This is a genomic window from Anaerophaga thermohalophila DSM 12881 (assembly GCF_000191885.1).
Lineage (GTDB): Bacteria > Bacteroidota > Bacteroidia > Bacteroidales > Marinilabiliaceae > Anaerophaga > Anaerophaga thermohalophila.
Genome location: NZ_AEWI01000012.1, coordinates 57672 through 173014 on the forward strand (window position 1 = coordinate 57672; position 115343 = coordinate 173014).

A 115343-nucleotide genomic window follows, 5' to 3' on the forward strand; every position below is an offset into this window, starting at 1 on the left:
TGCACTCATTGTTGAAAAGCATTTTCAGTGAATAAAACGTATCATATCCTGTTTTAATCTGTAGTTTCCTGCTATTTTTGCTGAAAATATCTTAAGCCATGCAGAGCCAGACCCGGTTTATTTTCAAGCAAGGTATTATTTATGGTATTGGCAATATCGTTGTCAAGTTGAGCGGTGTCATCCTCATACCGCTTTATCTTCGATATATTAATGAATCGGAATACGGTGTGGTTACCTTGTTCGAAACCATTTTTCAGTTCATCCTGATTTTATCGAGTTGGGGTGTTAAGGGTGGTTTCATGCGATGGTATCATGATATGGATGGCGACCGGGAAAAGAAAAAACTCTTTTTTACGACCTATTCATTCAATTTTATAACCACCTTGCTGACTGTTCTTGTTGTTGGGTTTGTCATTTTCAGGTTTTCAGATGAGATTTTCCATTACGAATTGTCGCCATCAATCATTCTTTATTTTATTTCCGCCTCTTTTTTTCGATTAATGTTCGAAATGCCGCAATATCTGCTAAAGATAGAACAAAAAGCTGTTGCGCAGACATGGTGGGTATTTTTGAATGTAGTTCTGTTGATAGGAGCCACCTTCTATTTCCTGGAGGTAAAAAAGATGGGTTTGGAGGGAATTTACCTGGCACAGCTGGTTGCTCATTTGGTTACTTTTCTGATGTTTATTCCTCTGACAATCAGAAACATTGATTTAGGATTTAACCGGTCTGTTCTTAAAGAGATGCTTCATTATGGTCTTCCACTGGCGGTGAGTAATATTCTAACCACGGTTTTAACACTAAGCGACCGGCACATGATCAATCAGTACCAGAACCTTGGTGAAGTAGCCGGATATGGCATGGCATTTAAGGTATCCAATCTGGTACAAATGGTTATTGTAGCGTCGTTCATCACCGGGTATACCAATTATTATTTCAAAACCATGAACGAACCGGACAGCAGACGTTTTTACGAAAAAATAGTTCGTTATTTCATGGTGGTTATTTCATTTGGCGGACTTGGAATTGTCTTGTTTTCGCCCGAGATTATCTATGTTGTGACGATGGGGAGTGAGTTTTTCCAGACTTCCGTGGTTATAGTACCGGTATTAATGGTAGGAATGATCTTTTCGGCGATGCGTCAGATTTTTACTTTACCCCTGAACAAGCACAAACGTACCCGTCGTATTTCATTAATATTGATACTGAGCGCTGTCATTAATCTTATCGGGAATTTTATTTTGGTGCCTTCCATCGGCAAGATGGGAGCTTCTGTTTCTACTGTTGTTGCGCAGTTCTTTGCTGTTGCATGGTTTTTCATCGAGGTCAGAAAGACCGAACCTTTTCGTTTTTCTCTTCCATCTAATTTCGCGCTCCTTGTAATTTGGGGTGTGTTGGTTTATACCGGCATGCATTTGCCTCATTGGCCATTTTTCTCCCTTGTGCTCTTAAAAGTCACTTTGTTGCTTTTCTTTGCCGGTGCATTGTTTGCTACCGGTCATATCAAACGGGAAGAATTTACTGAGTTGAAGCGTATCTATAGAAAGGTCAGGGGCCACTAAGATTTTTATCCGGGGGAAGGAAAGATAAGTTATTACCATTTGTCACAAATCCGTCTGTTTTTTTGATGATAACCATTATCGGTATTCCTTTCGGTCTTCAGACGCTTAAACTGGGACTTCTTGCGCTTTGGCCTTTCAGTCAGAAAGTAGTGCCGTCTCCCTCAAACGGAGGTTGCTTAAATACCGTTATGAACATTATCTGGATTTTGTTTGGCGGGATTTGGATTGCAGCGACACATCTTATTTTTGGTCTTCTTCTGGCCATTACTATTATTGGCATTCCTTTCGCCAGGCAGCATTTGAAACTGGCCGGGCTTGCTCTGACACCTTTCGGGCACGAAGTTTTATAAAAATGCCCATCTTTGCATCTTCAAAAAGAAAAAAGAATGGCGTATGAGTAAGGTTATCGGTATGGGCAATGCCCTTGTAGATGTTTTAACAATGCTTCAGGATGATACTGTTCTGTCCGGGTTAAAGTTTCCCAAAGGTTCCATGCAATTAGTGAATAGTGAAGATGTGGGTCGTGTTTTACTGGCTACACGCAATTTTCCAAGGCGTCAGGCCTCAGGGGGATCCGCTGCAAATACCATTCATGGTCTGGCATGTTTGGGCGTTCAAACGGCTTTTTTAGGGAAAATAGGCAGAGATGAATGGGGTGATTTTTTTCGTTCCGATCTTGAAAAGCGAAATATTAAACCATTGCTTTTAGAGGGGACACAAGAATCGGGGCGTGCTTTCGCATTGATTAGCCCCGACTCGGAGCGTACCTTTGCCACATATCTCGGAGCTGCTGTAGAGCTTGAGCATCACGATGTAGGCGATGATTTGTTTGATGGCTACAACATTCTCCACATCGAAGGGTATCTTGTGCAAAACAGGGCTTTGATCCGACGTGCTCTTCAATTGGCGAAGTCCGGGGGGCTTCAGGTTTCACTTGATCTGGCCAGTTTTAATGTGGTTGAGGAAAATCTTGATTTCCTGCACGAAATGGTCGAAAACTATGTTGACATACTTTTTGCCAATGAAGAAGAAGCAAAAGCTTTTACAGGGCTGGCAGAGGAAGAGGCGCTGTATAAAATTTCAGAGTTTTGCGAATATACTGTCCTGAAACTTGGTAAGCGCGGCTCTTTAATAAAAAATGGTGATCAGATAATAAAAGTTCCCGCAATTAAAGCCAATAGTCTGGATACCACGGGTGCAGGCGACCTTTATGCTGCCGGTTTTTTGTTCGGACTGATCCACGGCTTACCACTCGAAAAATGCGGTCAAATAGGTTCTCTCCTGGCCGGGAAAGTAATCGAAGTCATCGGCCCCAAACTTGACGATGACACATGGGAAGAGATTAAAAGACTGGTGATGCGATGGATCAATTAGGGGAATAAGTCATTTGAATTATGATGAAGCACGATGAATTAGCATGATTCCCCTGCTATTTTTATGGTGATTTGTATCGCAACTCCTTCAAAAATAATTTTTTGCATTTAGTATTTTTGCATCAGTATAAAATCAGTATAAGTTATTGGTCTGATGCATCTTATCATACTTTAATTGGTGTTGGATAATTAGATGTTAGATTCTTCGGTCCGCTCAGAATGACAGACTGTCTGATGTCATTCTGAGGAGGTAACGACGAAGAATCTGTTCTCTGTTTTTGATTTCTTTGATGATTAGAGGTTAGATGGTGTTTATACATCTTCTTTTGTGACCAACCTTGTCATGTTCGTTTCAGCTGACTATTGAAAAAAGTGATGCGTTTCTAACCCCGGATGCATCTTTTATCATTTTTTTATAAGCCGTTGTCAGTTAACTTTGTCTGAAACCATTAAAAATCACTGCTTATGTACGGGAAATATAAAGCACATCTGCAAAAAGAACTGGACAATATTCGTGAATCGGGTTTGTATAAAAAAGAGCGGGTTATCACCACCCCTCAGGGAGCAGAAATAGAGGTCACTACCGGAGAGAAAGTACTCAATTTCTGTGCGAATAATTATTTGGGACTTTCCTCACACCCAAGGGTTATTGAGGCAGCCCATAAGGCATTAGACTCCCGGGGTTACGGGATGTCATCGGTTCGGTTTATATGTGGAACGCAGGATATTCACAAAGAACTGGAGGCAAAAATTGCGCGCTTTTTTGGGATGGAGGATGCTATTTTGTACGCCGCCTGTTTCGATGCCAACGGTGGCGTATTTGAGCCTTTGTTTACCGATGAGGACGCCATTATTTCCGATGAATTGAACCATGCCAGTATTATTGACGGGGTGCGGCTTTGCAAAGCAGTACGTTATCGGTACAAGCATGCAAATATGGATGATTTGGAAAATCAGCTTAAGAAATCGCGGGCACAGCGGTTCAGAATTATTGTTACCGATGGTGTATTCTCAATGGACGGAGATATTGCCCCGTTGGATAAAATATGCAATCTGGCAGAACGTTACGATGCCATGGTGATGGTAGACGACAGTCATGCTTCGGGCTTTATCGGAAAAACAGGACGCGGCACTCACGAGTATCATAACGTAATGGACCAGGTAGATATCATTACCGGAACGCTTGGAAAAGCGCTGGGCGGTGCGATGGGTGGTTTTACTACAGGGAAAAAAGAAATTGTTGAATTGCTTAGGCAGCGCTCACGTCCTTATCTTTTCAGTAATTCATTGGCGCCGGCCATTGTCGGAGCTGCTTCCGAAGTTTTTGATATGCTCAGCGAGTCCTCCGCTCTTCGCGACAAGCTGATGGACAATGCCGACTATTTCAAAAGAAAAATTTCGCAAGCCGGGTTCGACATTAAACCAACCAACTCTGCCATCGTGGCGCTAATGCTTTACGACGCCCAATTATCTCAGGATTTTGCCGCCAGGTTACTCGAAGAAGGCATTTTTGTGACCGGGTTTTACTATCCGGTAGTACCCAAAGGGCAGGCCAGAATCCGCATCCAAATCTCGGCAGCCCATGAAAAAGAACATCTGGATAAGGCCGTCGATGCTTTTGTGAGAATCGGGAAGGAACTGGGAGTTATCTGATTGGGGCAATTGGTGTCTGGTCATAAAGTTACGACTCATCCATTTTGACTTTAATCCAACGCCAACTCTTCTCCCATGTAAAAATCAAGAATCCTGGTGCGCAGCACGTATTCGTATTTCGACTGAAGAAAATCCGACTGTGCCTTAAGATAATCAGCGCGAGCTACGCTGTAATCAACCGGACTGACGAGCCCGACAGCATATTTCTTTTCAGTGTATCTCAGCGACTCTTCATAAGCCAGTACAGCTGTTCTTGCCGACTGAAATTTTTGGAAAGCAGCTTCGGCATCGGCGTAAGCCTGTTGTATTTCTTTACGAAGCGTTTGCTTTTCCTGTTGAAGATCGAGCTGAGCGCTTCTGATTCCGAGTTTTGCATTTTTCACCCCGGTGCGTGCAGAAAGGTTGTTAAAGACCGGAATTCGTAATGTTAAGCCCACGTACTGAGTAGCATTGTCGCGAAACCGTTGTCCGAAATCAAAGTCAACACTATTTTTCGATTTGGAAACATTGGTGTTCCAACCGGCATCGAGATAGAGCGAAGGATAGAGATTTCCTTTGGCTACTTTCAGAGCATACTCACTGCTTGCGAGATTGTGTTGGTAGGCTTCTATACGTGGCATAATGTCAACTGCTATATTGAATAATTCCGGCGGGGTCATTAGTGCCTGCTGTTCCAATTCTGGAATCTCCGGAGCCACAACATCGAAACCTTCAGGGTTTTCCAGGTCGAGTGCTTGCGCGAGGTTCAGCAATGAGAGCTTAAGGTTATTCTCCATCCGGGTTACTTCCATCGCTTCTCTTGCTGACTGCGATTTAATTTCCAGAAGATTTCCTTCGGCCACGCGTCCGGCTTCGACCAGCTTTTGGGTATTTTTTACCTGTTCCTCTGCAACCCTGTATTGTTCGTGGGCTACTTCGAGGAGTTCCTTGTCAAACAATACCTGGAGGTAGTAGGCTGTAATATTAATAGCCAGATCGTTTTTGGCAGCCTCAAGTTCATTTTGCGACATGCGCCAATTGGCTTCACTTTGTTTTTCTTCGTTCCGCAGAGCAAAACCCTGGAAAAGGGGAACAGATGTTCCGAAAGAAAAACGACCAAATTGCGTGGTCTGATCAACGTATTCATACGTTGTTTCGTCGGGAACCCGTCCAAAACTCAGCTGATAACCAACATTACCATTGAGTGTAGGAAATTTATCGAGTTTTTTCTGCCGGTAATTATTGTTTTGATATTCTGCATTCAGTGTCTGTTGCTGTATGGAGATATTGTTCTCTTCAGCATATTCGATACACTCGGTCAGTGTCCATTTTTTTGTCTCCTGGGCTAAAATGGCCACGGATAAAAGTGGCAAAAAGAACAGTATGTTCAGTTTCTTGTTTCTCATGCTTATATGTTTGTGGTGTTTCTGTTTGTAACGATGATTCGACTTCAGTTTTTAGCAGAGGGGAAAGACTAAAGTAAAAACCATTTCCTCTTGTACATGGTGATTTAAGGGGTTATTGCATCAGGATTGTGGCACTTTAATTTTGTCTTCTTCAGTGAGCCCTTCCTTAACTTCGATATTAATACCGTCGGACAGACCTGTTTTGATCAGACGCTTTTCGAACACCTGAGGCTCGGTCATTACTTCAACAAAAGTTGAGTCATCTTTAAACGTGATCAATTTTTCTTTAATGGCCAGCACACTGTCGCGACGGGCGAGAACAATATCTGCCGTGGCACTGTATCCGGCACGTATAAAGCTGCCTTCCTGAAGTTCTACAGCGGCTTTTATTTCAAATTGGATAGCTCCGTTTTCTTCAACGCCTTTGGGTGAGATAAATTCGAGGTCGGCCTGAAATTCTTCCTCATCAAGCGCACCAATGGTCAGTAACAATTGCATGCCTTCTTTTATTTTTCCGACTTCCGTTTCATCGACCATCCCTTCGAAAACCATTTCGCCCATGTCGGCAACAATGGCTACGGTAGTTCCGTCGTTGAAGGTATTGCTTTTGATCACGGAGTTCCCGACTTCTACCGGTACATCCAGAACCATGCCTGATGTAGTAGCACGAATCAGCGTGTTGGTTTGGGCTCCGGCTTTTTTAATAACCCCTTCTTTAATGAGCTCCAAATTGTTTTCGGCCGATTCCAGATCATTCCTGTAAGTTTCAAAAGTCAGTTTATCTGATAAATACTGCGATTCAGGAATCACTTTATTCTCATAAAGTTCTTTGGATCTCTCGAACTCTATTTTTGCATTTTCGAAGCTAAGGCGTGCCTTTTCCAGTCTGTTTTCGGCCTCGTTGACCTGTATCATTTCGGGTATGATCTGGATTTTAGCGATCAGTTCTCCTTCTTTGACCACATCACCCGGTTGTACATAGATTTCATTGATAATTCCCGATTCCTGCGGTTTAATTTGAATTTCTTTTCGCGGAACAATCGAACCGGTAGCAACCGTCTTTTTGATAATATTGGTTATTTCGGGTTGTTCGGTTTCGAAAACAACCGGCGACTTTTTGGTTTGTTTGTAAAGGTAAAAGAATACCCAGCCAACAAGGGCTGTTAAAACAACCACCATTGAAATTTTGAGAAACTTCTTCATTAGTATAAAATTTTGTCTAAGTTATTGGTCTAATCTATTTCAATGTAAGAATTGATACATGAGTGCAGTATAAAAAGCATATTTTTGTCAAAATCAAGGCGTTTTAAATTTTTGTACCGGAGTTAACTTATTGTTAATGAGGATGCAAAAATTTAAAACAACAACGAGTTTGGCAATAAAGATGCTTTTTAGACCGGGTTCATACATATTTTTATTGTCACATTCCTTGCTACGCTCGATTCATCATTCATCTAACTCAAAATGTAAATAATTTTATATCAATCACTTGTTGTGTGGAGTCAGATATTTGCCTAACAGGCAAAATGTTGGAACAAGCTGAAAAATTCTTTCCTTCAAAATTTATTACTTCAGTCTTTTAAACTTCTGTCTCTTATATCTAAAAATCTATCGATCTATTCATGATGCAGTGCTTCTATGGGTTTAATTCTTACAGCTTTCATTGCCGGAATCAGCCCTGCAAGAAGACCAACAATCACCAGTATAATTATAGAAGCAATGGCCATCGGCAGCCCTATTTCGGGATTCATGAAGAACGACTGTTCATCGGTTGGCGACTGGGAGCGAGCTGCTTCCAGTGCCACATCGGTGAGATGCAAAACCAGAGTACCCATGGCCAGTCCCAAAAATCCGGCAACAGTGGTCAGAAACACCGATTCTGATAATATCTGGCCTATCACGATTGCAGGACGGGCACCGATGGCCCTTTGAATGCCAATTTCTTTTGTTCGTTCCCTCACGATAACCAGCATAATGTTACTTACACCTACGGCCCCTGCTATGAGGGTTCCGATACCGACTACCCAGATAAGAATGTTGATGCCCAGAAATGTGTATTCAATGGTCTGCAACTCACTTTGGATATTGAAACCACCTATTGCCTGGTCATCTTCCGGTGCAATCTTGTGATGTTTTTTAATGATGGGCTTAATTCTGTCCACGATCGATTGGACATTGACGCCCGGTTTAGCTGTCAACCCGAAAAAGTGTACTTCATCACCATAATTGAATGTTTGTTGCATGGTAGTGAATGGCAGATAAATGGTTTCTTTTTTATTACTGCCGATGTTAATGTTGGGGTTATTCGATTTGAAAACACCTACCACCATAAAATAAACACCATTTACACGAAGGTATTTTCCTACCGGGTCTTCTCCTTCATCGAACATTACTTCGTACACTTTTTCACCAATGATGCACACTTTTCGCTTCAATTCAATGTCTTTTTTATTGATGTATCGACCATAAGGCAAAGTGCAAGGGTCAATTTTACGATATTCGGGGTAATCGCCCATTACATTGAAAGCAGCTGCTTTTTCACCCCTTACAACATTTTGGCCTTCACGGAGATTCCATCCTTGCAATCTTGGAGACAAAACATCAATTTCCGGAATTTCATCAACAATGGCTTCCATATCGGCATTGTTCAGGCTCCACCAGCGGCCGCGGTCGTATCCCTGGTAGGCTACTGTTGTTCTGTTGGCCCACAAAAAGGCACTATTGGTGGCAAAGTCTTTAACGCCTTGGGTGATGCCGTTTACCAGGGCATTCCCCGCGCCGGTCATTACCACGAGCATAAAGATGGCCCAGAAGACGCCAAAGGCAGTTAGTATGCTCCGGAATTTATTTTGTTTTATGGCATTAAGTATTTCCTGCCAGCGATCTCTGTCAAACACGGTTTCTGGTTTTTAAGTTTCTATTTTTCAGTTTTCACGACGTCAATCATCACCTATTATTCGTCGTGCAGGGCTTCAATGGGTTTTATTCCCGCTGCTTTTCTGGCCGGAACAAAGCCTGCTATAAGACCTGCTACGATCAGCACAACCAGTGCAGAGGTTACTACTGAAACATTGGCTGGGGGGTTATAAAATATGTTTTCCACATTGGGCGAATTTTCAGCTACTCTCTGCAGAACCATTGATACTGCTGATAAAAGGCCCATGCCAAAAACAAGCCCCAGAAAGCCGGATACTGAGGTAATGAATACCGATTCGGAGAGAACCAGGCGGATAACCGACCATGGTGTGGCTCCTATCGCTTTGCGAATCCCGATTTCTTTCGTTCGCTCTTTTACCAGTATGATCATAATATTACTAACTCCGACAATTCCGGCTATGATGGTCATTATTCCGATAACCCAGACAAACATGCGAATGCCACTGAAGACACCTTGTGCCTGTTTAAAATGCTCCAGCGTGTTCCAGATACCTATGGCCTGTTTGTCGTCGGGGGCCACTCTGTGCCTTTTCATCAATGTTGTGCGCACGGCCTCTTCAATTCTTTTGTTTTCAGCTACTGTCAGTGCATTGGTCGATATGGCGAGATCACTCAGCTGGTTGTTGCCATTAAACACTCTTTGAGCTGTATTGACCGGAATATAAATTTTTTCTTCGTCTCTTCTTTCAGGGTTTTCGAAGATGCCGACAACCATAAAGGGCACTTTGCTGATGCGGATATATTTTCCGATTGGGTCTTCATCCTTGAACAAGGCCTTTTTGACCGGAAGCGACAATATGGCCACTTTTCGGTATTCGTTCATATCCATTTGGTTAAGGTAACGTCCCTGTACCATGTCAACAATCTGAATGTGTTGGAATTCGGGGCGTACCCCTTCAAGATCGTAATCTCCGTATTGATCCTTGTAAGTCGCCGTTCCGCTTCCCCAACGTCTAAATCTCCCTGAGATATTGGAGATGTCGTCGTCGAACATATTGGCCAGATGATTGTAATCTTCGTTGGTAAATTGTATTCTTCGTCCTGCCTGAAGTCCTTTATAAGACACCTGAGTCTGGCGGCTCCATATCCACAACGCATTTTTGGCTGTTCCCCTGAAATTGTTTTCCATGCCGTGCTGGAGACCATTTCCTGATCCAAGCAGAAGGATCAGCATAAATATTCCCCAAGCCACGCTAAATCCGGTCATGATGGCACGTAACTTGTTTTGCTTCAGGGTTGAAAGTATTTCTTGCAGGGAGTTAAACATAGGATTTGACTGTATTAGTACGTTTGATTCCTTTGCTACAGATCAACAAGAAGTCGAATTATCCGTTATTGCTGCATTCTTGTAGCGGTTAAAAGGACAACATCAGCATTTTGATACTAACTGCTTGTGAATATTTCGTTATTTACCGGTTGGAAATTACCATTGATTTTGTTTTCGCCGATGATGCCGTCGCGTAGGCGAATGATTCGTTGTGTTCGATGTGCAATATCATTTTCGTGGGTTACAATAATGACCGTGATGCCCATTTGGTTGACTTCCTGAAGAATGTCCATCACCTCGAACGAAGTCTGTGAGTCCAAAGCCCCGGTGGGTTCATCGGCAAGTATTACTTTTGGCTTTGAGATAAGAGCCCTGGCAATGGCAATACGTTGTTTTTGACCGCCCGACAGTTCTGCCGGAAGATGATTTGCCCACTCTTTAAGTCCCATCCGGTCGAGATATTCCAGAGCCATTTGATTTCGCTTTTTCCGGCTTATATTCTTGTAATAAAGCGGCAGTGCCACATTTTCCATGGCATTTTTGAATGAGATCAGGTTGAATGACTGGAAAACAAAGCCAATGTAATTGTTCCGAAACCGTGCAGCTTTGGTTTCATTCATCTTTTCTATCCTGATATTATCGAGATAATAATTACCGCTATCGTGCGAATCCAGGATTCCCAAAATGTTGAGTAGTGTAGATTTTCCTGATCCGGAAGAACCCATAATACTGACCATTTCGCCGGCCTTTATATCCAGATCAATACCTTTCAGCACGTGAAGGGCATTATTCCCCGTTTTATAGGATTTGTGCAGGCCTTCTACTTTAATAATACTATTATTGCTCATGGTACCTGGTTTTGTTTTATTATGTGGTTTTGCATTTGTTGCTCTATCAATTGCTTTGCCAAAATTATTAAATTGTTGATATAAAATTTATTAAGGTGGATTTGAAAATAAGGCATATATTTTAAAACTGTCTGGTTTTGACACAATCCATGTTCGATATCGAACAAATTTTATACCTTACTCACTGATAAAAAGAATTCTTTAACTTTGCCGTAATATGCCGGTAAAAACTTCATTGATTCATATCGACGGAATTGGTCCTGTACTTTTTAAATCGGATCGTCGTTGTAAACGCCTTTCCATCAGGATAAAACCTTTTGAGGGAGTAGTGGTGATGTTCCCGCCCGGGTACTCCCCCCATAAAGCACTTGCTTTTGTTGAAGCGAAGAAATCGTGGATACGGAAGAACAAAGCCCGAATAGAAGAGCAAGAAAAGGCCGTTACCATTTTCGATGAAACGACCAATTTCCGAACACGAAGTTTTCAGCTAAAAATAGAAAAGGCCCCCAGGGATGATGTCAGATTGATATTGAATTCAGGCGTACTGAAGGTTCTTTATCCTCAGCATATCAACGTGGCCGATGCACCGGTTCAGAATGCCATCAGATATGGCATTGAAGAAGTCATGCGAATTGAAGCCAAAATGGTTTTGCCCATAAAGGTGAGAACTTTTGCCAGGCAATATCATTTTAAATTCAATAAAGTTTTTATCAAGAATATGAAATCCAGATGGGGAAGTTGTTCTTCAGTAAACAATATTAATTTGAACCTGCATCTGATGAGACTGCCTGAACACCTGGTCGATTATGTTGTTTTGCACGAACTTTGCCATACCGTTGAGAAAAACCACGGCCCCGGGTTCTGGCGCCTTCTCAACGAATTGACAGGGGGAAAAGCGAAAACTCTTGCTGCCGAGATGAGACAATATCGGACCACCCTCTATTGAAAGCGAACATTATGGACTGGAAAAAACTTCTTTCTACAAACCGAACCGGTCAGGCAACAAGGGTTCAGCATCACGACCGGACACAATTTCAGCGGGATTATGATCGTCTCATCTTTTCGTCTCCTTTCAGGCGGATGCAGGACAAGACCCAGGTGTTTCCGTTGCCGGGCAGTGTATTTGTTCACAACCGGCTGACTCACAGTCTGGAGGTGGCCAGTGTTGGCCGTTCGCTTGGCAGTAATATAGCCCGTTTCCTGAATAAACGCTACGGCGACGAACTCCCCCTTGCCGATGAACTGGGGTCGGTGGTGGCTGCTGCTTGTCTGGCTCATGATATGGGGAATCCTCCCTTTGGTCATTCGGGCGAAAAGGCCATTTCCGATTACTTCAAATATGGAAAGGGTCAAGACCTGAAGAATATGGTTGGCTCACGTGAAATTTGGAATGATTTTATAGCTTTCGAGGGCAATGCCAACGCCTTGCGGGTGCTGACCCATAAATTTAAAGGAAGACGAAACGGAGGATTTGCCCTTACTTATACCACGGTCGCATCCATCGTGAAATATCCGTATGCCTCCGGACGCGAGGACTTAAAAAAGTACGGTTTTTTCCAATCGGAAAAAGAGATGTTTTTGAATATTGCTTCGGAGCTGGGACTTAGGGAAGTTAGCGGAGACGTTTTTGCACGCCACCCTTTGGTCTACCTGGTGGAGGCAGCAGACGACATCTGCTATCAGATAATGGATATCGAAGATGCCCATAAACTCGGGATTCTTTCCACGGAAGAAACCCGTGCCCTGCTAATGGCATTTTATGATCCGGTTGAGGATAAATCCCACTTGAAACGAATAAAAGAGGTGAGCAAAGAAGTGACCGACACCAATGAACAAATCGCGTATCTTCGTGCCGGTGTTATCGGGAAAATGGTAGATGCCTGTACAAGGATATTCACAGAACATCACGATGAAATTCTTAACGGGACTTTCAATGGAGCTCTGACTGAGCACCTGCAGTCTCCCGTTTATGATGCAATGAAGCAATGTTCAAAAGTCGGATTTGAAAAAATTTACAAGCATCCATCTGTGGTGGAGATCGAAATAGCTGGCTTTAAGATATTGGGAACACTTCTGGATGAGTTCATTCATGCAGTGCTTAATCCGCAGCATTATTATTCTGGGTTGTTGCTGCCTTTCATCCCTGAACAATACAGGGTTCCCGATTCATCCCCGGTACATCAGCGCATCCAAACAGTAATTGATTTTATTTCAGGTATGACCGATGTTTATGCACTCGACCTTTTCAGGAAAATTCGTGGCACTCGCCTTGGCAGCAAAAATTAATATACTGATGAAACGAGCATGGCAACGTTTTCCACAACAAGAACAAGTATAAGTTCTTGCATGCGAGTTCCATTTGACAAATAACTTGGATAAATTATATACGGATGAAACCAACGGGAGCTGTTTTACGTAAATTTTAAGAAAGTTTATTCGGAAGTATCAACTCCTAAACCCCTTGGTTCTATGCTTAAATCATTGAATTTTTCGCAATTAATGTCGTTTGACTTATATGATCTTGCAAAAATATCGCTGCAGGTATTCGATCATTGTCCCGTTCATAAATCTACTCTTTATCCTTTTGTAGAGGATGTTCGTGAAAGTCTGAAGTGTTATGAAGAAACCTTTCAGCGTCGCGTTATCAGTTTTATCATGGAGCGTAAAACACTTCAGGCGAGCAGACGTGACGAGGCTTATATCGCGTTTTACCGTCTTGTGGAAGCGGCTTGTCACCGGCCAAAGAAAGAGATATCCCTTATGGCTGCCGGCTTATTAGAGGTCTTGCTAAAGCATGCCTGGCAAACCCAAAGTGATGGTTATCAGCGACAATCAACCTGCCTGCCCTCCCTAATCAGGGAGTTGGAGGAGCATCATTTGGATACGATTGAAACTTTGGGCGCTTCCGAGTGGTTTGATGAACTGGTACATGCCCAGGCGGAATTTGATGCGCTGACTGAAGAAAAGGGAATTGGAGCATTTAAAGATATATCGGTGCGCGAAACCCGGCCAATTCTGGAAAATGCCCTTCGTTCACTCTTTTGGATTACCGACCGGCTTTATCAGTCTTCGCCCGACGAAGAACTGGGCAAGGTTGTTTTTAATCTGAATAATGTGGTCAGGAAGTTGACAACTAAAGTTGAGCGTGATATTTGCGCAAATGTGCTTTCAGGTATGGAATCATGACAATTTTTCCCTGGCCTTACTGATTCTTTTGTAGGTTGCTGCAGCGAAGCGTTCGCTTAGTGCATCAATTAAGTCACTGTGCTTTTCCAGTTTAAGCAAACCTTCGAAGTTTTGTTCATCTTCCAGTTGCCTGGAAAGTGCCGGAATTATTTTTTTAGACAGGGAAGCATCTATTTCGTCGACAATGTCGAGCTGAAAGAGAACCCTTGAGATGAATTTGTGATCGTCGAGAATCTGTAAATACTCTTCTGATGAAACATCGGGTTTCGACAAAATCCGATGTCGCGTATTTAGTTTTTCAAAAACGTTTTTTAAATCCTCAATTTGTGAATTGTTAAGACCTGCAGGGATATAAACAATACCAGAAAGTGCAGATTCATTGTTGGTCTTTTTAATTTTCCCGAATGCAAAAACCTCTCCGGCATGCCATTCTGAAAGAGAGTGGCTGAGCTTTCGGTTTTTTACGATTTTTCCCAGAAATGAACCGTTATTGTCAAGTACATCCACATTATACTTGTCGTGTTCGTTGGGATGTACCCGGGCCATTCCCGTAAAATCATAAGAGGAATCACTGAAAGTTAATGATTCGGGGATATTTTTTAGTTCAAGCTTTTTAACCCCGGCTGTTTTATACAGCTCCGGGGCAGATGTCGAAGAAGATGAGACTGTTGCTTCCTCTTTGGACTTGTCAGTACCGAAAACGGTTTGTGTTTCCTTCTTTTTTCTGGTCACCCAAAGTAAATAAGCAGTTGCGGAAAGCAATGCACCTGTAATTGAGAATATTACCGTTTTTGCTCGTTTCATTTTTACCGTTTCATTTTTACTGAATTATAGCCATCATGCAATATACAAAAAAGAGTAACAACCTGAATGATACTTTTGTTAGTTTTGCGGATAAAATGCATGTTATGCGTATTTTATTTATATGTTCGGCAAAAGTATGGGGTGGCAATGAAAAGTGGGTTTCTCTTGCCATGCAAGGATTGAAAAAGAGGCATCAGGTATTGAGAGACACATCCGAAGTTGCTAAAAGATTAAAACAGATTATATCCCTTCCGGATGACCGGCTCAGTAGTATCGGCGAAAAAGGGGCCAACACCGTTCGCCGCCTGTTCAATATGGACACCATGGTAAAAGAGCTGGAAAGTTTTTTGCATAATTTTGTCTAACTTCGGGCATTAAAATGAAATGAGATATGGATTCTACCCGACAGAAAAAAATAGGACGTCTTATACAAAAAGACATGAGCGAGATGTTTCAGCGCGAGGTAAAAGAGCTGATTCAGGGAACTATGGTTACGGTAACTGTTGTGAGAGTGACTTCCGATTTAGGAATTGCCCGCATCTATTTAAGTATTTTCCCGGGTGACAAAAAAGAAGAAGTGTTTAATAATATTACCCAACATAATTCACGAATACGTTATGCGCTTGGGAAAAGGGTCGGGAAACAGTTGCGCGTCATTCCCGAACTGGAATTTTATATTGACGACAGTCTGGATTATGTTGATAATATTGACAGGCTTCTGAATGAATAAAGAGCCCAGTCTAAAAAGCATCTTTGTTGTCAAACTCGTTGTTGTTTTAAATTTTTGAATTTTCATTAACAATAAGTTAACTCCGGCACAAAAATTTAAAACGCCTGGATTTTGACAAAAATATGCTTTTTAGACTGCACTCAATAAAGTCATATAAGTTTTTGATAACATGCAGTACGATCCCATCAAACGGTCGCTGGGCCGTGTATTTAATGTAACACCGGCATTTCGTTTGGTGTTTTACCGATTGCTGAATCTGTTGTTATTACGTTCGTGGTACATACGAAGAGAGCTACGGAAATGGGCTGCACAACAGGGCGAGGTGGCAGATATACTGGATGCCGGATCCGGTTTTGGACAATACAGTTGGGCTATGTCGAGACTGGGAGATGATTTTCGCATTACGGGCGTCGATGTTAAAGAAGAGCAGGTGGAGGACTGTAACCGTTTTTTCAAGATTATTGGTAAAGGAGGACGCGTTAATTTCATCAAGGCTGATTTAACACAATTTTCTGAAGCAACAACATACGACCTGATACTTTCGGTGGATGTTATGGAACATATTGAAGACGACCGAAAGGTGTTCCGTAATTTTTATGAAAGTCTTATTCCGGGCGGCATGCTGCTCATTTCCACACCATCGGATAAGGGAGGATCGGATTCGTATGAACATGGGGATGAGGTTACCGGGTTCATAGATGAACACGTCAGAGACGGATACAGTATTGAAGATATAACGCGTAAACTTTCGGATGCGGGTTTTTCAGAAATTGATGCCCGTTATACCTATGGGAAGCCGGGTTATATTGCCTGGAAATGGTCCATGAAATACCCGATAATGATGCTTAACAGCAGTAAACTGTTCTTCCTGATTCTTCCATTTTATTATCTGATTGTCTGGCCATTCTGCTGTGTTTTGAACTATCTTGATACACGGAAACAACATTCCGCCGGAACCGGTCTGCTGGTGAAAGCATTTAAACCGGAGAAAGAAGAGTGAAACGAGTCCCGATTTCTGGAGACGATTTCCATTCGACCAATAACTTAGACTAATTTTATACTGATGAAACTGGCTCTTCGCATAGCAATAAGATATTTGTTTGCCAAAAAGTCGCAGAATGTCATTAATGTCATTTCGATGATATCGGTGTCTGGTGTTTTGGTGGGCTCATTGGCACTTATTGTCGTTTTGTCAGTTTTTAACGGCCTCCACGGATTGATTGGTTCTTTATACGGTTCGTTTGATCCGGAGCTGAAAATAGAACCGGTACGGGGGAAAGTTTTTTCTCTTGATTCAATCCCGTCACAGGAAATTTATGAAACGGAAGGCGTGGCTGTTGTTTCTCATATTCTTGAAGACCAGGCGCTTTTGCGTTCCGACAAACGCCAGGTGCCTGCTATTGTTATGGGCGTCGATGAAAATTTTGATGAAGTTTCGGGCATTGACACCATTATTATTGACGGTAAGTATCAGCTACAACTTGAAAGACAGAATTATAGCGTTGTCGGCTATGTTCTGGCTGATCAACTCGGACTGCGGCTTAATTTCGTAAAACCGCTGGTTGTTTATGCTCCCAGGCGCACTGCCCGCATTAATATGATGCGTCCCGACCTGTCGTTTAATGAAGAGTATCTTCACCCGGCCGGAATTTTTGCAGTACGCCAGCTTGAATACGACTCTAAATACATGGTCGTTAATATTGGTCAGGCCCGCAGGCTGTTTGATTACGGTGACGATGCAGTGTCGTCACTGGGAATTTCTGTAAAAAAGGGATATGAAACGGATAAGGTGAAAGCCCGGTTGCAGGAACTTTTGGGTGAAGATTTCTCCGTACTGGACAGGCATGAACAACATGCCACTTTTTACAAACTGATGCGGGTTGAGAAACTGATGGCTTATCTGATTCTTCTTTTTATCCTTGTTATTGCCTTGTTTAATGTTATCGGGACTTTGTCGCTCCTCATTTTTGAAAAGAAAGAAAGCATAGGAACATTTCGAAGTATGGGTGCCAACCGCTCGTTGATTAATAAAATATTTCTCACAGAAGGATGGTTGATATCCCTGGCCGGAGTAACGTTTGGCGTATTGCTGGGAGCTTTCCTGGTGTGGTTGCAGCAACATTTCGGTTTGTTGAAATTCAGCGGCGAAGGGGCGTTTATTGTTGACGCCTATCCGGTAGCTTTGCAATGGTCGGATATGCTTCTTGTATATGTTAGCGTTTCGTTGGTGGGTTTACTGGCTGCGTGGTATCCCGTTCGTGTAATTGTACAGCGCTATTATTCCGGGCAGGGAGAAGAATGATCTGCCCATTGTTCTGCTATTTCATCAAGGATGGCATTCAGTTCGTCAATACGCTCGGTACGCAGCATTTTTATCTTGAGTGGACGAAAATGTTCAAGCCCTTTGAATGTAGTGGCCAGGTGACGTCTCGAATGCAAAATGCCTCTTCTTTCGCCCAGCCATTCCACAGATTTGTTGACCTGCTCCCTGATCATTTCAACATGCTCAGGGATGGTAGGCGCTGGTAGTAGTTCTCCTGTATCGAGATAATGTCTGATCTCGCGGAATATCCATGGGCGACCTATAGCCGGCCTGCCAATCATTAAGGCATCAACCCCGTATTTTTGCAGATAATTTTTGGCTTTTAACGGATTTGTAATGTCCCCGTTCCCGATAACAGGGATGGTCATCCTGGGGTTGTTTTTCACGGCTCCGATAAGTGTCCAGTCGGCTTCTCCCGAATACATCTGTGCCCGGGTGCGGCCATGAATGGTAATCGCCTGAATGCCTGTATCCTGAAGCTGTTCGGCAACATCAACAATATTTTTTGATGATTCGTCCCAGCCCAGGCGCGTTTTTACCGTAACCGGTGTTTTTACTGCCTTTACGATGGCACGAGTCATCTCAATCATTTTCGGTATATCACGTAACATGCCAGCTCCCGCACCTTTTGAAGCAATTTTTTTTACGGGGCACCCAAAATTGATGTCGATAATGTCGGGCCCTGCCTCCTCTGCTATTCGGGCAGCTTCAACCATAGCACCGGTCTCCTTGCCATATATCTGAATGCCTACAGGACGTTCTTCCTCACTGATTTCTATTTTTTTCAACGTCTTATCCACTTCCCTGACGAGCGCATCGGCCGACACAAATTCCGTATACATCAGGTCTGCACCATATCGTTTGCACAATTGCCTGAACATTTTGTCGGTCACATCTTCCATGGGAGCCAGAAGAAGAGACTCCTTTCTGAGTTCGAGATTTCCTATCTTCACCACACCAATTTTTAGCATACAAAGATAACCCTTCATCAAAAAATCTGCATAACAAATGGGTAACAGGCATAAAATTTATGTACCTTGCCAGAAACAAAGAGAATAGGGAATATCTTTCCACACAAGGAATGATAAGAGTTTAATACCATATCACAACAACGCTTGATTTTTATGCAGAAAAAGTCCGGGCTGCTAATTATTATTCTTTTTGAATTTTTTTCATGCCGGAATGTTCCCGACGATAAGGCGAATCCGGAAGGGAACCTGATGTCTGACGTTGTGGGAACAGATTCTCTTGTTGTAGAGCAGTTGATCGAACGTTCCATAAATCTTTACGGTCAGGGGGGGGTGCATGTTGACATCTCCGATAATTATCTTTCCGAAGCTGAAGAAATTGCCCGCAAAAATGAGAATCTTAATCAACTGGCGCGCATATATAACCTGACAGGACAGCGCTATCGAAACAGAGCCCGGTATGGGAAAGCCATGGAATTTCATCAGAAAGCACTTGCCCTGGCCACAAAAACCGGTGACAAACATCTCCTGGGGGAGGTGTATAATCAGCTGGGTGTTGTGTACCGGCGTATTGATGATAATCCCGCCGCTCTCGAAATGCATGTTAAAGCACTTTCGCTTGCCGAAGAGACGGGAGATTCCATGTTGATCGGTTCTGCTATTAACAGTATTGGGAATGTCAATTACAATCTTGACCGCTATGTAACCTCAATCGAATACTTTAAGCGCTCCCTCGATATTGCAGAGCGGATGAACAATAAGCTGGGGCTGGCCATAAACCATAACAATCTTGGAGAATCCTTGTTAAAGCTGGGACAGGTTGATTCCGCACTTTCTCATTTTTTCACTTCTCTTGATTACAATTATCAGATTAACAGTAAAATAGGGCAATCCATTTGTTTCAATAGTATAGGTACAGCCTATCTGGAACAAGACAGGCCGCACAAAGCGCTTGAGTATTTAGAGAAGGCATTGCATCTTAACGAGGAGCTGGGCGATTTATTGCAGGTTGCCATCAGTCATTCCAAAATCGGGCAGACCTACCTGCAAACGGGGGATCTGGATTTGGCTGAACAACACCTAAATAAGAGTTTCGCTGTGGCACTTGATATTGGTTCACTGTTTCAGATCGAAGAAGCTTCTAAATTGCTTTCTGAATTGTGTGAAATAAGGGGTGATTATGCCGGGGCTCTGAAATATTTTAAAATGGCTGCAGCTTACAACGACAGTATTATCAATGAAAAGAATGTTAATCATCTGTCGACACAGGAGGCCATTTTTGAGTCAGAGAGACAACGTCAACGAATTGAAGAGTTAAACAAGCAAACACTTCAGCAGCAGGCTATACTCGATCGCCAGCGGTTTTTTCTGACCATTGTTCTTATACTTGTGGTAGCCGTTTCGTTCGCTATAATTATGCTGATACGGCAGTCGCAGTTAAGAAACCGGTATAAGAACGTCCGGCATCAGCAGCGGCTACTTCGTTCCCAGATGAATCCCCATTTTATTTTCAATGCACTCAGCGCTATTCAGGTGTACATTCTTGAACATGATATTGAAAAATCATCACGTTTTCTCACCGATTTTTCAAAATTGATGCGACATGTTTTACGAAGCTCTGCACACGATTATATCTCGCTGAAAGAGGAGACCGAAATTTTGGGATATTACCTGGAATTACAAAGATTACGGTTTTCAGAAGCCTTTGATTATGCCCTGAGTATTGATGAGACACTTGATAAGGAAAAAGTTATGGTTCCTCCGATGTTGACTCAGCCATTTATTGAAAATGCTATTGAACACGGCATTCGGCCATGCGAAACCGAAGGATTTGTTTCTGTAAGATTTATCAGAGAAGACAGGAATAAAATGATTGTGGAGGTTGACGATAACGGAATCGGGATAGAAGCATCAAAAAAGGCTGGTGAAAAGGGAAAAGGGCATGAATCAATGGCAATAAAGATAACCCGTGAACGCCTTGATATGCTGAGAAGAGACTCGGGTCGGAATACGGATATGGTAATCATGGATAAGAAGCAGATCAATCCTTTCGACCGTGGAACTCTGGTACGTATTATCATACCGGTTGTTGAAATGGACAGAAATACAAAAACCCATGAGATAAAGCTTCGTCAAAAGGTATCGCAATGGACTTAAGTGAATTCGTCAGACATCTTTTAAAGTAAAATTATGGTTTTAAAATTAAGGACAATGTGGTCAAATATTTGCAAAAATCATAAAAATGAAGAAAATACTTGTTGTTGAAGACGAACCCCTCATGCAGAAGGTCATCAGACAAGTTATACTGGAACATTTTCCTGACTTCGAATTACTTGAAAGTGTGTATACAGTTGCTGATGCCCTGGAGGCCATTAAAACAAAAAGTCCCAACCTGGTTTTGCTGGACATTGGCTTGCCCGACGGAACTGCATTTGACCTGCTACGGAAAATTGAACTATTCGACTTTAAAGTAGTGTTCTTATCGGGGCATGAAGATTATCTTGTTGAGGCGGTAAGGTTTTCTGCGGCAAGTTATGTGCTGAAACCGTTCGATATTTCTGAGCTGGTTCATGCTATCGATAAAGCCGGTGATGCCCTTGAGGAGAGTGATTATCAGAAAAAAATGGAAATCCTTCTTACCAATTCCGATTTGCCGGCCACGGCACGAATAGTGGTTTTCCCGACGGTCGACTCTTCTCAGTCTGTGCTTCTTTCTTCCATATTTTATGGTGAGGCGGTTGCCGGCGGATGTATTATCCATATTGATTCGGGGAAGGATATTTTTGTCCCGAAACCTTTACGCCGTTATGAACAAATGTTCTGCAAATATGGATTTATAAGGTGCCATCCGTTATATGTGGTCAACCTTCGCAAGATTACAAGTGTGGACGAAGATTCATCAAGCATTTTTCTGGAAGACCATAACACCGAAATTCCCATTGATCCAAGAAAATATGAGTTGATAAAACAGCGGTTTTTGGAAATCGGGTAAAGGACTTTTCAGACTGTTAATTGGTTGCATTCCTGAATTTATAAACTTTTCCTCTTTCCGCCGGTATTCATTTCGTGTTTTGATCTTAAAACGGCTTAAACCCGATAATTTTACGTACTTCCCGTATCGTTTTTGAGGCACTTTCGTGAGCTTTCTCGCGACCTGTGTTGGCCACTTTTCTCAAGTAAGCATCATCGCCGGCAATGGTCTTGATTTTTTCTCTTATGGGAGCGGTGAAATTAATGATGTCTTCGGCCAGTTTCTTTTTTAAATCACCATAGCGGATGGTGCATTTGGCATAGTCGTCTTTAAACTGTTCAAGAACCTCTGGTTTTGAAACCACTTCCATGATGGTGAAGAGATTTTGAACAGGCTCACTAACCGGAGAATTGGGTTTTGACGGGCCGCTGTCGGTAACGGCTCTCATCACTTTCTTCCTGATTGATTCCGGCTCTTCGGCCAGGAAGATGCCGTTTCCTTCAGATTTTCCCATTTTCCCGGAACCGTCAAGTCCGGGTATTTTAATCAGTGATTCCCCAAAGTTAAAGGCTTGGGGAATAGTGAAATAATCAACTTCATAGATTCGGTTGAAACGATTTGCAAACTTACGCGTCATTTCAAGATTTTGCTCCTGGTCTTTGCCCACGGGAACTTTTGAAGCCTGATGGATGATAATATCGGCGGCCATAAGAACCGGGTAGGTCAACAGCCCTGCATTGACATTGTCGGGTTGCTTCCGGGCCTTTTCCTTGAAAGACGTCGTGCGTTCCAGTTCGCCGAGGTACGCATTCATGTTCAGTAAAAGAGTGAGCTCCGCCACTTCGGGCAAATCACTTTGAATGTATATGGTTGCTTTTTCCGGATCGAGCCCTGCAGCCAGATATTCGGCAAGTACCTGACGAACATTTCCATGTAAATCGGCAGGATGGGGATGAGTAGTTAGTGAATGATAATCGGCAATAAAAAAGAAACAATTATAGTTTTCCTGCAACTTCAGGAAGTTCTTAACCGCTCCGAAATAATTACCAAGATGAAGATTCCCGGTTGGACGAATACCACTTACAACAGTTTCCATAATGCGTTTCCTAATCTGAATGTCATTGCTTTAAAACGGACACAAAAATAGTAAAAATAAGAGGTATTACAACGTTCCGTCTCACCGAAACAACAAACCCGTGCCAAATGAGGTACTGAGGCAAAACCTGTATCGATATCTTCCGTGGAGTAATGACAAGAACACTAAGTAACATTAGCCAAAATAAAACGGGCATTCCTCAAATTTCCTTTGAGTCTGTAATGGACTTTATCATGTTTTTTTATTATTTTCACTCAAAATCTTGCTTGCAAGAACTTAGTTTTAAAAAAGTTTTTAAAACCCAAATCCCAAACTTTGAGATATGCAGGATGTTAAGGGCTTTCCCCCTACAGCACAGGAAACATTGGACATGTTGTCAGATTTTACCGGCTCTTATGCTGTGCTCACGGTAGATACCGGCAATGATTTTTCTTTTATCCGGGCTTTTCCGCCAAATATAGACAAACCTGAAACTGAGGAAGTGTTGTCAGATATTTTACACGCTTTAAATGATTTTGGGAAAAACATTTCCGGATGGCAGGAATTGAGTGATCGAAAGTATATTAAACCTTTTTCTTCGGGTCGTTTTATTAATCTGTCGGTTGCCTCCTTGTCGGGTACCTGTCGCCTTTGTTTGTTTTGTAATGAGGATAATTACTGGGATCGCCGGCAACTTTTGTTGATGGATCAAACCCGGCAGATAATAGAACAACAGTTCGAGAACTACTTTTTTGAAAAAAAAGATGGAGAATCCGCCGATAATGAGAAGTTTAGGTTGTTGTTTGATTTTTTCCCGGTTGGAATCTTCTTCTATAATACCTCTCTTGAAATAACAGCCTTTAATGAACGGTTTGCCTCTATTTTGTCGGTTCCTTCAGCGAAATTGCTGAATTTTGACCTGACAAATGTCGTTGATTCTTCTGTTCTGCCTGCCATTAAAGCACCATTGTCGGGCGAAGAAGGGCTTTATGAAGGCCCCTATACTTACACGATTAATGGTAAAACCGTCAATTTAAGGCTTAAAACAGCACCCATACTCAATGCGTCGAATAACATTACCGGAATTATGGGAGTGGTACAGGACAATACCGAACGTATTCAGACGCTTCATGATCTCAATGAAAGTAAAGACCGGTTGAGAGTACTAATAAATGCCACGCCTGATATAATATGTTTTAAAGATGCTAAAGGGAGGTGGATGGAGGCAAATGAATCTATCCAGGAACTATTTCGTTTGAAAGGGAAGAATTTCCTTTTTAAAAGTGAAGAGCATCTTAAGAAAATGGTTCCCGAGCTGGCAGAGGTGTTCGAAAAATGCAGAGAATCGGACATGCAAGCCTGGGAAAAGCGAGAGCCTGTGACGGTCGAAGAAACCGTGCCCTTACTTAATGGTGACGAGCGTAAATTTGATGTGATAAAGACGCCTGTTTTTGATGAACATGGAAACAGGAAAGGCCTTGTAATTTTAGGACGTGACATTACTGCCCGAAAAAAAGCCGAAGAAATGCTTCGCGAAAGCGAAGAGCGGTTCCGGATTGTAGCGACTCATGCCAATGACATTATTTTTGAATGGGATCCAAAAACCGATAAAATGAGTTGGTTTGGCAAAGCCGGTTATATTGGTAATGCTAAGGTGCCTCCTCAGTCGTTTGATGATTTCATTGGATTGGTGCATACCGAAGACAGAGAGCGTATTTCCCGTTTTTGGAAGAACCGGTTTTTTCTTAAGGAAGAATGGAAAGACGAATTCAGAATTGATTCAGCAGGCGGGAAAGTGAAATATTACAGAGGCAGTGGCATTATGATATTTAAGGAAGGAAAGCCTGATAAAGCGATTGGAACTTTTACCGATGTCACACAGGAGAAAGAACTGATAAACAGTTTGCGGGACGCTGTGGAAGTGGCCCAGCATAATCAGGCCAGGATAACAGGCCTTCTCTCGGTTATTCCCGACATTATTTTTATTTTCGACAGAGAAGGTGTCATTAAGGATTACCATGCAGAAAGTATTAATTCGCTTTATGCGTCACCCGACGTTTTTCTCGATCAGCCGGTCGACGAAGTTTTGCCATCCGAAGTTGCCCGCCTCACCCGTGAAAAGATAAATGAAGTCGCCCGGCATAAGGGGATTGAAACTTATGAGTATGAATTATCCAATAAAGGCATTTGCGAGGTTTATGAATCCCGCATGGTCTATGTCGACGATAACCGTTTTATGACCATTGTCCGTGACGTTACACATGCCCGTCAGGTAGAAAAAGAACTTATTGAAGCAAAAGAACAGGCTGAGAAGAGTGACCGCCTGAAATCGGCTTTTCTTGCCAATATGAGCCATGAGATACGTACGCCTATGAATGGTATTATAGGGTTTTCAGAGTTACTCAGGAATAATGACCTTAGCGATAATGAGAGGCAGAATTGCATCGATGTTATCGTGAAAAGCGGTCAGCAATTACTTTCAATCATTAACGATGTTCTTGAAATTTCACAACTCGAAACCGGGCAGATAACTGTTTTACCAAACCGTGTCAACTTAAACAGGCTGATGAATGACCTTGCCCGTTTCTTCATGATGGAAGCAAACGAAAAATCCGTTGAACTGAAATGTCTTTTGCCTGACGAAGACTATTTTCTCTTTGTTGACGGGGGAAAAATTACACAAATATTCAATAATCTTATCAGCAACGCATTTAAATATACACCTCCCGGCGGGCAAATTGTTTTCGGATTTGAGCCTTTGGCTGATAATGTGCGGTTTTTTGTCAAGGACAATGGAATAGGCATTGACCCCCAACATCATAAACTAATCTTTGAACGTTTTGGTCAGGTCGTGAAGGCAGGGGCCAAAAATAAGGGAGGCACAGGCCTGGGCCTCTCCATTTGCAAGAGCCTTGTTGAACTGATGGGAGGTAAAATATGGGTCGAATCGGAGCCGGGATACGGATCAGACTTCTTTTTTACTATTCCCGTTAAGGAACAAGGTGAATGAGTTTCTCCATGATTGCTTTTTGATATCCATTTAACTTCCTATGCTATCCCCCAAATAGGTCTTGTAGGATGTTTGCTCAATGCTTACTCTTCTGCCTGTAAATCACTTTAAAATTACCAACTGCTCAAAACATGATATCTTGTTGGTTTTCAGGGATGTCTGTATCAGCGTATCCCACTAATGACTAATGACTAATGACTAAAAACTAAAAACTAATGACTAAAAACTAATGACTAAATGACTTCCACCCAACTCAAAGCACAAACCCCTCTGTTAAGGTAAGTCTTCGTAAAAAATAGTCGTTCGTTCATTGCCCTGTTTTGTCGTTTCATCTTTCTTTTTTGTTGTTATGTCGGTTATGATTTGATATCTGAGTCAGATTGACTTTACTTTGCTTCATTAAACGCCTCTGTGAACCTGGTTTAAGTTATTGGTCTAATTGAAGTTCCATGATTGATGTACGACACCTTCGGCGTCGTGTTTTATTTTGATAAAATTTACTAGTGGAACTACTGCCAGATATAAAAAATCAGATTATAGAATTAAGTCATGATGAGAAAATTCCTGTATTTATTCGCTATAGTGCCATTGCTCTTCGGATGTGAGAGGGTGATCGAATATAGTCCGTACCAGAGTGGAACCAGAATTATCCCTGAAGATATTAATGTTGAAGCTGTTGAACGCCTTACCAGGGAGAGCAGCGATTCATTTCAGCCCTTTACCATTGCTCTTCTTGGTGACAGTCACACTTATTACGATGATTTTACCGATCAGATTGAGTATCTGAACCGGATTGACAGCATCGATTTTGTTGTGCACAACGGAGACATTACCCTGAGTGGAATTTATCGTGAGTTTTTGTGGTTTCACGACATTACTTCTTCGTTGAAACATCCAATGATTACCCTTATTGGGAATCATGATTATCTTTCCAACGGAGTAAATGTTTACAAAGAAATGTTCGGACCAACAAATTTTGTTTTGGACTATAATAATTGCAGGTTTATTTTCTTCGATGATATCATTTGGGAAAAAAATGTTGAGGACCCTGATTTCGAATGGTTATATAATGCTTCCAATGTAAAGCAGGAAAAAGGACTTGATTATGTCTTTGTTGCTGCTCACATCCCGCCCTGGGATTCCTCTTTCAGTATAGGGAACCGCTATCTTTTCTGTAAATTACTTGAAGCTAATGAAGTTGATTTATCAATTCACGGACATACGCATAGCTTTTTTCACGGATTTAGAGATGATTGTGATGTTCCCTTTTTAATTACCGGGGACAGTACCGACCGTGAGATTGTGTTGCTTGAAATAAAAAAGGATACTGTGATAGTGACCCGTCAGCCCATTTAATCATGAGATATTTAAGAGAAACAATGATATTCCTGCTGGCATCTTTTGTTTACGAAGCAGAAGGTCAGATACCAACCTCAGGAAGTTACCCGAAAGGAGAATTTCTTGAACGACTGTACGAACCCCGTCAGAAAATAATAGGAGAAGATACCCTGTACATTCGTCCCCGGTGGTTTGTCCCTTCTCATGTAAAGATACAATATGCCGGTAGTATTGGGTTTATTTCAGTTGGAGCCGGTTATCGGCTTTGGGATATTTATGAACCGACTTTGATGTATGGTTATCTTTCAGAAGGTCTGGGCGGAAGCGATGTTTCTGTCCATACAATTTCTTTGAAAAACGGTTTTTATCTTACGTCGTCGCCCTGGTTCGGGCATTACTGGCCCCGGGTCGGACTTTTGATAAACTGGGGACATACCAAAAATACGTTTCGTAAACTGCCCCCACATTATCCCGAAAAATATTATTTCCAAAACAAAATACATGTGGCCCCCTTTTGGGGAGGGGAATGGCATTTCCAAATTAAGGATAAGCATTTATCGGGTGTGGGTATTTATTTCGAATTTTCTGCTCTGGATGCGTACCTACTCGAAGCCGTCAGAACCAAATACGTCCGGATGACAGATATTTGGAGCCTGGGAATAGGAATTTCCTTTTATTTTCAATAGTATTTTCATTCGTATAAAATTAGTCTAAGTTATTGGTCGAATGTAACTCGCATGATTGATTTTATACATGTCCTTTTGTGACAAACCATGTCATGCCAGTTTCATCTTACATTTAATAAATTGTTACGGCTGTTAGAATTGTTAAAGTTGTTAATATTGTTAATATGTTAGTTGTTAGAATATTATAAGTTTTATTACATTAGCTAACAATCCCAACAATCTAACAATTTAACAGTCCTAACAATTTTTGCCATGCTCATTTTATCCGTATAAAATATATTTAAGTTATTGGAATGATACAACTTATCATACTTTAATTGATGGTAGATTCTTCACTCCGCTCAGAAAGACAGAGCGCCAGTGTTATTCTGAGGAGGCACGACGAAGAATCTTTCCCTTGTTACAACACGTTCCTTTCGCTGTTTTTTATCATTCAAAGAATCTTCGCCACTGATGAGATTCTTCGCTTCGCTCAGAATGACAAAACTGTCTAATGTCATTCTGAGGAGGTAACGACGAAGAATCTGTTCCCTGTTTTTGATTTCTTTGATGATTAGAGGATAGTGTCGTGTCATGCTTGTTTCAAAATAGGATGGAATGCTGTTTCTATCTTTATGTGGTTTTGCTATTTTTGCCAGAAATTCATGTGATGGCGTATATACTTTGTATCGAAACTTCTACTTCGATTTGTTCGGTGGCCCTGGTAAAAGACGGCAAGGTGATTGCAGCACGACAGGACAATGAAGGTAACTCTCATGCCAACAGGCTGACCGTGCTTATAGACGAGCTGTTTGGTGATTCTGCTGTACCTGTTGGGCTAAGCGATATAGATGCTGTGGCTGTGAGCAGCGGACCGGGGTCTTACACCGGATTGCGAATAGGCGTATCTACAGCAAAAGGCATTTGCTTCGCATTGGATAAACCTTTGATTGCTATTCCTTCTCTCGCCGTGCTGGCCTGGCCTGTAGTGAAGCGCTATTCTGAGGAATCTGAAGAGGGGGAGAGTTGGTTTTGCCCGATGATTGATGCACGCCGGATGGAAGTTTACACCGCTATGTTTGATCGAAAAATGGAGCAAAAAAGAGCAACTTCGGCCGACATAATCGACGAGAACAGTTATCGTGATATTCTGGATGTACGAAGCGTATTCTTTTTCGGCAATGGTGCTGAGAAATGCAAGGATGCTTTGAAGCACCCCAATGCAATCTTTCCTGCCGACGAAGGGCCGCTCGCCCGTAACATGGCATCGCTGGCCAACGATGCCTGGAATAATAAAAAATTTGAAGATGTGGCCTATTTTGAGCCTTTCTATTTAAAGGATTTCATTGCGACCATTCCTAAAAGAAAAATACTATAAGAGACCGGCATAAAAAGCATATTTTTGTCAAAATCAAGGCGTTTTAAATTTCTGTAACGGAGATAACTCATTGTTAATGAGCATGAAAAAATTTAAAACAACAACGAGTTTGGCAACAAAGATGCTTTTTATGCCGGACTCATAGGAAAAATACATATTCTGGTTACTGGACACCCCGGCTTAAACCCTTAGCCTCAACCTCTTGTTTAGGCATTTGATGGATTATGGTTTACTAAAATATCCTGCTGGTTGATGATGACCTGTTTCCGGGCACAGAACTCACCAGGCACTTTACTGACTAAATTACTTTTATCTGACCAGCCCTTCTTTAATCATATATTCAGCTATCTGGACGGCATTCAGCGCTGCTCCCTTTCGTATCTGGTCTGCCACAGCCCAGAACGTGAGGCCGTTGGGATTGGCAAGATCGGCACGAATACGTCCTACGTAAACTTCATCCTCACCCGACAGATACAGTGGCATCGGGTACTCATTATTATCCGGATCATCAAGAACTTTGATGCCCGTGGCTTTATTAAAGGCTTCTCTTGCTTCTTCGACACTGACCGGTCGTTCTGTTTCCACCCATATAGCTTCTGAGTGTGCCCTGAGAATAGGTATCCGTACGCACATGGCGCTCACCTGTATGTCGGAATGCATTATTTTTCTCGTCTCGTTGAACATCTTCATCTCTTCTTTGGTGTATCCGTTTTCGGTGAATACATCTACGTGAGGAATGATGTTCATTGCCAGTTGATGTACAAACTTCTGTACGGTTGGTTTTTCTCCTTTTACAATTTGACGAAACTGTTCTTCCAGTTCTGCCATACCGGTAGCACCTGCACCGCTTGCAGCCTGATATGTGGCAACATGCACCCGGCGGATGTGAGAAATATCCTCAATGGCTTTCAGGGCAACCACCATCTGGATGGTTGTACAGTTGGGATTGGCAATGATGTTACGAGGCCGGTTGGTACAATCTGTAGCGTTAACTTCCGGAACAACCAGTGGTACATCATCATCCAGACGAAAGGCACTCGAGTTATCAATCATTACCGTACCATGTCTGGTAATGGTTTCTGCAAATTCTTTGGAAGTGCCTGCCCCGGCACTGGTGAGAGCAATATCAATATCTTTAAAATCGTCGTTGTGCTGAAGCTCTTTAACAACCAGGTCTTTCCCTTTGAAAGCATACTTTTTCCCTGCGCTTCGTGATGACCCGAACAATACCAGGTCATCTATGGGGAAATCCCTCTTTTCAAGGATGTCTAAAAATTCCTGTCCTACGGCTCCGCTGGCGCCTACAATAGCTACTCTCATGTGATTGTATTTTGTGTTACTTAGAGAAAATATTTATAAATTGCAAAAACAGGTTTGTTACACACGCAATTTTTAATTAAAAGCCTTTTAAAAACAGGCTCATTAATTTTACAATTGCCACAAAATTAATACATTTAAGTAATAAACCCTAATCAAATGAAACGAGCATGGCAAAGTTTTCCACAAAAGAACATGTATAAAACTCTTGCATGCGAGTTCCATCCGACCTTAATAATTAAATTTTATACGGATGAAACCAATTCTTTACTGCAACCTGCTCTTTGTATTCTTATTTTTGCTTCCGGGAAATGTTTTTTCTTTTTCTTTTGACGATTTTCCAGAGTCCTGGAATGGCGATACTTCCCTTTTTATCCGGGACGTTGGTCAGCAAATGCTCAGACTGAACGCTCCCGAAGAAACCGGGGAGGCTTTTCTTCACCATCCTTCGGTGGCCTTCGAGGATGCTGTATGGGAGATTTCCGTAAAGATGGATTTTAACCCTTCCTCTTCCAACTATTTGCAGATTTACCTTGCTACTGACGGGGAAAAGGATTTTGAGAATGGATTTTATCTGGTTGCCGGTACTTCAAACGACAATATTTCACTTTGGGAACGCCGGGAAGGAGAAGAGCGATTGTTGATAGAAGGAACTGAAGATTTGCTGAATGTAAGCACGGTTGATCTGGATATCAGGGTAACCCGGGCTAAAGGTGGTCACTGGGTGCTGGAAGTAAACACGGGCGATGGGTGGCAAACGGAAGGGGAGGCAAATAGCCTGTTTGGCTTTTCTGCTGAGTTTTTTGGTCTCAGCTGTCATTATACAAAAACCCGGAGCGATAAATTTTATTTCGGTTCATTGACGGTCTCCGGCCGGGAATATATGGATACCATACCTCCTGTAATCCGGGATATGGAAATTGTAAATGGTCACACGCTTAACATTTCTTTTTCCGAAGCTGTTTCAGACGGCCTCTCTCAACCAGGGCTTAAAGGCATCGGCTTTGAGTTCCCGTTGTTGCAAGAGATCAGCTATACAGAAGATGCTTCCGGGGTAGTTGTAAAATTACAGAATGTTTTACCCGAAATCGACGATGGGCAATTCATCATTTCGGGATGGTGCGATGCAAACGGTGCTTGTATGGAAGATACTGCTCTGACTTTTGCCTATTCTCCTCCCCGCGTCACTGGTTTCTATGCCGAAAATTATCGTGATGTTGTAATAGAATTCAACCGTTCGTTTCCCGACGGATTATTACAGCCCCACCATTTTATTATTGAGGCTCCGGATATCGGGGTTGATGAAATTGCCCACTTTGAAGAAGGTGCTTTTCGGCTCAGACTGAATGAAAATCTTCCTGATGCAGTGGATATCAACTGTTATTTGGAGAATTTGGTACTCCCCAATGGCGATACAGTCCCCGGCGGCCCTTACTCTTTATACTATCACGAGGCTGCCCCTTATGATATTGTGTTTTCCGAGATTATGCACGATCCCTCTCCGCCTGCCTTATTACCCGATGCAGAATATCTGGAGTTATATAACCGTTCTGACTTCCCTGTCGATCTGCAAAACATGAGCTTGTATGTTAACGGGGAAAAAACCGGATTGCCCAAATATCTTCTTTTCCCGGATGAATACGTCGTCCTTACGGGAAGCTCTGAAGAATCCTTTGCAAACGCTCTTTCGCTTGATAAGTGGCATGCATTAACCAACTCAGGAGGGGAATTGGTGTTAAAAAATCCATCGGGGAAAGTCATCGCTGCATTCCGCTATCCTGCCTTACGGGGCGGAAGCGGCTTTAAGCAACAGGGCGGCTGGTCGATGGAGATAATTGATACAGAAAATTTGTCGCAACAAATCATGAACTGGGCTTACAGCATTGATGAGCATGGCGGCACTCCGGGCATGCCCAATTCGGTGGCAGCCCCGAATCCTGATATTTTCCCGCCGAAACTCATCGATGCATGGCTGGAGAGCGATTCTGTACTGATACTGGATTTTGGCGAACCACTGACCCATATTTCTGTTGAGGAAGGGAGAAATGATTTTTCGTTAAAGGAAGAAGATATAGACGGAATATCACGCGACAGTGTCTTTGGTGATAAGCTGAAGATTTTATTTGAGCGCAGCCTGACACCTCATAATGTTGAAGAGTTGACCATTGCACCTGGGATCACCGATTTGGCCGGAAACACTTATTCAGGGCAGAAGTCTCTTTTGTTCGGCCTTCCCGGACGAATCGACAGTTTTGATATTGTTATTAATGAACTGCTATTTGATCCGCCTGCAGAAGGCTGCGATTATGTAGAGTTATTCAACCGGTCTGCTCACATTGCTTCGCTCGATAGTATTTGTCTGGCTCGTGCCGTTGATGACGGAACGCCTGAAGCATTGTTCCCGCTTTCGGACCGGATTCGCTGGTTTTTACCGGGTCAGTATTTATGTTTTACTTATGATGCCGAATGGGTAAATCAGTATTTTGGATGTACCTCTCCGGAATATTTAAAAGAATTTCCGAATCTTCCAAATTATGTTAACGAAGGCGGAACCGTATTTTTAACTCTACTGAACGGAGAAATTATCGATCGTTTTGATTATTCTCCCGAATTGCACTTTGACTTGTTGTCTGATACCAGGGGCATCGCTTTGGAGCGAACAAATTATGACGGCCCTTCCAATAACCCGATGATATGGCATTCAGCTGCTTCAACAGCCGGTTACGGAACGCCTGCAGCCGAAAATTCCCAGTTCGTTGCAAAAACGCAACAGAAAACTACCCGCTTGTTCAGTCTGTCACCGGAAATTTTTACTCCCGATCTCGATGGCGTTGACGATCAATTGATCATTTCTTATGCTTTCGACAAACCCGGCCGGAAAGGGACGTTTATTGTTTATGATGCAGATGGGCGACAGGTGAGACAGCTCATCAATAATCAAACCCTGAATGTTTCGGGAGAAATTACCTGGGAGGGCATCACGGATGATCACACGCAAGCTCCCCCGGGCATTTATATTGTTTGGGCAAGGGTTTTCGATCCGGAAGGTAATGTTCGCGAGTATAAAGAAAGTTGTGTTTTGGGAACCCGGCAAAAATGATTTAGTCAACCACCGCTATTTTCGTTTTACACTTAGGGCATCGTCCGTTTTCAATGTTATAAGACAAAATAGTATATCCCATGCGTTCAATCAATAAGGCGTTGCAGTGCGGACAATAAGTGTTTTGGTTCGCTGCGGAAGGGACATTCCCCACGTAGATATAGTTCAGACCTGCATCAACGCCTGCCTGTTTTGCTCTCAGCAAAGTATTCATGGGTGTAGGCGGGACATCATTCATTTTATAACCGGGAAAGAACCGGCTGATGTGCCACGGGACATCAGTTCCCAGTTCGTCGGACACAAAGTGCGCCATCTCGTGCAGTTCATGCGGACTGTCGTTTACACCGGGAATAATAAGGCTGGTAACTTCGAGCCAGATATCGGTTTTTGCCACTTTTCGCAACGAATTTAGTACAGGCTCCAGTCGTCCGCCCATTAGCTTTCGGTAGGTCTCGTCCTTGAAAGCCTTCAAATCTATATTTATGGCATCCAGATATGGCCCGATCATATCAAGCATTTCTGCCGTCATAAAGCCATTGGAGACATACACATTTTTTAATCCCTTTTCATGTGCCAGTCTGGCAATATCATAACTGTATTCAAAAAAGATGACAGGTTCGCTGTAAGTGTACGCAATGCTTTTGCTTCCTGATTGAATGGCTTCTTCAACAATTTCTTCGGGTGTGGCCGGATGTCCCATCTGCAGGATACGTTCATCAACGACTTGTGATATTTCACAGTTCTGGCAAAAATCACAATGGAAGTTACATCCGGGTGTGCCAATGGAAAAGGCACTGGAACCGGGATAAAAGTGATAGAGTGGTTTTTTTTCGACGGGATCAATATGACGGGCGATGGTGCATCCGTAAACTTTTGTGTACAGTGTGCCGTCAATGTTTTCCCTTACCTTGCAAATTCCTTGTTTGCCGGGGTTTATTTTACAGCGATGCGCACAAAGGTTGCATTTGACTTTTTTGCCTTCCGTTTTTTCGTACAACAGCGCTTCCTTCATGGTGAATAGTAATTTTCCGGGTTTACTGTTAAAGTTAACATTAAAGGAACTTCTATGCAAGGAATATGATGATCAGATGGACGGTATTTTATCCCATTTGAACTCATGCTTGACGCCAATGAGTGATTTTTTGAAGGGGGGTTAACCTGATTTCCACTAAGGGGTTTTAGAGAAAAATGTTAAACCTTTGCGAAAATCCGGCAAAGTACAGTCCGGGAATTAAAAATAAGATTACTTTTGCAACCGAAAATTTAAAATTCAATAACAATGGAAGAAGACCCTTATCATAGTAATTTTAAGTATTAACCATTCTGTAAGGGCTTCGTGTTTCCTTACAGAATAAGATTGTAAGGAGACATCATCATGATTAAAATCTTCAAAACATTCGGTGGTTATGTTGAAATCACCGAACCCCTGAAAGGTTGCTGGATTAATGTAACCAATCCTACATCCGACGAACTCAATAAACTTAATGTTGATTTTGGGTTGCCAACCGACCTGACCAATGACATTTTAGACCAGGACGAAAGACCACGTATTGAATTTGATGATGACTGGACGTTAATAATTCTTCGTATTCCGGTCGAAGTTGAAAACAATGGGGTTCCGTTTAACACAATTCCCTTAGGGATATTTATTACAGAAAACTTCACTCTGACGTTATGTTTGAAAGATAATGAGGTTTTGCCTATGGGTCAGCCGTCTCCATTCAGAGACCACTATAAAGAGATAACTGACAGCATTAATTTTATACTCCGGTTGTTCCTTCGTTCGGGGAATTTGTATCTGCGATACTTAAAACAAATAAACCAAATGACATCATTGATAGAACAAGACCTTGAAAAATCAATCAAAAACAAGGAATTGAACAAATTACTGAAAATGGAAAAATGTCTGGTTTATTTTATTACTTCAATAAAGGCAAATGAAATCGTTTTGGCAAAACTTCGTAATTCTAAAAAGATAACGACCGAAATCAACGAAGACTTGCTGGAAGACGCATTTATTGAAAATCAACAAGCCCTTGAAATGGCACAGATTTATTCCGACATTCAAAGCGGGATGATGGATGCATTTGCTTCAGTAATTTCTAATAATCTGAATGATGTAATGAAACAACTGACGCTTATATCGATAATATTAATGATTCCGACTTTGATAGCAAGCATCTTTGGAATGAACGTTCCTAATTATATGGAAAATTCATTATGGGCAATGCCGGCAATAATTTTAGTTTCGTTGATTTTATCGTTTTTGGGAGTAATTATTTTCAGGAAAAGAGAGTGGTTTTAAATTATTATGGGGTATATTAGCATTATGTCATCAAGGATTGAGGCTATTCCTAAAATGCTTTTTTTCCCAGTCTTTTTGTTGTAGGAATTTCTTAATCAATACTGAGTGCAGTCTAAAAAGCCTTTTGACCCCTAAATCCTTTAAAGGGGAACTGCTGATTTTTAGCAGTTCCCCTTTAGGAGTCTGGGGTAAAAATCAGCAGTTTGAAGGCTTTTTATACTGCACTCAATACTAAATAATAACAATTGAGTGGGGTATAAAAAGCATATTTTTGTCAAGTCCAGGCGTTTTAAATTTTTGTATCGGAGTTAAGTTGTTGTTAATGAGGATGCAAAAATTTAAAACAACAATGAGTTTGGCAATAAAGATGCTTTTTAGGCCGGGTTCATACTATAGAATAACAGTTGCTTTTTTCTCTACAAAAAAGTTTTTCTTCCTTAAGGTTGAAACGAGTTCCATTCGACCAATAACTTAAGTAAATTATATACTGATGAAAAAATTACACACAACTAAACTTTTGGCACTCATTTTTGCCGCCTTTTTAATCAACAGTTTTATCATGGATGCACAAGTTCCGGATACAGGCATTTTTGCCCTTCATGACGACATAGGTGAAACAGGGATTCCCGGAAACGCGCTTTATTCACCGGAAAAGCAGAATTATTCAATAACAGGGAGTGGCGAGAACGTCTGGTTTGGCGAAGATGCCTTCCATTTTGCCTGGCGCGGAGCTTCGGGGAATTTTATTCTCCGGGCTCGTATTAAATTTGAAGGTGAAGGGCAACATTCGCACCGGAAGGCCGGCTGGATGCTACGGGAAAATAAAACAGCTGGTTCTCCCCACTTTAGTGCGGTGGTACATGGTGACGGTTTGACGTCGCTTCAATACCGCGAAGAGCAGGATGGAGAAACCCGTGAAATGCAATCCGAAGTCAAATCGCCGGATATTATTCAGCTCGAAAGACGGGGCAATACTTTATTGATGTCGGTAGCCAGATACGGAGAGCCTTTCAGTACAATAAAAATTGAAGCAGCAGGACTTAAAGATGAGGTAATGGCCGGATTGTTTGTCTGTTCGCATGACAGTTCAACCACCGAAACAGTTACTTTTTCCAATGTACGTTTTGTCAAGCCGGCACCTGCCGATCTGGTTCCTTATCAGGACTATCTGGGAAGCCATCTCGAAGTTTTGGAAATGAGCACCGGACAACGAAAAATTGTTTATACCTCGCCGATCTCAATACAAGCACCCAACTGGACCCCGGATAACAAATATCTGATTTACAACAGTGAAGGTCGTTTGTTCAGAATTCCTCCGCATGGCGGCATACCGCAACCTGTTAATACCGGCTTTGCTACCAGTAATAACAACGACCATGTACTCACCTTCGATGGTAAAATGATTGGCATCAGCCATCATTCCCTGGAAGACAACGGGAATTCTGTTATCTACCGTCTTCCTGTTGAGGGCGGAACACCACAACGAATCACCGCCAGGAGTCCGTCCTATTTGCATGGTTGGTCGCCCGACAATAAATATGTGATCTACACAGGAGAGCGAAACGGGCAGTACGATATTTACAAAATCCCGGCTGAAGGTGGCCGGGAAATTCAGCTCACCAACCAGAAAACCCTGGACGATGGTTCCGAATATTCCCCTGACGGAAAATACATCTACTTCAACTCGGCCCGAACTGGAACGATGCAATTATGGCGAATGCGTCCGGATGGTTCTGAGCAGGAGCAACTCACTTTTGACCGTTATAACGACTGGTTCCCGCATGTCTCACCCGACGGCAAAGAGATTGTGTTTATCTCGTATGGTCCCGAAGTTGATGCCGGCGACCATCCGTTTTACAAACATGTTTATCTCCGCCGCATGCCCGTTGATGGAGGCGATCCAGAAATTGTTGCTTATCTGTATGGGGGGCAGGGCACCATCAATGTTCCCAGCTGGTCGCCCGACGGTAAATACATCTCGTTCGTGAGCAACAGCGGAGTTTGGTGGTAAGAACACGACGAAGGAGCAGCGGATTCTTTGTTCTAAAGCGGCTGAGCCGAAGCCGAACCGGTGTTTTCCTGGCTTAATATTATTGTGAGGTACTTTGAGGTTTGTTATTATTCTTCCAATAAGCATAACCTATTAATACAGCCACGACCACTACCGAATAATAAACCGCTGAGGGTATGGGGACAGGATCGCCTGCGGCATAAGAATGCATGCCTGTCAGATAGTAGTTTACACCAAGATAGGTCATGATCACCGATGCGAATGCCAGAAGTGATGCCGTATTAAAAGCCAGTCGCCCGCGCAGGCCGGGAATCAAACGCATGTGTACCACAAAAGCGTAAATCAGAATGGTAATGAGCGACCAGGTTTCTTTGGGGTCCCATCCCCAATAGCGGCCCCATGACTCGTTGGCCCATACTCCGCCGAGGAAAGAACCGATGGTCATCAGATAAAGACCAACGATAAGGGCCATTTCATTGATGGCTGTGAGCTCGTCAATGGCAGCCCCCAACCGGGTTTTATTGTTTTTTGTCTGAAGTCCGGTCAGCAGTAAATTCATAAACCCAAGTAAAGCACCTAGTGTCATAAATCCGTATCCACTTATAATCACGGCAACATGCAGAGTTAACCAGTAAGATTTAAGCACCGGTACCAGATTTGTAATTTCCGGGTTCATCCAGCTTAGGTGTGATACCATCAAAACTATGCCCGCAAAAAGTGCAGTGACAGACAAAACAAGGGGTGACCGGCGGCTGAAAAGTAAGCCGGCCAAAAGCAGTGCCCAGGCTATAAATATCATCGACTCATAACCATTACTCCATGGTGCATGGCCGGATATATACCAACGCAGTACAAGTCCCGAAGAATGGTAAGCAAAGCCTGCTACAATAAGCCACAAGGCGACGATTTGTATCCACTTTTTGTGCAAAGGAGGATATACCAGTCCCGCAATATTGTAAAGTACCAGGATGATACCTAATGCAAAAAAGAAGGTAGCCAGCCACATGAAAATATTCAGGCGGTTATATATGATTTCGGCCCTCATCCTGGATTTTTTCGGTAGCAAGCTGTCTCCGTGTACCTCCTGGTATCTTTTAATGTCCTGTATAATCTTTAGTGCTTTATCGTTGTTTCCTTCGCGCACAGAAACAATAAAAGACGGCAGAGCTGTATTTACAAACAGGCTGTCTTCGGCCGTCAACTGAGGGGAAGGTTCTTCCACCGGTATAAGCCAGGGTGTTTCCCGGTCATTATTTACCGGAAAGAGCCTGTGCAACTCCCCCGATTGGGCCATGTAAAAAACATTGACCTGCTCATCAACTTTTATGAGCTCCTGCTCCAGTTTATCCCGCTGTGCCGGATTTTTTCTGTAGGCGGCATCCACCAGGTTGTTGATCTTATAGGTGTGGTCGGCATTGAAAAAGTCGCTGAACGAAGCTTTTTTCTCCTTGACATTCAGTATTCTTCTTAATTCGGGATGCTTAACGGTAATCAAAGGTACTTGCTGCCATTCGGCAGGGTCGGTGAGCATACCCAAAAGCATCTGATCGGGGTTGAAGCCTTTGAACGAATTGTGCTTCACCAGTTTTACCATGACTTCCTGATGCATGGTATTAAGTGGTTTTATGCGGCCACCTTTGTCCTGAACCCAGAGTTTTCCAAATGCATCTGCCACTTCAGCATCAGGCTTTGTCGGCATTTGCTGTCCCGAAACACTTACTGCCAGCATAAAGAGTAGTGCCGTTACCATCCCTTTTCGTTGCTTATATATCTGGTCGGTTTTGTGCAGCAATTTTCTGAACCTTGTTCCTCGTGCAAACAATGACCAAATCATGCTAACGCTCATCAGGAAATAACCGATGTAGGTGATAAGCGTTCCCCCGAAATCGTGGTTAACAGAGAGGATGGTTCCTTTTTCATCGGGGTCGTAGGAAGACTGGTAGAAACGATACCCCTCGTAATTAAGTATGTTGTTCATGAAGATTCGATAGTCCATTGTTTCGTTGTTGGCAGCATCGATGACAGTAACTTCGCTTGCATAGGAAGAAGGGCTTTCCGAACCCGGGTAACGATCAATCTGAAAGTCGTTGAGCCGGATGGAGAAGGGGAGCTTAAGCGGGAGGGAGCCATAACGGATATGAATGTTGCCGTTATTGATATGAATGGTTTCCGCGTTACCTACTTTCCCCACTTTCCCTGAAACATGAATGGTTTCAGATGTTTTGCCGTCATCGATTATAAAAGTTACCACATCGGCCATCGACGGTCCTGCTTGCGAAGGAACAGACACCGGGGCGATTTCAGCCTCGGGCCAGAAACGACTCATTGCCAGTTTAACTCCGTCAACAGAATATAGTTGGCCTGCAATGAGTTTAACCGGCGTTCCCGGGTTAATACTGTCCTGCTGATGACTTCCCATTGACGATAGCATCATGACCCGGTTGGCTGTGATGGTCATTGCCTCATCATCTTCCGACCGATAAATGATCATATCAGCCTGGTTCTTATCGTCAGGTTCAAAAGCAATTCTTATATTATTGATCTGAATGGTTTGTTGAGGTGCCAGGAAATGTTCTTTTCGACCGTCGGTAGATGATACCAGAAGTCCCAGAAGAGGGTCTCCGTCTTTTTGACGAACGGGGCGAATAGCAGCATTGGGAGTATAATTTACACTCCTGATTTTATAGTTTTTGCCGTTGACCTCAACTTTTTCAGAAAACTCGTGCGGTGTTTTTGCCGAAAGGAAAACCGGTTTGTGAATTGTCCTGGTTCCCGATTGGTCATTTACTTCCACTGATACGTACCCGTCAACCGTATAGATGGTATTTGAAGTTTCGCCTTCTCGGATGGGCATATTGCCTTCATATCCGATATAGCGTGTAACGGCAGCCCCGAGAATGATAACAAAAAAGGCAAGGTGGAACAAAAGGACCGGGAGTTTTTCCCACCTCCACATATTGAAAGCAAACAAATTGCCGAACATATTGATGCCCATCAGCACAAAAATAAGCTCGAACCACCAGGTGTTGTAAACCATGGCCCGGGCTGCCCGGTAACCAAAATCGTTTTCGAGGAAGGTAGCAATGGCAAGAACTGTTGCCAGGATAATGAATAATGCCCCCATGAGTTGGCGCGAAGTGAGAAATTTAACGATCCGGTCCATATCAATAATTCATCCGTATAAAATAAGTCTAAGTCATTGGTCGGATGGAACTCGCATGCAAGAACTTATACATGTTCTGTTGTGGAAAACTTTGCCATGCTCGTTTCATCAGTATAAAATTAGTCTAAGTTATTGGTCTGATGGAACTCGTTCCGCATACGCGGAACGAGTTCCATAAACTTTTCACTGCTAAAATAATGACTTTAATGGACTTTTCCCGGGGAAGCGATAATTTAAGAATAAATACCTGAATTAGGGTCTATAATGCAGGCGGAAAAGATGCTTAGAAATGGTCAAAAGTATTGAATTAGTTTTTCGTGAGCTATGTGGTATTTTATTTCTGTTCAGTATTTCTCACGATACGAAAACCCTGGTCAGGACCTTTACCATTGGCCTCGAAAATTCCGCGATAAGTAATGGCACAGGCATGTTTACCGCCCATCCAGCCACCGCCTCGCCAAACGCGTCCATGCCCTTTTCTTAATTGATTGTCCTCATACCAGTCCCAACACCATTCCCTCACATTTCCGGACATGTCGAAAAGGCCAAGTTCATTGGGCGCTTTTAAACCTACTTCTCTGGTTTTACACTTGTTTTTTTCAATTCTGTTCCATATCCAATCGCCTTCCAGATAAGCATCTCCTGAATTTCTCCAAAACCATGCAACCGACAAAATTTCATTGCTTCCGCTATAAGTATAGCCGTTGCTTTTTTGTCCGCCGCTTGCTGCATACTCCCATTCTGCTTCTGTTGGCATGCGATACCCATTTGCATTAAAATCCACCTCTACCACCCATTTAACATCATCAAGTTTATTCCGGTTTACGGTATCTGTTTCTTGTTTCTTAATTGAATAGCAAGGTTTAAGTTCTTCCAAAATACTCCGGCGATTACAATATTCTATACAATCGTACCAACTTACCATTTCAACGGGCAGTTTATCCCCTTTAAAAGCAGATGGATTGGTTCCCATTACTTTTTCCCATTGCTGCTGGGTGATTTCATACCTGCTCATATAATAATCGGGAAGGCTAAGAGTGCTGTCATGGTAGTTTGAACCTGGATGATTAAATGATCCGCCTTTTATCAGAACAAATTCATCCACACGCTGTTTTTTGCAAGCTGCAAATAAAGTCAGGAATAATAGGGGAAGAATAAATTTTGCTTTTGACATGAGAATAGGTTGAATGGTTACCAATTAAAACGCTGCCCGGTGTTACCCGGACAGCGCGAAATATCAATACATGCTTTTCATTATCATTTGAATGTAATTATATCATAATTATTCAGGAGCTACTGAACAGGGACAAATCGCCATTGTGCATTGACATGCGTTGTATTGGCATATTGTCCTGCCGGATCACCGTTGGTTGTCCTGCCCATTCCGTCGAGATACATGCCGGTACCACGGTTTCTCAACCTGTAGTAGCCATCACCCGACGATTCGAGACTCCATTGCGCATTAACATGCGTCGTATTGGCATACTGTCCGCAATTATCTCCATTCGTGGTTCGTCCCATTCCGTCTATATACAAGCCGGTGGCACGGTTCTTAAATCTTTCATAACCATCGGAAGCCTCTCTGATGCTGCGTGAGGGACTGAATTTGACAGTTACGGGGTGCCGGAGAGAACAAAGAATTATGTCAACAACAGTCTTTTGCTATCTTTGCGATATAATTTTTGTATTTGCTCTTAAAAGTTGATATTTTTTATAGTTGAGCCATGAAAACCAAACTAAGTATTATAGCGGTTTTATTTATTGTTGCAGGTTTTGGAATGATACACGGCGGGTCTGTCACTATGGAACGAATAGCTATAGGGCTTATGGGCACGGGAATCGTTTATTTGCTTTATTTGCTCATAACTTCAGGAAAGAAGGAGAAATAAAACCAGGAACAAGATATGTTCTCAAAGGAAGAAGCCAAGGCACTGCGACTTGAATTCTGGCAAAAGCTGGGGAACCGCACTCGTCGGTTACCCGGTCAAAAGGGACGTAAACGTTTGTGGATCGCCGACAATACCGGAATTAAAGGACTTGATCTCCGTTTCGATGTTGGCCGCGAAAAAATTATTGTTGCCCTCGAAATCAACATCAAAAACGAAGAAAAGCGACTGGCCTTGTATGAAAAGCTTGAAGCTGCCAAAAGTCTCTTTGAAGCTCAGTTCGGAGAGCCCATGATATGGGATTTTGCTTATGTCAAGGACAATGGGCGGGAAGTTTGCCGCGTGTACGTTGAACAACCCGGTGATATGTATATTAAAGAAACCTGGCCCGAAATTCACAAGTTCATGATTGACCGGATGATACGACTCGAAAAAGCTTTTCTGGAAGTAAAGGATTATCTGAAGTACTCTTGAACAATGATTTTGACCTATTTTCCGTCAGACTTTCGCTGGAGCTTTGGAATCAGTGGTTTGTAGCTAAATAGTGTTCGCACTATAAAGTGTCATTTACTGTGTTACGCGCGTCCGAAAATTGGGTTTATGCCCGCGATCATGCCCACGTGGTATTTTATGACCTGCCTGCGTTTGAGTACATCTGTCGAAAAAGGAATTTCGAATTACTTTGGCATGACGTTGAACGTGTCGTCTTATTAAGAAAAGAATTGAAAAACAAAATAATTTATTACCTTCTTGTGAGAGAATTTGATAAATCACTATTTTTGAAATGTGAAATAAGAAAAATGATTTATAAACTAAGGACCGTTTGAAAGAAGGTATTGTAATAAAATCCACAGGAAGCTGGTACAAAGTAAAGTCTGGTGACGATGACCCGGTCTCGTGTAGAATCAAGGGGCGCTTCCGTCTGGACGAGATGAAGAGTACCAACCCGGTAGCTGTGGGCGACCGGGTAAAATATTCATTTGACCAGAGTTCCGGTGTCGGGGTCATTGAGGAAATCCTTGAAAGGCGGAATTTCATTGTCAGGAGGGCATCGAATTTGTCGCGTCAGACACAAATACTTGCTGCCAATATTGATCAGGCCATCCTGGTGGCAACCATCAATTATCCCGTTACTACACCTGTATTTATTGACCGTTTTCTGGCCACTACCGAAGCATACGATATTCCAACCACTCTTATTTTTAACAAAACCGACCGTTACGATCATTTCCACAGGGATCAGTTGAACGAAACCATTTCGATTTATAAGAATATCGGCTACAACGTTCTGGCAACTTCAGCCAGGTACGATGAGGACCTCCAGTCGGTCAAGGAGCTCCTGAAAGATAAGGTTTCTCTTCTGGCCGGGCATTCGGGAGTGGGCAAGAGTACCCTTATCAATCGTATTGAGCCGTCATTGAATCTCAAAACAGCGAAAATCTCCGATGCTCACAAAACCGGAAAACATACCACTACTTTTGCAGAAATGCATCCGCTCAGCTTTGGCGGATACATTATTGACACGCCTGGCATCAGGGGGTTCGGGTTGTTCAATATTGAAAAAGAAGAACTGTCCCACTTTTTCAGGGAAATCTTTAAATATACTCCCCGTTGCCGGTATTACAACTGCACTCACCTCCATGAACCGGGATGTGCTGTAAAAGAAGCCGTTGAGAAGGGTGAGATCGCCTCTTCGAGGTACAACAGCTATGTAAGTATTTTCCTGAACCGTGACGAAAAATACCGGTAAAACAAGCGGATATTGATCTAACATATACAATCTCTAAATGGAATTGTACAGCAGAAAAAGATGGTGGAAATTTTTTCTGATGGCCGGAGCCTTCTTCATTGGGGCAGCATCATTGTATTATACCAACCGGCTTACATCGAAGCTTCGGCAGGAGGAAACCAGGAAAATGGAATTGTGGGCCAAAGCCAATCGCCACATTGCACGTCCCGATCTTGATGAGCAGTCCCTCGAACTGGTTTTTGAAATCATCCAGAACAATACAACCGTTCCTCTGATCATTGCTGACGAAAAAGACACCATTCTTTTCCACCGGAACCTGGATGTTCCTGAAAAAAAAGAGCAGGCATATCTGCAGCGTGAACTTCAAAAAATGAAAGAAGGGGGCCGCGGCCCTATAGTTATCGAATTGGGATACGGTCAGAACCAGTATCTTTATTACGATGATTCCAGCATACTTAACCAGTTGCGATGGTTTCCTATTGTACAGCTTGTTGTTGTTATTTTGTTCGTATTGCTGGCCTATTGGGCATTCAGTTCGGCCCGGCGCCGGGAACAGGATCAGGTTTGGGTGGGAATGGCTAAAGAAACTGCCCACCAGTTGGGGACACCTACTTCGTCATTGCTGGGATGGATTGAGGTACTTTCTATGAAAAATATCGAGAAGTCGCTTGTGGATGAGATGCGCTATGATATTCAGCGACTTCAGATCATAACCGACCGTTTTTCGAAAATAGGTTCGAAGCCTGATTTACAACCCGTGAATGTTGGGGATATGCTGCATGAGGTTATCGGCTACATCGAACACCGGATATCCTCGGGTGTCCGTATTGAGGTCAATGCAGACGACTCTCTTTCAGAACTGAAAATTCTGGTGAACCGTCCCCTCTTTGAATGGGTTGTAGAAAATCTTTGTAAAAATGCTGCCGATGCCATGCACGGCAAGGGCACCATTTCGTTTAACCTGGGATATCAGAACAGCCAGGTTTATATAGACGTTTCCGACACCGGCAAGGGCATCCCGCGAAAGTACCAGAAAACAATCTTCAAGCCCGGTTACACTACAAAAAAACGTGGATGGGGGCTGGGACTTACCCTCGTTCGCCGTATCGTGGAAGATTATCACAACGGACGGATTTTTGTTAAAGAGTCAACGCCGGGCAAGGGAACTACTTTCCGGATTCTGGTGGATGAAGGCTAAGGTTAAGGCTGAGGTTGAGGCTGAGGTTGAGGCTGAGGCTGAGGTTGAGGTTGAGGTTGAGGCTGAGGTTGAGAAATCACCACAGATATCACAGATTTACACAGATATAACAATAATCAAACAGAGGGTTAAGTGATTAGATGATAGATTCTTCGCTTTGCTCAGAATCTTTTCAGTGACCAATTCTTGCAATCAAGCGGCGGAGCCGGGCAAATGAATTAGCCATTTAACTATTCCGCCAGCAACCAGCAACCATCAACGAGCAACCAGCAACCAGCACCGGCCCCAAACTTTTTTTAAATTATTTTTCCCACACAATGAATATTTTATACCTTTGCGAAGTTTTTACTTATGGCAGCAGAGAAAGAGAAGAAAATCGGAGAGTATGGCATTGCCTTTAAAGGACTTAAAGAGGGAGAACACCTCTATGAGTACAAACTGGGGAGTGCCTTCTTTGAATTGTTTGAGCAGTCGCAGGTAGAAACCGGTGAGTTACTGGCAACGGTCACTCTCACCAAAAGCACACGAATGCTGGAGCTCTCATTTCATATTGAAGGTGTTGTGGAAGCTCTTTGCGACAGGTGTCTGGGGTTGATGGAGGTCCCTGTTACTTATCAGGGCAAGCTGTTCATCAAATTCGGAGAAGCGTATGATGAACCTACTGAAGAGATAGTTATCCTGCCTCAGGAGGAACATACCATCAACATTGCCCGGTTCATGTACGAATATATTGTGGTTAGTATTCCTATACGTCATGTACACTCCGATAAAGAAGACGGTACATCGGGTTGCGATCCGGAGATGCTTGCCCGGCTTGAGACGTACTTGGTTGATCAGGAACCGTCAGCAGGCGAGGATGGAGAAAACGATGATGAGATCGATCCACGCTGGAACGAGTTAAAGAAACTGAAGAATAAAAACAACAAGTAAAAAGAGGTTATAAAATGGCACATCCAAAACGAAAAACATCGAAAACGAGAAGAGACAAAAGAAGGACCCACTACAAGGCAACAATGCCGGCTTTGGGTGTTTGCTCTAACTGTGGCGCCACTATTAAGCTTCACACTGTTTGCGAAGAGTGTGGGCACTACAGGGGTAAACTTGCTGTGGAAAAAGAAGTAACAGCTTAATAATAAGCAAAGTCAATGCTCGTTTGTAGTGTCATATCAATTTCGGTCATTCTTGTTCTTGTCGTAGCAGGTGAGACCAGAAGTTCTACAGACACTTCACTTCGTATGACTTTGTCAATTATCCGGTTGCCAGTCACCGGTATTAACTGAAATTATAATTATGCCCCTAATTTGTTTTTGGTTAGGGGTTTTTTTATGGGCTGAGACTTTCCATCTGTGCACAACTTTTTTAGTCAGGATGGAACCCGCATAAAGGAATTGATACATCTCCTTTTCAGGCAAATCTCAGCCATGTTTTTTCAACCCGTAAATGTTTTTCAGGCCCGAGCCATGTCACCCTGTCAGGGATGGCAGTGAGCCCGTTTTGGCCATCAAATACTGTCTTTAACGATGGAAAAAGTGAACGCAGTGATTACTGCTGTCGGCGGATACGTTCCCGATTATGTTCTCACCAACGAGGAACTTAGTAAAATGGTTGATACGTCCGATGAATGGATAACCACGCGTGTGGGCATCAAAGAACGGCGTATTCTCAAAGAAGAAGGAAAAGGTGCTTCCGATCTGGCTGTTAAGGCCGTAAATCAGGTGCTCGAAAAATCGGGCACTTCACCCGATGAGGTGGATCTGCTGATATGTGCTACCGTTACGCCGGACCATGTTTTCCCGGCTACGGCCAATATTATTTCCGACAAGTGCGACATTCGTAACGCACACAGCTTCGACATCAATGCCGGTTGTTCCGGTTTTCTGTATGCCCTCGATGCAGCCTCCAGGTTTGTGGAGACAGGTAGTAAGAAAAAGGTGATAGTGGTTGGTGCCGAAAAAATGTCGTCTATTACCGATTATTCTGATCGAACGACCTGTGTATTATTTGGCGACGGCGCAGGAGCCGTATTGCTGGAACCTACTACCGAAAATGTGGGCGTGCTCGACAGCAAGCTTCAAAGCGATGGTTTCGGGCGTGTCTATCTTTATCAAAAGGCAGGCGGGTCTGTAAAACCGCCCTCACATGAAACCATCGACAATCGTGAACACTACATCTATCAGGATGGCCGTCATGTGTTTAAACATGCCGTATCTAAAATGGCTGATGTAGCTGTTGAAGTGATGGAACGCAATGGCATCACCCCCGAAACACTCACCTGGCTTGTTCCCCATCAGGCCAATATGCGCATTATTGAAGGAACGGCTCAGCGTATGGGCATAGAAAAAAGCCAGGTGATGATCAACATTCAACGTTACGGTAATACTACCTCTGCTACTCTTCCTCTTTGTTTGTGGGAATGGGAAAAACAGCTCAAAAAGGGAGATAACCTGGTGCTGGCTGCTTTTGGTGCCGGATTTACCTGGGGAGCAATGTATGTGAAGTGGGGATACGACGGCGATAAGAGATAAGCCTTTTTTCAATTGTTCAACAAACGGATTTATTTATACCCGTCACCGGTTCGTAATTGAACTGATGACGGGTTATTTTTTTGAGAGAATTTATCGACAGACACTGTTTATTAGGTAAAGTGTGCCATTAATAAAACGCACTCATAATAACAACTTTGCGTCTTTGCGTTTACTTTTTTAACCGAACTATCATTAAACAATATTCCGTTAAACTATCACAATACGCTGAAAACTAATTGTTTATGTCTAAAGAGGTTTATTTGTTAAAATGCAATATATCAATGTTTTACGAATCATCTTATATCTAAAAATCTAACGATCTATTGATTGATCTATTGATTAAAAGGACTTGTTAAAAAAGGTCAAAATACAAAAAGATGAATCTGTCTTTAGGTTTTGGGATTCGTTGTGTCTAAAAAAGCCGGATAAAATAACCGCTTTTGTCAGATTCTTTTTGTTCATTCTGCGTCACGCTCTATAATGAAGAAGTAACTTATCTTCCGGCTGTTGTTTCCCCCTTCAAGGTTGATATCAACCATTCCGGAATATTCAACCTGATAATGTCCTTTGAATATCTGTTGGTCCAAAATGTTTTCTTTATTGGTCAGGATACCAAAGCGGTTTTCTTGCGGGAGCATCGCGGAGGATTTTTCCTCTTTGATCAGAGGAATTTTCTCTCCATACAGCCAAACTAATTCCGGTTGAATGTAATCGTAGCCATAAACATTGATACCCTCCTGTTTCACTTTCTCTTTCATTTCTTCAACCGGCTGCCGGCTACCTTCTTCAATGTAGTCCCGCGCTACGGGCAGACCAAAAACAAAAATGGAGGCATAAAGCATGATGGTAAGATAGAACACATTCCTGATGTTTTTTCGTAAAAGGTGGATGAAAATAAAGATTCCCGGTAAAGGCAGAATAATGCATGAAGCCAGGAAGAAAAAATCAGGGATGACGACATGCTCCTTGAAGAATATATAAACACCTGAAGGGATCGCAATACTCAATAAGGATATCAGGCCAAAGTTGAAATAGACTGGCCATTTCTCCCATTTCGATGTAAGGTTTTTGAATTTCCTGAACAGGTATTCCATATAAAAACCAGTATTGATCGACAGGGGAATCAAAACAGGCATCAAATAACGGGATTTCTTTTCGGGAATAATGGAGAGCAACACCACCGCGAAAAGTGTCCACAACAAACTAAAACGATAGGCCTTAAGATTCACCACCCGTTTCTTCAGATAAGGGTACAGTAAACTAATGAGGGCAGGAATGGTCCACAATCCGCTTTGGGCAAAAAAACTCCAGTAATAGTAGAACGGTCGCACATTGTAACTCGACCAGTTCCCCACTTCTTCCCGGGCAATAGACAAGAATGATTGCGGATCGGCAACCCTGATGTAGATGTACCACCATCCGCCAACAACAACGGCCAAAAGCAGTACAAGCACAAGCGGTAAGGCCTTTGTTTTAAGCCCCCGGAATCTGTAAGTAAAACCATAAGCCAGCAAAAACGGCAGGAACAGGGCATACAATGAAATCGGCCCCTTGCTCATAAACGAGAAACCGATAAAAATGCCCGAAACCACAGCATGTTTCCATGGCGAACCTTCATCCCTGAATAGTCTGATCAGCGACAAAATCCCCACCAGCATAAATCCATGGGTGAAAATATCCCAGGGCGCTTCAAAAATGATCCCGATGACATAAAATGAAGTCACGACAATGATCCCGTTAATCAGGCTATGCGATTTATCTTTTAAAATCGTTTTGGAAAGAAAATAGACAAACACGCCCGTCAACATCACCAATAAAACACCCGGCAGGCGCATGGCCGCAATGCTGTTTACCCCGAAAATCATGGCAGAGATGGCCGAAAGCCAGGTGGGGAGAGGGGGTTTTTCGTAACGGGCTTCCCCGTTCATCGTGGTCAACAACCAGTTTCCGTCGGTGATCATCTCTCTGGCCGTAACGAAATCCCGGGCTTCCATGATGGAAACCGGTAGCACATCCAAATGGGGGATGAGCATCACGGCAATGAATAAGCAAATCCCCAAAACGGGGCGTTTTTCAAAGCTCTTGATCAGTAGTTGCATATCTTTTGGGTTGAAATTTGCAGATTGTTTTCCCGCCGGCTCTATTCATCCGTGGGGGCTTCGCGGTCCCGGACTCTTTGCGTATAATAAAGGATAAGATTCCGGCTGTAAATCAACGTACCAAATATTTGTCCCAGTATAATCACCGGGTCACGACGCACAATGGCATAACCAATAATGATGAGGGATCCCGTGATGCTGATGACCCAAAACATGGGCGGAAGTAGCGATTCGTGATGTCTTTCCGAATAGATCAATTGGTAGATAAACCTGAAGGTGAAGATGAATTGACCAATGGCCCCTACCGTGTATAGCTGAGCCGTAATCAGGGGGTTGTGCATCATATCCCGGATGTTGTATTCGGTGGGGGTGATAAACAGAAACAGGATCGCCAGTACCGGAGCTGATAATGCCAAAACATGGAGCCACCACGGGAATGACTGCCAGACATTTTTAAGCTGCAAATTGCGCAGATAAATGTAAAATGAGACAAACTGTCCGCCCACAATAACCAGATCTTTACGGAGAATGCCGTAAATCAATAGCAGAATGGATGCTACCAGGCTCAGTTGCCAGAACAGATCAGGGGAAACAACTTTTTTGGCCTTTTCCGACAAAAACCATTGCACCAGAAGCCGGGCGGAAAACAACCCCTGGGCAAAAAATCCCAGCCCGAATATAAATGAGTCGTCTAACATGACCGATCGCTGCTTTCACTGATTTCGTACCTGATGTATCTTTTTCGCATCCAGACAAAAGCCAGCGTATCCATAAAGGGACCGATCAAACGGTTCCACAGGTGATACTTGGCCGTCCCTTCAATTCGCGGAAAGTGTTGAACGGGAATTTGTTTGACTGTGCCTCCCTGTAACTGAATAAGAGCAGGAATGAAACGGTGCATGCCGTTGAAAAAGGGAATTGTCCGGGCCGCTTTCGTCTCCATGATTTTCAGGGGACAACAGGTGTCTTCGATCCCGTCATTGATCATAAACCGCCGAAACCCGTTAGCAATTTTTGAAGAGATCTTCTTCACAAAGGTATCCGAACGATTTTGCCGGATGCCGTTGATCATGGTATATTGTTCCATGAAATCGAAAAAGATAAGAAAATCCTGAGGAGAGGTCTGTAAATCCGAATCAATATATCCCGTATAAGGGGTGTCAACACAATCAATCCCGGCTTTCAGGGCGGTGCTGAGACCCGAATTCTTTTTCAGAGAGATGTAACTGAAGGCAGAAGGGTCCTCTTGCACGAACCGCTTTATAAGATTAAGGCTGCTGTCGCTTGATTTGTCATCAACAAAAAGAAACCGGATGGGGACCGGACTCGATTTTAACAGTTTGTCGGCCTCGGTTTTCACCCGGGGCAGGCTCTCCTCCTCGTTAAATACAGGAACAATTATGGTAACAGCATTATTGGAATTCATCGGTTGTAGGTATAAAATGATCGATTTTTTTCGCTTTAAAATGCCCGCCGTTCCATTTAAATATCGCTCTCTTCCACATGCCGGTGAGATTGTATTTAAATCCGGGCGGATATTTTCTTAAAGGACACAAATTTAAAAAAAAAATTATATTGGGTATGCAAGGTGTCCCCACCTGTAAATTTCTGTCTGTCTTTCCTGATATTCGTCACCCACCATGTCTTGCCATACTTCCCGTAATATGTGTGAGATGAACGTTGATCGTAATTGGTCCGATCGGTTCCGTCGTTTGCCTGTTATCAAGAATTTGGGTATTATTTTTCAACTGGTTTTATTGAGGATGCTTGTATTTAGCCGAAAGTTGGATAGTGTAATAAAAAATTTATGAATAGATCCGGGTTAAATCCTGGTTTTGCTAAAACTGCCGTTTGCCAACGACAGCAACTGTCTCGATCGCCGGTTCTATACCGAACTGTTCCACATCATCGGTCTGATCGAAACCAGACAGGACAGCAAAAAATTATTGAACGTAACTCTCCTCGACAACGGAATCCCTGGAGCTCATTCAAAATACCATAGCCCGGATTGACAGTTTCGACAAAATCGACCGGCTGGAAAACCCCGACCGTTTTTCCATCATCTTGCCACCGGAAACCTTGTGCTATAAACATGCGACCGCCTTCGGGGTCGGATAAAATGTGTATATTTGTTTTTCAAAACGAACGATATATAAATTTGTTTTTCAAAATCATGAATGCATTGTATCAAAAATTAGCGGGGATACTGACAACGGTTTTATTCCTTTCGGCCCCATTGTCGGCTCAAACTGAAGAAAAGCCGTGGAACGGCCATGAATGCGCCGTTGTACTTACTTACGATGACGGGTTAAATGTGCATCTCGATAATGTGGTGCCGGCCCTTGAGGCTTCAGGATTTCGGGGTACCTTTTATTTACCTGGAAATGCCGTGACTTTGCCCGGGCGAGTGGATGAATGGCGCAGGGTGGCTCACAATGGTCACGAGCTGGGCAATCACACATTGTTTCATCCATGTTCAGGTAGTGCTCCCGGTCGGGAATGGGTTCAGCCCGAACAGGATTTGGATACGTATACTTTTAACCGCCTGATGGAGGAGATTCGTCTGGGCAATGTTTTGTTGAATGCCATTGATGGAAAAGAGCAGCGCACGTTTGCCTATTCTTGTGGTGACAAAATGGTGGCCGATTCCTCATTTGTAGAGGCCATTTCCGGGTGGTTTGTTGCAGCTCGTGATGTGCTTTACCGCATTGAGCAGCCGGGTGAGATCAACCGGATGGAAGTGGGTGCTTTGGCTGTTGACGGGGAATCGTCCGGTGAACTCATTGCCCAAGTGGAGAAAGCCCGGGAGGAGGCCGGTTTACTGGTCTTTTTGTTCCACGGAGTAGGGGGAGAGCACGGCATAAACGTTTCACTTGAGGCCCATAATGAGCTGGTCGATTATCTGGCACAACACAAAGATGAGATTTGGGTGGCGCCCATGGTTGAAGTGGCTGAGTCCATGAAGGGGGATTAGTGGTCATGGCAACCTGTCTTTTGCAGGAAACATTTATTGACAAGCAGAGAAGAAATCCTCCAACTCTGCTGCTTTGATCTGCGAAGAAATTCGAGTTAGCCTGGTTAACCCCGGGTAATAATCAATAAAACTGTTCCTTAAAGAACCACCGTTCAATCATTGAAAAGCCGATTTTGATGGTATGATATTGTTCCCTGATGAGGCCGTTACTGTTGGTTCCTTTTAGCGAATACTGATATGACAGGTGCAGCACATTACCCGTTGCGCTGAAAGGAATTGAGAGGCCGGCCGTTATTCCTTTTTCGCCTATTCTATGCTCATTTATACTCAGGTAACCATCGGTCCAGAAAATACCGGCCCGCCATTTCATCTGGTTGATATGCCGGAATTTGTTTTTTGGATAAGAGTAAGCAATCCCTGCCTGTAAAGAGAGCGCATCCGAAAAGGTTCCTTTCAGCGTTGAATTATCATTGAGTGCAGACCATTGCGAGAGAGACAGATCGGCAGCGACAGTCCATCCGCTGTTCCATTCTTTTCCCAGCCATCGAAAAACGATTGATGATACCTTTCGCCTGTACATTAATAATTATTGTGTCTGCCCGGAGGCAGATAACCCGCCGGCATCCGGCTTCTGTTTGTTGAGATTGGAGGCGAATTTAATACAGCGGCAGGAGGCGAAATACTTTTTTCATCTGTATAAAATTTATTTATTAAGGTTGGATGGAACTCGCATGCAAGAACTTATACATGTTCTTTTGTGACAAACCTTACCATGCTCGTTTCAACCATCGGGCTTCAAAACACTGCAAGCCGGCTGTTTATCTGAACGAACAGCATATTACCTATAACATTGATATAAAGCTGACGTTTGTAAGCAGAAGCGATGAGTTGATTGAAAAAAAATGCATTTGGGCATCAGGGGCGTTTTATTTGCCCTTTTAACAGATTTAATTCAATGCAATGGCAAAAAATGGAGTAAATATGAGAATTGCCGGATTTTTTTGTTTTTATTACTGTCAGCTGTCTTCTTTTTTAACGGATGAGGAAGAGAATGAAAAATGATTAGAATGGCAAGAAATCACACCAATGCAAAAGATGCTCTGAAGGTCATTGGCAGGCAGTTTAAAAGAATGGGTTGGTGGCATATCACCCTGTGGATAGGCTATTCGTTTCTATTCTTTTACGGGCCTGCGCTTTTCTTTGATACAAAAACGGCCGTTTTTCTGACGCTGCGTACACTCGGGATCAATGCGCTGATCTTTTATGTCAATACCCTTATCCTGCTGCCTCTTTTGATTGGGCGCAACCATTTTAAAACGTATGTTCTGTCGCTGGTTTTTCTTTTGGCAGGCATTTCTTTTCTTTGGCATATTACCGACCCGGTCGGGCCCGAAACATGGGAAAAGATAAAAGAGAGAAGGGAAATGGTTCATCCTGAATCCCCTCCTGAAAACGGGTCTGAAAGAGAGATTCTGAGGTTGGATAGAAACCCTGCACCTTCCCCAGGGCCTCCCCGTCCGGATAATAATTCCCCGGGGCCGCATCTGTTTTTCGGTTTTGTTCAGATGCTGGGAATTCTTTTCCTCAGCACATTATTCTGGATGGTTCTTGAATCAAGGCGAAAAGAAAAAGAACAACTTTCACTGACCAATCAAAACCTCGAGACAGAAATGAAGTTTCTTAAATCGCAGATGAATCCGCATTTTCTGTTTAATGCCCTCAATAATATTTATTCACTGTCGCAACAGGGCAGTGCCAAAACGCCAAAACTGCTGCTGAAGCTTTCATCGATGTTGCGGTTTATCGTGTACGAAACCGATGAAAAGAAAATTCCCATAGGACGTGAAATAGATTACATTCTTGATTTTATAGAATTCCAAAAAATTAAACTGGAGGAGAAACCAAATCTGGAAATCGACTTTAACCAGATAGACCGGGAGATACGGATTGAGCCAATGCTCATCTTCCCGTTTTTTGAAAATGCATTTAAACATGGCAATATAGGCGACACAAAAAACGGGTGGATCAAAGCCTTTTTGAAGGCTAAAGACGGGCATATTGTGTTTTTCATCGCCAACAGTAAACCGGCCGGGCATGTGTCCAAAGACAAGTCGAAAGGGATTGGTATAGAAAATGTAAAAAAACGATTGTCCTTTCTCTATAAAGACCGTTATCGTTTGAATATTGTTGACAAACTGGATTTTTTTGAAGTACAAATGGAAATAGAAACATGATGAAGATACGTTGTGCCATTATTGATGACGAGTTTCCTGCCCGGTCGCTTTTGAAAGATTATATCTCAAAATTCCCACATCTGGAACTATCTGGTACTTTTAAATCACCCCTTGATGCTCTTCCCGTACTTCAGGGCGGGAAGGTCGACCTGGTTTTTTTGGATATACAGATGCCCGAAATTTCCGGCATGGATTTCCTGAAGGCTTTTCATCTCAAAAATATCATGGTGGTTATCACGTCGGCTTATCCGCAATATGCCCTCGAAGGATACGAACTGGATGTCATCGATTATTTACTGAAACCGTTTTCGTTCGAGCGGTTTGTACAATCGGTACAGAAAGCAGGGGAAAGGATGCAAAACAGGGGCAGTTCATCCGGAAATGGAGAGAATGCCTCTTCATCACCTGCCTGTATTGTTGTTAAGGCCGATCATAAATCCTACAGGGTGGACACCTCACGAATTTTATTTGTCGAGGGTTTGCGCGAATATGTAGCTTTTCATTGCATCGATCAGAAGCTGGTTTCACTCGACTCGCTGAAAAACCTTCTGGAAGTTTTGCCGTCAGATTCCTTTATGCGCGTGCACAAATCTTTTATTGTTAACCGGAATCAGGTTAAAGCACTGTACGGCAATCAACTCCAAATGCATTATACATCCAAAACGGTGCCCATAGGGCAGTTATATCGCGAGGAAGTAAGGAAAAAGCTTTTTAATTTGTAAACAGTACTCCGTTGAATAATTGCAATTAAGTGCAAATACAATACTCCGTTAAACTATTACAGATGTCTGATAATTAATAGCGCAAATCACAACTCTCTCATAATAAAAATTTTGCGTCATTGCGTCTCTGCGTCTCTGCGTTTAGGCTTTTTTTAACGAACTACTGCATTGATATATTCCGAAAAACTATTCTTTCTCTTTTTCGGCTTTTTTCTTTTCGTACTCTTTTTTCTCGGTTTTTTTCAGGCTTCTGGATAGCGGTATTCGACATTACAGGGGTCGAAAGTGGAAGAGTAAACACGAAAATCAAAGATAACGCCAATTTACGTTTCATGGTAGTATTGTTTTTGGGTTAAAAATATCCGTTTTCTCTGGATGATAAGTTTAGAATGATCCTTGATAAATGTGTGTTGTATGGGTGTTATTTCCTGTTAATGAGTTGTTTACAGACACTGTTTATCCATTTGCTACGGACTGGAAAGGGTGGAAAGGTGAAAGAGTTGGAGGGTGAAAAGGTAGAAGGGTTAAAGGATTGAAGGGTGAGGAAATGGTTAACGGGTTAATTCGTTTGTTTGGTTCCGCCGCTTGCTTGCAAGAATAATTAAGGGAATGGCGGACAGGTAGGAAGAAAATGAAGGGAAACAATCTTTAAGAGGTTCTCCACTTTTTCAGTGGTCAAAGACCATGAATGTGAGGGCAGGGGAGAAATTGTTGGAAGGTTGGAGAGTAACCATCCCTTCCGACAGCTTTATATGACTAAATTTTTAGATCATTGATAAAATAAGCCTGTTCGATGAATAATTTATGTATTCACTTTCTTTAATCATAATTTGGCACAGTAATCAAAAAAAAAATCCGGAAATGAAGCAATACATAAACATTCTGGTTACGATTGTTGCCTGCTTGAGTGCTTTGCCGGTTTATGCCGGAGAAGAAGGAGAGGAATTGCGATGGACCTTGGATGAGTGCATCGATTATGCGCTTGAGAACAACATTACCATCCAAAGCTCGAAAATCTCCATCGAAACCCGTGAAGCCAACCTGTTGGAAACGAAAAGCAGCAGATTGCCGTCTCTAAGTGCATCTGCCTCGGTATCTGGAAACAGCTCGCGATCCTTCGACAACACGGGGGGTGAATTTTCAAAAGGGGCACAGGTGGGACTTAATACCGACGTGCCTGTCTACAGGGGCGGCATTATAAGTAACAACATTAAAGCTGGAGAAATTGAACTTGACAAAGCCCGTCTCGATGTTGAAGAAGCTAAAAACAACATAGTATTGTCCATAACACAGGCCTGGATGAACATCCTTTTTGCCCGGGAAAATTATCTCTATTACCGCGATGTGGTGGAGACTACGGAGGTGAATCTTGAGCGTACCAGGGTGCTTTTTGAAGCAGGCACGGTTTCACGTCTGGATCTTGCCGAACTGGAAGCACAATATGCGTCGGACCGTTATTCGATGGTAACCGCAAAAAATGAGCTGGACATCCGTATTACAGAGTTGAAGACCATGCTTGACCTGCCTTATGACACAAATTTCAGGCCGCTTTATCCGGCCAGTGTAGAGGTTCCCGATGATGCTTTACCTGCTTTCGGGATTATCGCTCAGGAAGTTCTGGACATACGCCCCGAGATAGAAAACAGCCGGTTGTCACAAGAAGTGGCACGGATTGATCTTGCCAATGCCAAAGCCGGATATCTGCCCACACTCAGTTTTAGTGCATCGGCTTCTTCCTCTTATTCTGATATGTACAGGGGCTCTTTTGGTTCACAGATGAACGACCGGTTTTCCCAGTATTTTGGGTTGTCTCTTAATATACCCATTTTCAGCAGGAACGAAAACAAAGCCAGCGTGGCCCGTTCGGAAATAAATCTCAGGCAGGCAGAACTGAATGCCCGTCAGACAAGGTATGATCTTCTGCAAACGATCGAACAGGTTTATGTGGATGTAAAAGCTCAACAGGCCCGTTATGAAGCTGCGGTCGAAAAGGCAAGATCGGCCGGTATCAGTTATGAGTACCAGCGCGAGCAGTTTGAATTGGGGATGTTAAATGCCATCGATCTTCGTCAGTCCAAAAATGCATTGCTCAATGCCAATGCTGAGTTAATCCAGGCACGGTATTCAGCTCTGCTGTATCGTAAAATTCTTGATTTTTATCGCGGACAGCCTATTTCTGTCGGATCAGGCCATGCAGAGAATATTTCTGATGACCGGTAGCGTCTTACATCTAATATCTAAATATCTAATGATCTGTTTATGATGCGTAAATACATTTATTTAATTGCAGCCATCGTGGTACTTATTCTGGCTATTGTTCTTCTGACAGGAAAGAAGAGTACGGAAAACAATCTGAAACCTCGTATTCATGTTGTCGAAAAAGGAACGATTGTTAATACCGTTACTGCAACCGGCACGGTAGAGCCCATCGACCAGGTAGAAGTGGGCACACAGGTTTCGGGCGTTATCGAACGCATTTATACCGATTATAACGAGCGTGTAAAAAAAGGGCAGCTGATTGCCCGGATTGATGAAAGTTCGTTAAAGGCTCGTTTGCTTCAGGCAAAAGCAAGCCTGGCATCAGCTCAAAACGAACTGGATTATCAGACTAAGAACTTCCGGCGGATTAAGATGCTTTTTGAAAAGGAGATGGTCAGCGAAACGGAGTACGATGAGGCGCTTTATCGCTACAACAATGCCAAAGCGTCGGTAGAATCTCTGCAATCAGAGGTGGAACAGGCCGAAGTTAATCTCTCTTATGCCCGCATCTATTCTCCCATCGACGGAGTCGTCCTCAGCAGAAGCGTGGAAGAGGGACAAACCGTTGCCGCCAGCTTTAACACGCCCACATTGTTCCTGATAGCCCGCGATTTAACCCGGATGCAGGTAGAAGCCGACGTGGATGAGGCCGATATCGGCCAGGTGGAAACAGGGCAGAAGGTAACCTTTACGGTTGATGCATTCCCCGACACCGAGTTTGCCGGAGAAGTTACCCAGGTTCGTCTCGAGCCGGTGATCGAAAGTAATGTTGTGACCTATACGGTCATTATTGAAGCACCCAATCCCGATTTGAAACTGAAACCCGGCCTGACCGCCAGTGTAACCATCATTACGAATGAGGCGAAGGACGTCACCCTTGTGCCGGTAGCAGCACTTCGCTTTTCTCCCGGGGAAAATTTTCCCGCAGGTATGGCGCTTCCTTCCGGTGCAGGGAATGGATCATCGTTGCCGGCGGCTCTTCCCGAAGCCGGTGAGGACCGAGTTTGGGTGTTGAAGGATGGGAATCTGCATCCGGTAACTGTGAAGAAGGGCATTGAAGATGGTGTTTGGTGCGAGATAAAGAGCGGCGTGCTTCCCGGTGACTCTGTGGTTACCGGAATCGACCGTCCGGATAATTTACCCGGTCACACATCCAGAAGTCCGTTCATGCCGGGACCTCCAGGAAGAGATGAGGAGGAAGATTAAAATGTACCAAACTTGTAGCAACGAATTGGTGCCTGCGTGTGGTACTTTTAAGTATTTCAGAAGGCAAAGCAGTATTTTCAATCATCTGACATTTAATCATCTAATCATTTAAGGATATATTGCTATATGGTACACGATATCATCAAAATTTCCAACCTGCGAAGAGATTTTAGTGTTGGTGCTGAGACTGTTCATGCTTTACGAAACGTTTCTTTCAGGGTAAAAGAGAATGAATTTTTGACCATCATGGGAACCAGCGGTTCGGGAAAATCTACTCTTTTAAACATTCTGGGGGCACTTGACAAGCCAACTGAGGGGGAGTATTATCTCGACGGGACCAATGTAAGCAATCTTTCAAAAGATGAACTGGCTTTAATACGAAACCGGAAGATAGGGTTTGTTTTTCAGTCGTTTAACCTATTGCCACGTACCTCGGCTCTCGAAAACGTCGAGCTTCCTCTTATGTACAACTCCGGGGTGTCATCACGCCGGCGCAGAGAACAGGCCATTGAAGCTTTGAGAATAGTGGGACTGGCCGACCGGATGAACCATACACCTAACCAACTGTCAGGAGGACAACAGCAGCGCGTTGCCATAGCCCGTGCACTTGTTAATGACCCGGTGATGGTGCTTGCCGATGAAGCAACAGGTAACCTCGACACCAAAACAACAGAGGATATCATGTCTCTCTTTTGGAAGCTTAACACAGAAGGAAAAACAATCGTTTTTGTCACCCATGAACACGATATTGCCGAATACAGCAAACGCACCATAGTGTTGAGAGACGGAGCAATTATTGATGATTATGAGAATGCAGGACACCCGGCTCAGGGCAATTGAATAGAATCAACAATTTCAGTGACTATGAATTTATTTAATTTAACAAAGATAGCCCTCAAGGCCATGGTACGTAATAAAATGCGCACATTTCTTACAATGCTGGGCATTATCATAGGTGTTACATCGGTTATTACCATGCTGGCCATCGGACAAGGATCAAAAGAGAGCATCCAGGAACAGATATCCTCGATGGGCGCCAACATGATAATGGTACACCCGGGCAGTGATGAGCGCGGTGGTGTAAGGATGGACCCGTCGTCGATGCAATCACTGAAGCTTGAAGATGTTGAGGCCATTCAAAAATATGCTTCTCATGTTTCGGCGGTTTCGCCTATGGTCAGTACAAGCGGGCAGGTCATCGCCGGATCACGCAATTGGCCGACAACCATTCAGGGCGTAAGTGAAGATTTTCCGGAGATCAGAAAAATGGAAGTTGCCGAAGGCGTTATGTTTACCGATTATCATGTCAAGCGTGCAGCAAAGGTCTGCTTGCTCGGGCAAACAGTCGTGGATGAACTGTTTCCCGACGAAGAAACAGCCGTTGGTGAAACCATAAGGTTCAGGAAAATACCTTTTAAGGTGATTGGTGTATTGGCTGAAAAGGGGCAGAACACATTCGGTCAGGATCAGGATGATATCATTCTGGCGCCCTATACCACCATCCAAAAGAGAATCATGGCTGTAACACACATCCAGTCCATTTATGCAAGTGCAACCAGCGAAATGGAGTCGGAACAGGCCGAAAATGAAATAACACGGGCATTGAGGATATCCCACGAATTAGCAGAGAATGAAGAAAATGACTTTACTGTTCGTTCGCAGCAGGAATTGATCAGCACGTTCAGCTCCACCAGTCAGATGCTAACCATACTTTTGGGTGCTATTGCTGGTATTTCGTTGCTGGTAGGGGGGATTGGAATTATGAATATTATGTTCGTGTCGGTAACAGAACGAACGCGCGAAATAGGATTGCGCATGGCTGTCGGTGGACGCAGCCGTGATATTCTTTCGCAGTTTTTGATAGAGGCTGTTATAGTAAGCGTGGGAGGCGGACTTATAGGTGTCTGTTTAGGTCTGGTACTATCTTATGGATTGGGGAATATACTTGGATGGCCCGTTTCTGTTACTGAGCAGTCCATTGTTCTTTCTTTTATGGTCTGTGCCGTTGTCGGAATATTTTTCGGATGGTATCCGGCCCGCAAGGCTTCGGGGTTGGACCCCATTGATGCACTCCGTTATGAATAAATCGGCCTGAAAATTGTAACAATAAGGATAAATTGACCATATAAACGATCAGATACTTCGTTTTTATGGAATTAAACCTTGTTGTTATGGTAAGCAGGACTTTTATTTTCATTCTTCTGTCGATGGCCGGTAGCTTCTCAATGTTTGCCGTTAACGGTTCTTTCCCTGATAATTCCCAAACCGTATATGCTCCAGGGGAAGAGCTTGTCTATTCCCTGAAATACGGCTTTATTAAAGGAGGAGAAGCCAGTCTGACAGTGAATGACACCATGCTCTCAGGTCAGCAACTGTATCATGTGATTGCCAGTGGAAAAACCGTTGGTCTGGCCGATGCCATTTTTAAAGTGCGCGATCGTTACGAAAGTTTTATTGATCCCCGGACAGACCTTCCTGTCAAGGCAATTCGCAACATTCGTGAAGGCAGTTACAGGTATTATAATGAAGTGTTGTTTGAACATCATCATCAGGACTCAGCTAAAGTGAAAAGTCAGAAGTCGGGTGAGCATTGGGTCCCTGAGAATATACAGGACATCCTTTCGGCTTTTTATTTCGCGCGCAAACATAAGTTTAATGACGACCTGCAGGAAGGCGAAATGATTGAGATCATGACTTATTTCGCCGATGAACTTTTTCCACTCCGGATACGATACCGCGGTACGGAAGTAATTGATACTCCCCTTGGCAAACTGGAATGTTATCTCTTCTCGCCTGTTACCGAGGTAGGTCGTGCTTTTAAGACGGAAGACGACATGCAGGTATGGATTTCGCGCGACAAGAACCGTGTTCCCGTGCGGATCAGATTTCAGCTCAGAGTGGGGGCTTTTACATGTAATCTTGAACAATTCCGGGGCGTTAAGAATCCTTTTTCAAGTTTTGTTGTTCAATAATTCAATAACCCAGGAATCCGCAAGGAATTGTTAGAAATTGTAACGTATTCTCTGCGGATTCGATAAAGTATATCCTCTTATTTGGTCTCATGCTTTACGGAAATGAGTGATTTTCAAAATCGGGGTCATGAATAAAAAAATGTCTGGTGTTTTAATTGATTTACACTATTTTTGCAGCGCAAAAAAAATTACACACCTATTTAAGAATTAAAGAAATGGCAACAACCGCAGATTTTAGGAACGGAATGTGTATCGAGTTTAACGGACAGCTGTTTTTTATCGTGCAGTTTCAGCATGTTAAACCCGGGAAGGGCCCTGCCTTTGTAAGAACCAAGTTGAAAAACGTAACTACCGGGAAAGTGATTGAGAACACTTTTCCTTCAGGGCATAAAGTAAATGAAGCCAGGGTAGAAAGAAGGCCGCATCAGTTTCTCTATAAAGACGACCTGGGGTATCATTTTATGAACACTGAAACATTTGAACAGATCAATTTGGCAGAAGACCTTGTTGATAACCCTCATTTGCTGAAAGAGGGCCTTGAGGTAGAGGTGTTGTATCATGCCGATACCGAAACCCCTATTCAGGTCAATCTTCCCCAGTTTATTACATACGAAGTAACTTATACCGAACCCGGTGTGCGTGGTGATACTTCATCGACCAACTCTTTGAAACCCGCCACCGTCGATACCGGCGCTACCATTATGGTACCGCTTTTTATTAATACCGGTGACAATATAAAAGTCGATACACGTGATCAATCCTATGTGGAACGTGTGAAAGATTAAATTTTCGCATGGCGTGCTCCGCTGATCCGGGCAGATATTTCACATGGCACGCGAAAAAACGGTAACAAGAAATTAATATCAGGCGTTAAACCTGTCAAAGAAATATTGTATTTCCTTGACGGGTTTTTTTGTTAGTGGAAGCATTATTTTTCGCATAAAAAAATTAAATTTCGTACATTTATCGGAAATGTAAGACACACAAGCATCCCATGATCACGCAGGTAAAAAAGAAACGACTACGTCTGTACAAAGACCGGCTCAATATTCTACTGGATATTGCACAGACCATTAACCAGGATCATACGGTTGATGATTTGCTTGCCGAGTTTGAGATTTTGCTGAGAGAGGAGTTGGAAGTAGGGAAGATTCTTGTTTTTACCAACTCCGACGGAGAATGGAAAAATCTGCTGATTTCGGGAGTGTCGGCCGAAGAGGTTAAAAAAATTAATGTAGAGCGCGATCTGCTGCAATACAAATCCATAGAAAACATAACACTTGCACCGCCTGTCCCGCTTCAGGGGTTTGATGCCGTAATTCCGCTTTTCCACCGGTACCGGGCCATCGGTTACGTTCTGATTGGCGACATAGAGGAGGAGCAACAGGGCATCAGTCCTACTATTAAACACCTGAAACTGATTCAAATCATCTCTAATCTCATCATTGTATTCATTGAGAATAAGAGGATGCAGGAAACCATCCTCGAACAGGAGGCAATTAAGAAGGAGATGGAGGTGGCATCAAAGATACAAACCCAGCTGATTCCCAATCCCGAAGACCTGCCACGTCATAAAAAGCTGTCGCTGCAAGCATTCTATCACCCGCACTGGGGTGTTGGAGGCGATTATTACGATATTATACCGTTGTCACGTAATTCCATCGGTTTCTGCGTGGCCGATGTCTCCGGCAAGGGAATTGCCGCAGCTCTTTTAATGTCCAACTTTCAGGCTATCATTCGCACATTGTTTACCCCCAATATTAATCTTAAAAAATTGATTCACCAGCTCAATCAACGGGTGAACAGCAGCGCCAATAATGAGAAATTTATTACCATGTTCATTGGGAAATATAATCTGCGCAGCCGCAGACTCATCTATGTTAATGCAGGACACCTTCCTCCTTTGCTCTTCGATCGGCGAAAATCGCACCTGGAATCTCTCGATAGTGGTTGTATCGGTCTTGGAATGCTCGATGTCATTCCTTCGGTGGAGGTGGGCAGAATTACTGTTCCAAAAAATGCCAAATTGATGGCGTTTACCGACGGGCTTATAGAGTTGGAACGCGATAATGAGGTGCATTCAGGCCTTATGAACATCGAAAAGATTATTACCAACCGGAAAAGCATCGAAGAAAATATGGAGGAGGCTAAGCAGTTAGTGGCCCGTCATATCGAATCCGGGGCGGTTTTTGATGATATTTCGTTGATTGGAATGGAGTTTAAGTAGTTTAATCCAACTCTTCCCAGATTTCCTTAAATTTATTCTCATAGGTGCGTACTCTTCTCAGGTTGTTTTCTCCAACTTCTTTTTTTAGTTGTTCCTTGTCGTCTCCCAATTCTTTGTTTAGCATCCTGATGTTAATTCTTTTCTGGTCTTCAGTAACATACGGGTTTTCATTGATGTGTTCTTCCGAAGTCATTAATATTTGTCTGCGCTCGGCGATCAGATTGTCGTAATTAAGACAGAACCAGGTTTTACAAAATGTTTCCAGGGCATCGAGTAGCAGGGCGTCATATCCGTATTGCCCGAGAATCACTTCACCTTTTGCATGCAGAGCAGCATCGCGTGGCCAGATATAATAAGCCTGCGACACCGTAATGCCGGCTTGTCGCAGCCGGGGTACCATCCGGGGTAAAGTCCCCATGATGTGACGTATTTCTTTGTCGGTCAGGCTGTCTTCACCGGAATTTTGGGAGCAGACAGACATCGATAACAAAATAGCAGACAGAAACAGAGATAATTTAGCAAACATGGCATTTTATTTAATCTATATCAATCAAATATTTAAACTCATCGGCGGTTTTTACTGCTTTGCCTTCCGGAATTTGAATGGTAACTTTTAATTCCTGGCCACGCATGACGCCCGGTTTTTGAACACTGAAATAGCGGTCGATCAATAAAAGAGAGTCGTTCTGCATATAGAAATATTCTATCATTTCTGCATTTTTGAGCGCTTCGTCGGACGATTGTCCCCGTGATTTTTTCCTCACAGAGATTTCGAAGTTTGCGCCATGACGGTTCACTTTAATATCAGGTGTTCCAACAATTATCGGTTGATTGTTCTGGCGCTTGATGGAGATGTCATCGTTGCTGAATATGTGAGTGCCCTCTCCGAGTTTTAGGGAGGCTTCAGTAGGTTCAATATAGATGGTATCCGATTCAGGAACTTCGAGCAGTTTTCGTTCCTCAATCTCCATTTCGTTGGCATAGCCGGAGGCTATTTGTACGCCGGTATAAGTAATAAGACCGATACCAACCAGCCACAGGATGAGCGATGTAACCAGGAAGGCCGGCCCGCCTTTTTTGAAACGGAAAATCAGGTGCATTCCCAGATAGAACAAAACCAGCAAAGGAATTCCGGCTGCCAGTAAAATACCGATAACAGCGGTTACTTTTTGTCCGGGTAGCAGAAATAAGCTTTCAAGTCCCGGCGTCCATACACTATCGTGGGTCAAACTTTCCAGGATGACATCAGTTAAGGAAAAGGCCATAATAATCCCGCTCAGCGAAAGGAAGGAAATGATGATAAGGAAAATGCCGGCAACAACAGCGATAACACGTAAAACACCTTTCATTGCATCGCCGTTTCCCGGACGAGACATCTGGCGTCTTCGCCAGGAATCGCTGCCGGGTGCTCCGCCCATCATCATAATGCGTTGTTGCATGGTCACCGCTTTCGGAATGGCGATCCAAAGGATGAGGTAGACCAGAACAGAAGTACCGTACAAGAATGTAGCCAGGATGAAAAGTAACCTGAACAAGACGGGGTCGGTACCAAAATAGTTTCCCAGGCCGCCACAAACACCTCCCAGCACCCGGTTGTCGGGATCACGAAACAATTGTTTTTTCACGTAAGGTTCCTCCCATGTTTTATTTTCGGTGGCTTTGTCGGGATCGTCGGGCGTTTCATAATCGCCGGGATCACCCAGGGTTTTAATGATCTCATTGACATCTTCGAGGGTAACCGATGAGGAAGCATCGGGATGAACGCCCCGAAAGAGCTCTGCAATACGCAGGTTAATGTCCTCAAGCGTTTCTTTGGCTTCATCGGTATCGCCAAGCTTCGCTTTTACTTCCTCCAGGTAGCTGTTTAGCCGGTCATAGGCATCTTCATCTATGCTGAAAGCATGACCTGCAAGATTGATATGGATGGTTTTCTTCATAATTTTAGTTGTTAAATATTTTTCAGATTTTTTTCAAAACCAGCGTTCAACTTTTGTTCTTTACCTTTTCTAAGTCAATGGTACGCGAAACCGCCTGCAACAATATTCAAACTAAAAACCCGATACCCGCCAACTCATCAACTCACCAGTTTACATAAACGTATGCATCATGTGAGGCCAGGCAAACACCCCCAGCATCTTAAACAGGAACGCGGCCAGCAATACCACGGCTATCAGGATAAGGAATCCTTTCATGGCAGAGCGAAAAGACAGCCCCAGTATTAAAAGAATAAGGACAAGGGGGAATATTCCCGGAAAGCCAAAGTGGCTGAACGGGAAATCGAAATGAAATGCCGGATTCCACCCCAATTCAAAAGGGATGTTGACAAGATTTGCCATAATAATGACTCCCACGATTACAGCCGTAATTACCAGGGCTGTCCGGTCGCGTTTATGAAACCGTCCCAGGTAATCTTCACCTTTTCTGTAGGCGCGTGATTGCCGGAATTTTCGTTTTACCTCGTTGTATTCGTTGCGGATGTTTTTTTCTATGTTCGAAATGTTGACATCATGCCCTTGCATTTCGAGCCGCTGGGCAGCTGTTAAGGCAGGGGGAATGGCTATCCACAGGATGATGTAGATAGGAATAATTGCCCCAAAGCTCAGGAAGGGTAATACTGCAAACAAAACCCTGACCACTACCCGGTCGATGTCGAAATATGCAGCAATTCCAGAGCAAACGCCGCCAAAAACGCGGTCTTCCACATCGCGATACAAACGACGTCGTGGTGGCACTGTTGAAAAGGTATTTCCCTGCTCCTGCCCGCTGCTTTCATTGTCAGCCGGCTCTTCTGAGAAATCTTCTGGTTGTCCCATCGTATTGACAATTTCCTCAACCAGGTCTATGGTGATAACACCTGTTGTAGGATTGATTTTATCTTCGAACAGCTCTCTTATGCGCGCTTCTATGTCATCGTAAATTTCTTGTCCACCCTCTTTTTCACGCGACCATATCTCAAGTTTCTTAAGATATTCTTCCAGTCGTGCAAATGCATCTTCATCGATATAGAAAGAACGGCCTGCAATATTAATGGTCACTACTTTCTTCATGGTTTTGATTTTTGGAGTTAATGAATTGAACAGAATTTACTAACTCTGTCCAGGACAAGTCAAGTTCCTGAAGAAACTCGCGTCCCCGGTCGGTCAGTTCATAATATTTGCGTGGCGGCCCTTGTGTCGATTCCTCCCAACGGTACGACAAGAGCCCGGCATTTTTAAGCCTTGTAAGAAGGGGGTAAAGTGTTCCCTCAACCACGATGATGCGCGCTTCCTTCATCTCATTAATGATGTCCGAAGCATAAGCATCTCCTCTTGACAGAACCGAAAGGATGCAATATTCCAGCACTCCCTTTCGCATCTGAGCTTTGGCATTTTCTATCTTCATATTTTTTTGTTTTTAAAACGGCAGACCAATCATGAAGTATGATGCTGCATGGTTTGATCTTTCTTCTCCCGAATCGGCTTCGGTACAGTATTCAACATCTTTCTTTGGTCTCTCAGCGGCCACTGAAGTTTTATCTGCAACTTGTGGAACAGGTTGTTGCCTGCCCGTTAATAATACGGCCAATATGAATAGAATGCTAAAAGCGACAATTGACCCTGTTCTTTTGGTGATGTTACGATTTTTCTTCATTACCTTTTATTCAAATCAAAAACGCAAATAATGCTATATCCTCTGTTTGCCATATAGAGTTCGACGCCTGCCTGTCAGGCAAATTTTCGGAACAAACTGAAAAATCCCTTTCTGCATAAGTTCCTGTTAGTAAGAATTTGGGTTCTACAAAATTTATTACTTCTGCCTGGCGGTTACTTTTTATAGGGTGCTTAAAATTATGATGGCTATATGTTTTGATCTTTAAGAGATGCTACTACATCAAATCTTTTTTACTGATATCTGAACTTGTTTATACACTGAATAGGGTATTGCAAATATATAAATATAATTTAGTACTATGCAATACCAAGTATTATTTTTTTGAAGAAGATTTGTTTTTTTGCTTCACGGGCTATCGCAGCATCCGTTAATTAAATTTAACACCACATAAAACAGAGGATGGCTGCTTGTTGTTATTAAAAAGCGTAATTTTGCACGCTATTTTAAGGAACAATTATGCAGTCAATCAGAAATGTAGCAATTATAGCCCATGTTGACCACGGGAAAACCACGCTGGTGGATGAAATGCTGAAGGCAGGTAACCTTTTCAGCGAGCATCAGCGACCGGGCGAACTTATCATGGACAGCAACGATTTAGAAAGGGAGCGGGGCATCACCATACTTTCCAAAAATGCTTCGGTGGTTTGGAACAATCATAAAATAAATATCATAGATACACCCGGTCACTCCGATTTTGGCGGGGAGGTGGAGCGGGTGCTCAATATGGCCGACGGGGTACTTTTGCTCGTAGATGCTTTTGAAGGGCCGATGCCACAAACCCGGTTTGTCCTTCAGAAAGCTTTGGGATTGGGTCTGAAGCCCATTGTCGTTATCAATAAAGTTGACAAACCCAATTGTCGTCCTGAAGAAGTACAGGAAATGGTGTTTGATTTGATGTTTAATCTTAATGCCAGCGAGGCGCAGCTTGATTTCCCCACGGTTTACGGTTCGGCACGCGACGGATGGATGTCAACAGACTGGAAAAAACAAACTTCCGATATCAGTGCCCTGATGGATGCCATTATTGAACACATTCCTGTTCCTGAAGAAAGAAAAGGAACGCCACAGATGCTGATTACCTCATTGGAATATTCCCCTTATGTTGGGCGAATTGCCATTGGGCGTATGCATCGTGGTACACTGAAAACAGGGCAGGAAGTTGCCGTTGTCGGCCGTAACGGCGATGTGTACAAAACCAGGATCAAAGAGTTGAACGTGTTCGAAGGGCTGGGGCGAACCAAAACCAATGTCCTGCCAAACGGGGAACTCGGTGCCATCATTGGTCTCGATGGATTTGAAATAGGCGACAGTATATGCGATCCGGAAAATCCTGAGCCGCTGGACCCCATTGCCATCGACGAGCCTACCATGAGCATGTTGTTTACCATCAATAACTCACCCTTTTTCGGGAAAGACGGTAAATACGTTACATCCCGGCACATCAGGGAACGACTCGACAAAGAGTTGGAGAAAAACCTGGCGCTAAGAGTTGAAGAGACCGATTCGTCCGATGCATGGAATGTTTACGGACGGGGTGTATTGCATTTGTCGGTGCTTATTGAGACCATGCGCCGCGAAGGATATGAATTGCAGGTTGGACAACCCCGTGTGATCGTCAAAGAGATTGGAGGAGAGAAACACGAACCGGTAGAAGAGTTGACCATTGACCTGCCCGATGAGTATAGTGGCCGCGCCATAGAAATGGTTACACAGCGAAAGGGCGATCTTCTGTCGATGGAACGAAAAGGCGACCGTGTTGTTCTCGAATTTAATATTCCGTCAAGAGGCATTATCGGACTTAGAAACAACTTAATGACAGCCACTGCCGGAGAAGCTATAATGGCTCACCGATTTATAGCTTTTCAGCCATGGAAAGGAGACATCCCTAAACGCCTGAACGGATCACTCATTGCTATGGAGTCGGGAACCGCCATTGCCTATGCTCTTGATAAACTGCAGGACCGGGGCAGGTTCTTTGTTTACCCCCAGGAAGAGGTTTATATGGGGCAGGTAATTGGCGAAAACAGCAGGGAAGGCGATATTACTGTGAACGTTACTAAAACGAAGAAGCTGACCAATATGCGGGCTTCGGGTTCAGACGAAAAGGCCAAACTGGCACCGCCTGTTGTCTTTAGCCTCGAAGAAGCTCTGGAATATATTCAGGGTGATGAATATGTTGAAGTGACTCCCAAAGCCATCCGGTTACGCAAAATTTTACTTCAGGAACATGAAAGAAAGCGACTGGCTAAGAAGTGACAGGCGCCGCCTGAACAGACAGACGTAAATCGTTGTGCGTTCTACTGCTTTGCGATATTGTACCAGGCTTATTCATGAAGTTGGACTGGTGTTTTGTTTGAGAAGGAAGAAGTAGTTTGATTTTACATAGCTGACTAAAGCGGTTTTTCACTGTTCATCAGATACGAAACAGAAAAATTTCAATCGGTTATGAAAACTTTCGTATAGACAGAACGTATAGAAAGTTAGGTGTTTTTCAAAAGTACCTTTTTCAATAGAACGTTAGATTTTAAGATATAAGATGAATTTTATAGTACCTATATATGAGCCCGGTCTTAAAAGCATCTTTGTTGCCAAACTCGTTGTTGTTTTAAATTTTTGATTCTTCATTAGCAACTGGTTAACTCGGGTATCAAAATTTAAAACGTTTTGATTCTGACAAAAATATGCTTTTTATACTTCACTCGATTTTAAAAAATATGTTTTGCATTAGCTTCACCAGGTTTAAGTGCGCTTTAATATAAATATCTTACAGATAGCTACTTGTGATTAATATAAAGGGTTATTGATTTTTAGCAGATAAAAAATCTATACGGAAGATATGCATAAAGGATTATTAATTGTTGTCCTTTTATTTAGTTGTTTCATAGCCAGGGCACAAAGTCCCAATATGAAATTCAGGCATATTACCTCAAAGAATGGGTTGGTGCAGAATAATGTTGTGGAAATTTTGCAGGATTCGAAGGGATTTATGTGGTTTGGCACTAGGGCCGGATTAAATCGATTTGACGGGTATAATTTCAGGGTTTATGAATACTCATCTGATGAACAAAACTCGATGAGCAGCAACCAGATCAGTTCGATGGTTGAGGACGGGGACGGGTATATATGGATTGGATATTTAGGCGGTGGGCTTGACCGGTATAATCCTGAAAATGAAACATTTGAAAATTTTAATAAGATTCCCGGTTCATATCAGGAAATACCTTCTACCAATGTGGCAGCTATTATTGAAGATTCTGAGAAAAATATTTGGATTGGGACTTATGGTTCAGGACTGTTTAAGATAAATAGCGATCGTAGCAGTTTGATGCGGATGGTGCATAATCCCGATGACGAAGGCTCTCTTGGATATAATAGTGTCAGGGCCATCCTTGAGGATTCGAAAGGATATATATGGATAGGGTTTTGGGCAGATAGAGGAATTGATCGTTATGATCCGGAAAAGGGGACTTTTGAGCACTTCAGACATAATCCTGATAACCCTCACTCACCAGCAGGTAATAGCATTTATGATATTTATGAAGACAGTTCCGGTAATATCTGGTTTGCTACGCTCGGCAACGGAGTCAGTTGTTATAACCCGGAAACCAAATCGTTTGAAAATTTCTCACATGATCCTTCAAATGACAATTCTCTGAGCAGCAATTTTGTGAGAGCGGTTGTTGAAGACGACCGGGGCAATATTTGGTTTGGAACAGAGAATGGAGGACTAAGTATTTATAATCCTGCTGAAGGAAATTTTTTAACCGTAGTACAGGACGATATTGATTCCGAAAGCATTAACAATAATTCTATATATTCACTCTATAAAGATTCCGGCGGTAATATATGGATTGGTACTTACTCGGGTGGTGTTAACGTTTATTTCAAAAACTATAATGCTTTCGAGCATTTTCGAAAGAAAAACCTCAGCAACGGATTAACGCATAATAGTGTAACAAGTTTTGAACAGGACCCTTCCGGAAATATTTGGATAGGCACGGATGGCGGCGGTATTAGCATTCTTGATTTGAAAAGTCTTGATTTTAGAACGTTTTCCTTTGGTTCGGATGATGAAAGACTGGTAGAAGATGATTATGTAATGGGAATTACCTGTGATTCTGATGAGAATATGTGGTTTGGGACATGGGGTGGAGGTCTTGTGAGATATGATCTGTCAAAGGAGGAATTTACAAGATTTAGATATGATCCCTCGGATGAAGGGAGTATTAATTCGAATGCAGTATCCATGGTTTATGAAGACCACGGTCATAATATATGGGTGGGTACTTTTGGTGGCGGATTAAATTTATACGATAAGGAGTCGGGCACTTTTTCTCATTTTATGAACGATCCTGATGATGAGCAGACAATTAGCAACAATTTTATTGTCAATATTATTGAAGGAGAGGGTCGATATCTTTGGATTGGGACTGACGGTGGTGGGGTGAATATGCTGCGGCCAAACGGGACTTTCCGGCGGTTTATTGGCGTTGAAGGCGATGGCAGAGGGCTTCGAAACGGAAATATTTTATGTTCGATGAAAGATCATAAAGGAGATTTGTGGTTCGGAACCAACAGAGGTTTGCACAGGTTAAATACGGACAATCTCCGTTTCTATTATTATTCTTTGGGAGACAGCCTTACAGAATTCAGAGTGTTGGGAATTGAGGAGGACAATCGTCACAATTTGTGGGTTAGTACTAATGACGGGTTGTTTAAGTTTAATCCCGACACCAAAGTCTACAGAAGATATTCTACTTCTCACGGATTGCAGGATATTGAATTTAACAGAGGTGCTTCATTTAAGGACAAGGATGGCTACCTCTATTTTGGCGGGATTAATGGATTTAATCGTTTCCATCCGGATAGTGTTCGCATTTCAGTTAGTTATCCTCCCATTGAGCTTGTAGGGTTTGAGGTATACAATAAACCGGTAGAGATAGGCGGGAAGGATTCTCTTTTAAAAAAATCAATTACAGAAACAGAGTCTATTGAAATTCCCTGGCGCTATTCCATGTTTTCAATTGATTATGCTGCACTGAATTATAATTTTTCGGACGATATTGAATATGCCTACATGCTTGAAAACTTTGACAAGCATTGGTATTATGTGGGAAAAAACCGCAAAGCGACTTATACCAATTTGAATCCCGGCGAATATGTTTTCAAAATAAAGTGTAAGGTTGATGATGAATGGGGGGAAGAACAGCAAAAATTAAAAATTGTAATACTCCCGCCTTTTTGGCAAACATACTGGTTCAGGGGATTCCTGATACTTGTTGTGGTATTTATTTTTGCCGGCTTTTATTTGTCAAGGATGCGTCGCATTCGCCGGCTGAATACCCTTGTTGACAGGCGCACAGAAGAAATCCGGCAGCAAAAAGAGGTGCTGGAAAAACAGAAAGAGCAGTTGTTGGAGATCAATGCCATATTGAAAGAACGTCAGGAAAAAATCGAGAAGCAGGCAAACGAGCTTGTTGAACAGAGTAATGAACTGGCTCAGGTGATTGCTACAAAGGATAAATTTCTGTCTATTATTGCACACGATCTTCGTGGACCATTCACTTCCATTATCGGATTTTCAGAATTGTTGCTCGCCAATTTGAAGAGTTTTACATCGGAAGAAATAGAGGATCATCTGAGTCAGATTCATCGGGCAGCAGAACAAACATACAGCTTATTGGAGGATTTACTTTTATGGGCCAACTCTCAGTCCGGAAAATTGACAACAAACCTGAAAACCATCAACGTGGATGAAGTCTGTAGTGAAGTTTTTGAGTTACTTAAGGAACAGGCCTGTCGAAAGAACATAAAAATTGATTTCCGGCCATGTGGCAACACCTATGTCAGAGCCGATCGGTTTATGCTGAAAACCATTGTGCGTAATCTCCTCTCCAATGCCATTAAATTTACTTCAGCTGGCGGACAAATCATTGTAAAAACCGAAAGAAAGCAGAACGTGGCAATGGTTACTGTTTCGGATAACGGAGTTGGCATAAGCAAGGAACTTCAGGAAAAACTGTGGGATGTATCTACCCATACTTCGCAAACGGGAACCGCCAATGAAACCGGCAGCGGCCTCGGACTGCTTTTGTGTAGGGAGTTTGTCGAAAAACAACAGGGGAAAATATGGGTTGAGAGCACTCCCGGTGAAGGCAGTGATTTTAAATTCACCCTTCCTCTGACCTGAAAAGAGATTTTGACACTTCAATAATTCTACATATCTTCATATTCTTTTACTATAGTTCCTTACTCCTACCCTGGAAAAGCCAGAAGCACAAGTTATAAAAATCTAATCAGAATTAGCCCGATAAGCTAATTGCTACGCAATTTTTTTGGTTGTCAACGAATTTCGCACTTTTGGTGCGACTTTTAAACGGCTGTGCCGTTTAAAAAAAGCAGTTTTACAGCTTTTAGATTCGCGTAATTCATGCCATTAGCTGACCCAGGACAAGGAATGGCGTAACCATTTTCAGATAACATTAGAAAATATTTTGCCAAAAAAACACGAATATCAGGAATAAGACACTGAATGGCTGCGGTTTTGTCAGGCAAGAAAAGCATAAATAATGTATGAGCCCGGTCTAAAAAGCATCTTTGTTGCCAAACTCGTTGTTGTTTTAATTTTTTGCATCCTCATTAACAACGAGTTAACTCCGGCACAAAAATTTAAAACGCCTTGATTCTGACAAAAATATGCTTTTTATACTGCACTCATGTATTTAAAGTGTTTGCAAAAGTTTAACGAATAGATATAAAAGAATACTGTTATGGCAAGTGATATAGAAATAGCTCGGCAGGCCGGGATTAAACCCATTTCTGAAATTGCAGAAAAGCTTGGTATTCCATTTGACGATCTTGAGTTGTACGGCAAGTATAAGGCTAAGCTTCCTTTGAAATTTATTGACCCCGAAAAGATTACGATTATGTGGTAACCGAAGCCGGATTTGGATTTGATCTTGGGGCAGAGAAGTTTCTGGATATTAAATGTGTATCAGCAGGTCTGAAACCTCAGGCTGCTGTGCTGGTGGCAACTGTCAGGGCTTTGAAATATCATGGAGAAGTACCTGTTGCTGATCTGAACAGCCCCAATGTGGATGCGGTGAAGCGGGGAATAGAAAACCTTGAGAAGCATGTGGAAAATATGCGGAAATTCAATGTCTGTCCGGTGGTGGCAATCAATCGGTTTGTCCCGGATACTGATGAGGAGATTGCTGTAGTTAAAGAAAAATGTAAGGAGCTGGGCGTAAAAGTGGCTGTAGCCGACGTGTGGGCCAATGGAGGAAAGGGTGCTGAGGAATTGGCTCATCTGGTTGCAGAGGCGGCCGAAAGCTGCACATCTGAAATGACACCTCTCTACGATTGGAATTGGTCGGTGGAAAAGAAAATAGAGACCATTGCCAAAGAGATTTACGGGGCCAAAGCCATTGATTATACGGCTCAGGCCAAAAAAGACCTTAAGGTGGTTGAAGAACTTGGACTTGGCAATAAGGCTGTCTGTATTGCCAAGACTCAAAAGTCGCTCTCCGATAATCCCAAACTTCTTGGACGGCCTGAGAATTTTGTTGTGACTGTTCGCGAAATTGAGATAGCCGCCGGAGCCGGTTTTATTGTTCCTGTCACCGGTAATATTATGCGTATGCCAGGATTGCCGGCAACTCCGGCAGCCGAGAATATTGATATTGATGAGAATGGTATTATCTCAGGACTTTTTTAGTTTAAAAAGGGAGCAGGTAGAAAGGCGACAGGGTAGAATGGTGAGGTGGGAACTTATTTTGATTTATAATCACTGAATTATCAGATATTCTACCTTCAGGTTACCTTTCTTTTCTGATAGTTCTCAATTCTTACCTTCATTAAGGCCTTTGTCAAAGCATATTCTTTTGATACAGTGGATGGCAGAAACCGGCAGGTGATAAGCATCAATTATCTGCTGACAAGCTGCTATCGTCAGCATTATCAAAGAAGAAACGAAAACGTTTAAAATTGTCCTGAATCCTGTTTGCATCTGTTTATTTTTTGCAGGTTCAGAATGAATGAGCAAATTGTCCTCTTTTCCGCCATAATCAGAACAGGGACAAAATAAAAACAAACACCTTTGTTGTAGTCACTATTTTTTGGAGGTGACATTGGATAGAATTACCCATCCGTCAACAGTATCTCTCTGAGCGAAGAAGTCATCCAGTTTTTTAAAAGCAGGCTCGTCGGCATCACTTATTCGGGATAGTAAAACGCTGCCTTTAAAGAAGGCAGGGCTTTTTAATCGTTCATCATCAATGTCTATTAAAGAATTTTTCCATTTATCTGTTTTTTCAAATTTTGTTTCCCGCTCCAGGCCTCTGTTCCCATTATAGATTGAGATAATGGGCTGATGAGCATGAAAGGCTACAGAAGGCAGTCGTCTGTCATAAACCATGATGTGCCCTTCGTCAGAGAGTTTTGCTTTTGCCTCTTTAGCCACATTTCTCTGGTCATTGGCAAGGCGCGGATTGGCTTGCATGAAATAGGTGCTGAAGACAACAAGTAACAGCGAAAAGATGCTTGCGACCGGCACAGCAATTTGAGTCCGGGAAATTTTAATGATCTGAAACGCGATCAATGCGCCCATCAAGCCAGTTATAAAGTACATCCCGATAGAGAAGTTGATACCTTCCGAAGTAAAATATCTTGCAGAAAGTAGTGATGCAAGGATCAGGGCGTGGTAAGAGAAAATAACCATGTTCCAACGCCGTCGGACTTTTTCCGGCAGGCGACGCCAGGTGCTGGCAGCAATGATGGCTATTGCCGGGAAAACCGGCAATACATATAGAATTAATTTGGATGTGGAAAGCGAAAAAAAGAACAAAGGGATGCCGATCCAAAGCCAAAGTACCCGTTTGTAGGTGAATGGACTTTTTAACTTTTTGGATGAGTGCCATATTGCCATCACCAGCCACGGAAACGACATGGCAGGTACCAGGATTAGGTAAAACCAGAATGGTTCACCCCGGTGAAACTGATTGGTGGCAAACCGATTGATGGTGTGCTCTATGACGAAGTAGTCAAGAAAGGACGGATTCTTCCAAACCAGAAAAAGATACCACGATACACCACTGAATAAAAATACCAGCAGTCCAATGAGATGATGAAACCCTTGCTTTTTATGCTTCATCGGGAAAAGGTGATTAATTAGAGGTATGACTACAGCCGGTATGATAAAGACAACAGGCCCTTTGGTCATGAATCCGAGTCCAAGAGACAAATACGTAAGATAAAGCCAAAGGGGATGGTGGGTGATGCGTCGCTTGGTCCAGAAGAAAATCGACAGTAAAACAAATGTATTAAGAAAGGCATCGGTGGTAAGGGCCCGGGCTGATATCATTACTGCAGGGAAACTGATGTAGAGAAGGGTAGCGGTGAAAGCGATTTTTTTGTCTCTTGTTAACATTACCGACAAACGAAAAACCAACCACATCTGGATTAGTATCATGATTTGCAGGAAGAAACGTGCTCCAAAAGCATTTGGTCCGAAAATATGATAAGAGAGAGCTGTTATCCAGTAAGTAACAGGGGGTTTGTGGTAATGTTGAATCTCCAACAGACGGGGATGCAGATAATCCCCGCTTTGATACATTTCATAAGCAATTTCGGCATAGCGGGCTTCACTGGTTTCTGTAACCCCCCACCCATTCAGATTAAATAAAAGGGCCATGGCCGTTATCAGCAAAACGGCCCATAAATAGTTGCCTGATTCTGTCCTTTCAGGATCAATGTTTTTCATCAGTATAAAATTAATCTAAGTTATTGGTCTGATGTAACTCGCATGCAAAGGTTTATATATGTTCTCTTGTGACAAACTTTGTCATGCTCGTTTCATCACTGTAAATATTCTTTCTTTATACGGGCAAACTGTAATGTTGCATGAGGGTAGAAAAAAAAGCTTAAACGCAAAGACGTATGTTGTGTTTATAATTCACACTACTGGTGGCTAATGGCTAAAAACTAATGGCTAAATTACTTATATCTAAAAATCTGATAATCTATTAAAGCAAACCTTGTCATGCCCGTTTCAAAAATTTAAAACAACAATGTGTATGGCAACAAAGATGCTTTTTAGACCGGGCTCATTGATAATTGTCTATAAACAAAACAGTCGTTCTGAAAGTTCGGTGGTGTCACATTTCTCTTTATTGGAATTTAAATTAACCGATTGTTAATGAAATTCTTATTTAAGCTAAAAATAGTCAGATAACTGCTATATAACCGGATGTAATTAATTGTCGTGGACATCCAAAAATCAGGGTTGAAATGGGAAACATGATGTTTTCATTTTTTAGATGCTTTTGACGTACGCTGACATTATACTTTTTTGCTTTTTGGTAACTTTGCCGGGTTATGGGAAACAAAAAAGTACAAAAAATGCATCCGGCGAGATGGCCATTTTTCTATGGTTATGTAGTTGCATTTTTCGGGACCATCGGGATATGGGCAAGTGTGCCGGGGCAGACCATTGGTGTGTCGGCCTTTACCGATCCGGTGAAAGATGCTCTCGGGCTGACTCCGGACGGGCTATGTCGATGATTGTATTTGCCAGTGCTTTGGCACCCTATTTTTTCAGTCTCTCCAAAACATTTTTCAAAACCTACACCTCCATGGGATGGCTTGGATTGATATTTGTTATATTCATATTTTTTGGTTCGCTTAAGGCCGACAATCCGCAACCAACAGATGGATAGTATTGTTAGTTGACAGTAGTCTACAGGCAGAACATTGGACATGTAGCAGAGTGCATGGGACAAAGAGCTTGGGGTCTGGAGCATAAAAGGAACTCCTTCCTGTGGTCTTTGAACGTGGAAGCCATAGAAGAATTGGACGATAGAAAGGCAGGATGGTGGAATGATGGAATGGTGCAGTGAACAGAAGGTGAAAGCTTCTTAGTTCCAAATTATTACAATATGAAACGAGCATGACAAAGATTGTCACATAAGAACATGTATAAACACCATCTAACCTTTAATCATGTAAGAAACCAAAAACAAGGAACAGATTCTTCGTCGTTACCTCCTCAGAATGACATTCGACAGTCTGTCATTCTGAGCGAAGTGAAGAATCTAACATCAATTAAAGTGTGATAAGTTACATCATTTCAATGACTTATATAAATTTTATACTGATGAAACGAGCATGATAAAGATTGTCACAAAAGGACATGTATAAAACTCAATCATGTGAGTTCCATTCGACCAATAACTTCGACTAATTTTATACGAATGAAAAAAGCACTGATTTCTGTTTTAGTATTTTCATTGGGCGTCTTGGGGATAGCTCAAAGCATTGATTATTCCGATGTTAAGATTGATAAGAGGGAAATGCTGAAACTGGTCAACGAAGCGCGGATGACCAGGCGCTTTTGTGGAGGAAAAAGGCAGGAGGCCGTACCACCGCTTCAATGGAATGCAAAACTGGCGAAGGCAGCACAAAAACATGCCGACGATATGGCCGACAATGATTTTTTTGATCATATCGGCTCAGATAAATCGACGGTAGTAATGCGAATTGAACACGAGGATTATTTGTGGATGGCAGTTGGTGAAAACATTGCAATGGGGCCCCGTTCTGTTAAGGAAGTTGTAGAAGGATGGCTCGAAAGTCCGGGGCATTGCAGCAACATTATGAACGGGGAGTTTACCGAAATGGGGGCAGCGCTTTCGCACGACGGGAAATATTGGGTACAGGTTTTTGCAACACCGCGTTAATGAAAACGTGAAGGTGCAATTAAGCCTCAACTAAAGCCAAAGTTGATAAAATTTATTGTTCTTATTATCAGAGAGTTAAATTCAACAACAAGAATTACACGAAATTTAACGAACTACTGCATAAAATGTTCCCTTATATTAGCTCTGGGTCTTTGCGTTTCAGCGTTTAAAGACCCGAAATAATTTCCAGCGTAAGCATTCCCCATACCAGATAGCGCAATGCTTTTCCTGCAAGCATTCCGGTGGCTGCAAACCAGAAATTGCTTTTGAGCAACCCGAGTACTACAGCAATGATGTCTCCAACACCGGGCAGCCAACAAAATAAAGCTATCCACCATTCCTTTCCTTCTACTTTTTTGTGCCACTTTTCAAGTTTTACTTTTGGAATGCGCAGATATTTTTCAATCCACTCGTATTTTCCCAGCCATCCTATCCAGTAAGAAGTAAGTCCGCCCAGCCAGTTACCAAGCGTTGCCGTAACAAGACTTAATGCGGGGTTACCACCGGCAGCCAGAATGCCGCTCAGTACAAATTCCGAACTGAACGGGATGATGGTTGCTGCTAAAAAGCTGGCCAGAAACAGGCCCAAATATCCCAGGTCGATCCACATGTCCGAAATATAGAAAATTTATGAATAAACCAAGTTAACCAAACAAGAGGTTGGTTGGTTTTATTTGAAAATGTTATTTTTGCGTCCATCCCTGAGAGTTGTTCAAATTATATGATATAAAATGTCACAGCCACAGCATCAATATTTTGCCCACGGTAGGGCGTTTGCCATAGGTATAGGTCTTAACCTTGCGTTTGTCGGTGTTGAGGTTTTTTACGGGTTAATTGCCAACTCGTCGGCTTTGCTGGCCGATGCAGGCCACAATGCCAGCGATGTATTGGGGTTGTTTTTTGCATGGGGGGCATTCCGTCTGGCAAATATGACACCACGTGGGAAATACACTTATGGATGGCAGCGAAGTACCATACTTTCTTCCATTTTTAATGCCGTTCTGCTTTTTATGGCTGTTTTTTTTATTGCAAAAGATGCTTTTATTAAATTACAGGAACCACAACCCGTGGCAGGCACGAGTATAATGATTGTTGCGGGCATAGGTGTGGTTATTAACACCATTACGGCTCTGCTTTTCATGAAAGACCAGAAACAAGATTTAAACATTAAGGGCGCTTTTTTGCATATGGCTGCCGATGCCGGTGTGTCCCTTGGCGTTGTTGTAGCTGGCTTGCTTATCAATATTACGGGTCATCAATGGATCGATCCGGCCGTCAGCTTTGTCATTATAGCCGTTGTTTTATGGAGTACATGGCGCCTTTTCGTCGATTCCGTGAATCTTGCATTGGATGCCGTCCCGAAAAATATTAATATTGAAGAGGTCAGAGATGCATTGAACAACTATCCCGGTGTCTATGATGCGCACGACTTGCATGTGTGGGCGCTTAGTACTAACCGAACGGCTATTTCCGTTCACCTTGTTGTTCCCGGAGGCGGAGGAGACCATTTTTTAGCCGATGTCCAGAAAATGCTGAAGGATGAGTTCAACATTTCTCATGCAACCATTCAGATAGAAAATGAGAAAAACAATCAGATTGAATGCTATCACCGCTAGTGTTGCCTCAAGCTTAAATAACATTTCAAGAAACTGTTTCCACTTTTTATACCGATAAATCGGGGCAGGCTATTCGGCCTTGATAAATAAAAAAATTCAGACCTAAGTTTTTGTAAGCGAGCGGCCGCTCGGTTCAGTCGATTGCTTGCAAAAATTTTGGTACGAACTTTTTTCTGAATTATATGAGTAAGTAAGGTATAAAAAGCATATTTTTGTCAAAATCATGATGTTTTAAATTTTTGTTCGGAGTTAACCCGTTGTTAATGAGGATTCATCAGCATAAAATAAGTCTAAATTATTGGTCTGATGGAACTCGCATGAATGAGTTATATACATGTTCTATTGTGACAAACCTTGTCATGCTCGTTTCATCCGTATAAAATTTATTTATTAGGGTCTGATGGAACTCGTGTGCACGAACTTATAAATATTCTTATTGTGGCAAACTTTGTCATGCTCGTTTCGTAAATGAGTATTTTGTCGGCAGGCGTAACACAGCAAATGGTACTTAATGAACAGACACTTTTTAGCCCGAACCCATGGATAGAAAGAGAAGAATTACTACTTAATTTGGAGAAAAGACTGGTTCCTCGGACATGATTAATCGACAGATACAAAAATATTTCTTGTGTGTTTCCATATTTTGTGCCTCTATCACTGCTGTTGCTCAGATAAATAATGAGTTCCGGTATTATTATCCCGAATTTGAAACAGACCGCGCTAATCAATTATTATTTTACGTAGCCAATATAAATTTTGTAAAGGATAATGAGTACAAGAACAAGTTTGCCTGGGGGCATACACTGATTGGCTACGGTATTCAACCCTCCCTTATGTATTATGCAGGGGATCGTTTACGTTTAAGAGTTGGCGTTTTTCTTCAGCAATACAGCGGCTTGAATTATTATAGTGAAGTGCGTCCGGTGCTGTCTGCTCATCTCAGACTTTCGCCTTCTGTGGATGTCATTATGGGGTCTTTGCGGGGTCATATCCATCACGATGTTATTGAACCGCTTTTAGATTATGAACGACAGTATGTACGCCCTGTTGAAAACGGATTACAGTTTTTGTTCAACCGGCCCCAACTTCAGGCTGATGTATGGGTCGACTGGGAACAGTTTATTCAGGAAGGCGACAAGATACCGGAGTGGTTTACTGCAGGTGTGAGAGGTGAATATTTACTGGCTGATGGATTTATCCCTGCATGGAGTGTTTCCGTTCCCGTTAATATTATTGCTGTTCACCGTGGTGGAGAAGTGAGTGATTATCCCGAAAGAGTTCAAACATCTATCGATATTGCCGGTGGACTGAAGGCAGAGTATTCTCTTGGTAGACGGTTTAGTAATATCGGTTTTTTTGGTTATGCCATTGCCTACCGCAATCTTAATGAAGCCGGTCAGTCAGGGGTTAACACAGGACATGCCTGGTATACGGGTTTAACGGCTACCAGCCGGCGAACGAATCTGATGGCAGGTTATTTCTATGGTAAAGATTTTGTGGCTTTACGCGGAGGGGGCATTTTCCAATCGGTTTCTCCTATTCGAGATAATGTTTACATCCCGGTGCGTGAGCTGATAACTATAAAAGTTGGCTATAACAGAATATTTCTTGAAAAGATAAAGTTCTCTTTTCTTTTTGAAGGGTATTACGATGTCAGGGATAATCGTTTCGATTTTGCACCGGGATTACAGATTGTGTTTAACCCGTCTTTTTTTATAACTGAGGAAGAATTTTTTTAATGGGTGAAGAAGGGTTTATTTCAGTGTTAAACGAACTCTTTTAGCGGCAATCGTTACACAGCAAATGGTACTTTATGGACAGAAACTAAAAAACAGTTCAGTATCTAAACCGCCAGTGCTTTCCCGCCCAATGCTCTCCAGCATAGTCTATACCTACCCTGGGAGAAGTCATAATCTCAATTTTATCAGAATTTACATGGTTTTCTACCCATATCCGTTCCGATGTGGAGAGGTCTTCGCCGTAAAACGATTTATCCAGCTTCAGGGCCCGTCCGATGCGACCGGGACCTTCAATTTCAACCGAACCGCGAATAAGTACTGCCTGTGGATGGTCTTCCCTGCCTGTAGTGAAATTCAGCATCCAGTACATCCCATATATGAGATAGACATATACCCGGCCCCCCTGATGGTACATGACATCCGTTCGGGGTGTGCGTCCCTTGCTGGCATGACAACCCAGATCCTCTTCCCCTCTGTAAGCCTCTACATCATTGATGGTCAGACGCAGGATTTTACCATCATCAAAACGGCGTACCAAAGCCTTTCCTAACAGGTCGGGTGCTACTTCCAGAACATCACGGGAGTAGAAGTCGCGGTGCAGTCTCATCCTAATATTCCTTTCGGTCTTCGAATTGTAACCATTCCTCAAAAGCATTTTTTATGTTCCCGGTTATTATCTGCCTGGTGGGAATGGAACGCCGGGAAAAAGGTTTCTCCAACTCCTCATATATGAATTCATCGTCGAAACCTATGGATGCCGCTTCACTGCGGTTATTGCCAAAATAGAGATTATCAAGTCGTGCCCAGTAAATTGCACCCATACACATGGGACAAGGCTCACAGCTGGCGTAAATAGAACAGCCACTTAAGTCGTGTGTACCAATCTTTTGTGAGGCTATTCGGATGGCTTCCATCTCTGCGTGTGCTGTCGGGTCATGTTTTTCGGTTACACGATTGGAAGCGGCAGCAATGACTTCACCATTTTTTACTATTACCGCCCCAAAAGGTCCTCCGCCTTTTCTGACACTCTTTTCAGCCAGCTCTGCGGCCATTCTCATGTATTCTTCGTGTGTTTGCATTGTTTCATTTTTACAATACAAATATACAGGCAATCGTCCGTTTAAAAAAAGCCCGAACGCGAAGTGACTATTGCTTGTCTATAAACTCGTGAAAATTTTTACAAAATTAAAAGTTTCCACGAATAATCTTTGCGTCATGGTATCTTTGCGTTTCTTTTCTCACGTCCAAATTTTGTTGCTGAAAGATTGGTATTTATTAAAAATAGCTGTACTTTTGCGGCCGATTATTATCCATGCTAAACAACACAAATGATTGTATCGCAATTGATTTATCGTTGTTGATGTTTGCCCGATATCAGTAACGGTAAGGGATACAAGTGTGTTGTGTATTAATTTTAATGTAGGTCTAATATTCAAAAGAGGAAGACTGTGGATACTTTAAGTTACAAAACAAAATCGGCCACAAGAGACACAATCAATAAAGAATGGGTTGTAGTTGATGCCACCGATATGGTGCTCGGTCGCTTGAGTTCCCGCGTTGCAAAATTGCTTCGGGGGAAACACAAACCGAATTTTACACCCAATCTCGATTGTGGTGATAATGTGATCGTTATAAATGCTGAGAAAGTAAAACTTACCGGTAAAAAGTGGAGCAATCGTGTGATGTTTTCACACAGCGGATATCCGGGAGGGCAGAAAGAAACAACGCCCGCTGAGATGTTTGCCAAAGACCCGGTAAAACTGGTTCATCATGCGGTAAAAGGGATGTTACCCAAAAATAAACTGGGAAGAAAACTGCTGCGCAACCTTTATGTTTACGTTGGTTCGGAGCATAAACAGGAAGCTCAGAAGCCGAAGGTTATTGATATTAATACCATTAAATAAGCAGTATGGAAGTAATTAACGCAATAGGACGAAGAAAAGAGGCCATTGCCCGTATCTATGTTACCGAGGGCAAAGGGCAGATTACCGTCAACAATCGCGACCTGACTCAATATTTCCCCTCAGCTATTCTTCAGTATATCGTTAAGCAACCGCTTAATACTTTGAATGTTGCCGGAGAATACGATATCAAAGTGAATCTTGCTGGTGGCGGAATTAAAGGACAAGCCGAAGCAGCCCGTCTGGCCATTGCCAGAGCGCTGGTCAAGATCAACGAAGAAAACAAGAGTGCTTTGCGTGCAGAAGGATTTCTGACGCGCGACTCACGGGTGGTTGAACGTAAAAAGCCAGGACAACCCAAAGCACGTAAAAGATTTCAGTTTAGCAAGCGTTAATAATCGTCTGGTACGTTTAGTATCTAAACTGTTAAGATTCCGCGTTACGGACTACTTAATGGTTGCTTTACACAGAATGTAAACGTTTAAAAAAAACAACATGCCCAGAACAAATTTCGAACAATTATTAGAGGCCGGTGTACATTTCGGCCACCTCAAAAGAAAATGGAATCCTGCAATGGCTCCTTACGTGTTTATGGAGCGCAACGGGATCCATATCATAGACCTGCATAAAACAGCTGCTAAAATTGATGAAGCCGCTGATGCTTTGAAACAAATTGCTAAATCGGGCCGCAAAATTCTTTTTGTTGCTACCAAAAAACAGGCTAAAGATATTATTGCCGATAAGGTTGGTGCGATCAATATGCCTTATGTGACCGAACGATGGTCGGGCGGTATGCTTACCAATTTTCCCACGGTTCGTAAGGCAGTTAAAAAAATGGGCTCCATCGACAAACTGATGGGTGATGATGCCTGGAATCGCCTTTCAAAGCGGGAAAAATTGCAAATTACCCGTCAGCGTGCCAAACTGGAAAAAACTTTGGGCAGCATCAAGGATTTAAATCGTCTTCCTGCTGCTATGTTTGTGGTAGATGTGATGAAAGAACACATTGCCGTTAGAGAGGCCCAAAAACTGAACATCCCCATTTTTGCAATGGTAGACACCAATTCCGATCCCAATGGAATTGACTTTGTTATTCCTGCCAACGACGATGCTTCCAATTCCATTGAGCTTATCGTTGATATTATGACACAGGCCATTAAAGAAGGTCTCTCTGAACGTAAAGCCGAAAAAGAAAAAGATTCTCAGGGTGACAAAAAAGGCGGGAAAAGAACAGAAGGACGTCGTACGCGTGCCCGTAAAGAAAAAGAAGATGCTTCAGGAAATAAAAAATCTGCCAAAAAGGAACCCGTAGCTTCATCTTCTACCGAGAAAGAAAAAACAGAAAAGACTGAGGAAAAGGTTGCTTCTGAAAAAGCTGTTCCTGAAAATGCAGAAGAACAAACGGAAAAAGAATCCGGAAAAGAAGAATGAGTGCAGTATAAAAAGCATTTTTTTGTTAAAATCCAGGCGTTTTAAATTTTTGTGCCTGAGTTAACTTATTGTTAATGAGAATTCAAAAATTTAATACAACAACGAGTTTGGCAACAAAGATGCTTTTTAGACCATACTCAGGAATAAGGATTGTTTGAGAGAGGAATGAGGGTTAATCCACTCATTTTAATAATAACCTAATTAAAAGATATATCATGGCTATTACTGCTGCTGATGTAAGTAAACTCAGAAAAATGACAGGCGCCGGTATGATGGATTGCAAGAAAGCTCTCCAGGAGGCCGACGGCGACTTTGATAAAGCTGTAGAGGTAATCCGCAAAAAGGGAATGGTTGTGGCCGGCAAACGAGCTGATCGCGAAGCCAGTGAAGGTGTTGTCCTTTCAAAAGTTACCGGTGATGCCAAAAAAGGTGCGTTGGTAGTTTTGAATTGTGAAACCGATTTTGTGGCCAAAAATGACAGCTTTGTGGCACTCGCACAATCGATCCTCGACCTTGGGCTTGAGAAGGGCGTAAAAACCCTTGACGAACTTCAGGTTCTTGAGCTGGATGGTGTTCCTGTTAAAGATGTTATTACCGAACAAATCGGCATTATTGGTGAAAAACTTGAACTTGCTGCTTTTGAAGTTATAGAAGCAGAAAAGGTTGTGGCTTACATTCACCCCGGCAATAAACTGGCCACAATCGTTGGTTTTAATAAAGCCGATGTGGATGATCAGATGGCCAAAGATGTGGCCATGCAGGTGGCTGCTATGGCACCAATTGCTGTCGATCGCGATTCTGTACCCCAGGATGTTATCGACAAAGAGCTTGAGATTGGTAAAGAGCTGGCCCGTAATGAAGGTAAGCCTGAAGAAATGCTTGACCGTATTGCCCAGGGACGTCTTGGAAAGTTCTTCAAAGAAAGTACGCTTCTCGAGCAGGCTTTTATTAAAGACAATAAATTGTCCATTAAGCAGTATATTCAAGGTGCCGATAAGGAACTAACAGTGACCGGTTTCAAGCGGTATTCCCTGAATAACTAACAATTTGGAATAATTTTTACGCAGGATATGATAAAGGACTGTACCTTAAGGGCAGTCCTTTTTTAATGCCCTTGTGAGTGTCTGTCAACTGACCATTTCCCTGAACCGTAAATAAGCAAATAAACCGACAGCAATAACATGGAAAAGTCGGTACGGGCAGCATGTACCATCTGCCGGAAACCTTCTTTAGTGAGTATCATGAAATAGCAGCCTGTTATCAAACCCTTGTAAATTATTCGTAATTTTGTCTATTATTTGAAACGAGCATGACAAAAATTGTTATAAAATTGTTAGGACTGTTAGATTGTTAGCTAATGTAATAAAACTTATACCATTCTAACAACTAACACATTATTAACAACTTTAACAATTCTAACAGCCTTAACAATTTATTAAATGTAAGATGAAACGAGCATGGCAACGTTTTCCACAACAGAACATGTATAAGTTCTTGCATGCGAGTTCTATCCGACCTTATTAAATAAATTATATACGGATGAAAAGCATCTTTGTTGCCAAACTCATTGTTGTATTAAATCTCTGACATCGGCTTTTTGCAAAACAGGCATATTCTTGTTCCGTCAAAGTACAATATCAGTTTTTTGGATGCAACTTACAAGCTCAAAACCTAAGGATCTGTTATATGCAATACAAACGAATTTTACTAAAACTGTCGGGCGAATCCCTCATGGGAGAACAGGGACACGGCATTGATGCCCAAAGGCTTGACGATTATGCTTCACAAATTGGAGAAATAGTTGAATACGGTGTTCAGGTTGCCATTGTCATTGGAGGTGGAAATATTTTTCGCGGTTTGAGTGGTGCAGCCAAGGGATTCGATCGCTATAAAGGCGATCAGATGGGGATGATTGCCACCGTTATAAACAGCCTGGCTCTGGCTTCGGCTTTACAGAACAAAGGCGTTCGTTCAAGGGTGATGACGGCTATTCGTATGGAACCTGTTGGAGAGCTTTATTCACAACCCAAAGCGGTTGATGCTCTCAATGCCGGCGAAGTGGTGATTATTTCAGGGGGAACCGGAAATCCCTATTTTACAACGGATACGGCTTCTGCTCTCAGAGGGATTGAGGTAGGGGCGGATGTAATGCTGAAAGGAACCCGTGTTGACGGTGTTTATTCGGCTGATCCTGAAAAAGACCCGACGGCCGTAAAATTCGAGTCCATTTCGTTTGATGAAGTTTACAATAAGGGGTTGAAAGTGATGGACCTTACAGCTACAACCATGTGCAAGGAGAATGGTCTTCCTGTGTTGGTTTTTAATATGGATAAAAAAGGCAATCTTATGAAAGTTCTGAAAGGAGAAAAAACAGGGACACTCGTTCATTGATTATTGCCTTGATACGACACGAGCTCAGGCTCTTTGTTTTTTAAGGATATTCAATGCTTCTTCACGAACATCAGGCGGTAATTTTATGCCGCGTGCCATCAGACTTTTCAGCCAGACGCCCACTTCCCGGGCGTGCATTGTGATGAGTACCTCCCGAAATTGTTCTGCCTCTTCGGGTGTATATGTGGCAGGGTCTTTGTCGCGAAATACATCCAGTTCTTCGTCGTCGAAGTAAATGATTTTTTCCGGTGGATGTGCCATAAGGTCATTTTTTTCGCATACTTCATGGGCGCCACAGCAGTCGCCCGCCGGAGGTTCAACCGTTGTATCAGTGCCTGGCTTCCGCGAAGATGAAAGCTTTGTGGCAATCATAGCTGCGATTAATGCAGCCAATATAGCGATCACTAAAATCCACATGGCACAAAAATAGGAAAAAAGTTTTTCGTACTGTGCAAATGTGCGTTAAACCATGTATAATAGTGGCATTTTACACACAAATACAAAATACAGATATATTTATGGCCGGAGAAAAATTGATGGGAAAAGAAGATTTGCACTTTTTGGGCATAAAGGTTGTGTATAAAGACTTGATTGACAATGGGTATGAAGTCCTGAATGTGAGAAAGGAACCGGATATCGATCCCCAGATACTTGCCCGCCGAAACGGGAAATTGTTGTTTATAGTGGTTCGCACTGCCACCTTTCCTGATATGGGGGTGTTGACACCCCGTGTTGCGGCCCGTGTTAGTATGCATGCCCGGAAACACGGAGCATTGTGTTATTTTGCGAGCGTGGGTATTGCCAATGCCAACGGAGATACCGATGAAGAAATGGGAAAACCGGAAATTGACGGAGAATATTACATCAATTATAAGGGCCTGCAGCCTTTTCCACAATAACGAAGCAGTATGATGCAACCTTTCGATTTCAGACGATTCTGGCGTAAATACGGGAACTTTATTCTCATAGGTTTGTTTTTCCTGTTTATTGTGAATTATTGCAATCAACAGGCAAGATTTGCTGCACAGCAATCAGATTTTAAAAAAACTGACGCTGAAACGGTAGAAAAAAGAAATAACAATGGACCCTATCTGAAAAGTTATGAAGAGTTGATACGTGATCGTAAGCCCGACCAAACACGGAGACCGGGCGGTTTCATAACGTTGTTGTTACTTCTGGCGTTGGGGGCTGGTATTGTTTGGGTGGCAAGACAGCCATGGTGGAGAAATCTGATGCAGTCATTGTTCCCGGGGCATGTAAAGATGAAAGTGGCCAGGATGAAAGATAAGGTAACTGGTCGGAAATTGTTGCGAATATCCGTGGAAAACAGAACTTCTGAAGGGCTTACATTTCTTGCGCCGATGATTCTTTTCAGCAAATGGGGTAATGAACGGCGGTTTCGTCTGAAGAGCAGCAACCAGGAAGATATGTTTCCTTTAACTTTGACGCCGGGAACCGGTCACGAAGTCGTTATCGATTTGGACCAGTTTTATGAGAAAATTCCTGATCTTAAAGGGGCGACCCGTGTCGGAGCGTCTATTGAAACTGCGGAAGGGAAGCAATACAAGAAATTTGCTTTACCCGCCTGGCTGAACATTTTGGTGAAATAGCGTTGAAGTTATTCCTGAAAGAAGTATTTTTGGATGAGGTACGCGAGTACAGGAATTATACGAAATGGCATTAGTGGTAAGAATACGACGTAGAGGAACTGTCCTGTAAATTAAAATAGTGAAGTGAAATGAAGAACTTCTGGAAAAGATACAGCAGAAAAAAACGTTGGTGGACTATTGTCCTCGACTTTCTGTTCATGGCGTTTGTTATTGTCATGTTGTTTCCCGGCACACGTAAACCGGTGTCAGTTTTTTTAATCCGACAGACACTGTTTTCTCCTTCCGAAACCGATAAGGTAGTCTTCCTTTCCGAAAATGACTGGCAATTGTCTTTGACGAGAACCGGGGAACAAAAAGAACTGAGTCTGGAAAATTTCAAAGGCAAACCATTGTTTGTCAATTTCTGGGCCACCTGGTGTCCACCCTGTGTGGCCGAGATGCCCTCTATACAGAGGCTCTATGATGAATACAAAGACAAGGTGGCATTTATACTGATCAGTAATGAGAATGCAGCTGTGATTAACAGATTTATTGAAAAGAATGAGTATTCTATGCCGGTTTATTCACTCCTGAGTAATGTTCCGGCGGTATTCGAAACCTCTACAATTCCTTCTACATACCTGGTGTCTCCTTCGGGTCGTTTGCTTATCAGTAAAACAGGTGCAGCCAAATGGGACTCTCCCAAAATTAAGAAAATACTGAATCAGCTATTGCAATAGTCCGTTAGATTAAGTCTGAACGAACTTTTATCCGTCATTAAAATGATTGGGTGTAATTTATTTTCATCAGTATAAAATTAGTCTAAGTTATTGGTCTGATGGAACTCGCATGAATGAGTTTTATACATGTTCTTTTGTGACAAACTTTGCCATGCTCGTTTCATCCGTATAAAATTAGTCTAAGTCATTGGAATGATTCAACTTATTATGCTTTAATTGATTTTTAGATTCTTCGCTCCGCTCAGAATGACAGACTGTCTAATGTCATTCTGAGGAGGTAACGACGAAGAATCTGTTCCCTGTTTTTTGTTTCTTTGCTGATTAGAGGTTAATTATACATCTTCTTTTGTAACAAACCTTGCCATGCTCGTTTCATCAGTATAAAATTAGTCTAAGTTATTGGTTGAATGGAACTCGCATGCAAGAGTCTTATACATGTTCTTTTGTGGCAAACCTTGCCATGCTCGTTTCATCACTGTAAATATTCTTTCTTTATACGGGCAAGCTTTAGTGTTGCATGGGGTTAGAAAAAAAAAGCTTAAACGCAAAGACGTATGTTGTGTTTATAATTCACACTACCGGCTACTGACTAAAAACTACTAACTAAAAACTAATGACTAAATTACTTATATCTAAAAATCTAAAAATCTATTAAGGCAATCTTTGTCATGCTCGTTTCATTAATGAGCCCGGTCTAAAAAGCATCTTTGTTGCCAAATTCTAATTAAAACCGGTACCTTAGTGCAAGTGACAGACCAAAACCAAAGGCATCATCCGGAGTATCTGAAAGTGAAATTTCCGGCCTTGTATCAATCGATATCTGAAGCGGAACTTCCAAAAAGTTATATTCAATGCCGGCATTCAGTGCCGCAGTCAGGTAAATACCACTGTCGTCGCTATCGTCGTGCGACCAGCTGCCCAGTCCCGGACCAACACCAAGATACCAGAAGAAACCGCTCTCTATTGGCATCACCCATTGATATATTCCGGTTAATTTCCAGTAACTGTAATTTTTCCTTCCACCCAAACCAAGATCAAGTTCGCCACGGTTGCTGTTAAAAGGTGTCTGAAACGTTATTTCTTCATCATGTCCTATTCCGCCTCCAAAGCGCAATCCAATGGCATGATCACCACGCTGAGCTTCACTGATTGAAGGTATTGCCAGTAAGGCAGCTACAATTACAATCGCAATTTTCTTCATTTTATTGAAAGTTTTAGTTTCTGTTATCTACAAACGCAACAACGGCAAAATTAATAATGTTTTTGTGTTAAAACCACTGGTTTGGAAGGGTTTTAAAAAAGAAAGGCCCGCCGGCATTCCGACAGACCTTCCTAAAACCTTAACCCTAACCCGCTACAAATATATAAAAGGTTTTTTATTTACGCAAGTTTTTTTAATTCAATTTAGGCTATCCAAGTCGAATTTTACTGAAAACAGGGATTAGTTATCTTCCAATTGTCCTGTCAAGTCAAAAAAATATTGACTGTCAAAATTAAAAACCACGGATTTGATGCTGAAATCCTAAAAGATTTGCCCAAGAAGATTGCCAATCCAATCATGGTTTTTGATTCAAAAATAAAAGACCAGAAAAATATGGAATTTCCAAAATGATTGGGGTAGGCGGTTCTGTTCCCGGAGAAGGGATTTTAACTGTTATTGTTACAAAGGATAAATACAACAGGTTAATCGTTAATAAAATTGAGAGTATTGGCGGAAGGAATGCAAAGCAGATTTGGTATCATATTGAAGAAGGTTATTTACAATACCATAATAAACAAAAAATCCTGCAACATCTAACCTAGGCTTCCATTGCCTCCGGCGTCAATAATGTGCAGGACTTCAACACAAAATACAAAAGCATTTCGGAATTGCAAAATCTAATTTTTAGTATTCATATCCAAAAGCAATTTCCACAATCTGTTGTATGAGGTTTTGAAATTCGTTTTCTTTGAGGTAGTTGTTGTAATTTCTATTAGGTATTACGTCATCATTCCTAAAAAAACCAATAAGATGAACCCTTGCCTGGCAGTAGGGAACATCCAGCTTTTTTGTGGTCATTCCTTTTGGTATCTCAAAAGTAAATTCATCCTGATAACTTTCTTCACTGGTAAGCATTACAGCTACAAAACCGCCTTCCTCTTGAATGGCAGTATCATTTGAAAGAATAATAGCAGGATGATTAATAACTCCTTGCGGTAAATTGAACGGTACTTCTACAATACACCCTTGGAAGTTAATTTTTTTCGGATTCCTACTTCAGCAGCTATTTTTTTCAAAGCCGAATTGTACTTTTGATTACTATAAACGGGCAATACGAAATTGTATTTCTTAAGAATTGACCAAACTTTGCCGATGACTGGTATCATACATTCAGCAGTTTCAACTTTTTTCCTGGTTAAACTTATCCATACTTGTCCGGATTCGTCTTTTTCAAGATGGGATGCGTTTAGCCTTTTCTACAATAAATGGGGCATTCACCTCTTTTATTGACTTTATTTTTAACAAGCCAAAAAAGGACTTTCATCAGTATAAAATAAGTCTAAGTTATTGGTCTGATGGAACTCGCATGATTGATTTTATACATATACTTTTGAGATAATCTTTGCCATGCTCGTTTCATCTGTTTAAAAAAAAAGAAAACCTGGGCAAAAAAAAAAAAACCTCAATGTATTTTTACATCAAGGTTTCTGATTGATTTTTTTTGGATTTAAAACCGTTATTGTTGTCCCGCTAGGATTCGAACCCAGACCGAGAGAACCAAAATCTCCTGTGCTACCATTACACCACGGGACAAGCACTATAGCTTTTTTCTTAAAAGCGATGCAAATATAGAATGTTTTGGGGAACCCGCAAAAAATATTTTTCAGAATATTTTCTATCCTTTCGAGTTCTTCTGTTTGCATTTGCCATGCAATTGTAATAGTTTAGCACTCAAAAGATTATTTTAATGGAGAGGGGCATGTTATTTCTGAAGAAACACGCAGGAGGCCTGTTTGTGTTTTGTGTTAGTATGCTTGTGTATTCTTTTACAGTAGCACCAACTACCAGTTTCTGGGACTGTGGCGAATTTATTGCTTCCGCCTGGCGGTTGCAAATACCGCATCCTCCCGGGGCACCAATGTATCTTTTGTTGGCCCGTTTTTTCTCGTTGTTTGCCCCGGATGCTTCACACGTGGCTTTTAGCGTTAATATGTTGTCGGTAACGGCTTCGGCTTTTACCGTGTTGTTTCTATACAAAATTTTCCTTCTTCTTTTTAAATTACTTGGGAAGGAAGAGACGGCCAATCGACCGCTTTATGAAAAGATTTCGGCCATTGCCGGCGCTTTGTTGTTTGCCTTCACCGATAGTTTCTGGTATTCGGCTGTGGAGAGTGAGGTTTATGCCACATCACTGTTTTTTTCCACGGTTACTTTGTGGGCATTTCTAAGGTGGTATGTGCAAAGTGACAGTCATCCCCGTTTATTTTTTCTCGGCGTTTATTTGTTGGGGCTTTCCATCGGTGTCCATTTGCTCAATCTTTTGCTGGTTCCTGTTTTTGTACTGCTGTTTGTCTGGAAGCAGAGAAGTCATGGCGTTTCACAAAGTATAGGAGCTATACTGAGTGGTTTCCTGTTGCTTGCATTATTATATTGGGGTCTTATTGCCAATGGGCTGTGGCCGGCACAAAAGCTCGAACTCTGGCTTGTAAACGCGTTGGGATTGCCCAGGCATTCGGGACTTATACTTTTTGTTTTCGTGCTGGTGGCAGTTCATGTGGCAGGCATTGTTTTTACTTTCCGTCGTCACCGGGTTGTTCATTTTGCATTTTTGATATCTGCACTGATTTTGATGGGATGGTTTTCTTATATTCTTGTTCCGGTTCGGGCCCATGCCGGAACTCCAATCAATATGAATGCACCGGATGATGTTTTTTCACTGACCGAATATATTAACCGCACTCAATACGGGAGTCGCCCGTTACTTCGGGGTGTTCATGCAGGGGCTGTTGCCGGCAGCTGGGAAACGGACAGTCAATATGTTTATAATGAGAAAGAGAGAAGATATATTAAAGTGGGAACAAATACTCTGTTTCATTTCAGTTCTGAGGACAAGGTTTGGTTCCCGCGGATTTACAGCCGGCAGCGACAGCATATTGAAGGCTATAAATGGTGGACGGGGATTGACCCGTCGGAAGTGAAACCGGATTTTGTTGATCAACTCTCTTTTTTCTTCCGATACCAGTTGGGACATAGTTATCTCCGGTATCTCATGTGGAATTTTGCAGGACGCCAAAACGACAGTCAGGGACACGGCGATATGTTATCCGGTAACTGGGCGTCGGGTATTGATTTTATAGACCGTCACTTTCTGGGAAGTCGTAAGTATCCTTCTGCGGAGGATATGTACAGTGCTGCTGCCAATCATTACTATTTCATTCCTTTGATTCTGGTTTTGGCGGGATTGTTTTTTCTTTTGCGCGACGGCTCCGGACGAAAGCGTGTTCTTGCGTTGATTGGATTAATGTTTCTTATGACCGGGCCGGCCATCGTACTTTATCTTAATCAGCCACCCTTTGAGCCGCGTGAACGCGATTATGTCTATGTAGCCTCGTTCATGAGTGTTGCAATATTCAGTGGGATAGGTGTATATGGAATATTAAAGGCAGTATTCAGATTTTCGGGTTCGGTATTAACCGGGATTCTGGCAGGTGTATTTTTATTTTTGGCAGGTGCCGGACTGTTATTTTCTGTCAATCTTAACGATCACGACCGTTCCGAACGTTTCCTGGCACGCGACCTTGCCGTATCGCAATTACGCAGCTGTCCGCCCAATGCCATATTATTCACGTATGGCGACAACGACACCTATCCTTTGTGGTATGCCCGGCAGGTTGAAAAAGTGAGGCCTGATGTCCGCCTTGTCAACCTTGGTCTCTTAAGCATACCCTGGTATGTAGATCAGGTAACACGTTCCGTGCCAGGCACCCCCGGATTAGCGATGAGCTTACCGTATGAATTTTACCGGGACAACCACCTTGAGTTTTTAAGTGTTTCCAATGTTTCATCGTTGCCGCTTCCCGGGGTGGAGGCTCTGGGGAAAATAGGAAAACAATATACGGAAGTTCAGAAAAGTGAAGATATTTTTAATGGAAAGTTGCATCCGGTTTGGGAATTGACCCTGCCAAACCAAAAAATACTGACCTGGAATATTCCTCGCGGATTTATTTCGATGGGTAATCTTGCGCTTTTTGACATTATTGCATCCAACATTAACGAACGTCCAATTTGTTTTACACGTAATTTGGATGTCAGCGAACTTCATGGATTTGAAAGGCTTCTTGGTTCCCGCGGACTTGTATGGCAGGCAGATGCCAAACTAAAAAGGAAGGAAGAACAAAGTTTACTAAACGAGTTCACAATATTTATGGACAGTATATCAATAAGAAACCCTGAAAAAACATGGTACGACAACACATGCCGTCAGGCTCTGGCTGTTAGCGGATATCGTGAAGTTGCAAATGATCTTTCGGAACGGTTGCTGAAAGCCGGATACCATCAACAGGCAGCACAGGTTCTGCAAAAAAGCCTTGACGAATGGCCCTATTCTCCCTACATATCTCAACAGCCCTTGGTGGAAACAGCCCGCCTGCTGATCCGGAGCGGAGAAAAACGGAAAGCTGAGGAGTTGATAAAAAATATAATGTATGTCAATCTTCAGGATGTGTACTATTTCGTTTATTCCGGGTTTGATACCGGAGAAGTGAAAAGAAGATATTGTTCATTATTTGCCGACATGCGGCAACTTGCCAAAGAACTTGAAATGAAAGATATGATTGTCTATATAGATTTGGAACTGCAAAACCTTTGTGGCTTTTAATTTGAAGAGAGAAAAAGCAAATTACCGGACTAATTATGAGGAGCTGTGCGTTTTGTCGGCCTTCATTCCACGCTGAGAACGCAAAATTAAAGGAACGCAAGGTGCAAAAACTGTATTATTCTTTGCGCTTTTTGCATGACAATATTTTGCGGCTTTTGCGTGGAAATTTCGCAGAACCTCAAAATAATATTTAGCCATCACCAGGCTTTACATTTCCGTGTTGTTATTTAAATAATTGAATTTTCTCAACTTTTGTGTATTTTTGGCAATCCACTCATTCGAAGGAAAAAGAAAACAGGATACTGATGAGACAATACAAAAAGTTTAACCTGGCAATTGGCTGGCTCACTTTTTTCATTTCGGCCTTTGTTTATTTATCGACCATTGAACCGACCACCAGTTTTTGGGATTGTGGTGAGTTTATAGCATCTTCCTATAAATTGTTGGTAGGCCATCCGCCCGGAGCCCCTTTCTTTATGTTGCTGGGTCGCTTCTTTACATTATTTGCACCGGAAGAGACCTATGTTGCTGCCATGGTCAATTCCATGTCGGCTCTTGCCAGTGCTTTTACAATTGCCTTTTTGTTCTGGACCATCACCCACCTTGCCAGAAAGATTTTTGTCGATAATCAGGAATCACCTGAGAACTGGAGATATTGGGCCGTCTTAGGCAGCGGTTTTGTTGGCGCGATGGCCTATACCTTTACCGATACTTTCTGGTTTTCCGCCGTTGAAGGTGAAGTTTATGCCATGTCGAGCTTATTTACCGCTGTTGTCTTCTGGGCCATTTTAAAGTGGGAGAATATTGCCGACCAGCCGCATTCTAACAGGTGGTTGATATTGATTGCTTATCTGATGGGGCTTTCCATCGGTGTTCACTTGCTCAACCTCCTGGCCATTCCTGCCATTGTTATGGTTTACTATTTTCGCAAATTCGAGGTTAACCGGAACAATACGCTGAAGGCTTTAGGGATATCGGCCGTCATATTGCTTTTCATCCTGTACGGAATCATTCCCGGAGTACCTAAAATTGCAGGTGCCTTTGAGTTGGCTTTTGTTAACGGGATGGGACTTCCCTACAACTCGGGATTGTTCGTGTATCTTGTGTTACTGATTGCTGTTCTGGTATACGGTATTTATTATTCCTATACGCGGAAGAAAGTTATATTGAATACTGTTTTTACAGCAATTACGGTCATCATTTTCGGTTATTCTTCATTTGCCATGATCATGATCCGGTCCTCGGCACAGCCAACCATGGATCAGAATTCACCCGACAATGTTTTTGCACTCATTTCTTACCTTAACAGGGAACAATATGGTGATCGCCCGTTGTTTGTCGGAGAGTATTACAACTCTCCTCTTGACAGGGAAGCATCATCACAAAAAGAAGGAACACCGGTTCGCATTCAGAAGAACGGTCGTTATGAGATAGCCCAGTACAGGCCGGAATATGTTTTCGATAAACGAACCACAACCTTTTTCCCGAGGATGTACAGTCGCCAGGGCAATCATATCGAAGAATATAAACGCTGGGCAGATATTAAAGGAAGGCCCCTGACTATTAAGGATGCACAGGGAAATCCCCAAACGATTCATTTGCCCACATTTGGAGAAAATCTCAGGTTCTTTTTTAATTATCAGGTGCGACACATGTATTGGCGGTATTTTATGTGGAATTTTGCAGGCCGCCAGAACGATATTCAGGGAAATGGTGAAGTTCATTATGGCAACTGGATATCAGGGATTCCTTTCATAGATAATGCTATGTATGGTGACCAGTCGAAACTGCCCGATCATTTAAAGAACAACCCCGCACGGAACAAATACTATTTCCTCCCCTTGATTCTTGGAATACTTGGATTGTTGTTTCAGTATAATTCCGGGAAAAAAGGAAAACAGGGATTCTGGATTGTAATGCTCTTGTTTTTACTTACGGGACTGGCCATTGTGCTGTATTTGAACCAGACGCCCCTTCAGCCGCGTGAACGTGATTATGCTTATGCCGGCTCATTCTATGCCTTCTCTATCTGGATTGGGCTGGGTGTTTTGGCCCTTGTGGATGGACTGAAAGGATTGACGGGAGGCAAAGTATCTGCTATTGTTTCATCCGTGGCAGCGCTCGTTTTGGTGCCGGGTATTCTGGCAGCGGAAAACTGGGACGACCACGATCGTTCACACCGAACCATTGCCCGCGATCTGGCAGAAAATTATCTGAACACAATCGACGAAAACGGAGTGATTTATACCAACGGTGACAATGATACTTTTCCGCTCTGGTACGTACAGGAAGTTGAAGGCGTCCGTACCGATGTACGTGTATGTAACCTCAGCTATCTGCAAACCGACTGGTATATCGACCAGATGAAAAGAAAATCATACAAATCCGATCCGCTTCCCATTTCGTTCAGCCACGATGAATATGTTGTCGGGAAACGGGATATGGTTTACCTGATTGACAGGGTTAAAGGTGACGTGGATTTGAAGGAGGCGTTGCAATTTTTGCGCAGCGAAAATGATCGCACCAAAAGGGTTCCCGGTTACAGCGGACGAATAGAATATCTTCCTTCCACTACATTTACACTTGCTGCAGATAGCCTTAAATTGCTGCAAAAAGGATTTGTGAGCGAACAATATGCCCACCTCATAGATTCGGCGATGCATATCAACCTTCAGAATCGCGATTATATCCTTAAAAATGAAATGATTGTTCTTGATATGCTGGCGCATAACGATTGGAATCGACCGATTTTCTATGCGGTTACAGTAGGCAGCGATAATTATGTGGGACTCGAGGATTATTTTCAGCTCGAGGGATTCGGTTACAGGATTGTGCCAATCAGAGAGCGTAGTAGTGATGGCATGACCGGGCGGGTAGATACCGAAAAGGCGTATCATAATTTCATGGAGGTATATGATCTCGACAATTTTAAAGATACTCGTGTATACCTCGATGAGAATCATCAGCGGATGGCACTGAATATCCGAAACAATATGGGACGACTTGCCACGGCATTGTTGGATGAAGGGAAAACCGAAAAAGCTCTGGATGTTTTGGATAAAGCGCTTGATGTGCTGCCTTCCGACAAGGTTCCGCACAATTATTTCTCTATATTTCTTGCTGAAGGCTACTACCGGGCTGACCATCCGGAAAAAGGAGATGAAATTCTCGAAAGTCTGGCTGCCATTAATTTCCAGGAGTTGGATTATTTCCTTTCATTACCTCCGTCGAAAAGAAATTCTGTGATGTCGGAAATTCGGCGAAATATGGCCATCTATGGAGAGATAGTCCGGACAGTCGAGAATTACAATAGAGAGGAATTGCTGGAGCAGCTGCAAAATGAATACGATTCCAGCCTGCAAAAAACGGGATTCTTTGAGTAGGATATCCTTTTGGATCACTAAGCCGCCCCACTTTTTAAGAAGTGTGTTCCCGGCCCCGGTTGTCTGGAGAGTCCCGGTTGATGATCGAAGGGTTTTTCTGACTTTCGACGACGGGCCGGTGCCGGGGGTTACCCCATGGGTCATCAACCGGTTGAAACAGTACAATGCGTTGGCTACTTTTTTTTGCGTTGGCGACAATGTGAGAAAGTATCCCGGGGTGTTTTCAAAATTGCAATCGACGGATCATGAAACCGGGATTCACGGATTTTTACATAAACCGGCACATAAATTAAGCAGAAGGGATTTTTATGATGATATCAGAAAAAGTCTGGAATTAAACCCTTATGCCCGCTGGTATCGTCCACCGCATGGTCTTCTTCTGCCCTGGAGGGTATCCCGCATCAGGAAAATGGGACTTCAAACAGCTATGTGGGATATTTTGTCGCGCGATTATGACCGGACGCTTTCCCCAAAGGATGTTATTAATAATGTCCTGACCAACATCCGGCCGGGAGCAATCATTGTTTTCCATGATTCATTAAAAGCCTGGCCCAACCTGAAGACAGCCCTTCCTGTAGTTTTGTCCCGGATATCGGAAGCCGGGTACCAGACAGATATATTGAGTTCTTTAAATATAAAACAGACGGAGTTATGAATATTCTACTCATCGGATCGGGTGGTCGGGAGCATGCACTGGCCTGGAAAATGAGGGTTAGTCCTTTACTTGATAAGCTCTACATCGCCCCCGGGAATGCCGGAACTGCTCTGTTGGGGCAAAATATTGACATTGCGCCCGACAATTTCATCGGCATCAGGAAGGCAGTTCTGGATAACCACATCGACATGGTAGTGGTAGGTCCGGAGGTGCCGTTGGTCAAGGGAATCAGTGATTTCTTCCTGAACGATGCAGCAATATCGCATGTGCCGGTTATTGGGCCAACCTCGCGTGGCGCTCAGCTGGAAGGCAGTAAAGAATTTGCCAAACAATTTATGCTGGAACACAACATCCCGACAGCCCGCTACCTGGCTGTTACTTCCGACACCATCGATGAAGGCGAACGGTTCTTGAAAAATCTGGAACCGCCTTATGTTCTTAAAGCCGATGGTCTTGCCGCGGGGAAAGGCGTGTTGATTGTTGATGATATCGATCAGGCCCGCAACGAGTTGAGACTGATGTTGGATGGTAAATTTGGTAAAGCCAGTGACACTGTTGTCATTGAAGAGTTTCTTTCAGGAATTGAATTATCGGTGTTTGTTGTCACTGATGGGCACAGCTATATGCTGTTACCCGAAGCAAAGGATTACAAGCGTATAGGAGAGGGAGATACCGGGCTCAACACTGGTGGGATGGGAGCCGTTTCTCCGGTCCCTTTTGCCGATGAAGAGTTTATGGGAAAAGTCAGAGACCGCATCATCCAGCCTACCATAGACGGACTTAGGGCTGACGAAATTCCATATAAAGGATTTATCTTTTTCGGCCTTATCAATGTTGACGGTGAACCTTATGTGATAGAATACAATGTGCGCATGGGCGATCCTGAGGCAGAGGTGGTCATTCCCAGGCTGCAATCAGATATTGTGGAGATTTTTCAGGCCGTTGCCGCAGGGGATTTGAAAAAACTCACACCACGAATTGATCCCAGAACCGCTGTCACCGTAATGATGGTTTCGGGTGGATATCCAGGGAGTTATGAAAAAGGGAAAAACATTTCTGGACTTGAACACGTAGAAGGCAGTATTGTTTTTCACGCGGGTACCACCAGCAGTAACGGCATAATTACTTCGGGAGGACGCGTGCTTGCGATCACATCCCTTGGCGATTCTATCGACGATGCACTTGAAAAGTCATACAAGAATGCCAGCCTTATTGAATTTGAAAACAAGTATTTCCGGAGAGATATCGGGTTTGATTTAAAGTAATTTAAACATGCTTTACAGGACGTTGCACAACAATAGCCTCCTTGCTTTTATTTTAGTGCCTTTTATTTTACTTTTATTCTGGGTCAGAGTTTTTCTTTATGACGGTAGTGCACCAATTAGTTTCGACGGTGTCTCGATGCCTTTATGGGAATGGTTGGTTCGTCCTGTATTCGGGCAGAGTAATTTTTGGGCTGCTGCATTTTCATACATTTTGGCCTTGTTAACAGCGTTCACGGTCAACCGTCTGGTTGGCCGTCATGGTTTATTAGGGAGACAATCGGTTTTGCCAGCCGTTCTTTACGGTCTTTTGGTAAGCGGATTCCTGATTGTGCAGCGGTTGCATGTTGTGTGGATGTTCAATCTGTTCTTTTTGCTTGCCATTGAGCGAATCATGGGGATTGTAAATAAAGGAAGAAAAGAAGGACGCAGTTTCGATGCAGCACTTTTGCTGGGCGTTGGTGCCCTTATGTATGCAAAAGGGCTTTATTTGTATCCTCTGCTTTTGGTCGTAATGGGAGGACTGAGGTTGCTTAACTTAAGAACCTTTCTGGCCAGTCTTATGGGGCTGCTGTTGCCTTTCGTATTAAGTGCCGGCTATTTTTTCTTTTTTGGCAAGACAATGGAGTTTTTAGTGTTCATCCTTTTCAACCTGCTGTCGAACACCGGACAATTCAGTCATAACCTGGCCTCCCGGATTTATTTGCTGCTCATAAGCCTCCCGACACTGATAGGCATTGTAAATGTATTCAGATATTTGCCCACGCAGAAAATCATTACCCGTAAACTATTCCGGGTTATTGTCTGGCTCACGCTGCTAACGGCAGGAGCATGTTTAACACCGTTTTTCTCTGTGGAGCTGGCACCGGTAGTTGCAGTTGGGCCATCGATTGTCCTGGCATTCTGGCTCGATAAAATTTCCAGGCGGTTTTGGCAGGAAACAATTTTACTACTGTTTTTCGCTATTGCCATAGCCGCCCAGTTATATCTTTAAAAGGCAATCTCAAACTATATCCATTTTTGCAGCGTATGTTGCAAGTCGTTTAATTTGACGGGTTTTCCAATATAATCGTTCATTCCGACGGCCAGGCATATTTCACGGTCTCCCTTCAAAACATTGGCAGTCATGGCCACAATAGGCGTCAGAACGCCTGCTTTTCGTAACTCCTTGGTGGCATCCAGACCATTTAATACCGGCATCTGAATGTCCATTAAAATCAAATCAAAATCTTCTTTGTCATTCAGTACTAAATCTAAAGCTTCCTGCCCATTATTTGAAATTACCGTGGAAAGGCCAATTCTTCCAAGCATCTTTTCTGTGATTTTCTGGTTGATCGGATTGTCTTCTACCAACAGTATTCTTTTGTTTTTTTCAGACGAAGATACCGGCAGTTCTCCGTTTTTCTCTTCCGATGAATCAAAGAACAGCTGGCTGATGGTGTTAAACAGAATGGTTTGCTTTATGGGTTTCTCCAATACCACATCGACCCCCTCCATCGATGGATTTCTCTGCGACGAAAATAAAATGGCCTTAATCGAGGGAGCTTTTTCCTTAATTTCCTTAATAAGGCTTTGATTGGTTTTGCTGAAAATATGAGAATCTATTGTGACAAAATTAAATTTATTGTCCGTTTTCAGCTTTTCAATGGCCGCTTTTTCATCACTGACTGCTTCGGGGGTAATGCCCCAGTTATGGAACATTTTTTTCAGCAGTAGCAGGTTGGTTCGGTGGTTGTCAACAATAAGGGCCCTCAGGGTTTTCATTTTTGGATTATTGAACTGATTGTCTGTTTTGTCACGGTCGAATGTAAAGGGCAAAACAAAATGGAAGACAGAACCAGGGTTCTCTTTCGACCATGCGAAATTGGGATTGGGACTTTCCACCCATATCTTTCCACCCATCAGTTCAACCAGCATCTTTGAGATACTGGTGCCCAGTCCAGTGCCACCATATTTCCTGGTAGTTGAGCCATCGGCCTGGGTGAATGATTCAAAAATTTTCTCTTTTTTTTCTGGTGGAATCCCAATACCTGAGTCTTCAATGGCAAAATGAAGCCTGATCTCTTTCCCTTCCTGACGTTCAATGATTACCTTTAGCACCACTTCTCCTTCCTGAGTGAATTTTACGGCATTGCCCATCAGGTTTATTATAACCTGAATCAGTCGACCTTCATCTCCTATTAGTACCGATGGAATGGTTTCTTCGACCGATGCCAGCAGTTCCAGATTTTTGTCATGACTCCTGAAAGCCATCTGATCAAGCAGATAGTCTACTGTTGAACGAAGATTGAAGGGGTATTTTTCAATCTTCAACTTGCCGGCCTCGATCTTTGAAAAATCAAGAATGGCGTTAATAATGTTCAACAGATTATCGCACGAGCGGCTGATAATGGTAATGATGTTTTGCTGGTCGCGGTTCAGCCTGGTCTGTCCCAGCAGTTCGGTCGCTCCGATGATCCCGTTCATCGGGGTTCTGATCTCGTGACTCATATTGGCCAGGAACTCCGATTTTGCTTTATTGGCTTCAGCTTCACGGCGCTGCATTTCTTTCTGCGCTGTAATATCCATGAATGCTTCCAGCATAATTTCGGTGTTGTTGACTTTGACCGGGATGATGTTTTTCAGAATGGTACGGGAAATATTGTTCTCTTCAACGCTGAGTCGTTCCTCAAGGGTGGTGATAGTCACCCCCGCAACTTCATCTTCATACTGGTCTTTCTTAAGGGTCTCAAACAACTGATAATACTGATGGCTTTTTACAAATTCCATAGCTTCATCAAGGTTGTCAAACCCCATGATTGTGGCAGCTGTTAAGTTTATTTCCTGGATGGTCTTTTCCTTGTCGGTAATCAGTATTCCCACGGGAAGGTTCTCGGTGATGGTCTTGAGTGCTTCTATCGACTCTTTCAGCGATTGTGTGAGCAGTCTCTTTTCAGTTACATCTTCCTTGATGGCAATGAAGTTGGAAATGGTGTTTTCTTCGTTTAGTACCGGAGATATAGAGACCTGGTTCCAAACAATTTCGCCTTCAGCATTAAACGATCTGATTTCGCCTTCCCATGATTTTCCTTCCTGAATAGTTTCCAAAAGCAACGCAGAGAAACTGTCGTCATTTTTAGATTGTAACAAGTGGAGACTTGTTCCTTCGATCTCTTTTTTGGATACATTGTTTCGTTTCTCAAAAGAGGTATTAATGTATTCGATAATTCCGTGGGTATTGGTAATCAGGATGGAAACGGGGCTTTGTTCAACGGCCTTCAGTAACTTCTTGTTTGTTTCTTCAGCCTTCCTCCGGTGTATGACGACAAGTCTTATCTGATTGATAATCAATAATGTTATGAAGCCTGCAAGCAGAGAAAAAACAATCAGGCTGAGGTACTTCACGCGAGTATATTTTTCAAAGACAAAAATGTTTCGGTCGTTGAGCCGCGAAATGGTTTTACTGATTTCGAATGAAATTTGATTCTCAAATTCGTATATGCGTGAGAATATGCTTTCGGCCTGCTTCTGATAATAGTTGATGGTTTCCATATTGGCCGGACTCAGCGGGTTTTCCGATACCAGGTTGCCTTTGAGTGAACCTGTTATTTTTGCCGAAAGCGATTGTAGTTCGTAAAGTAACGGAGGGATATCCCTGATCTCAGGAATTGTCCCTGTGAATTCATCCTTCCGGTATTCTATAATCTCTTTAATCCGGTCCTGATCTTCGAGGTTTACGGCTTTATATACCGTCACGCTCCCCCCGTTGTGCAGCTTTTCAAGAATATTGACCGATTGGGTAATTCGATCCCTTATATCCGTTTGAATATTTTCAAGTTGTTGGGGATGTGTGACTGAAGAATACGATTTAAAATCGAGATTGATATGCAGAAGATTTTCTTTCAGCAGGCCCTCTATCCTTTGTTTCTGTTCCTGATTCCGGATGGTGTTCTGGTAGTGAATAGTATGGGTGCGGTCAAAGTAGTTGTCAATAACCAGAATGGCCGCAATGGTGAACACAAATATTCCCAGTAACAGATAAAGCTTGTTTATCAGGGGTTCATTAAACAGGCCTCTGTTTTGTTTGAAAGATAATCTTCTGAAGATATTCTTGTCAGTCTTTCTTTCCAAAATTGAATGAAGTTAGTATTACACAAAACCAATTTACAAATAAAGTCCGATAAGTGTTCGGGAAAGTATGCTTTTGAATTTTTTCTGCTGTAGGGGGTGGATGCTTTCCCCGAATGGCATAATGCCAGCATGCTGAAGCCTTACAGACAGATACTAAATATACAATTAAAAACGGGAAGTTTAAAGTTCGACAATTCCATATTTCCTAAAAATTTTTTTTGCGGAACGAGAATCGATACTATAGATAAACTTCATCGCGTTTTGTTTGTTTGGAGCGTTGGACAGAACAACCGCAAGTGTTTGAAAATGTATTGCTTTCGAAGAGATATGAACGGTGTCAATTTTAAATGCTTCAGAACGTGTTGCAATGTAATCGGATTCCCAATCTATGGCAATTTGGGACTGGCCGGAGGCAATACTTCTGATCAGTCCTCTTGAGTCTGTAGTAAGAGAAAGGACAGAACTCATAACTTCATTGTAAACCAGATGAGTTTGTAGTAATATCTCAATTGCCATTCCCAGAGTGCTGGTTTCTGGATTAGCCAGAATAATTGCCGGATTTGTAGTTTTCAGCATTTGAAAATTTCCGGTGAACCTGTCGGGATTCCCTCCAGGCACAATAAACACCAACGTCTGATAACCAAATGAAACGGAATCTTCAAACAATTCGGGATTGGCCATTTGCATATTGTCTATGGTAAGCCTGCAGTCGGGAATAAACACATCAGCTTCATGTCTGTAATAGATCAGGTTAGAGAGATTTCTGGCACAATCGTTCTGAATACTGACTTTTATTCCGGTGTTTTTCTCAAAAGCCGATGAGAATTCTCTTACCGGGGCAAGAATCCCGTTTTCACAATAGACGATAAGTCCCGGGCCTTCCTCTTCGTTCCTGTTTCTGGTATTTTTACAGCCCGAAAATATCCCAAAGGCAACAATGAATATCACAAAATATTTAGTTATCAGTGTTTTCACGGTTGTGGTGTTTTGGAATAACGTTGCTTTATGACTCAAGTACGCAGGCATATTGGCATTTTTAGTATACAAACTACTTTATTCCCTGGGTTAGTATAAGAGATGCCCCAATTTTCATAGCCGCATAATAGTTTATTAAGGTCGGATAGCCTGCCCTGATTTATCGGGACAACTCGCATGATTTATTTTTTCATGTTCTTGTTGTGACAAACTTTGCCATGCTCGTTTTATCCGGGCAAAATCAGAGAATTGAAGGTTTGCGGATAGAGTGATTGAATCTATCTGAATTCATTCAGAGAGATGTCTGAAAGTGTAAATGCAAGGTACGATGCAATAGAAATATCTTCATGCAATTAGTCATAAAAATAAATGCTTTGGTCAAAGAAATTTCCTGTTCCGGGCGTCCTTTCATCTAACTCAGAGTCCCGGAAGCTCTATTTCAATTATTTGGAACATAGAGTCAGATGGTCTGTTTACCAGGCCAATTTTCGCAATAAACTGAAAGCCATTTCAACAAAATTTATTACTTCTGCCTTCTGTCTGTCAAACTTCTGCCAGCAACAAGTTATTTTATCTAACTCAAATCATAAGTTGACCCCAATATGATATTTATAGGCTTTTGTTATTTGTTTGAGTATGTCATTACCTGCAAATCCCCACTACTGAATACTGACTAAAAACTACTGACTTCTTTTATTTTCTTTTTGGTTTATGGCTTACAAAATGTTTCTTTATCCATCGGGGAACAAGAAAAGTACCTATAAAAAGATAAGGGTAATAGCTGATCATGCGCCAGAGGAAAGCCATGGCAACACCGGTTCCGGCTGGAATAAAAGCAGCCAGGAATTCTTTGAATACATATTCGGCGAAGCCACTTCCGCCGGGGGTAGGACTAATAAGCATCATAATCCACATTACCAGCTGTTTGGCAAAGACGTGGAAATGATCTTCCCAACCCAGCCATTTGATGCCGAAAAATGTAATAATAAGGGTATTAACGACCCAGTACCGGGCCGTCCAGCTAAAAAAAGTTGCCCCAAAAGCTTTTAGCCATTTCCGGAAAGGCCAGCCACTGAATTCCCGTGATGTTTGTATCAGATCGGTTCCCGATTCATTGGCCTGAGGGCGCCATTTACGGATAATGGGAAGTTTGAAAATCATTAAAAGTAACCACTTCAGGCCGCGCGGGTTGATGAATAAACCATAGCTTAACACCAGTGTGTATAGAAGTTTGATGGTATAACCACCAAGTGCAAGAAGGAAAAATTCATTCTGATACCATGGTATTGGTGCTGCTGAACTGTCTAACATGAAAATATCGGAACGCCCGAGTAACAGCAAAATAATCGGGAAAGTGAGGATGAAATAGAGTTCATCGAGGAAGGAAGTAACCATGACAACGGCCGTACTTCGCCCCACTCTGATTCCTTCTTTGTTGACGAAGAAAATGGCAACACTGGTACCTCCTATGGCAGATGGCGTAATTGACGATGTAAATTCCCAAAGCATGATTACATTAAACGCTTTCCGCCAGGTCAGTTCATTGTTGGTCAGAATTCGTATTCTGAGCATATAACCAAAGTCCCTGGTGGCCATCAATAAGAAAGAAAGTATGAGCCAGAAAACAGACCAGCCGGTAAAATTTATGAAATCAAAACTCTCGGGTTTAAATTCCCGGTATAACAGATATCCTGTTACCGATAGCCCGATCAATATTGGTAGTAAAATCCTTCCGGGTCTTATACTGCGTATTATTTTTCCTGAGTTGTCTGTCATTCAGATATCTGTTCGAGAGTTTTATATCGTTGAGTCCACTCTTAAAAGTTTCTTTTTGCCAGCCTCATTGTTGTAGGAAATTTTTAAACCCTTATTAACAATCAGTTAACTTCGGTTCAAGAATTTCCTTCGCTTCGACCCTGACAAAAATAGCTCTTTTAGCAACAGACTCAACGTTAGAATATTTCATCCGTATAAAATTTGTTTATTAAGGTCGGATGGAACTCGCATGCAAGAACTTATACATATTCTTATTGTAGCAAACTTTGCCATGCTCGATTCATTCAGCATCGCCATATAGCCATTGTAGGCGAGCCAAACCTTCTATAAAAAGCAAATTTACAGTATCCGTCGCATTACAGAAAGGGTTGATGTTAAACTTTCTGAAAATGATATTAATTAAAATAAAAAAACCGGACATTTTGTCCGGTTTTTCGTATATTAGTATAAAAACAGTGGAGATGAGGGGAGTCGAACCCCTGACCTCATGACTGCCAGTCATGCGCTCTAGCCAACTGAGCTACACCCCCGTTTTAGCGAGGCAAATATAATTGAAAATCGGGATATGGAAAAGGAATTCTGGAAAAAAGTAGTTTGGTTTGATTGTTGCGTATTTTTATGTGTTAAGGATTTGATTTTTAATTATTATTGACACTATCAGAAGAAAATTGTAATTTTTAATGATTAAAAAGAGTTGCAAAAAATGCATCGGTTTGATAATAAAATCCTATTTTTAACCTCTCGTTTGAGAATTAATGACTCAAACGTGCGAGACACCGACAATTGAGAAAAATTTAAGTTATTAAATTAGGCACCAAAATTCGATTTTTATTATGGAAGTAAAAAAGTCGCCAAAAGCAGATTTGGAAAACAAAAAGACGGTCTTTATGCAGATCGGTCTTGTTGTGGTGCTTTCTCTGGTTTTCATTGCCTTCGAGTGGACAACAACAGAAACAAACGTTAACGAGGGATTGAAAATTGAAGAAGAGGAAGTAGAAGAAGAGATCATTCCGATCACCCGTCAGGAAGAAGTGAAGCCGCCACCACCACCGCCACCGCCAAAAGTCACTGATGTATTGAATATTGTAGAGGACGATGTGGAGCTTGAGGAAGAGTTGGTTATTCAGGATACAGAGGCAACAGAAGATACCGAAGTGGATTTTTCTGATATGACCACTGAAGAGGAACCGGAAGATGGTCCTGTATTTTTCATTGTTGAGGAAATGCCCGAGTTCCCAGGGGGAGAAAAGGCACTTCACCAATATCTGGCCAGTACAATTCAATATCCTGTTATTGCTCAGGAAAACGGAATTCAAGGACGTGTTTACGTGAAGTTCGTGGTGAATACCGATGGTTCCATCACTGATGTGGAGATTGCACGTGGCGTTGATCCAAGTCTTGATAAAGAGGCCCTGAGGGTGGTGAAGAACATGCCGAAATGGAAACCCGGCAGGCAACGGAACAAGCCGGTAAGAGTTTCATATACAGTTCCGATTAACTTTGTTTTACAGTAAAAATCTGAATTGTTAGATAATCAGAAATAGGACGAGGGACTGTCAACGCAGACAGTCCCTTTGTTTTTGGTATCAATTTCTTCTCCTTATCAATCCGGCAAATTAATGAACGATTTAATTTCTACTGAAAAAGAACTGGAAAAAGTTGTTTTGGTGGCTGTCCGAACTCCTGATGTGAGTGAACGGGAGGTGAACGAATATCTTGACGAACTGGCTTTTTTGGCCGAAACCGCCGGAGCTGTTCCTGTCAGAAGGTTTATTCAGTCGTTACCGATACACGATAACCGCTATTATGTAGGTAGTGGAAAACTGGAAGAGATAATCGCGTATGTAAAGGTACACGAAGATGTGAGCGCCATTATCTTCGATGACGAATTAACACCCTCGCAGCTAAAAAACCTTGAAGCGGCTTTTCAAAGACGCATTCTTGACAGAACTAATCTTATTCTCGATATTTTTGCGAAGAGAGCCAGAACGGCGCATGCAAAAACACAGGTCGAACTGGCCCAGTATCAGTATCTTTTACCAAGGTTGACAAGGATGTGGACACACCTGGAAAGACAACGCGGGGGTATCGGTATGCGCGGGCCCGGTGAGAAAGAGATTGAAACCGACCGCAGAATTATTCGTGACAAAATAGCCAGGCTGAAGACTGAACTTCAGAAAATTGACCGGCAGAAGGCCACCCAGCGCAAGAATCGCGGTAAATTGGTACGTGTTGCCCTGGTAGGTTATACCAACGTGGGGAAGAGTACTTTAATGAATGCGCTTGCAAAAAGTGATGTTTTTGCCGAGAATAAATTATTTGCCACGCTCGATACAACGGTGCGAAAGGTTGTAGTGGGAAATTTACCGTTTCTTTTAGCCGACACGGTGGGTTTTATACGGAAGCTTCCGCATCATCTGGTTGAGTCGTTCAAATCGACCTTGGATGAGGTAAGGGAAGCCGATATTTTGCTGCATGTTGTGGATATTTCTCATCCCGGGTTTGAGCAGCAAATTGAGGTGGTAAACCAAACCCTTCATGAAATAGATGAGCGCGAAAAACCGATGATCATGGTTTTTAATAAGGTGGATGCGTTTACTTATACAAAAAAGGAGGATGACGATCTGACGCCTGCCACCCGTGAGAATTATTCATTGGATGATATGAAGAAGAGCTGGATGGCTAAAGCCTCGAAAAGCATTTTTATATCGGCCAGGGAGAAAACCAACTTTGAAGAATTCAGGGAATTGTTATATCGTGAAGTGGTAAAAATACATGTTACGCGTTTCCCTTTCAATGATTTTCTCTATCCTGACATTGAGGTGGGAGAATAGTCTGTATAAAAAAACAGAGTAACCCTTTGCTTTAGACAAGGGTTACTCTGCCTTTTCAAATCAAACAGAAGCGACGAGTTCTGCTATTATCTTTGTCATTCTGGGTTCTGCTTTAGCTGCAACTTCCTGCACCTCCTTATGCGATATTTCAACAATTTGTCCCGGTACTCCGGAATCGGTAATAATACTTATCCCGAAGCAGGTGATACCTGCATGGCGGGCGACTATTACTTCGGGGACTGTTGACATTCCAACTGCATCGCCACCAATCACACGAAAGAATTTATATTCTGCAGGTGTCTCAAAGGAGGGGCCTGCCGTTCCTACATATACGCCTTTTCGGAGTTCAATACCGGTTTTTTCTGCTATTTCGAAAGCTCTGTTGGTAAGTGTCCGGCTGTATGGCTCGCTCATGTCGGGGAAACGGGGGCCAAGCTCATTAATGTTTTTTCCGATAAGCGGATTGTCACCAAACATGTTGATATGGTCAGTAATAACCATAATATCGCCGACTTTGAAATCGGGATTGAGGCCTCCGCTTGCATTCGAAACAAATAAATTTTTTATACCGAGTGCTTGCATTACACGAACGGGGAAAGTGACCTGTTGCATGGAATATCCCTCGTAGTAATGAAAACGGCCTTGCATGGCAACTATTTCATTACCCCTGATGCTCCCAAAGATAAGTCTTCCTTCATGTCCTTCAACCGTTGAAACGGGGAAATTGGGAATATCACCATAGGCAATGGTATCCCGGATGTCGATTTCGTTGACCAATCCGCCGAGCCCTGTCCCAAGGATTATTCCGGTGAAGGTATTGGGCGAGTAGTATTTCCTGAGATAATCGGCTGTTTCTTTAATTTGTTTCAACATAATTATTTACGGTTTTTAAAAAGATGTTCTTTTTGTTGAATAGTATCTTAAGTTCGATGGGAATATACCATATTTTTTCATGTAAGCCCGGACTTGTTACTTTCTGTTTCAGTCTGACAGCATCTTTTTCGGTGGTAAAGATAATGGTTTCCGGAGTTGACTTACTTAAAATATTCCCCAGTTTTTCGATGTCTTTCGATGTGTAGTCATGATGGTCGGGATAGGAAATGTCTTTAATAACGTTGCCATATTTTTTCACTTCTGAAAAAAAGGGCTTTGGATTTCCAATACCGGCAAGAGCTATGATGTCCGGATTTTCCGGGAAAATTTTATTGCATGCGTTTTGGGTATCTCCAAGCCCTAAAAGGGATTGTGGGGATTGATAGGCAATACTGCTGAAAAAAAGCTGCTGGGATGGGAGGAGTGACAGTTTTTTTTGGATTTCATTCGCTTCGTCCGGTGACATATCGACAGGGCATTTGTTGACCAGGATCACTTGTGCACGGTTCATTCCTTTTCGCGGTTCCCTGAGATTTCCGGCGGGTAAACACAGATCATTGTATACCGGCCGGTAATAGTCGGTTACCACGATAGATAGTCGGGGTTTGACTGCCCGGTGTTGAAAGGCATCGTCCAGAAATACTATGTCGGGTACAGGCTCCGATTTCAGCAATATGTTCATTCCTGAGACACGTTTTTCAGCCACAACTATTTTCAGTCCCGGAAATTTAAGTTTCATTTGTACAGGCTCATCGCCAATAGTTTCGGGCGTGCTGTGCTCCGCTGCAACGATCGGACCTTTTGTCTTTCGGCCATATCCTCTGCTTAGGAGCGCGCAATGGTATGCAGAAAAATGTTTGATGAGAAACTCCGTCAGAGGTGTTTTCCCTGTACCTCCAACCGTAAGATTGCCGATTGATATAACCGGCACAGGAAAAGAATACGATCTGATAATACCCTTGTTGTAGAGGAAATTTCTTAGCCCGGCAATTGCACAGAATAATGCGGAAAAAGGAAAAAGCAGGGTGCGGAGAGACCGTATCATCTGGATGGTTTATTTGATTACATTAAAAAGGCGCATAAAGCAGGCTGTGCTTCATGCGCCATTTACCTGAATATTGTGTTTTAGTTAAGACTTAATTCGTAAGGCATACGTGCCTGAACAGGATAGGCATTCTTCAGATTTTCGATGGTTTGGAGTATTTTGCCATATTCAGAACTACCCCGGAAAAAGTTCTTCATATATGCTTTCGCGTCGCCTGTTAAATCCTTCATGAATTGTTCAAATGGTGGCAAAACTTCCGGCAGCTCTACAATCCTGTAATCTTCTGCAATACCGGCTTTTTCTGCTGCCAGGTCGATCGCAACATCGATACCTCCCAACACATCAACCAGGTTAATAT

The 115343-nt window shown here is 42.7% G+C and carries 102 protein-coding genes and 2 tRNA genes (1 of these 104 only partly in view); 65 read left to right on the forward strand and 39 right to left on the reverse strand.

The window, feature by feature from the left end:
• Positions 1-98: 98 nt before the first annotated feature.
• From ATH1_RS0104250 to kbl, 4 genes are all read left to right on the forward strand, one after another.
• Complete coding sequence (locus tag ATH1_RS0104250) at positions 99-1562, forward strand: lipopolysaccharide biosynthesis protein (protein WP_010418030.1); 1464 nt, start codon at positions 99-101, stop codon at positions 1560-1562.
• A 65-nt stretch (positions 1563-1627) separates the two neighbouring features.
• Positions 1628-1912, forward strand: coding sequence for a YccF domain-containing protein (locus ATH1_RS18920; RefSeq protein WP_010418033.1), 285 nt, complete (start codon positions 1628-1630; stop codon positions 1910-1912).
• Positions 1913-1955: 43 nt separating this feature from the next.
• Complete coding sequence (locus ATH1_RS0104260) at positions 1956-2936, forward strand: adenosine kinase (protein WP_010418036.1); 981 nt, start codon at positions 1956-1958, stop codon at positions 2934-2936.
• A gap of 464 nt (positions 2937-3400) precedes the next feature.
• Positions 3401-4588, forward strand: coding sequence for a glycine C-acetyltransferase (kbl, locus tag ATH1_RS0104265; RefSeq protein ID WP_010418038.1), 1188 nt, complete (start codon positions 3401-3403; stop codon positions 4586-4588).
• A 50-nt stretch (positions 4589-4638) separates the two neighbouring features.
• Here kbl and ATH1_RS0104270 read toward each other — a convergent pair whose 3' ends face one another.
• From ATH1_RS0104270 to ATH1_RS0104290, 5 genes are all read right to left on the reverse strand, one after another.
• Positions 4639-5973, reverse strand: coding sequence for a TolC family protein (locus tag ATH1_RS0104270; RefSeq protein ID WP_010418041.1), 1335 nt, complete (start codon positions 5971-5973; stop codon positions 4639-4641).
• Positions 5974-6093: 120 nt separating this feature from the next.
• Positions 6094-7176, reverse strand: coding sequence for an efflux RND transporter periplasmic adaptor subunit (locus tag ATH1_RS0104275; protein ID WP_010418044.1), 1083 nt, complete (start codon positions 7174-7176; stop codon positions 6094-6096).
• A 413-nt stretch (positions 7177-7589) separates the two neighbouring features.
• Positions 7590-8870, reverse strand: a complete 1281-nt coding sequence (locus tag ATH1_RS0104280; RefSeq protein ID WP_010418048.1) for an ABC transporter permease — start codon at positions 8868-8870, stop codon at positions 7590-7592.
• 56 nt (positions 8871-8926) lie between these two features.
• A complete protein-coding gene (locus ATH1_RS0104285) occupies positions 8927-10177 on the reverse strand; it encodes an ABC transporter permease (RefSeq protein WP_010418051.1) in 1251 nt (416 codons plus the stop codon).
• A 116-nt stretch (positions 10178-10293) separates the two neighbouring features.
• Positions 10294-11025, reverse strand: a complete 732-nt coding sequence (locus ATH1_RS0104290) for an ABC transporter ATP-binding protein (protein WP_010418054.1) — start codon at positions 11023-11025, stop codon at positions 10294-10296.
• 217 nt (positions 11026-11242) lie between these two features.
• Here ATH1_RS0104290 and ATH1_RS0104300 point away from each other — a divergent pair, with 217 nt between their 5' ends.
• The 3 genes from ATH1_RS0104300 (at position 11243) to ATH1_RS0104310 (ending at position 14211) form a co-directional block, all read left to right on the forward strand.
• On the forward strand, positions 11243-11971 hold the full coding sequence (locus ATH1_RS0104300; RefSeq protein WP_010418058.1) for a M48 family metallopeptidase: 729 nt from the start codon (positions 11243-11245) through the stop codon (positions 11969-11971).
• Between the two features lie 11 nt (positions 11972-11982).
• Positions 11983-13311 carry a dGTP triphosphohydrolase gene (dgt, locus tag ATH1_RS0104305; protein ID WP_010418062.1) on the forward strand — a complete coding sequence of 443 codons (1329 nt, stop codon included), beginning with the start codon at positions 11983-11985 and terminating at the stop codon, positions 13309-13311.
• A 183-nt stretch (positions 13312-13494) separates the two neighbouring features.
• A complete protein-coding gene (locus ATH1_RS0104310) occupies positions 13495-14211 on the forward strand; it encodes a DUF6261 family protein (RefSeq protein WP_010418064.1) in 717 nt (238 codons plus the stop codon).
• Here ATH1_RS0104310 and ATH1_RS0104315 read toward each other — a convergent pair.
• Positions 14206-15015 (reverse strand): hypothetical protein, encoded by an 810-nt coding sequence (locus ATH1_RS0104315; protein WP_010418066.1) that lies wholly within the window; start codon positions 15013-15015, stop codon positions 14206-14208. The genes ATH1_RS0104310 and ATH1_RS0104315 overlap by 6 nt on opposite strands.
• 104 nt (positions 15016-15119) lie before the next feature.
• Here ATH1_RS0104315 and ATH1_RS21820 point away from each other — a divergent pair, with 104 nt between their 5' ends.
• The 4 genes from ATH1_RS21820 (at position 15120) to ATH1_RS0104335 (ending at position 18047) form a co-directional block, all read left to right on the forward strand.
• Positions 15120-15380, forward strand: a complete 261-nt coding sequence (locus tag ATH1_RS21820; protein WP_156062747.1) for a hypothetical protein — start codon at positions 15120-15122, stop codon at positions 15378-15380.
• Positions 15381-15406: 26 nt separating this feature from the next.
• Positions 15407-15745 (forward strand): 30S ribosome-binding factor RbfA, encoded by a 339-nt coding sequence (gene rbfA / locus ATH1_RS0104325; protein ID WP_010418071.1) that lies wholly within the window; start codon positions 15407-15409, stop codon positions 15743-15745.
• 169 nt (positions 15746-15914) lie between these two features.
• Positions 15915-16745, forward strand: a complete 831-nt coding sequence (locus ATH1_RS0104330) for a class I SAM-dependent methyltransferase (protein WP_010418073.1) — start codon at positions 15915-15917, stop codon at positions 16743-16745.
• Positions 16746-16808: 63 nt separating this feature from the next.
• Entirely contained in the window at positions 16809-18047 is a 1239-nt protein-coding gene (locus ATH1_RS0104335) for an ABC transporter permease (RefSeq protein WP_010418076.1), read from the forward strand.
• On the opposite strand, the gene dusB is transcribed toward ATH1_RS0104335, so the two are convergent.
• Positions 18023-19021, reverse strand: coding sequence for a tRNA dihydrouridine synthase DusB (dusB, locus tag ATH1_RS18925; RefSeq protein WP_044114880.1), 999 nt, complete (start codon positions 19019-19021; stop codon positions 18023-18025). The two genes, ATH1_RS0104335 and dusB, sit on opposite strands and share 25 nt — an antisense overlap.
• Before the next feature lie 171 nt (positions 19022-19192).
• On the opposite strand from dusB, the gene ATH1_RS0104345 reads away from it, so the two are divergent.
• Together ATH1_RS0104345 and ATH1_RS0104350 are read left to right on the forward strand one after the other, a co-directional pair.
• Entirely contained in the window at positions 19193-21193 is a 2001-nt protein-coding gene (locus ATH1_RS0104345; RefSeq protein WP_010418082.1) for a tetratricopeptide repeat-containing sensor histidine kinase, read from the forward strand.
• Positions 21194-21278: 85 nt separating this feature from the next.
• A complete protein-coding gene (locus ATH1_RS0104350) occupies positions 21279-22028 on the forward strand; it encodes a LytR/AlgR family response regulator transcription factor (protein WP_010418084.1) in 750 nt (249 codons plus the stop codon).
• Positions 22029-22113: 85 nt separating this feature from the next.
• Here ATH1_RS0104350 and trpS read toward each other — a convergent pair whose 3' ends face one another.
• A complete protein-coding gene (gene trpS, locus ATH1_RS0104355) occupies positions 22114-23103 on the reverse strand; it encodes a tryptophan--tRNA ligase (RefSeq protein ID WP_010418088.1) in 990 nt (329 codons plus the stop codon).
• A gap of 322 nt (positions 23104-23425) precedes the next feature.
• Between trpS and ATH1_RS0104360 the strand changes: the two genes are divergently transcribed.
• The 3 genes from ATH1_RS0104360 (at position 23426) to ATH1_RS0104370 (ending at position 28116) form a co-directional block, all read left to right on the forward strand.
• On the forward strand, positions 23426-26092 hold the full coding sequence (locus ATH1_RS0104360) for a PAS domain-containing hybrid sensor histidine kinase/response regulator (RefSeq protein WP_010418091.1): 2667 nt from the start codon (positions 23426-23428) through the stop codon (positions 26090-26092).
• A gap of 552 nt (positions 26093-26644) precedes the next feature.
• Positions 26645-27448, forward strand: a complete 804-nt coding sequence (locus ATH1_RS0104365) for a metallophosphoesterase family protein (protein ID WP_245531706.1) — start codon at positions 26645-26647, stop codon at positions 27446-27448.
• Between the two features lie 2 nt (positions 27449-27450).
• Positions 27451-28116, forward strand: coding sequence for a hypothetical protein (locus ATH1_RS0104370; RefSeq protein WP_029163958.1), 666 nt, complete (start codon positions 27451-27453; stop codon positions 28114-28116).
• Between the two features lie 341 nt (positions 28117-28457).
• Here ATH1_RS0104370 and ATH1_RS0104375 read toward each other — a convergent pair whose 3' ends face one another.
• Positions 28458-28691 (reverse strand): hypothetical protein, encoded by a 234-nt coding sequence (locus ATH1_RS0104375; RefSeq protein WP_010418099.1) that lies wholly within the window; start codon positions 28689-28691, stop codon positions 28458-28460.
• Positions 28692-28765: 74 nt separating this feature from the next.
• On the opposite strand from ATH1_RS0104375, the gene tsaB reads away from it, so the two are divergent.
• Entirely contained in the window at positions 28766-29473 is a 708-nt protein-coding gene (tsaB, locus tag ATH1_RS0104380) for a tRNA (adenosine(37)-N6)-threonylcarbamoyltransferase complex dimerization subunit type 1 TsaB (protein WP_029163959.1), read from the forward strand.
• 309 nt (positions 29474-29782) lie between these two features.
• Here tsaB and ATH1_RS0104390 read toward each other — a convergent pair whose 3' ends face one another.
• The gene (locus ATH1_RS0104390; protein ID WP_010418108.1) at positions 29783-30793 is read right to left on the reverse strand and encodes an aspartate-semialdehyde dehydrogenase; all 1011 of its coding nucleotides are present in this window, start codon (positions 30791-30793) and stop codon (positions 29783-29785) included.
• Positions 30794-31043: 250 nt separating this feature from the next.
• Here ATH1_RS0104390 and ATH1_RS0104395 point away from each other — a divergent pair, with 250 nt between their 5' ends.
• Positions 31044-33890, forward strand: a complete 2847-nt coding sequence (locus tag ATH1_RS0104395) for a lamin tail domain-containing protein (protein ID WP_010418110.1) — start codon at positions 31044-31046, stop codon at positions 33888-33890.
• Position 33891: 1 nt separating this feature from the next.
• Here the strand turns inward: ATH1_RS0104395 and amrS are convergent, their stop codons facing one another.
• Entirely contained in the window at positions 33892-34902 is a 1011-nt protein-coding gene (gene amrS / locus ATH1_RS0104400) for an AmmeMemoRadiSam system radical SAM enzyme (protein ID WP_010418113.1), read from the reverse strand.
• A gap of 363 nt (positions 34903-35265) precedes the next feature.
• Here amrS and ATH1_RS0104410 point away from each other — a divergent pair, with 363 nt between their 5' ends.
• On the forward strand, positions 35266-36195 hold the full coding sequence (locus ATH1_RS0104410) for a magnesium transporter CorA family protein (RefSeq protein ID WP_010418115.1): 930 nt from the start codon (positions 35266-35268) through the stop codon (positions 36193-36195).
• A gap of 490 nt (positions 36196-36685) precedes the next feature.
• Positions 36686-38206 (forward strand): TolB family protein, encoded by a 1521-nt coding sequence (locus ATH1_RS0104415; protein ID WP_010418118.1) that lies wholly within the window; start codon positions 36686-36688, stop codon positions 38204-38206.
• Between the two features lie 79 nt (positions 38207-38285).
• On the opposite strand, the gene ccsB is transcribed toward ATH1_RS0104415, so the two are convergent.
• The 3 genes from ccsB to ATH1_RS20375 form a co-directional block, all read right to left on the reverse strand.
• Positions 38286-41369 carry a c-type cytochrome biogenesis protein CcsB gene (ccsB, locus tag ATH1_RS0104420; protein ID WP_010418121.1) on the reverse strand — a complete coding sequence of 1028 codons (3084 nt, stop codon included), beginning with the start codon at positions 41367-41369 and terminating at the stop codon, positions 38286-38288.
• A 334-nt stretch (positions 41370-41703) separates the two neighbouring features.
• The gene (locus ATH1_RS0104425; protein WP_010418123.1) at positions 41704-42543 is read right to left on the reverse strand and encodes a formylglycine-generating enzyme family protein; all 840 of its coding nucleotides are present in this window, start codon (positions 42541-42543) and stop codon (positions 41704-41706) included.
• Between the two features lie 119 nt (positions 42544-42662).
• A complete protein-coding gene (locus tag ATH1_RS20375; RefSeq protein ID WP_081467421.1) occupies positions 42663-43013 on the reverse strand; it encodes an RICIN domain-containing protein in 351 nt (116 codons plus the stop codon).
• A gap of 80 nt (positions 43014-43093) precedes the next feature.
• On the opposite strand from ATH1_RS20375, the gene ATH1_RS21385 reads away from it, so the two are divergent.
• The 8 genes from ATH1_RS21385 to ATH1_RS0104475 all read left to right on the forward strand — a co-directional run bounded on the left by ATH1_RS21385 (position 43094) and on the right by ATH1_RS0104475 (position 48728).
• Entirely contained in the window at positions 43094-43258 is a 165-nt protein-coding gene (locus ATH1_RS21385; protein ID WP_156062749.1) for a hypothetical protein, read from the forward strand.
• Positions 43259-43273: 15 nt separating this feature from the next.
• Positions 43274-43729: a DUF4268 domain-containing protein gene (locus tag ATH1_RS0104440; RefSeq protein ID WP_010418129.1), complete on the forward strand. Its 456-nt coding sequence runs from the start codon at positions 43274-43276 to the stop codon at positions 43727-43729.
• 349 nt (positions 43730-44078) lie between these two features.
• Positions 44079-45005 carry a ribosome small subunit-dependent GTPase A gene (gene rsgA / locus ATH1_RS0104450; RefSeq protein WP_010418135.1) on the forward strand — a complete coding sequence of 309 codons (927 nt, stop codon included), beginning with the start codon at positions 44079-44081 and terminating at the stop codon, positions 45003-45005.
• 37 nt (positions 45006-45042) lie between these two features.
• Positions 45043-46203 carry an ATP-binding protein gene (locus ATH1_RS0104455; protein ID WP_010418138.1) on the forward strand — a complete coding sequence of 387 codons (1161 nt, stop codon included), beginning with the start codon at positions 45043-45045 and terminating at the stop codon, positions 46201-46203.
• A complete protein-coding gene (locus ATH1_RS21590) occupies positions 46193-46339 on the forward strand; it encodes a hypothetical protein (protein ID WP_010418141.1) in 147 nt (48 codons plus the stop codon). Before ATH1_RS0104455 ends, ATH1_RS21590 begins: the two co-directional genes overlap by 11 nt.
• A 215-nt stretch (positions 46340-46554) precedes the next feature.
• Positions 46555-47133, forward strand: coding sequence for a YceD family protein (locus tag ATH1_RS0104465; protein ID WP_010418145.1), 579 nt, complete (start codon positions 46555-46557; stop codon positions 47131-47133).
• A gap of 14 nt (positions 47134-47147) precedes the next feature.
• Positions 47148-47333 carry a 50S ribosomal protein L32 gene (gene rpmF, locus ATH1_RS20380; protein WP_010418148.1) on the forward strand — a complete coding sequence of 62 codons (186 nt, stop codon included), beginning with the start codon at positions 47148-47150 and terminating at the stop codon, positions 47331-47333.
• Between the two features lie 390 nt (positions 47334-47723).
• Entirely contained in the window at positions 47724-48728 is a 1005-nt protein-coding gene (locus tag ATH1_RS0104475; RefSeq protein ID WP_010418153.1) for a beta-ketoacyl-ACP synthase III, read from the forward strand.
• Positions 48729-49186: 458 nt separating this feature from the next.
• Here ATH1_RS0104475 and ATH1_RS0104480 read toward each other — a convergent pair whose 3' ends face one another.
• The 3 genes from ATH1_RS0104480 to ATH1_RS0104490 are packed head-to-tail and all read right to left on the reverse strand — an operon-like array spanning position 49187 to position 52253.
• A complete protein-coding gene (locus tag ATH1_RS0104480; RefSeq protein WP_010418155.1) occupies positions 49187-50827 on the reverse strand; it encodes an ArnT family glycosyltransferase in 1641 nt (546 codons plus the stop codon).
• A gap of 41 nt (positions 50828-50868) precedes the next feature.
• Positions 50869-51525, reverse strand: coding sequence for a lipid-A-disaccharide synthase N-terminal domain-containing protein (locus tag ATH1_RS0104485; RefSeq protein ID WP_010418157.1), 657 nt, complete (start codon positions 51523-51525; stop codon positions 50869-50871).
• A complete protein-coding gene (locus tag ATH1_RS0104490; RefSeq protein WP_010418159.1) occupies positions 51519-52253 on the reverse strand; it encodes a glycosyltransferase in 735 nt (244 codons plus the stop codon). Before ATH1_RS0104490 ends, ATH1_RS0104485 begins: the two co-directional genes overlap by 7 nt.
• A gap of 409 nt (positions 52254-52662) precedes the next feature.
• Between ATH1_RS0104490 and ATH1_RS20385 the strand changes: the two genes are divergently transcribed.
• Positions 52663-52839: a type IIG restriction enzyme/methyltransferase gene (locus ATH1_RS20385; protein WP_010418162.1), complete on the forward strand. Its 177-nt coding sequence runs from the start codon at positions 52663-52665 to the stop codon at positions 52837-52839.
• 161 nt (positions 52840-53000) lie between these two features.
• A complete protein-coding gene (locus ATH1_RS0104505; protein ID WP_245531708.1) occupies positions 53001-53801 on the forward strand; it encodes a polysaccharide deacetylase family protein in 801 nt (266 codons plus the stop codon).
• Between the two features lie 121 nt (positions 53802-53922).
• Here ATH1_RS0104505 and ATH1_RS0104510 read toward each other — a convergent pair whose 3' ends face one another.
• Positions 53923-54381: a hypothetical protein gene (locus ATH1_RS0104510; protein ID WP_010418167.1), complete on the reverse strand. Its 459-nt coding sequence runs from the start codon at positions 54379-54381 to the stop codon at positions 53923-53925.
• Between the two features lie 487 nt (positions 54382-54868).
• On the opposite strand from ATH1_RS0104510, the gene ATH1_RS0104525 reads away from it, so the two are divergent.
• The 9 genes from ATH1_RS0104525 to ATH1_RS0104575 all read left to right on the forward strand — a co-directional run bounded on the left by ATH1_RS0104525 (position 54869) and on the right by ATH1_RS0104575 (position 65421).
• On the forward strand, positions 54869-56035 hold the full coding sequence (locus ATH1_RS0104525; RefSeq protein WP_010418173.1) for a sensor histidine kinase: 1167 nt from the start codon (positions 54869-54871) through the stop codon (positions 56033-56035).
• Entirely contained in the window at positions 56032-56757 is a 726-nt protein-coding gene (locus ATH1_RS0104530; protein ID WP_245531709.1) for a LytR/AlgR family response regulator transcription factor, read from the forward strand. The genes ATH1_RS0104525 and ATH1_RS0104530 overlap by 4 nt, the downstream gene beginning before the upstream one ends.
• An 861-nt stretch (positions 56758-57618) precedes the next feature.
• The gene (locus ATH1_RS0104545; protein ID WP_245531710.1) at positions 57619-58977 is read left to right on the forward strand and encodes a TolC family protein; all 1359 of its coding nucleotides are present in this window, start codon (positions 57619-57621) and stop codon (positions 58975-58977) included.
• A 39-nt stretch (positions 58978-59016) separates the two neighbouring features.
• Positions 59017-60222, forward strand: a complete 1206-nt coding sequence (locus ATH1_RS0104550; RefSeq protein WP_052306298.1) for an efflux RND transporter periplasmic adaptor subunit — start codon at positions 59017-59019, stop codon at positions 60220-60222.
• 126 nt (positions 60223-60348) lie between these two features.
• Positions 60349-61062, forward strand: a complete 714-nt coding sequence (locus ATH1_RS0104555) for an ABC transporter ATP-binding protein (RefSeq protein ID WP_010418185.1) — start codon at positions 60349-60351, stop codon at positions 61060-61062.
• 24 nt (positions 61063-61086) lie between these two features.
• A complete protein-coding gene (locus ATH1_RS0104560) occupies positions 61087-62307 on the forward strand; it encodes an ABC transporter permease (RefSeq protein WP_010418187.1) in 1221 nt (406 codons plus the stop codon).
• Positions 62308-62393: 86 nt separating this feature from the next.
• On the forward strand, positions 62394-63194 hold the full coding sequence (locus ATH1_RS0104565) for a DUF3108 domain-containing protein (RefSeq protein ID WP_245531711.1): 801 nt from the start codon (positions 62394-62396) through the stop codon (positions 63192-63194).
• 215 nt (positions 63195-63409) lie between these two features.
• Positions 63410-63979, forward strand: coding sequence for an elongation factor P (gene efp, locus ATH1_RS0104570; protein WP_010418192.1), 570 nt, complete (start codon positions 63410-63412; stop codon positions 63977-63979).
• 209 nt (positions 63980-64188) lie between these two features.
• Entirely contained in the window at positions 64189-65421 is a 1233-nt protein-coding gene (locus ATH1_RS0104575; protein WP_010418195.1) for a PP2C family protein-serine/threonine phosphatase, read from the forward strand.
• Between the two features lies 1 nt (position 65422).
• Here ATH1_RS0104575 and ATH1_RS0104580 read toward each other — a convergent pair whose 3' ends face one another.
• From ATH1_RS0104580 to ATH1_RS0104600, 5 genes are all read right to left on the reverse strand, one after another.
• On the reverse strand, positions 65423-65947 hold the full coding sequence (locus tag ATH1_RS0104580) for a hypothetical protein (RefSeq protein WP_010418197.1): 525 nt from the start codon (positions 65945-65947) through the stop codon (positions 65423-65425).
• Positions 65948-65957: 10 nt separating this feature from the next.
• On the reverse strand, positions 65958-67358 hold the full coding sequence (locus ATH1_RS0104585) for a PspC domain-containing protein (RefSeq protein ID WP_010418199.1): 1401 nt from the start codon (positions 67356-67358) through the stop codon (positions 65958-65960).
• A 150-nt stretch (positions 67359-67508) separates the two neighbouring features.
• Positions 67509-68468 (reverse strand): PspC domain-containing protein, encoded by a 960-nt coding sequence (locus ATH1_RS0104590; protein WP_010418200.1) that lies wholly within the window; start codon positions 68466-68468, stop codon positions 67509-67511.
• Positions 68446-68802 (reverse strand): PadR family transcriptional regulator, encoded by a 357-nt coding sequence (locus ATH1_RS0104595; RefSeq protein WP_010418202.1) that lies wholly within the window; start codon positions 68800-68802, stop codon positions 68446-68448. The genes ATH1_RS0104590 and ATH1_RS0104595 overlap by 23 nt, the downstream gene beginning before the upstream one ends.
• A 12-nt stretch (positions 68803-68814) precedes the next feature.
• Entirely contained in the window at positions 68815-69051 is a 237-nt protein-coding gene (locus ATH1_RS0104600) for a hypothetical protein (protein ID WP_010418203.1), read from the reverse strand.
• 477 nt (positions 69052-69528) lie between these two features.
• On the opposite strand from ATH1_RS0104600, the gene typA reads away from it, so the two are divergent.
• From typA to ATH1_RS18930, 4 genes are all read left to right on the forward strand, one after another.
• A complete protein-coding gene (typA, locus tag ATH1_RS0104605; RefSeq protein ID WP_010418204.1) occupies positions 69529-71328 on the forward strand; it encodes a translational GTPase TypA in 1800 nt (599 codons plus the stop codon).
• Positions 71329-71908: 580 nt separating this feature from the next.
• Positions 71909-75262, forward strand: a complete 3354-nt coding sequence (locus tag ATH1_RS0104610; RefSeq protein ID WP_010418205.1) for a sensor histidine kinase — start codon at positions 71909-71911, stop codon at positions 75260-75262.
• 580 nt (positions 75263-75842) lie between these two features.
• Positions 75843-76007, forward strand: coding sequence for a formate--tetrahydrofolate ligase (locus tag ATH1_RS20390; RefSeq protein WP_010418211.1), 165 nt, complete (start codon positions 75843-75845; stop codon positions 76005-76007).
• Positions 76001-76789 (forward strand): formate--tetrahydrofolate ligase, encoded by a 789-nt coding sequence (locus ATH1_RS18930; RefSeq protein WP_010418213.1) that lies wholly within the window; start codon positions 76001-76003, stop codon positions 76787-76789. The genes ATH1_RS20390 and ATH1_RS18930 overlap by 7 nt, the downstream gene beginning before the upstream one ends.
• Before the next feature lie 393 nt (positions 76790-77182).
• Here ATH1_RS18930 and ATH1_RS18935 read toward each other — a convergent pair whose 3' ends face one another.
• Positions 77183-78832 carry an ArnT family glycosyltransferase gene (locus ATH1_RS18935; RefSeq protein WP_010418218.1) on the reverse strand — a complete coding sequence of 550 codons (1650 nt, stop codon included), beginning with the start codon at positions 78830-78832 and terminating at the stop codon, positions 77183-77185.
• Positions 78833-79470: 638 nt separating this feature from the next.
• On the opposite strand from ATH1_RS18935, the gene ATH1_RS21050 reads away from it, so the two are divergent.
• The 3 genes from ATH1_RS21050 (at position 79471) to ATH1_RS0104660 (ending at position 80807) form a co-directional block, all read left to right on the forward strand.
• Positions 79471-79632 (forward strand): hypothetical protein, encoded by a 162-nt coding sequence (locus ATH1_RS21050; RefSeq protein ID WP_010418220.1) that lies wholly within the window; start codon positions 79471-79473, stop codon positions 79630-79632.
• A gap of 164 nt (positions 79633-79796) precedes the next feature.
• Complete coding sequence (locus ATH1_RS21390; RefSeq protein ID WP_010418226.1) at positions 79797-79967, forward strand: hypothetical protein; 171 nt, start codon at positions 79797-79799, stop codon at positions 79965-79967.
• A gap of 354 nt (positions 79968-80321) precedes the next feature.
• Positions 80322-80807, forward strand: a complete 486-nt coding sequence (locus ATH1_RS0104660) for a CAP domain-containing protein (RefSeq protein ID WP_010418230.1) — start codon at positions 80322-80324, stop codon at positions 80805-80807.
• A 166-nt stretch (positions 80808-80973) separates the two neighbouring features.
• On the opposite strand, the gene ATH1_RS0104665 is transcribed toward ATH1_RS0104660, so the two are convergent.
• On the reverse strand, positions 80974-81417 hold the full coding sequence (locus tag ATH1_RS0104665; RefSeq protein ID WP_010418233.1) for a YqaA family protein: 444 nt from the start codon (positions 81415-81417) through the stop codon (positions 80974-80976).
• A 121-nt stretch (positions 81418-81538) separates the two neighbouring features.
• Here ATH1_RS0104665 and ATH1_RS0104670 point away from each other — a divergent pair, with 121 nt between their 5' ends.
• Positions 81539-82423 (forward strand): cation diffusion facilitator family transporter, encoded by an 885-nt coding sequence (locus tag ATH1_RS0104670; protein ID WP_010418236.1) that lies wholly within the window; start codon positions 81539-81541, stop codon positions 82421-82423.
• Positions 82424-83049: 626 nt separating this feature from the next.
• A complete protein-coding gene (locus ATH1_RS0104675) occupies positions 83050-84162 on the forward strand; it encodes a hypothetical protein (RefSeq protein ID WP_245531712.1) in 1113 nt (370 codons plus the stop codon).
• Between the two features lie 97 nt (positions 84163-84259).
• On the opposite strand, the gene ATH1_RS0104680 is transcribed toward ATH1_RS0104675, so the two are convergent.
• Both ATH1_RS0104680 and ATH1_RS0104685 read right to left on the reverse strand, forming a co-directional pair.
• Positions 84260-84769 (reverse strand): DNA-3-methyladenine glycosylase, encoded by a 510-nt coding sequence (locus ATH1_RS0104680; RefSeq protein WP_010418241.1) that lies wholly within the window; start codon positions 84767-84769, stop codon positions 84260-84262.
• A gap of 1 nt (position 84770) precedes the next feature.
• Complete coding sequence (locus tag ATH1_RS0104685; RefSeq protein WP_010418244.1) at positions 84771-85241, reverse strand: nucleoside deaminase; 471 nt, start codon at positions 85239-85241, stop codon at positions 84771-84773.
• Between the two features lie 369 nt (positions 85242-85610).
• Between ATH1_RS0104685 and rplM the strand changes: the two genes are divergently transcribed.
• The 4 genes from rplM (at position 85611) to tsf (ending at position 88537) form a co-directional block, all read left to right on the forward strand.
• A complete protein-coding gene (gene rplM, locus ATH1_RS0104690) occupies positions 85611-86066 on the forward strand; it encodes a 50S ribosomal protein L13 (protein ID WP_010418248.1) in 456 nt (151 codons plus the stop codon).
• A gap of 5 nt (positions 86067-86071) precedes the next feature.
• Positions 86072-86458, forward strand: a complete 387-nt coding sequence (gene rpsI, locus ATH1_RS0104695) for a 30S ribosomal protein S9 (protein ID WP_010418251.1) — start codon at positions 86072-86074, stop codon at positions 86456-86458.
• A gap of 100 nt (positions 86459-86558) precedes the next feature.
• Entirely contained in the window at positions 86559-87494 is a 936-nt protein-coding gene (gene rpsB / locus ATH1_RS0104700; protein WP_010418253.1) for a 30S ribosomal protein S2, read from the forward strand.
• Positions 87495-87709: 215 nt separating this feature from the next.
• Positions 87710-88537 carry a translation elongation factor Ts gene (gene tsf / locus ATH1_RS0104705; RefSeq protein ID WP_010418257.1) on the forward strand — a complete coding sequence of 276 codons (828 nt, stop codon included), beginning with the start codon at positions 87710-87712 and terminating at the stop codon, positions 88535-88537.
• A gap of 62 nt (positions 88538-88599) precedes the next feature.
• Here the strand turns inward: tsf and ATH1_RS20925 are convergent, their stop codons facing one another.
• Entirely contained in the window at positions 88600-88737 is a 138-nt protein-coding gene (locus ATH1_RS20925) for a hypothetical protein (RefSeq protein ID WP_010418259.1), read from the reverse strand.
• 443 nt (positions 88738-89180) lie between these two features.
• On the opposite strand from ATH1_RS20925, the gene pyrH reads away from it, so the two are divergent.
• Positions 89181-89885: a UMP kinase gene (gene pyrH, locus ATH1_RS0104715; protein WP_010418262.1), complete on the forward strand. Its 705-nt coding sequence runs from the start codon at positions 89181-89183 to the stop codon at positions 89883-89885.
• 24 nt (positions 89886-89909) lie between these two features.
• Here pyrH and ATH1_RS0104720 read toward each other — a convergent pair whose 3' ends face one another.
• The gene (locus ATH1_RS0104720) at positions 89910-90257 is read right to left on the reverse strand and encodes a hypothetical protein (protein WP_245531713.1); all 348 of its coding nucleotides are present in this window, start codon (positions 90255-90257) and stop codon (positions 89910-89912) included.
• Between the two features lie 146 nt (positions 90258-90403).
• On the opposite strand from ATH1_RS0104720, the gene ATH1_RS0104725 reads away from it, so the two are divergent.
• The 3 genes from ATH1_RS0104725 to ATH1_RS0104735 all read left to right on the forward strand — a co-directional run bounded on the left by ATH1_RS0104725 (position 90404) and on the right by ATH1_RS0104735 (position 92214).
• The gene (locus tag ATH1_RS0104725) at positions 90404-90784 is read left to right on the forward strand and encodes a hypothetical protein (protein WP_010418269.1); all 381 of its coding nucleotides are present in this window, start codon (positions 90404-90406) and stop codon (positions 90782-90784) included.
• Positions 90785-90793: 9 nt separating this feature from the next.
• Positions 90794-91495: a hypothetical protein gene (locus tag ATH1_RS0104730; RefSeq protein WP_139035246.1), complete on the forward strand. Its 702-nt coding sequence runs from the start codon at positions 90794-90796 to the stop codon at positions 91493-91495.
• A 128-nt stretch (positions 91496-91623) separates the two neighbouring features.
• Positions 91624-92214, forward strand: a complete 591-nt coding sequence (locus ATH1_RS0104735) for a TlpA disulfide reductase family protein (protein WP_010418274.1) — start codon at positions 91624-91626, stop codon at positions 92212-92214.
• Positions 92215-92938: 724 nt separating this feature from the next.
• Here ATH1_RS0104735 and ATH1_RS0104740 read toward each other — a convergent pair.
• Entirely contained in the window at positions 92939-93415 is a 477-nt protein-coding gene (locus ATH1_RS0104740; RefSeq protein ID WP_010418277.1) for a hypothetical protein, read from the reverse strand.
• A 279-nt stretch (positions 93416-93694) separates the two neighbouring features.
• Here ATH1_RS0104740 and ATH1_RS22740 point away from each other — a divergent pair, with 279 nt between their 5' ends.
• Both ATH1_RS22740 and ATH1_RS0104755 read left to right on the forward strand, forming a co-directional pair.
• Entirely contained in the window at positions 93695-93826 is a 132-nt protein-coding gene (locus ATH1_RS22740) for a MuF-C-terminal domain-containing protein (RefSeq protein WP_010418284.1), read from the forward strand.
• A complete protein-coding gene (locus tag ATH1_RS0104755; protein ID WP_010418286.1) occupies positions 93823-94017 on the forward strand; it encodes a hypothetical protein in 195 nt (64 codons plus the stop codon). The genes ATH1_RS22740 and ATH1_RS0104755 overlap by 4 nt, the downstream gene beginning before the upstream one ends.
• Before the next feature lie 82 nt (positions 94018-94099).
• Here ATH1_RS0104755 and ATH1_RS0104760 read toward each other — a convergent pair whose 3' ends face one another.
• A complete protein-coding gene (locus tag ATH1_RS0104760) occupies positions 94100-94453 on the reverse strand; it encodes a type II toxin-antitoxin system PemK/MazF family toxin (RefSeq protein WP_139035248.1) in 354 nt (117 codons plus the stop codon).
• 484 nt (positions 94454-94937) lie between these two features.
• Positions 94938-95008 (reverse strand) — tRNA-Gln (locus ATH1_RS0104770).
• 154 nt (positions 95009-95162) lie between these two features.
• Here ATH1_RS0104770 and ATH1_RS0104775 point away from each other — a divergent pair.
• From ATH1_RS0104775 to ATH1_RS0104795, 5 genes are all read left to right on the forward strand, one after another.
• Positions 95163-98072: a glycosyltransferase family 117 protein gene (locus tag ATH1_RS0104775; RefSeq protein ID WP_010418292.1), complete on the forward strand. Its 2910-nt coding sequence runs from the start codon at positions 95163-95165 to the stop codon at positions 98070-98072.
• A gap of 305 nt (positions 98073-98377) precedes the next feature.
• The gene (locus tag ATH1_RS0104780; protein WP_010418296.1) at positions 98378-101455 is read left to right on the forward strand and encodes a glycosyltransferase family 117 protein; all 3078 of its coding nucleotides are present in this window, start codon (positions 98378-98380) and stop codon (positions 101453-101455) included.
• Positions 101448-102110 carry a polysaccharide deacetylase family protein gene (locus ATH1_RS0104785; RefSeq protein WP_044114885.1) on the forward strand — a complete coding sequence of 221 codons (663 nt, stop codon included), beginning with the start codon at positions 101448-101450 and terminating at the stop codon, positions 102108-102110. Before ATH1_RS0104780 ends, ATH1_RS0104785 begins: the two co-directional genes overlap by 8 nt.
• Positions 102107-103375: a phosphoribosylamine--glycine ligase gene (purD, locus tag ATH1_RS0104790; RefSeq protein WP_010418300.1), complete on the forward strand. Its 1269-nt coding sequence runs from the start codon at positions 102107-102109 to the stop codon at positions 103373-103375. The genes ATH1_RS0104785 and purD overlap by 4 nt, the downstream gene beginning before the upstream one ends.
• A gap of 7 nt (positions 103376-103382) precedes the next feature.
• A complete protein-coding gene (locus ATH1_RS0104795; RefSeq protein ID WP_029163963.1) occupies positions 103383-104366 on the forward strand; it encodes a hypothetical protein in 984 nt (327 codons plus the stop codon).
• A 14-nt stretch (positions 104367-104380) separates the two neighbouring features.
• On the opposite strand, the gene ATH1_RS0104800 is transcribed toward ATH1_RS0104795, so the two are convergent.
• From ATH1_RS0104800 to ATH1_RS0104815, 4 genes are all read right to left on the reverse strand, one after another.
• Positions 104381-107482, reverse strand: coding sequence for a response regulator (locus ATH1_RS0104800; protein ID WP_010418303.1), 3102 nt, complete (start codon positions 107480-107482; stop codon positions 104381-104383).
• Between the two features lie 180 nt (positions 107483-107662).
• Complete coding sequence (locus ATH1_RS0104805) at positions 107663-108457, reverse strand: substrate-binding domain-containing protein (protein WP_139035250.1); 795 nt, start codon at positions 108455-108457, stop codon at positions 107663-107665.
• A 693-nt stretch (positions 108458-109150) separates the two neighbouring features.
• Positions 109151-110233: a lysylphosphatidylglycerol synthase transmembrane domain-containing protein gene (locus tag ATH1_RS0104810; protein ID WP_010418308.1), complete on the reverse strand. Its 1083-nt coding sequence runs from the start codon at positions 110231-110233 to the stop codon at positions 109151-109153.
• Positions 110234-110689: 456 nt separating this feature from the next.
• A tRNA-Ala gene (locus ATH1_RS0104815) sits at positions 110690-110763 on the reverse strand.
• A 303-nt stretch (positions 110764-111066) separates the two neighbouring features.
• Between ATH1_RS0104815 and ATH1_RS0104820 the strand changes: the two genes are divergently transcribed.
• Complete coding sequence (locus ATH1_RS0104820) at positions 111067-111747, forward strand: energy transducer TonB (protein ID WP_010418317.1); 681 nt, start codon at positions 111067-111069, stop codon at positions 111745-111747.
• A 105-nt stretch (positions 111748-111852) separates the two neighbouring features.
• The gene (gene hflX, locus ATH1_RS0104825; RefSeq protein ID WP_010418320.1) at positions 111853-113067 is read left to right on the forward strand and encodes a GTPase HflX; all 1215 of its coding nucleotides are present in this window, start codon (positions 111853-111855) and stop codon (positions 113065-113067) included.
• Positions 113068-113127: 60 nt separating this feature from the next.
• Here hflX and ATH1_RS0104830 read toward each other — a convergent pair whose 3' ends face one another.
• The 3 genes from ATH1_RS0104830 to sppA all read right to left on the reverse strand — a co-directional run.
• The gene (locus ATH1_RS0104830; RefSeq protein ID WP_010418323.1) at positions 113128-113940 is read right to left on the reverse strand and encodes a purine-nucleoside phosphorylase; all 813 of its coding nucleotides are present in this window, start codon (positions 113938-113940) and stop codon (positions 113128-113130) included.
• Positions 113924-114985 (reverse strand): tetraacyldisaccharide 4'-kinase, encoded by a 1062-nt coding sequence (gene lpxK / locus ATH1_RS0104835; protein WP_010418326.1) that lies wholly within the window; start codon positions 114983-114985, stop codon positions 113924-113926. The genes ATH1_RS0104830 and lpxK overlap by 17 nt, the downstream gene beginning before the upstream one ends.
• Positions 114986-115065: 80 nt before the next feature.
• On the reverse strand, positions 115066-115343 hold the 3' end of the coding sequence (gene sppA / locus ATH1_RS0104840; RefSeq protein WP_010418328.1) for a signal peptide peptidase SppA. The gene runs 1495 nt beyond the window's last position; 278 of the gene's 1773 nt are visible here — the last part of the coding sequence; its start codon lies off the right edge, out of view; the stop codon is at positions 115066-115068.

What these genes read in the sequence shown, in the direction of transcription:
- ATH1_RS0104330 (WP_010418073.1), top strand. Translation starts at nt 15,915, where the DNA reads ATGCAGTACGATCCCATCAAACGGTCGCTGGGCCGTGTATTTAATGTA.
- ATH1_RS0104565 (WP_245531711.1), top strand. Translation starts at nt 62,394, where the DNA reads ATGGTAAGCAGGACTTTTATTTTCATTCTTCTGTCGATGGCCGGTAGC.
- ATH1_RS18920 (WP_010418033.1), top strand. Translation starts at nt 1,628, where the DNA reads ATGATAACCATTATCGGTATTCCTTTCGGTCTTCAGACGCTTAAACTG.
- ATH1_RS0104390 (WP_010418108.1), bottom strand. Translation starts at nt 30,793, where the DNA reads ATGAGAGTAGCTATTGTAGGCGCCAGCGGAGCCGTAGGACAGGAATTT.
- ATH1_RS0104335 (WP_010418076.1), top strand. Translation starts at nt 16,809, where the DNA reads ATGAAACTGGCTCTTCGCATAGCAATAAGATATTTGTTTGCCAAAAAG.
- ATH1_RS0104680 (WP_010418241.1), bottom strand. Translation starts at nt 84,769, where the DNA reads ATGAGACTGCACCGCGACTTCTACTCCCGTGATGTTCTGGAAGTAGCA.
- efp (WP_010418192.1), top strand. Translation starts at nt 63,410, where the DNA reads ATGGCAACAACCGCAGATTTTAGGAACGGAATGTGTATCGAGTTTAAC.
- pyrH (WP_010418262.1), top strand. Translation starts at nt 89,181, where the DNA reads ATGCAATACAAACGAATTTTACTAAAACTGTCGGGCGAATCCCTCATG.
- ATH1_RS0104270 (WP_010418041.1), bottom strand. Translation starts at nt 5,973, where the DNA reads ATGAGAAACAAGAAACTGAACATACTGTTCTTTTTGCCACTTTTATCC.
- ATH1_RS18935 (WP_010418218.1), bottom strand. Translation starts at nt 78,832, where the DNA reads ATGAAAAACATTGATCCTGAAAGGACAGAATCAGGCAACTATTTATGG.
- ATH1_RS0104315 (WP_010418066.1), bottom strand. Translation starts at nt 15,015, where the DNA reads ATGAAACGAGCAAAAACGGTAATATTCTCAATTACAGGTGCATTGCTT.
- ATH1_RS0104345 (WP_010418082.1), top strand. Translation starts at nt 19,193, where the DNA reads ATGCAGAAAAAGTCCGGGCTGCTAATTATTATTCTTTTTGAATTTTTT.
- ATH1_RS0104260 (WP_010418036.1), top strand. Translation starts at nt 1,956, where the DNA reads ATGAGTAAGGTTATCGGTATGGGCAATGCCCTTGTAGATGTTTTAACA.
- ATH1_RS0104425 (WP_010418123.1), bottom strand. Translation starts at nt 42,543, where the DNA reads ATGTCAAAAGCAAAATTTATTCTTCCCCTATTATTCCTGACTTTATTT.
- ATH1_RS0104730 (WP_139035246.1), top strand. Translation starts at nt 90,794, where the DNA reads ATGATGCAACCTTTCGATTTCAGACGATTCTGGCGTAAATACGGGAAC.
- ATH1_RS0104440 (WP_010418129.1), top strand. Translation starts at nt 43,274, where the DNA reads ATGTTCTCAAAGGAAGAAGCCAAGGCACTGCGACTTGAATTCTGGCAA.
- typA (WP_010418204.1), top strand. Translation starts at nt 69,529, where the DNA reads ATGCAGTCAATCAGAAATGTAGCAATTATAGCCCATGTTGACCACGGG.
- ATH1_RS0104685 (WP_010418244.1), bottom strand. Translation starts at nt 85,241, where the DNA reads ATGCAAACACACGAAGAATACATGAGAATGGCCGCAGAGCTGGCTGAA.
- ATH1_RS0104780 (WP_010418296.1), top strand. Translation starts at nt 98,378, where the DNA reads ATGAGACAATACAAAAAGTTTAACCTGGCAATTGGCTGGCTCACTTTT.
- dgt (WP_010418062.1), top strand. Translation starts at nt 11,983, where the DNA reads ATGGACTGGAAAAAACTTCTTTCTACAAACCGAACCGGTCAGGCAACA.
- ATH1_RS0104590 (WP_010418200.1), bottom strand. Translation starts at nt 68,468, where the DNA reads ATGAAGAAAGTAGTGACCATTAATATTGCAGGCCGTTCTTTCTATATC.
- ATH1_RS21050 (WP_010418220.1), top strand. Translation starts at nt 79,471, where the DNA reads ATGCATCCGGCGAGATGGCCATTTTTCTATGGTTATGTAGTTGCATTT.
- ATH1_RS20925 (WP_010418259.1), bottom strand. Translation starts at nt 88,737, where the DNA reads ATGATACTCACTAAAGAAGGTTTCCGGCAGATGGTACATGCTGCCCGT.
- ATH1_RS0104365 (WP_245531706.1), top strand. Translation starts at nt 26,645, where the DNA reads ATGAGAAAATTCCTGTATTTATTCGCTATAGTGCCATTGCTCTTCGGA.
- ATH1_RS0104810 (WP_010418308.1), bottom strand. Translation starts at nt 110,233, where the DNA reads ATGACAGACAACTCAGGAAAAATAATACGCAGTATAAGACCCGGAAGG.
- ATH1_RS0104665 (WP_010418233.1), bottom strand. Translation starts at nt 81,417, where the DNA reads ATGTGGATCGACCTGGGATATTTGGGCCTGTTTCTGGCCAGCTTTTTA.
- ATH1_RS0104575 (WP_010418195.1), top strand. Translation starts at nt 64,189, where the DNA reads ATGATCACGCAGGTAAAAAAGAAACGACTACGTCTGTACAAAGACCGG.
- trpS (WP_010418088.1), bottom strand. Translation starts at nt 23,103, where the DNA reads ATGGAAACTGTTGTAAGTGGTATTCGTCCAACCGGGAATCTTCATCTT.
- ATH1_RS0104545 (WP_245531710.1), top strand. Translation starts at nt 57,619, where the DNA reads ATGAAGCAATACATAAACATTCTGGTTACGATTGTTGCCTGCTTGAGT.
- ATH1_RS0104600 (WP_010418203.1), bottom strand. Translation starts at nt 69,051, where the DNA reads ATGAAGAAAAATCGTAACATCACCAAAAGAACAGGGTCAATTGTCGCT.
- rpsI (WP_010418251.1), top strand. Translation starts at nt 86,072, where the DNA reads ATGGAAGTAATTAACGCAATAGGACGAAGAAAAGAGGCCATTGCCCGT.
- ATH1_RS0104395 (WP_010418110.1), top strand. Translation starts at nt 31,044, where the DNA reads ATGAAACCAATTCTTTACTGCAACCTGCTCTTTGTATTCTTATTTTTG.
- ATH1_RS0104510 (WP_010418167.1), bottom strand. Translation starts at nt 54,381, where the DNA reads ATGTACAGGCGAAAGGTATCATCAATCGTTTTTCGATGGCTGGGAAAA.
- ATH1_RS0104505 (WP_245531708.1), top strand. Translation starts at nt 53,001, where the DNA reads ATGAATGCATTGTATCAAAAATTAGCGGGGATACTGACAACGGTTTTA.
- ATH1_RS0104465 (WP_010418145.1), top strand. Translation starts at nt 46,555, where the DNA reads ATGGCAGCAGAGAAAGAGAAGAAAATCGGAGAGTATGGCATTGCCTTT.
- ATH1_RS0104415 (WP_010418118.1), top strand. Translation starts at nt 36,686, where the DNA reads ATGAAAAAATTACACACAACTAAACTTTTGGCACTCATTTTTGCCGCC.
- ccsB (WP_010418121.1), bottom strand. Translation starts at nt 41,369, where the DNA reads ATGGACCGGATCGTTAAATTTCTCACTTCGCGCCAACTCATGGGGGCA.
- ATH1_RS0104720 (WP_245531713.1), bottom strand. Translation starts at nt 90,257, where the DNA reads ATGATTGCCACAAAGCTTTCATCTTCGCGGAAGCCAGGCACTGATACA.
- rpmF (WP_010418148.1), top strand. Translation starts at nt 47,148, where the DNA reads ATGGCACATCCAAAACGAAAAACATCGAAAACGAGAAGAGACAAAAGA.
- ATH1_RS0104350 (WP_010418084.1), top strand. Translation starts at nt 21,279, where the DNA reads ATGAAGAAAATACTTGTTGTTGAAGACGAACCCCTCATGCAGAAGGTC.
- ATH1_RS0104490 (WP_010418159.1), bottom strand. Translation starts at nt 52,253, where the DNA reads ATGAATTCCAATAATGCTGTTACCATAATTGTTCCTGTATTTAACGAG.
- ATH1_RS0104370 (WP_029163958.1), top strand. Translation starts at nt 27,451, where the DNA reads ATGAGATATTTAAGAGAAACAATGATATTCCTGCTGGCATCTTTTGTT.
- ATH1_RS0104475 (WP_010418153.1), top strand. Translation starts at nt 47,724, where the DNA reads ATGGAAAAAGTGAACGCAGTGATTACTGCTGTCGGCGGATACGTTCCC.
- ATH1_RS0104480 (WP_010418155.1), bottom strand. Translation starts at nt 50,827, where the DNA reads ATGCAACTACTGATCAAGAGCTTTGAAAAACGCCCCGTTTTGGGGATT.
- ATH1_RS0104735 (WP_010418274.1), top strand. Translation starts at nt 91,624, where the DNA reads ATGAAGAACTTCTGGAAAAGATACAGCAGAAAAAAACGTTGGTGGACT.
- ATH1_RS0104285 (WP_010418051.1), bottom strand. Translation starts at nt 10,177, where the DNA reads ATGTTTAACTCCCTGCAAGAAATACTTTCAACCCTGAAGCAAAACAAG.
- ATH1_RS0104250 (WP_010418030.1), top strand. Translation starts at nt 99, where the DNA reads ATGCAGAGCCAGACCCGGTTTATTTTCAAGCAAGGTATTATTTATGGT.
- ATH1_RS0104580 (WP_010418197.1), bottom strand. Translation starts at nt 65,947, where the DNA reads ATGTTTGCTAAATTATCTCTGTTTCTGTCTGCTATTTTGTTATCGATG.
- ATH1_RS0104310 (WP_010418064.1), top strand. Translation starts at nt 13,495, where the DNA reads ATGCTTAAATCATTGAATTTTTCGCAATTAATGTCGTTTGACTTATAT.
- rpsB (WP_010418253.1), top strand. Translation starts at nt 86,559, where the DNA reads ATGCCCAGAACAAATTTCGAACAATTATTAGAGGCCGGTGTACATTTC.
- ATH1_RS0104455 (WP_010418138.1), top strand. Translation starts at nt 45,043, where the DNA reads ATGGAATTGTACAGCAGAAAAAGATGGTGGAAATTTTTTCTGATGGCC.
- ATH1_RS0104795 (WP_029163963.1), top strand. Translation starts at nt 103,383, where the DNA reads ATGCTTTACAGGACGTTGCACAACAATAGCCTCCTTGCTTTTATTTTA.
- ATH1_RS0104410 (WP_010418115.1), top strand. Translation starts at nt 35,266, where the DNA reads ATGATTAAAATCTTCAAAACATTCGGTGGTTATGTTGAAATCACCGAA.
- lpxK (WP_010418326.1), bottom strand. Translation starts at nt 114,985, where the DNA reads ATGATACGGTCTCTCCGCACCCTGCTTTTTCCTTTTTCCGCATTATTC.
- ATH1_RS0104660 (WP_010418230.1), top strand. Translation starts at nt 80,322, where the DNA reads ATGAAAAAAGCACTGATTTCTGTTTTAGTATTTTCATTGGGCGTCTTG.
- ATH1_RS0104595 (WP_010418202.1), bottom strand. Translation starts at nt 68,802, where the DNA reads ATGAAGATAGAAAATGCCAAAGCTCAGATGCGAAAGGGAGTGCTGGAA.
- ATH1_RS0104525 (WP_010418173.1), top strand. Translation starts at nt 54,869, where the DNA reads ATGGCAAGAAATCACACCAATGCAAAAGATGCTCTGAAGGTCATTGGC.
- ATH1_RS0104360 (WP_010418091.1), top strand. Translation starts at nt 23,426, where the DNA reads ATGCAGGATGTTAAGGGCTTTCCCCCTACAGCACAGGAAACATTGGAC.
- ATH1_RS0104375 (WP_010418099.1), bottom strand. Translation starts at nt 28,691, where the DNA reads ATGACACGACACTATCCTCTAATCATCAAAGAAATCAAAAACAGGGAA.
- ATH1_RS0104275 (WP_010418044.1), bottom strand. Translation starts at nt 7,176, where the DNA reads ATGAAGAAGTTTCTCAAAATTTCAATGGTGGTTGTTTTAACAGCCCTT.
- ATH1_RS0104830 (WP_010418323.1), bottom strand. Translation starts at nt 113,940, where the DNA reads ATGTTGAAACAAATTAAAGAAACAGCCGATTATCTCAGGAAATACTAC.
- ATH1_RS21820 (WP_156062747.1), top strand. Translation starts at nt 15,120, where the DNA reads ATGCGTATTTTATTTATATGTTCGGCAAAAGTATGGGGTGGCAATGAA.
- kbl (WP_010418038.1), top strand. Translation starts at nt 3,401, where the DNA reads ATGTACGGGAAATATAAAGCACATCTGCAAAAAGAACTGGACAATATT.
- ATH1_RS0104530 (WP_245531709.1), top strand. Translation starts at nt 56,032, where the DNA reads ATGATGAAGATACGTTGTGCCATTATTGATGACGAGTTTCCTGCCCGG.
- ATH1_RS0104290 (WP_010418054.1), bottom strand. Translation starts at nt 11,025, where the DNA reads ATGAGCAATAATAGTATTATTAAAGTAGAAGGCCTGCACAAATCCTAT.
- ATH1_RS0104560 (WP_010418187.1), top strand. Translation starts at nt 61,087, where the DNA reads ATGAATTTATTTAATTTAACAAAGATAGCCCTCAAGGCCATGGTACGT.
- ATH1_RS0104550 (WP_052306298.1), top strand. Translation starts at nt 59,017, where the DNA reads ATGATGCGTAAATACATTTATTTAATTGCAGCCATCGTGGTACTTATT.
- ATH1_RS0104725 (WP_010418269.1), top strand. Translation starts at nt 90,404, where the DNA reads ATGGCCGGAGAAAAATTGATGGGAAAAGAAGATTTGCACTTTTTGGGC.
- amrS (WP_010418113.1), bottom strand. Translation starts at nt 34,902, where the DNA reads ATGAAGGAAGCGCTGTTGTACGAAAAAACGGAAGGCAAAAAAGTCAAA.
- purD (WP_010418300.1), top strand. Translation starts at nt 102,107, where the DNA reads ATGAATATTCTACTCATCGGATCGGGTGGTCGGGAGCATGCACTGGCC.
- ATH1_RS20390 (WP_010418211.1), top strand. Translation starts at nt 75,843, where the DNA reads ATGGCAAGTGATATAGAAATAGCTCGGCAGGCCGGGATTAAACCCATT.
- rbfA (WP_010418071.1), top strand. Translation starts at nt 15,407, where the DNA reads ATGGATTCTACCCGACAGAAAAAAATAGGACGTCTTATACAAAAAGAC.
- hflX (WP_010418320.1), top strand. Translation starts at nt 111,853, where the DNA reads ATGAACGATTTAATTTCTACTGAAAAAGAACTGGAAAAAGTTGTTTTG.
- ATH1_RS0104740 (WP_010418277.1), bottom strand. Translation starts at nt 93,415, where the DNA reads ATGAAGAAAATTGCGATTGTAATTGTAGCTGCCTTACTGGCAATACCT.
- ATH1_RS0104585 (WP_010418199.1), bottom strand. Translation starts at nt 67,358, where the DNA reads ATGAAGAAAACCATCCATATCAATCTTGCAGGTCATGCTTTCAGCATA.
- ATH1_RS0104820 (WP_010418317.1), top strand. Translation starts at nt 111,067, where the DNA reads ATGGAAGTAAAAAAGTCGCCAAAAGCAGATTTGGAAAACAAAAAGACG.
- ATH1_RS21385 (WP_156062749.1), top strand. Translation starts at nt 43,094, where the DNA reads ATGAAAACCAAACTAAGTATTATAGCGGTTTTATTTATTGTTGCAGGT.
- ATH1_RS0104300 (WP_010418058.1), top strand. Translation starts at nt 11,243, where the DNA reads ATGCCGGTAAAAACTTCATTGATTCATATCGACGGAATTGGTCCTGTA.
- ATH1_RS0104755 (WP_010418286.1), top strand. Translation starts at nt 93,823, where the DNA reads ATGATTGGGGTAGGCGGTTCTGTTCCCGGAGAAGGGATTTTAACTGTT.
- ATH1_RS0104775 (WP_010418292.1), top strand. Translation starts at nt 95,163, where the DNA reads ATGGAGAGGGGCATGTTATTTCTGAAGAAACACGCAGGAGGCCTGTTT.
- ATH1_RS0104670 (WP_010418236.1), top strand. Translation starts at nt 81,539, where the DNA reads ATGTCACAGCCACAGCATCAATATTTTGCCCACGGTAGGGCGTTTGCC.
- ATH1_RS21590 (WP_010418141.1), top strand. Translation starts at nt 46,193, where the DNA reads ATGAAGGCTAAGGTTAAGGCTGAGGTTGAGGCTGAGGTTGAGGCTGAG.
- ATH1_RS0104610 (WP_010418205.1), top strand. Translation starts at nt 71,909, where the DNA reads ATGCATAAAGGATTATTAATTGTTGTCCTTTTATTTAGTTGTTTCATA.
- ATH1_RS0104485 (WP_010418157.1), bottom strand. Translation starts at nt 51,525, where the DNA reads ATGTTAGACGACTCATTTATATTCGGGCTGGGATTTTTTGCCCAGGGG.
- tsaB (WP_029163959.1), top strand. Translation starts at nt 28,766, where the DNA reads ATGGCGTATATACTTTGTATCGAAACTTCTACTTCGATTTGTTCGGTG.
- ATH1_RS0104555 (WP_010418185.1), top strand. Translation starts at nt 60,349, where the DNA reads ATGGTACACGATATCATCAAAATTTCCAACCTGCGAAGAGATTTTAGT.
- tsf (WP_010418257.1), top strand. Translation starts at nt 87,710, where the DNA reads ATGGCTATTACTGCTGCTGATGTAAGTAAACTCAGAAAAATGACAGGC.